The organism is Mameliella sp. LZ-28 (assembly GCF_012274245.1).
GTDB lineage: Bacteria > Pseudomonadota > Alphaproteobacteria > Rhodobacterales > Rhodobacteraceae > Antarctobacter > Antarctobacter albus.
The window spans coordinates 55,639-169,399 of the sequence record NZ_JAANYX010000011.1; the positions used below are offsets into that span (position 1 = coordinate 55,639).

Annotated in this window: 101 protein-coding genes, 2 tRNA genes, 2 pseudogenes and 2 riboswitches (2 of these 107 running past the window's edge); of the genes and pseudogenes, 70 read left to right on the forward strand and 35 right to left on the reverse strand. The window is 65.4% G+C overall.

What is annotated here, in order from left to right:
* The 4 genes from lpxD to G9Q80_RS06905 form a co-directional block, all read left to right on the forward strand.
* Positions 1–383, forward strand: the end of a protein-coding gene (gene lpxD, locus G9Q80_RS06890) for a UDP-3-O-(3-hydroxymyristoyl)glucosamine N-acyltransferase (RefSeq protein WP_088713917.1). It extends 709 nt beyond the left edge of the window; only the last 383 of its 1,092 coding nucleotides appear in the window; the start codon falls outside the window, past its left edge; the stop codon is at positions 381–383.
* Positions 384–420: 37 nt separating this feature from the next.
* Positions 421–681 (forward strand): acyl carrier protein, encoded by a 261-nt coding sequence (locus G9Q80_RS06895; RefSeq protein ID WP_043145190.1) that lies wholly within the window; start codon positions 421–423, stop codon positions 679–681.
* The gene (locus tag G9Q80_RS06900) at positions 678–1,886 is read left to right on the forward strand and encodes a beta-ketoacyl-[acyl-carrier-protein] synthase family protein (RefSeq protein WP_043145187.1); all 1,209 of its coding nucleotides are present in this window, start codon (positions 678–680) and stop codon (positions 1,884–1,886) included. The genes G9Q80_RS06895 and G9Q80_RS06900 overlap by 4 nt, the downstream gene beginning before the upstream one ends.
* A gap of 199 nt (positions 1,887–2,085) precedes the next feature.
* Complete coding sequence (locus tag G9Q80_RS06905; protein ID WP_088713916.1) at positions 2,086–3,906, forward strand: ABC-F family ATP-binding cassette domain-containing protein; 1,821 nt, start codon at positions 2,086–2,088, stop codon at positions 3,904–3,906.
* 6 nt (positions 3,907–3,912) lie between these two features.
* On the opposite strand, the gene G9Q80_RS06910 is transcribed toward G9Q80_RS06905, so the two are convergent.
* Positions 3,913–4,986, reverse strand: coding sequence for an AbrB family transcriptional regulator (locus G9Q80_RS06910; protein WP_088714152.1), 1,074 nt, complete (start codon positions 4,984–4,986; stop codon positions 3,913–3,915).
* Positions 4,987–5,069: 83 nt separating this feature from the next.
* Here G9Q80_RS06910 and G9Q80_RS06915 point away from each other — a divergent pair, with 83 nt between their 5' ends.
* Positions 5,070–6,182, forward strand: a complete 1,113-nt coding sequence (locus tag G9Q80_RS06915; RefSeq protein ID WP_088713915.1) for an acetoin utilization protein AcuC — start codon at positions 5,070–5,072, stop codon at positions 6,180–6,182.
* Between the two features lie 21 nt (positions 6,183–6,203).
* On the opposite strand, the gene G9Q80_RS06920 is transcribed toward G9Q80_RS06915, so the two are convergent.
* Positions 6,204–6,277, reverse strand: a tRNA-Gly gene (locus G9Q80_RS06920).
* Positions 6,278–6,407: 130 nt separating this feature from the next.
* Between G9Q80_RS06920 and G9Q80_RS06925 the strand changes: the two genes are divergently transcribed.
* Positions 6,408–7,550 (forward strand): fumarylacetoacetate hydrolase family protein, encoded by a 1,143-nt coding sequence (locus G9Q80_RS06925; protein WP_088713914.1) that lies wholly within the window; start codon positions 6,408–6,410, stop codon positions 7,548–7,550.
* A gap of 159 nt (positions 7,551–7,709) precedes the next feature.
* Here G9Q80_RS06925 and G9Q80_RS06930 read toward each other — a convergent pair whose 3' ends face one another.
* The 3 genes from G9Q80_RS06930 to G9Q80_RS06940 all read right to left on the reverse strand — a co-directional run bounded on the left by G9Q80_RS06930 (position 7,710) and on the right by G9Q80_RS06940 (position 12,117).
* Positions 7,710–9,749 (reverse strand): ASKHA domain-containing protein, encoded by a 2,040-nt coding sequence (locus G9Q80_RS06930; protein ID WP_088713913.1) that lies wholly within the window; start codon positions 9,747–9,749, stop codon positions 7,710–7,712.
* A gap of 135 nt (positions 9,750–9,884) precedes the next feature.
* Positions 9,885–11,033 carry a CaiB/BaiF CoA transferase family protein gene (locus G9Q80_RS06935; RefSeq protein WP_088713912.1) on the reverse strand — a complete coding sequence of 383 codons (1,149 nt, stop codon included), beginning with the start codon at positions 11,031–11,033 and terminating at the stop codon, positions 9,885–9,887.
* 127 nt (positions 11,034–11,160) lie between these two features.
* Entirely contained in the window at positions 11,161–12,117 is a 957-nt protein-coding gene (locus tag G9Q80_RS06940; protein ID WP_088713911.1) for an agmatinase, read from the reverse strand.
* 172 nt (positions 12,118–12,289) lie between these two features.
* On the opposite strand from G9Q80_RS06940, the gene G9Q80_RS06945 reads away from it, so the two are divergent.
* From G9Q80_RS06945 to G9Q80_RS06965, 5 genes are all read left to right on the forward strand, one after another.
* Entirely contained in the window at positions 12,290–13,798 is a 1,509-nt protein-coding gene (locus tag G9Q80_RS06945) for a hypothetical protein (protein ID WP_133066352.1), read from the forward strand.
* Between the two features lie 98 nt (positions 13,799–13,896).
* A riboswitch (cobalamin riboswitch) is annotated at positions 13,897–14,075 on the forward strand.
* Between the two features lie 44 nt (positions 14,076–14,119).
* On the forward strand, positions 14,120–14,815 hold the full coding sequence (gene bluB / locus G9Q80_RS06950; protein WP_088713909.1) for a 5,6-dimethylbenzimidazole synthase: 696 nt from the start codon (positions 14,120–14,122) through the stop codon (positions 14,813–14,815).
* An 83-nt stretch (positions 14,816–14,898) separates the two neighbouring features.
* Complete coding sequence (guaB, locus tag G9Q80_RS06955; protein WP_043145171.1) at positions 14,899–16,347, forward strand: IMP dehydrogenase; 1,449 nt, start codon at positions 14,899–14,901, stop codon at positions 16,345–16,347.
* A gap of 154 nt (positions 16,348–16,501) precedes the next feature.
* A complete protein-coding gene (locus G9Q80_RS06960) occupies positions 16,502–17,662 on the forward strand; it encodes an RsmB/NOP family class I SAM-dependent RNA methyltransferase (protein ID WP_088713908.1) in 1,161 nt (386 codons plus the stop codon).
* Positions 17,663–17,804: 142 nt separating this feature from the next.
* On the forward strand, positions 17,805–20,057 hold the full coding sequence (locus G9Q80_RS06965) for an ATP-binding protein (protein ID WP_082024736.1): 2,253 nt from the start codon (positions 17,805–17,807) through the stop codon (positions 20,055–20,057).
* Between the two features lie 10 nt (positions 20,058–20,067).
* Here G9Q80_RS06965 and G9Q80_RS06970 read toward each other — a convergent pair whose 3' ends face one another.
* The gene (locus G9Q80_RS06970; protein WP_088713907.1) at positions 20,068–20,658 is read right to left on the reverse strand and encodes a gamma-glutamyl kinase; all 591 of its coding nucleotides are present in this window, start codon (positions 20,656–20,658) and stop codon (positions 20,068–20,070) included.
* A 170-nt stretch (positions 20,659–20,828) separates the two neighbouring features.
* On the opposite strand from G9Q80_RS06970, the gene recA reads away from it, so the two are divergent.
* The 5 genes from recA to G9Q80_RS06995 all read left to right on the forward strand — a co-directional run bounded on the left by recA (position 20,829) and on the right by G9Q80_RS06995 (position 26,124).
* Positions 20,829–21,896, forward strand: coding sequence for a recombinase RecA (gene recA / locus G9Q80_RS06975; RefSeq protein WP_043145166.1), 1,068 nt, complete (start codon positions 20,829–20,831; stop codon positions 21,894–21,896).
* A 142-nt stretch (positions 21,897–22,038) separates the two neighbouring features.
* Complete coding sequence (alaS, locus tag G9Q80_RS06980) at positions 22,039–24,729, forward strand: alanine--tRNA ligase (RefSeq protein ID WP_088713906.1); 2,691 nt, start codon at positions 22,039–22,041, stop codon at positions 24,727–24,729.
* A gap of 1 nt (position 24,730) precedes the next feature.
* Positions 24,731–25,018 (forward strand): DUF1330 domain-containing protein, encoded by a 288-nt coding sequence (locus tag G9Q80_RS06985; protein WP_074620940.1) that lies wholly within the window; start codon positions 24,731–24,733, stop codon positions 25,016–25,018.
* Positions 25,015–25,485 carry an MOSC domain-containing protein gene (locus tag G9Q80_RS06990; protein WP_088713905.1) on the forward strand — a complete coding sequence of 157 codons (471 nt, stop codon included), beginning with the start codon at positions 25,015–25,017 and terminating at the stop codon, positions 25,483–25,485. The genes G9Q80_RS06985 and G9Q80_RS06990 overlap by 4 nt, the downstream gene beginning before the upstream one ends.
* 372 nt (positions 25,486–25,857) lie before the next feature.
* Entirely contained in the window at positions 25,858–26,124 is a 267-nt protein-coding gene (locus G9Q80_RS06995) for a hypothetical protein (protein WP_043145159.1), read from the forward strand.
* Between the two features lie 164 nt (positions 26,125–26,288).
* On the opposite strand, the gene typA is transcribed toward G9Q80_RS06995, so the two are convergent.
* The gene (typA, locus tag G9Q80_RS07000; protein ID WP_088668607.1) at positions 26,289–28,106 is read right to left on the reverse strand and encodes a translational GTPase TypA; all 1,818 of its coding nucleotides are present in this window, start codon (positions 28,104–28,106) and stop codon (positions 26,289–26,291) included.
* A gap of 311 nt (positions 28,107–28,417) precedes the next feature.
* Between typA and G9Q80_RS07005 the strand changes: the two genes are divergently transcribed.
* On the forward strand, positions 28,418–29,002 hold the full coding sequence (locus G9Q80_RS07005) for an outer membrane protein (RefSeq protein ID WP_043145151.1): 585 nt from the start codon (positions 28,418–28,420) through the stop codon (positions 29,000–29,002).
* 74 nt (positions 29,003–29,076) lie between these two features.
* Here G9Q80_RS07005 and G9Q80_RS07010 read toward each other — a convergent pair whose 3' ends face one another.
* On the reverse strand, positions 29,077–29,406 hold the full coding sequence (locus G9Q80_RS07010; RefSeq protein ID WP_043145149.1) for an SMR family transporter: 330 nt from the start codon (positions 29,404–29,406) through the stop codon (positions 29,077–29,079).
* Between the two features lie 86 nt (positions 29,407–29,492).
* On the reverse strand, positions 29,493–31,031 hold the full coding sequence (locus G9Q80_RS07015) for a trimethylamine methyltransferase family protein (protein WP_088713904.1): 1,539 nt from the start codon (positions 31,029–31,031) through the stop codon (positions 29,493–29,495).
* Between the two features lie 300 nt (positions 31,032–31,331).
* Here G9Q80_RS07015 and G9Q80_RS07020 point away from each other — a divergent pair, with 300 nt between their 5' ends.
* The 5 genes from G9Q80_RS07020 (at position 31,332) to G9Q80_RS07040 (ending at position 40,652) form a co-directional block, all read left to right on the forward strand.
* Positions 31,332–31,901: a hypothetical protein gene (locus G9Q80_RS07020; RefSeq protein ID WP_088713903.1), complete on the forward strand. Its 570-nt coding sequence runs from the start codon at positions 31,332–31,334 to the stop codon at positions 31,899–31,901.
* Positions 31,902–32,015: 114 nt separating this feature from the next.
* Positions 32,016–33,701, forward strand: coding sequence for a methyl-accepting chemotaxis protein (locus tag G9Q80_RS07025; RefSeq protein ID WP_133066113.1), 1,686 nt, complete (start codon positions 32,016–32,018; stop codon positions 33,699–33,701).
* 227 nt (positions 33,702–33,928) lie between these two features.
* Complete coding sequence (locus G9Q80_RS07030) at positions 33,929–37,330, forward strand: transglutaminase family protein (protein WP_088713902.1); 3,402 nt, start codon at positions 33,929–33,931, stop codon at positions 37,328–37,330.
* A gap of 1 nt (position 37,331) precedes the next feature.
* On the forward strand, positions 37,332–39,731 hold the full coding sequence (locus G9Q80_RS07035; RefSeq protein WP_088713901.1) for a circularly permuted type 2 ATP-grasp protein: 2,400 nt from the start codon (positions 37,332–37,334) through the stop codon (positions 39,729–39,731).
* Positions 39,732–39,746: 15 nt separating this feature from the next.
* A complete protein-coding gene (locus G9Q80_RS07040; RefSeq protein ID WP_349237770.1) occupies positions 39,747–40,652 on the forward strand; it encodes a transglutaminase family protein in 906 nt (301 codons plus the stop codon).
* 18 nt (positions 40,653–40,670) lie between these two features.
* On the opposite strand, the gene G9Q80_RS07045 is transcribed toward G9Q80_RS07040, so the two are convergent.
* A complete protein-coding gene (locus G9Q80_RS07045) occupies positions 40,671–42,839 on the reverse strand; it encodes a M10 family metallopeptidase C-terminal domain-containing protein (protein WP_088713899.1) in 2,169 nt (722 codons plus the stop codon).
* A gap of 17 nt (positions 42,840–42,856) precedes the next feature.
* A complete protein-coding gene (locus G9Q80_RS07050; protein WP_133066351.1) occupies positions 42,857–43,057 on the reverse strand; it encodes a hypothetical protein in 201 nt (66 codons plus the stop codon).
* 457 nt (positions 43,058–43,514) lie between these two features.
* On the opposite strand from G9Q80_RS07050, the gene G9Q80_RS28565 reads away from it, so the two are divergent.
* From G9Q80_RS28565 to G9Q80_RS07080, 7 genes and pseudogenes are all read left to right on the forward strand, one after another.
* On the forward strand, positions 43,515–44,228 hold the full coding sequence (locus tag G9Q80_RS28565) for a LytTR family DNA-binding domain-containing protein (RefSeq protein ID WP_232788127.1): 714 nt from the start codon (positions 43,515–43,517) through the stop codon (positions 44,226–44,228).
* Positions 44,229–44,438: 210 nt separating this feature from the next.
* Positions 44,439–45,264, forward strand: a pseudogene (locus G9Q80_RS07060) (FAD binding domain-containing protein); the annotation flags it as partial.
* 30 nt (positions 45,265–45,294) lie between these two features.
* Complete coding sequence (locus G9Q80_RS07065) at positions 45,295–45,828, forward strand: (2Fe-2S)-binding protein (protein WP_088714151.1); 534 nt, start codon at positions 45,295–45,297, stop codon at positions 45,826–45,828.
* Positions 45,825–48,230, forward strand: a pseudogene (locus G9Q80_RS07070) (aerobic carbon-monoxide dehydrogenase large subunit). The gene G9Q80_RS07065 and the pseudogene G9Q80_RS07070 overlap by 4 nt, the downstream one beginning before the upstream one ends.
* An 18-nt stretch (positions 48,231–48,248) precedes the next feature.
* Entirely contained in the window at positions 48,249–48,767 is a 519-nt protein-coding gene (locus tag G9Q80_RS07075; protein WP_232788126.1) for a VWA domain-containing protein, read from the forward strand.
* An 11-nt stretch (positions 48,768–48,778) separates the two neighbouring features.
* Positions 48,779–49,015 (forward strand): XdhC family protein, encoded by a 237-nt coding sequence (locus G9Q80_RS28125; RefSeq protein WP_232788125.1) that lies wholly within the window; start codon positions 48,779–48,781, stop codon positions 49,013–49,015.
* 15 nt (positions 49,016–49,030) lie between these two features.
* Entirely contained in the window at positions 49,031–49,504 is a 474-nt protein-coding gene (locus G9Q80_RS07080; protein ID WP_232788124.1) for an XdhC family protein, read from the forward strand.
* 2 nt (positions 49,505–49,506) lie between these two features.
* Here the strand turns inward: G9Q80_RS07080 and G9Q80_RS07085 are convergent, their stop codons facing one another.
* The gene (locus G9Q80_RS07085) at positions 49,507–50,313 is read right to left on the reverse strand and encodes a phosphodiesterase (protein ID WP_157903764.1); all 807 of its coding nucleotides are present in this window, start codon (positions 50,311–50,313) and stop codon (positions 49,507–49,509) included.
* Between the two features lie 127 nt (positions 50,314–50,440).
* On the opposite strand from G9Q80_RS07085, the gene G9Q80_RS07090 reads away from it, so the two are divergent.
* The 10 genes from G9Q80_RS07090 to G9Q80_RS07135 all read left to right on the forward strand — a co-directional run bounded on the left by G9Q80_RS07090 (position 50,441) and on the right by G9Q80_RS07135 (position 60,335).
* Positions 50,441–51,361 (forward strand): MFS transporter, encoded by a 921-nt coding sequence (locus G9Q80_RS07090; protein ID WP_088713897.1) that lies wholly within the window; start codon positions 50,441–50,443, stop codon positions 51,359–51,361.
* A 115-nt stretch (positions 51,362–51,476) separates the two neighbouring features.
* Positions 51,477–52,208: a PIG-L deacetylase family protein gene (locus G9Q80_RS07095; protein ID WP_043145135.1), complete on the forward strand. Its 732-nt coding sequence runs from the start codon at positions 51,477–51,479 to the stop codon at positions 52,206–52,208.
* A 7-nt stretch (positions 52,209–52,215) separates the two neighbouring features.
* On the forward strand, positions 52,216–53,181 hold the full coding sequence (locus G9Q80_RS07100; RefSeq protein ID WP_088714148.1) for a VOC family protein: 966 nt from the start codon (positions 52,216–52,218) through the stop codon (positions 53,179–53,181).
* A 59-nt stretch (positions 53,182–53,240) separates the two neighbouring features.
* Positions 53,241–53,912, forward strand: a complete 672-nt coding sequence (locus tag G9Q80_RS07105; RefSeq protein ID WP_184757077.1) for a 4-carboxy-4-hydroxy-2-oxoadipate aldolase/oxaloacetate decarboxylase — start codon at positions 53,241–53,243, stop codon at positions 53,910–53,912.
* Positions 53,905–54,972 (forward strand): 4-oxalomesaconate tautomerase, encoded by a 1,068-nt coding sequence (locus G9Q80_RS07110; RefSeq protein WP_088713895.1) that lies wholly within the window; start codon positions 53,905–53,907, stop codon positions 54,970–54,972. Before G9Q80_RS07105 ends, G9Q80_RS07110 begins: the two co-directional genes overlap by 8 nt.
* Positions 54,969–55,856 (forward strand): amidohydrolase family protein, encoded by an 888-nt coding sequence (locus tag G9Q80_RS07115; RefSeq protein WP_232788123.1) that lies wholly within the window; start codon positions 54,969–54,971, stop codon positions 55,854–55,856. Before G9Q80_RS07110 ends, G9Q80_RS07115 begins: the two co-directional genes overlap by 4 nt.
* Complete coding sequence (locus G9Q80_RS07120) at positions 55,853–57,769, forward strand: TRAP transporter permease (protein WP_088713894.1); 1,917 nt, start codon at positions 55,853–55,855, stop codon at positions 57,767–57,769. Before G9Q80_RS07115 ends, G9Q80_RS07120 begins: the two co-directional genes overlap by 4 nt.
* Positions 57,766–58,740, forward strand: a complete 975-nt coding sequence (locus G9Q80_RS07125) for a TAXI family TRAP transporter solute-binding subunit (RefSeq protein ID WP_088713893.1) — start codon at positions 57,766–57,768, stop codon at positions 58,738–58,740. Before G9Q80_RS07120 ends, G9Q80_RS07125 begins: the two co-directional genes overlap by 4 nt.
* A 55-nt stretch (positions 58,741–58,795) precedes the next feature.
* On the forward strand, positions 58,796–59,455 hold the full coding sequence (locus tag G9Q80_RS07130; protein WP_088713892.1) for a dienelactone hydrolase family protein: 660 nt from the start codon (positions 58,796–58,798) through the stop codon (positions 59,453–59,455).
* The gene (locus G9Q80_RS07135; protein ID WP_168246438.1) at positions 59,448–60,335 is read left to right on the forward strand and encodes an NAD(P)-dependent oxidoreductase; all 888 of its coding nucleotides are present in this window, start codon (positions 59,448–59,450) and stop codon (positions 60,333–60,335) included. Before G9Q80_RS07130 ends, G9Q80_RS07135 begins: the two co-directional genes overlap by 8 nt.
* 33 nt (positions 60,336–60,368) lie before the next feature.
* On the opposite strand, the gene G9Q80_RS07140 is transcribed toward G9Q80_RS07135, so the two are convergent.
* Positions 60,369–61,937 (reverse strand): 4-hydroxyphenylacetate 3-hydroxylase N-terminal domain-containing protein, encoded by a 1,569-nt coding sequence (locus G9Q80_RS07140; protein WP_088668594.1) that lies wholly within the window; start codon positions 61,935–61,937, stop codon positions 60,369–60,371.
* Between the two features lie 218 nt (positions 61,938–62,155).
* Here G9Q80_RS07140 and G9Q80_RS07145 point away from each other — a divergent pair, with 218 nt between their 5' ends.
* Genes G9Q80_RS07145 through G9Q80_RS07165 form a run of 5 tightly spaced genes read left to right on the forward strand, consistent with a single transcriptional unit; the run spans position 62,156 to position 66,349 of the window.
* Complete coding sequence (locus tag G9Q80_RS07145; RefSeq protein ID WP_088713890.1) at positions 62,156–62,725, forward strand: FAD synthetase family protein; 570 nt, start codon at positions 62,156–62,158, stop codon at positions 62,723–62,725.
* Positions 62,722–63,243 carry a flavin reductase family protein gene (locus G9Q80_RS07150; RefSeq protein WP_043145124.1) on the forward strand — a complete coding sequence of 174 codons (522 nt, stop codon included), beginning with the start codon at positions 62,722–62,724 and terminating at the stop codon, positions 63,241–63,243. The genes G9Q80_RS07145 and G9Q80_RS07150 overlap by 4 nt, the downstream gene beginning before the upstream one ends.
* Positions 63,244–63,282: 39 nt before the next feature.
* Positions 63,283–64,152, forward strand: a complete 870-nt coding sequence (locus G9Q80_RS07155; protein WP_088668591.1) for a dioxygenase family protein — start codon at positions 63,283–63,285, stop codon at positions 64,150–64,152.
* Between the two features lie 60 nt (positions 64,153–64,212).
* Positions 64,213–65,391, forward strand: a complete 1,179-nt coding sequence (locus G9Q80_RS07160; RefSeq protein WP_088713889.1) for a muconate/chloromuconate family cycloisomerase — start codon at positions 64,213–64,215, stop codon at positions 65,389–65,391.
* Between the two features lie 55 nt (positions 65,392–65,446).
* Positions 65,447–66,349 (forward strand): LysR family transcriptional regulator, encoded by a 903-nt coding sequence (locus tag G9Q80_RS07165; protein ID WP_069211684.1) that lies wholly within the window; start codon positions 65,447–65,449, stop codon positions 66,347–66,349.
* Here the strand turns inward: G9Q80_RS07165 and G9Q80_RS07170 are convergent, their stop codons facing one another.
* Positions 66,350–67,207, reverse strand: coding sequence for an alpha/beta fold hydrolase (locus tag G9Q80_RS07170; RefSeq protein ID WP_088713888.1), 858 nt, complete (start codon positions 67,205–67,207; stop codon positions 66,350–66,352). It lies immediately after the preceding gene.
* Complete coding sequence (locus tag G9Q80_RS07175) at positions 67,204–67,578, reverse strand: hypothetical protein (protein ID WP_088713887.1); 375 nt, start codon at positions 67,576–67,578, stop codon at positions 67,204–67,206. The genes G9Q80_RS07170 and G9Q80_RS07175 overlap by 4 nt, the downstream gene beginning before the upstream one ends.
* Positions 67,579–67,820: 242 nt before the next feature.
* Here G9Q80_RS07175 and G9Q80_RS07180 point away from each other — a divergent pair, with 242 nt between their 5' ends.
* A complete protein-coding gene (locus G9Q80_RS07180; RefSeq protein ID WP_088713886.1) occupies positions 67,821–69,842 on the forward strand; it encodes a beta strand repeat-containing protein in 2,022 nt (673 codons plus the stop codon).
* Positions 69,773–70,531: a calcium-binding protein gene (locus tag G9Q80_RS07185; protein ID WP_088713885.1), complete on the forward strand. Its 759-nt coding sequence runs from the start codon at positions 69,773–69,775 to the stop codon at positions 70,529–70,531. Before G9Q80_RS07180 ends, G9Q80_RS07185 begins: the two co-directional genes overlap by 70 nt.
* Before the next feature lie 26 nt (positions 70,532–70,557).
* Here G9Q80_RS07185 and G9Q80_RS07190 read toward each other — a convergent pair whose 3' ends face one another.
* The 9 genes from G9Q80_RS07190 to G9Q80_RS07225 all read right to left on the reverse strand — a co-directional run bounded on the left by G9Q80_RS07190 (position 70,558) and on the right by G9Q80_RS07225 (position 80,759).
* Positions 70,558–70,953, reverse strand: coding sequence for a hypothetical protein (locus G9Q80_RS07190; protein ID WP_069211688.1), 396 nt, complete (start codon positions 70,951–70,953; stop codon positions 70,558–70,560).
* Between the two features lie 172 nt (positions 70,954–71,125).
* On the reverse strand, positions 71,126–72,004 hold the full coding sequence (locus G9Q80_RS07195; RefSeq protein ID WP_088713884.1) for a 2-oxo acid dehydrogenase subunit E2: 879 nt from the start codon (positions 72,002–72,004) through the stop codon (positions 71,126–71,128).
* A gap of 10 nt (positions 72,005–72,014) precedes the next feature.
* Entirely contained in the window at positions 72,015–73,445 is a 1,431-nt protein-coding gene (locus G9Q80_RS07200; RefSeq protein ID WP_088714146.1) for an NAD-dependent succinate-semialdehyde dehydrogenase, read from the reverse strand.
* Positions 73,446–73,460: 15 nt separating this feature from the next.
* A complete protein-coding gene (locus G9Q80_RS07205; protein WP_088713883.1) occupies positions 73,461–74,750 on the reverse strand; it encodes a biotin/lipoyl-containing protein in 1,290 nt (429 codons plus the stop codon).
* Positions 74,740–75,735 (reverse strand): alpha-ketoacid dehydrogenase subunit beta, encoded by a 996-nt coding sequence (locus G9Q80_RS27850; protein WP_088713882.1) that lies wholly within the window; start codon positions 75,733–75,735, stop codon positions 74,740–74,742. Before G9Q80_RS27850 ends, G9Q80_RS07205 begins: the two co-directional genes overlap by 11 nt.
* Before the next feature lie 12 nt (positions 75,736–75,747).
* On the reverse strand, positions 75,748–76,743 hold the full coding sequence (locus tag G9Q80_RS27855) for a thiamine pyrophosphate-dependent dehydrogenase E1 component subunit alpha (protein ID WP_069210681.1): 996 nt from the start codon (positions 76,741–76,743) through the stop codon (positions 75,748–75,750).
* Positions 76,744–76,816: 73 nt separating this feature from the next.
* A complete protein-coding gene (locus tag G9Q80_RS07215; protein WP_088713881.1) occupies positions 76,817–78,115 on the reverse strand; it encodes a M24 family metallopeptidase in 1,299 nt (432 codons plus the stop codon).
* Between the two features lie 67 nt (positions 78,116–78,182).
* Complete coding sequence (locus tag G9Q80_RS07220) at positions 78,183–78,992, reverse strand: SDR family NAD(P)-dependent oxidoreductase (RefSeq protein WP_069210680.1); 810 nt, start codon at positions 78,990–78,992, stop codon at positions 78,183–78,185.
* 33 nt (positions 78,993–79,025) lie between these two features.
* The gene (locus tag G9Q80_RS07225) at positions 79,026–80,759 is read right to left on the reverse strand and encodes an ABC transporter substrate-binding protein (RefSeq protein ID WP_083242417.1); all 1,734 of its coding nucleotides are present in this window, start codon (positions 80,757–80,759) and stop codon (positions 79,026–79,028) included.
* A gap of 294 nt (positions 80,760–81,053) precedes the next feature.
* Between G9Q80_RS07225 and G9Q80_RS07230 the strand changes: the two genes are divergently transcribed.
* The 5 genes from G9Q80_RS07230 (at position 81,054) to G9Q80_RS07250 (ending at position 86,461) form a co-directional block, all read left to right on the forward strand.
* Complete coding sequence (locus G9Q80_RS07230) at positions 81,054–82,004, forward strand: sugar ABC transporter substrate-binding protein (RefSeq protein ID WP_043145336.1); 951 nt, start codon at positions 81,054–81,056, stop codon at positions 82,002–82,004.
* Positions 82,005–82,081: 77 nt separating this feature from the next.
* The gene (locus G9Q80_RS07235) at positions 82,082–82,879 is read left to right on the forward strand and encodes an SDR family NAD(P)-dependent oxidoreductase (RefSeq protein WP_088713880.1); all 798 of its coding nucleotides are present in this window, start codon (positions 82,082–82,084) and stop codon (positions 82,877–82,879) included.
* An 82-nt stretch (positions 82,880–82,961) separates the two neighbouring features.
* On the forward strand, positions 82,962–83,936 hold the full coding sequence (locus tag G9Q80_RS07240) for an ABC transporter permease (RefSeq protein ID WP_043145107.1): 975 nt from the start codon (positions 82,962–82,964) through the stop codon (positions 83,934–83,936).
* Positions 83,937–83,948: 12 nt separating this feature from the next.
* Complete coding sequence (locus tag G9Q80_RS07245) at positions 83,949–84,950, forward strand: ABC transporter permease (protein ID WP_074620968.1); 1,002 nt, start codon at positions 83,949–83,951, stop codon at positions 84,948–84,950.
* Positions 84,947–86,461 (forward strand): sugar ABC transporter ATP-binding protein, encoded by a 1,515-nt coding sequence (locus G9Q80_RS07250; RefSeq protein WP_043145104.1) that lies wholly within the window; start codon positions 84,947–84,949, stop codon positions 86,459–86,461. The genes G9Q80_RS07245 and G9Q80_RS07250 overlap by 4 nt, the downstream gene beginning before the upstream one ends.
* 11 nt (positions 86,462–86,472) lie before the next feature.
* Here G9Q80_RS07250 and G9Q80_RS07255 read toward each other — a convergent pair whose 3' ends face one another.
* Positions 86,473–88,305: a tetratricopeptide repeat-containing sulfotransferase family protein gene (locus G9Q80_RS07255; RefSeq protein WP_088713879.1), complete on the reverse strand. Its 1,833-nt coding sequence runs from the start codon at positions 88,303–88,305 to the stop codon at positions 86,473–86,475.
* Between the two features lie 107 nt (positions 88,306–88,412).
* Entirely contained in the window at positions 88,413–89,474 is a 1,062-nt protein-coding gene (locus tag G9Q80_RS07260; RefSeq protein WP_069210675.1) for a Hint domain-containing protein, read from the reverse strand.
* 151 nt (positions 89,475–89,625) lie between these two features.
* Between G9Q80_RS07260 and G9Q80_RS07265 the strand changes: the two genes are divergently transcribed.
* Complete coding sequence (locus G9Q80_RS07265) at positions 89,626–89,922, forward strand: DUF6916 family protein (protein WP_074620971.1); 297 nt, start codon at positions 89,626–89,628, stop codon at positions 89,920–89,922.
* Here G9Q80_RS07265 and G9Q80_RS07270 read toward each other — a convergent pair.
* From G9Q80_RS07270 to G9Q80_RS07285, 4 genes are all read right to left on the reverse strand, one after another.
* Positions 89,919–90,404 (reverse strand): GNAT family N-acetyltransferase, encoded by a 486-nt coding sequence (locus tag G9Q80_RS07270; protein WP_088713878.1) that lies wholly within the window; start codon positions 90,402–90,404, stop codon positions 89,919–89,921. The genes G9Q80_RS07265 and G9Q80_RS07270 overlap by 4 nt on opposite strands.
* Before the next feature lie 2 nt (positions 90,405–90,406).
* Positions 90,407–90,892, reverse strand: coding sequence for a DUF6916 family protein (locus G9Q80_RS07275; protein WP_069210672.1), 486 nt, complete (start codon positions 90,890–90,892; stop codon positions 90,407–90,409).
* A 27-nt stretch (positions 90,893–90,919) separates the two neighbouring features.
* The gene (locus tag G9Q80_RS07280; RefSeq protein WP_088713877.1) at positions 90,920–91,462 is read right to left on the reverse strand and encodes a phage tail protein; all 543 of its coding nucleotides are present in this window, start codon (positions 91,460–91,462) and stop codon (positions 90,920–90,922) included.
* 362 nt (positions 91,463–91,824) lie between these two features.
* Entirely contained in the window at positions 91,825–93,015 is a 1,191-nt protein-coding gene (locus tag G9Q80_RS07285) for a benzoate/H(+) symporter BenE family transporter (RefSeq protein ID WP_088713876.1), read from the reverse strand.
* 208 nt (positions 93,016–93,223) lie between these two features.
* Positions 93,224–93,435: riboswitch (cobalamin riboswitch) on the forward strand.
* Between the two features lie 91 nt (positions 93,436–93,526).
* On the opposite strand from G9Q80_RS07285, the gene G9Q80_RS07290 reads away from it, so the two are divergent.
* The 4 genes from G9Q80_RS07290 to G9Q80_RS07305 are packed head-to-tail and all read left to right on the forward strand — an operon-like array spanning position 93,527 to position 96,927.
* Positions 93,527–94,246 carry a (2Fe-2S) ferredoxin domain-containing protein gene (locus G9Q80_RS07290; RefSeq protein WP_088713875.1) on the forward strand — a complete coding sequence of 240 codons (720 nt, stop codon included), beginning with the start codon at positions 93,527–93,529 and terminating at the stop codon, positions 94,244–94,246.
* Positions 94,233–95,165: an ABC transporter substrate-binding protein gene (locus tag G9Q80_RS07295; RefSeq protein WP_088713874.1), complete on the forward strand. Its 933-nt coding sequence runs from the start codon at positions 94,233–94,235 to the stop codon at positions 95,163–95,165. Before G9Q80_RS07290 ends, G9Q80_RS07295 begins: the two co-directional genes overlap by 14 nt.
* The gene (locus G9Q80_RS07300) at positions 95,166–96,173 is read left to right on the forward strand and encodes a FecCD family ABC transporter permease (protein ID WP_232788122.1); all 1,008 of its coding nucleotides are present in this window, start codon (positions 95,166–95,168) and stop codon (positions 96,171–96,173) included.
* Positions 96,163–96,927, forward strand: a complete 765-nt coding sequence (locus tag G9Q80_RS07305) for an ABC transporter ATP-binding protein (RefSeq protein WP_088713873.1) — start codon at positions 96,163–96,165, stop codon at positions 96,925–96,927. Before G9Q80_RS07300 ends, G9Q80_RS07305 begins: the two co-directional genes overlap by 11 nt.
* Positions 96,928–96,997: 70 nt before the next feature.
* Here G9Q80_RS07305 and G9Q80_RS07310 read toward each other — a convergent pair whose 3' ends face one another.
* Together G9Q80_RS07310 and G9Q80_RS07315 are read right to left on the reverse strand one after the other, a co-directional pair.
* Entirely contained in the window at positions 96,998–99,247 is a 2,250-nt protein-coding gene (locus G9Q80_RS07310; RefSeq protein WP_088713872.1) for a molybdopterin-dependent oxidoreductase, read from the reverse strand.
* A gap of 147 nt (positions 99,248–99,394) precedes the next feature.
* Entirely contained in the window at positions 99,395–100,303 is a 909-nt protein-coding gene (locus G9Q80_RS07315; protein WP_088713871.1) for a LysR substrate-binding domain-containing protein, read from the reverse strand.
* Positions 100,304–100,417: 114 nt separating this feature from the next.
* Between G9Q80_RS07315 and G9Q80_RS07320 the strand changes: the two genes are divergently transcribed.
* The 4 genes from G9Q80_RS07320 (at position 100,418) to G9Q80_RS07335 (ending at position 102,898) form a co-directional block, all read left to right on the forward strand.
* Positions 100,418–101,284 (forward strand): pirin family protein, encoded by an 867-nt coding sequence (locus tag G9Q80_RS07320; protein WP_198549946.1) that lies wholly within the window; start codon positions 100,418–100,420, stop codon positions 101,282–101,284.
* A 61-nt stretch (positions 101,285–101,345) separates the two neighbouring features.
* On the forward strand, positions 101,346–101,978 hold the full coding sequence (locus tag G9Q80_RS07325; RefSeq protein ID WP_088713870.1) for an isochorismatase family protein: 633 nt from the start codon (positions 101,346–101,348) through the stop codon (positions 101,976–101,978).
* 133 nt (positions 101,979–102,111) lie between these two features.
* Positions 102,112–102,651, forward strand: coding sequence for an NADPH-dependent FMN reductase (locus G9Q80_RS07330; protein ID WP_088713869.1), 540 nt, complete (start codon positions 102,112–102,114; stop codon positions 102,649–102,651).
* 1 nt (position 102,652) lies between these two features.
* On the forward strand, positions 102,653–102,898 hold the full coding sequence (locus G9Q80_RS07335; RefSeq protein ID WP_074620981.1) for a DUF2798 domain-containing protein: 246 nt from the start codon (positions 102,653–102,655) through the stop codon (positions 102,896–102,898).
* A gap of 92 nt (positions 102,899–102,990) precedes the next feature.
* Here the strand turns inward: G9Q80_RS07335 and G9Q80_RS07340 are convergent, their stop codons facing one another.
* Positions 102,991–103,506 carry a HutD/Ves family protein gene (locus G9Q80_RS07340; RefSeq protein ID WP_157903763.1) on the reverse strand — a complete coding sequence of 172 codons (516 nt, stop codon included), beginning with the start codon at positions 103,504–103,506 and terminating at the stop codon, positions 102,991–102,993.
* Between the two features lie 41 nt (positions 103,507–103,547).
* Positions 103,548–104,534, reverse strand: coding sequence for a membrane dipeptidase (locus tag G9Q80_RS07345; protein ID WP_088713867.1), 987 nt, complete (start codon positions 104,532–104,534; stop codon positions 103,548–103,550).
* A gap of 100 nt (positions 104,535–104,634) precedes the next feature.
* On the opposite strand from G9Q80_RS07345, the gene G9Q80_RS07350 reads away from it, so the two are divergent.
* The 4 genes from G9Q80_RS07350 to G9Q80_RS07365 all read left to right on the forward strand — a co-directional run bounded on the left by G9Q80_RS07350 (position 104,635) and on the right by G9Q80_RS07365 (position 109,055).
* A complete protein-coding gene (locus G9Q80_RS07350) occupies positions 104,635–105,537 on the forward strand; it encodes a LysR family transcriptional regulator (protein WP_088668565.1) in 903 nt (300 codons plus the stop codon).
* Between the two features lie 123 nt (positions 105,538–105,660).
* On the forward strand, positions 105,661–106,674 hold the full coding sequence (locus G9Q80_RS07355) for a TAXI family TRAP transporter solute-binding subunit (RefSeq protein WP_157903762.1): 1,014 nt from the start codon (positions 105,661–105,663) through the stop codon (positions 106,672–106,674).
* Positions 106,675–106,677: 3 nt separating this feature from the next.
* Complete coding sequence (locus tag G9Q80_RS07360) at positions 106,678–108,585, forward strand: TRAP transporter permease (RefSeq protein WP_088713866.1); 1,908 nt, start codon at positions 106,678–106,680, stop codon at positions 108,583–108,585.
* Positions 108,582–109,055, forward strand: coding sequence for a RidA family protein (locus tag G9Q80_RS07365; protein ID WP_157903761.1), 474 nt, complete (start codon positions 108,582–108,584; stop codon positions 109,053–109,055). Before G9Q80_RS07360 ends, G9Q80_RS07365 begins: the two co-directional genes overlap by 4 nt.
* 510 nt (positions 109,056–109,565) lie before the next feature.
* Here the strand turns inward: G9Q80_RS07365 and G9Q80_RS07370 are convergent.
* Positions 109,566–109,655: transfer RNA gene (locus G9Q80_RS07370), tRNA-Ser, on the reverse strand.
* Between the two features lie 201 nt (positions 109,656–109,856).
* Here G9Q80_RS07370 and G9Q80_RS07375 point away from each other — a divergent pair.
* The 6 genes from G9Q80_RS07375 to proB form a co-directional block, all read left to right on the forward strand.
* Positions 109,857–110,711 (forward strand): DUF2059 domain-containing protein, encoded by an 855-nt coding sequence (locus G9Q80_RS07375; protein WP_088713864.1) that lies wholly within the window; start codon positions 109,857–109,859, stop codon positions 110,709–110,711.
* Positions 110,712–110,910: 199 nt separating this feature from the next.
* Positions 110,911–111,498: a 50S ribosomal protein L21 gene (locus G9Q80_RS07380; protein WP_088713863.1), complete on the forward strand. Its 588-nt coding sequence runs from the start codon at positions 110,911–110,913 to the stop codon at positions 111,496–111,498.
* A gap of 21 nt (positions 111,499–111,519) precedes the next feature.
* On the forward strand, positions 111,520–111,789 hold the full coding sequence (gene rpmA, locus G9Q80_RS07385; protein ID WP_043138588.1) for a 50S ribosomal protein L27: 270 nt from the start codon (positions 111,520–111,522) through the stop codon (positions 111,787–111,789).
* A 184-nt stretch (positions 111,790–111,973) separates the two neighbouring features.
* Positions 111,974–112,513: a GNAT family N-acetyltransferase gene (locus G9Q80_RS07390; RefSeq protein ID WP_069208919.1), complete on the forward strand. Its 540-nt coding sequence runs from the start codon at positions 111,974–111,976 to the stop codon at positions 112,511–112,513.
* A 78-nt stretch (positions 112,514–112,591) separates the two neighbouring features.
* Complete coding sequence (gene obgE / locus G9Q80_RS07395; RefSeq protein WP_043138594.1) at positions 112,592–113,632, forward strand: GTPase ObgE; 1,041 nt, start codon at positions 112,592–112,594, stop codon at positions 113,630–113,632.
* Positions 113,620–113,761 carry the start of a glutamate 5-kinase gene (proB, locus tag G9Q80_RS07400; protein ID WP_088713862.1) on the forward strand. It continues 965 nt past the right edge of the window, so only the first 142 of its 1,107 coding nucleotides appear in the window; its start codon is at positions 113,620–113,622; the stop codon falls past the right edge of the window. Before obgE ends, proB begins: the two co-directional genes overlap by 13 nt.

A 113,761-nucleotide genomic window follows, 5' to 3' on the forward strand; every position in this document is an offset into this window, starting at 1 on the left:
AGGGCACGATCCGCGACACCCGCGTCGGCAACGGCACGAAGATCGACAACCTCGTGCAGATTGGCCACAACGTCGTGATCGGACGCGACTGCCTGCTTTGCGCGAATGTCGGCATCGCCGGGTCGACCGTGGTGGGAGACAACGTGGTGCTGGGCGGCAAGGTCGGGGTCTCGGACAACCTGCGCATCGGGGATCGCGCGATCCTGGGGGGCGCCACGGTGGTCCTGTCGAATGTACCGGCCGGGCGCGTCATGTTGGGCTATCCGGCGATGAAAATGGACACCCATGTCGAGGCCTACAAGGGCCTGCGCCGCCTGCCGCGTCTGTTCCGAGACGTCGCAGAGCTCAAGAAAGCAGTTTCAAAGCTGATGGGAAATGACTAAGTGTCCGGCAATTCTGGACAAGCGCGGGGCTGAGGTCATGGACGTCAAGGAACAGGTCATTCAGATCATCGCGGAGCAGGCGATGCTCGATGTCTCGGACGTTGCGATGGAAAGCACGCCCGAAGAACTGGGGATCGACTCTCTCGGGCTGGTGGAATCGATCTTCGCGATCGAGGAGCAGTTCGACATTTCGGTACCCTTCAATGCCAACGACCCTTCGGAATCGGATTTCGACATCTCCTCGGTGGCGAAGATCGTCGAGGGGATCGAGAAACTGATCGCCGAGCAGAAGTCGTGAAGCGTGTCGTCATAACCGGGGCGGGAACGATCAACGCCCTGGGCCAGGATGTCCCCGCGACTCTGGAGGCGATGCGCGAGGGGCGCTGTGGCATCGGCGAGCTGGAGTTCCGCGACGTGGAGCGCCTGGCCATCCGCATTGGCGGACAGGTCAAGGGGTTCGAGCCCGAGACCGTGTTCAACCGCCAGCAGCTTGCGCTTTATGACCGTTTCACCCAGTTCACGCTTTTGGCCGCCCGCCAGGCGGTGGCGCAGGCAGGGCTGGAATTCGTGGGCGACCTGGCCAACACCTCCGGCGTGGTGCTGGGCACCTCCGGCGGCGGGCTGAGCACGCAGGATGACAATTACCGCGCGGTTTACGAAGAGGGCAAGAACCGGGTTCACCCCTTCGTCGTGCCCAAGCTGATGAACAACGCGGCCACCAGCCACGTCAGCATGGAGTTCAACGTCAAGGGCCCGAGTTTCACCGTCGCCACCGCCTGCGCCAGTTCCAACCACGCGATGGGGCAGGCGTTCCAGATGATCCGCACGGGCATGTGCACGGCGATGATCACCGGCGGGTCCGAGTCGATGTTGTGTTTCGGCGGGGTGAAGGCCTGGGAAGGTCTGCGCGTCATGTCCAAGGACGCCTGCCGCCCCTTCAGCGCCACCCGTAACGGGATGGTGCAGGGCGAGGGCGCCGGCGTGTTCGTCTTCGAGGAATACGAACACGCGAAGGCCCGCGGCGCCGAGATCCTGGGCGAGGTGCTGGGCTTTGCCATGACCTCGGATGCGGCGGATATCGTCATGCCATCGAAGCATGGCGCGGCGCGGGCGATTTCAGGCGCGCTGCGCGATGCGCGGGTCAGCAGGGAACGGGTCAGCTACATCAACGCGCATGGCACCGGGACAGCGGCCAACGACAAGACTGAATGCGCCGCAGTGGCCGATGTCTTTGGCACCCATGCGGACAACCTCATGATCTCTTCCACCAAGTCGATGCACGGCCACCTGATCGGCGGCACCGGGGCGGTCGAATTGCTGGCCTGTCTCATGGCACTGAAGGACGGGGTCATCGCGCCGACCATCGGCTACGAGGAGGCTGACCCGGAATGCGCGCTGGACGTGGTGCCGAACGTGGCGCGCGAGGCCGAGGTGGACGTGGTGCTGTCGAATGCCTTTGCCTTTGGCGGGCTGAACGCGGTGCTGGTGCTGGGGCGCGCCTGACAGGGGCGTGAACCAAAGGTGCGCCTTGCGGCGCGCAGGATGTCTCGGCGCCGGCCTTCGGCCGGACACCTCGGGCCGGGGGCGCTGCCCCCGCACCCCCGGGAGTATTTCTGCCAAGAAGAAGCCCTGAGCGGGGGAAAGGCGGTCGCGGGGCCGGAGCCCATTGACGAATGGCGTGGGCGGGATTAGCGCTGCGCGCATGGCTCCTCCTCCCTTGCTTCAGCTCACCTCTGTCTCTCTCACCTTTGGCGGCGATCCCGTCTTTTACGACCTGTCGCTGACCGTCCACCAGGGCGATCGCGTGGCGCTTGTCGGGCGCAACGGCTCTGGCAAGTCGACGCTGATGAAGGTCATGGCCGGGCTTGTGGAACCGGATCGGGGGGACCGCGTGGTGCCGGCAGGGATTTCCGTGGGCTACATGGAGCAGGACCCGGACTTGTCGGGCTATGCCACGCTGGGCGAGTTCGCTGCCTCGCAACTGGCGGCTTCCGAGATGTACCGGGTTGAACGCGCGTCCGAGGGCCTGAAATTCGATCCCGACCGTCCGGTCGAGACGGCCTCTGGCGGTGAGCGGCGCCGCGCCGCGCTGGCCAAGCTGATGGCCGAGGCGCCGGACCTGATGCTCTTGGACGAGCCGACCAACCACCTGGACATCGAGGCGATTTCCTGGCTCGAGGACGAGTTGAAGACGACGCGCAAGGGTTTTGTCCTGATCTCGCACGACCGTCGGTTCCTGAGCGAATTGACCCGCGCGACGCTTTGGATCGACCGGGGGCAGGTGGCGCGGCAGGAACGCGGTTTCGAGGCCTTCGAGGCCTGGCGCGACAAGGCCTGGGAAGAAGAGGACCAGCAGCGCCACAAGCTGGACCGCAAGATCAAGGCCGAGGCCCGCTGGGCCGTCGAGGGCATCAGTGCCCGCCGCAAGCGCAACCAGGGCCGGTTGCGGGCGCTGCAGGACATGCGCAAGGAACGCGCTTCGCAGATCCGCCGGCAGGGCGCGGCGGCGATGGAGATGGCCTCTGGTCCGAAATCCGGCAAGAAGGTCATCGAGGCGCAGGGGATCACCCATGCTTTCGACGACAAGCAGATCGTGCGCAATTTCGACCTGACGGTGCAGCGCGGCGACCGGGTCGCCTTTGTCGGACCGAACGGCGTGGGCAAGACGACGCTGATCAAGATCCTGACCGGTGAGATCCCCCCCGACGCGGGCAGCGTGAAGCTGGGCACCAACCTTGTCCCGGCGATCTTTGACCAGAGCCGGGCGCAGCTGGACCCCGAGGCCTCGCTCTGGGACAGCCTGACCAATGACCGCGACATGCGGGTGTCGGGGCAGTCCGACCAGGTCATGGTGCGGGGACAGCCGAAACACGTCGTCGGCTATCTCAAGGAATTTCTCTTTGACGAACGGCAGGTGCGGGCGCCGGTGCGGTCGCTTTCCGGGGGCGAGAAGGCGCGGCTCTTGCTGGCGAAACTGCTGGCGCGGGAATCGAACCTGCTGGTGCTGGACGAGCCGACCAACGACCTGGATGTCGAGACGCTGGACCTGTTGCAGGAACTGCTGGACGATTACGACGGCACCGTGATGCTGATCAGTCACGACCGGGATTTCCTGGACCGGGTCGCCACCACGACCGTCGCGATGGAAGGGGGCGGGCGCGCCACCGTCTATGCCGGGGGGTGGTCGGATTACCAGTCCCAGAAGCGCGAGCAGGCCGGGCCTGCGAAAAAGGCAAAGCCTGCGGCCAAGGCCGGGACTGCGCCGAAGCCTGCTGCGGCAACGCCGGCAAAGCCGGTGCTCAGCTTTACCGAGAAGCACCGGCTGGAAGCCCTGCCGGGGGAGATCGACCGTCTGGGCGCAGAGATCGCCAAGCTGGAGGAATTCCTGGCCCAGCCCGATCTGTTCACCAAGGAACCTCTCAAGTTCCAGAAGGCCACCGATGCGCTGGTGGAGCGTCAGGAGGCGCTGAGCGCGGCCGAGGAGGAATGGCTTGACCTGATGGAAAAGGCCGAGGAGGCCTGACGGCGCTCAGCGCATACCGAGCAGGCGGGCGGCCACGCTCAGTTCCACCACGGTCATCAGGATGCGGGCGACGTGATGCAGGCTGACCAGCGCCGGGTTGGCGGCAAGGCTGAGCGCGACGATGGACATTTCCGCCACGCCGCCGGGGGAGAAACTGATCAAGAGGTGCAGCCATTCGATGCCGGTGATCTGCCAGAGCAAGGCGGACAGGACTCCCCCCAGCACCAGCATGTAGGCCACCGAGACCAGTGCCAGCCAGGCGCAGCGACGCAGGAGCGCCATGTTCACGCCCTTGAACCGCATTCCCAAGCTGACGCCGATCACCAGTTGCGCACTGGCGATCAGCCAGATCGGCAGGTGCAGGTCCAGCACCCCGGTCACCGTGGCCAGGGCCGCGAGGATCATCGGACCGCTCAACTGGGCGGCGGGCAGGCGGATGAGGCGGGCAAGGTACAACCCCAGCCCCGCCGCCAGCGCGATCGTCACCAGTGCCAGCGGCGTCACCCGGGATTGCCCCATCGCGGATTGCAGCCCCGCCGCGCTGCCCACCGGCGCCCCCATCCAGAGCGAGAGCCCCAACGGCAGGAGCGTGATCACCACGATGATGCGCAGGAATTGCTGGGCGGTCAGGATGCGGATGTCCGCGCCCGCGCCTTCACCCATGACGATGCTTTCCATCAACCCGCCCGGCGTGCCCGAGTAGAAGGCCGTGGCGCGGTCATATCCGCCAAGGTAGCGAAAGATCGCCATGTTTCCGAAATGGGCCAGCACCACGAAAACGACCAGCCCGGCCATCGTCCAGGGCAGTTTGCCCGCCAGGGCCACCAGTTCCGCCGTGACCTGGGTGCCGATCATCACCCCGATCAGGGCAACGAACCCGGTCCGGAAGGGCATCGGGAAACTGTAGTCTGCGAGGATGGGCGGCGCCCAGATCAGGATGACCAGGGCCGAGGCAAACAGCCCGCCCAGCATCCAGGGCATGGGAAGGTGCACCAGGCTGGCAAGGCCCCCGCCAAGCGCGCCGAAACACAACATGAGGGCTGTCTGCCAGACCAGGCGGAAAGAAGGCACTTGTGACATGTCGGTTTGAATAGGCTGGTCCCGGGAAAGGTTCAATGCGGGCCGGATTTCCTTTGGCGACAGAAGGCTCTAACTCTGCCCACATGTCCAGCCCCGTCTTCATAGGCTCGCGCATCTACCGCGGCTCGGTCTATGGCCCACGTCATCCGCTGTCGATCCAGCGGGTGCCGGCAGTGACCGATCTGGCGCGGGCGCTTGGCTGGGTGCCGGACAATCGTTATCGCCCCTCGCCCCGCGCCAAGCCGGTGGCGCTGACAGGGTTTCACACCCCCGCCTATATCAATGCGTTGCAGGCCGCCGAGGCCGCGCAGCAGGTCAGTGACGAGGTGCGGGCACGTCACGGGCTGGGCACCCTGTCGAACCCGGTGTTCCCCGAGATGTACCGCAGGCCCGCGACGGCGGTGGGTGGCGGGCTGCTGGCGGCGGAACTGGTCCGTGATGGCGGGATCGTGCACAACCCCGGCGGGGGACAGCATCACGGGTTGCCCGATGCCGCGGCGGGTTTCTGTTTCCTGAACGAGCCGGTGCTGACCATCCGCCGCCTTCTGGACATGGGTCTGCAGCGGGTGGCCTATGTCGACATCGACGCGCATCATTGCGATGGGGTCGAACTGGCCTTTGAGGGCAGCGAGCGGGTGCGCATGATCTCGATCCACGAGGCGCGGCGCTGGCCCTTTACCGGCGCGCTGGAGGACAGGGCCGGCGGTTCTGCCTTCAACCTGCCGGTGGCGCGCGGGTTCAACGACACGGAATTCAAGTTGGTGCTGGAGGAGATGATCCTGCCGGCGGTCGAGGCATTCCGGCCCGAGGCGATCTTTCTGCAATGCGGGGCGGATGCTCTGGCCGAGGACCCATTGGCCCGGCTGAGCCTGTCCAATCGCAGTCATGTTACGACGGTCCGGGCGCTGCGCCCGCTGGCGCCGCGGATGATCGTCTCGGGCGGGGGCGGCTACAATCCCTGGACGGTGGCGCGTTGCTGGACGGCGGTCTGGGGCGAGATTGCCGGAAAGCAGGTCCCGGAGCGCCTGCCGCAAGAGGCCGAGGCCGTGCTGCGGGCGCTTGTCTGGCACCGCAAGGGGCAGCCGGAGGAGGCGCTGTTCACGACGCTTTTGGACAGCCCGCGCGAGGGCCCGATCTCTGGCGACCTCAGGGCTGACGTGGCCCGATTGCAGGCGCGGCTGGCGCCGGCCCTGTGACAGGTGCACGATGAGGAGGATTGGAGCGGGTGAAGGGAATCGAACCCTCGTATGCAGCTTGGGAAGCTGCCGTTCTACCATTGAACTACACCCGCAGCGACGGATTGGATACCGCAGGACCCGAGGCGGTTCAAGATCAAACCGATCACACTCGGGATGGTTCCGTGCGGGCGGCATTTCCTCTAGACCCTTCGGCAAGAACAAAGATCCCGGGAGGACCGAACCATGACACTTGCATTGCCCCAGACAGGCACCTTTGTCGGCCGCGCCTGGCGGCCGGATCGCAACGGCCCCGCGCTGATCGCGCGGCGCGGCGCCGAGGCGTTGGACATCACCTGCCGCGAGGTGCCCACGATGCAGGCGCTGCTGGACCTGGACGACCCGGTGAGCTTTGCGCAGAACGCGCCCGGCGACAGCCTTGGCACACTCGAGGCGCTGGCGGAGGCATCCACCGAAGATCCGCAGGGGCCATACTTGCAGGCGCCCTGTGATCTGCAACCGGTCAAGGCCTGCGGCGTCACCTTTGTCTCGTCGATGCTGGAACGGGTGATCGAGGAACAGGCCAAGGGCGATCCGGCCCGGGCGCTGGCGATCCGCGAACGCTGTACCGCCATCCTCGGCGAAAGCCTGCGCGCGGTGGAACCCGGATCGGACAAGGCCGGGCAGCTCAAGGAGGTGCTGATCGCCGATGGCGTCTGGTCGCAATACCTGGAGGTGGGGATCGGCCCCTATGCCGAGGTCTTTTCCAAGGCCCAGCCCATGTCCGCCGTGGGCTTTGGCGCCAGCGTCGGGCTGCATCCCGTATCGACCTGGAACAACCCCGAACCCGAGATCGTGCTGGCCTGCGACGGGAAGGGCCGTATCCGGGGCGCGACCCTTGGCAATGACGTCAACCTGCGGGACGTCGAGGGGCGGTCCGCGCTGCTGTTGGGCAAGGCCAAGGACAACAACGCCTCCTGCGCCGTGGGGCCGATGCTGCGGCTGTTTGATGACAGCTATGGGCTGGACGACGTGCGCCGGGCGGAACTGACGCTGACCGTGACCGGCACTGACGGGTTTGTCCTGAACGGACGCAGCAGCATGTCCGAGATCAGCCGCGATCCCGAGGACCTGGTGGCGCAGACCTGCGGCGCGCATCACCAGTATCCGGACGGGTTTTTCCTGATGCTGGGCACGCTCTTTGCCCCGACCGAGGATCGCGACATTCCCGGCGAAGGGTTTACGCACAAGCTGGGCGACGTGGTCGAGATTTCCGAGCCGCAGCTGGGCAGCCTGCAGAACACCGTGCGGCTCTCCACCGAATGCGCTCCCTGGACCTTTGGCACCTCGGCTCTGATGCGAAACCTCGCGGGGCGCGGCCTGTTGTAAGGGGGCTTTGCCCCCTCTGCGCCAAGGCGCATTCACCCCCAGGGTATTTGGACCAAGAAGAAGCACGAAGCGTGGCGTTCCCTGTTTCCCTGGCCCAAGAATGCCCATAGGGGGGAGCCGCGCGCGGTGTGGGCCAGGGCAGGCTCCGCTCCGTCGTGCCTATCCGCGCCGCCGCCTGCGGCGTCCGCCGCCGTCCTCGCCGCCGGTGTTGAAGCTGACCTGCGGCAGGGTGACGATCTTGTGCAGTTCCGGAAAGGCGTCGGTGGCGTGCGGGATCGCGTTGGCGTTGACGAAATGCTCCTGGAACTTGGGCTCGATCGCGGTTTCCACCTTGGTGATCTCGCGCACCACGCGCTCGATCTCGCGCCGGGCGGCAAGGTTGCACAGCGCGATGCGCGCGCCGGTCCCGGCGGCATTGCCCGCGCTGGTCACCTTGTCCAGCGGCACATCCGGGATCATGCCCAGCACCATCGCGTGCTGGGGCGAGATATGCGCGCCGAAGGCCCCCGCCAGCACCACGCGGTCCACCTTGTCGACGCCGCGCGTGTCCATCAACAGGCGCGCGCCGGCATAAAGCGCGGATTTGGCCAGCTGGATGGCGCGAATGTCGCCCTGGGTGACGGTGATGCGCGGCCCGCCCTCGGCGGTGGCGTCATGGATCAGGTAGCTGTGGGTTCGGCCCTCGGGGAAACAGCGATCCGTACCGGTCTGGGCTGGCCCGCCGATCAGGCCCGAGGGGTCCAGCAGGCCGGCGGTGCGCAGTTCCGCCACCGCCTCGATGATGCCCGAGCCGCAGATGCCGGTGATACCGGTGGCCGCCGCTTCCTCCCAGAAGCCCTCTTCGTTCGACCACTTGTCACAGCCGATGACACGGAAACGGGGCTCCTTGGTTTCGGGGTCGATGCGGATGGCCTCGATGGCACCGGGGGCTGCACGCTGCCCGGAACTGATCTGCGCGCCCTCGAAGGCGGGGCCGGTGGGCGAGGAACAGGCCAGCACGCGGGTCTTGTCGCCAAGCAGGATCTCGGCGTTGGTGCCGACGTCCACGACCAGGACCAGGTCCTCGGACTTGCCCGGTTCCTCTGACAGGGCGACGGCGGCGGCATCGGCGCCGACATGGCCCGCGATGCAGGGCAGGACGTAGACCTGCGCCGAGGCGGGCAGGGAGGCCAGGTCGAGGTCGCGCGCCGTCAGGGTCAGGGAATTGGATGTGGCGAGCGCAAAGGGCGCCTGTCCCAGTTCGACAGGGTCGATCCCCAGCAGCAGGTGATGCATCACCGGGTTGCAGACGAACACGGTCTCCAGGATCAGCGAGGGCGCAATCCCGGCCTCCTTGGCGATCTCCACCGCCAGCGTGTCGATGGCCTCGCGCACGGCGCGGGTCATCTCGGCATCGCCGCCGGGGTTCATCATCGCGTAGGACACCCGGCTCATCAGGTCTTCGCCAAAGCGGATCTGCGGGTTCATGATGCCGGAGGAGGCGACGACCTCGCCGGTGTCGAGGTTGGTCAGATGCGCCGCGATGGTGGTGGAGCCGAGGTCGATGGCCAGGCCGTAGATGCCGGCCTCGTGCAGGCCGGGCCAGGCGGCGATCAGGCGCGGCGTGGCCTCGACCGAGGACTTGTGCAGGGCCACGGTGATCTTCCAGTCGCCCTTGCGCAGGATCGGCTGCAACTGGCCCAGAAGAGAGAATTCCGCCGTGATCTCGGGGATGTCCCATTGCGCCCTGAGCGCACGGGCAAGGCGTTCCAGGTCGCCCGTGGGTTCGTGCATGTCGGGTTCTTCGACCTCGACGTAGAAGATCCGCGTGGCCGGGTCCATCTCGATCACGCGGGCGGTGGCGGCCTTGCGCACCACCTGGCGGTGCACCTGGCTTTCTGCGGGCACGTCGATCACCACGTCGCGCTGTACCGTGGCCTGACAACCAAGACGGCGCCCGGGTTTCAGCCCGCGTTTCTGGTCATAGCGTTCCTCGACCTTGTTCCACTCGGACAGGGCATCCTGGGCGACATGTACGCCGTGTTTCGGGAAATCGCCGTAGGACGGCGTGATCTGGCATTTCGAACAGATGCCGCGCCCGCCGCAGACGGAATCGAGATCGACGCCCAGCTGGCGGGCGGCGGTCAGGACAGGGGTGCCGACGGGAAAGCGGCCGCGCTTTCCGGACGGGGTGAAGACGACAAGCGGATCTTTGGTCATGAAGCGAACCTCCGGGTTGGGCGGACCATAGCGGCTGCACCGGCGAGGGAAAGACGCAAGGCGTCAGGATCAGGGCGGAAAACGGCACGGCGCGCCGGGCAGCGGCCCGGTGCGGCACATGTCTGCGGGTCGGGGTCAGCCCTGTTCGAGCCAGCGCAGGATTTCGCCCCGGTTGCCGTCGAGATCGGGCGCGGGGGGGCGCGACTTGGGGTCCGGCGCGTCGGTCATCTTGATCGGGTTTCCGGCGGCCTTGTAGGCCTGACGCCCATTCTTGTCGAGCACGTCCACCACCATGTTCCGGGCCAGGATCTGCGGGTCCTTCAACACCTGTCCGACGTCCTGGATCGGCCCCGTGGGGATGCCAGCCGCGGTCAGCCGAGAGATCCAGTAGGCGCGGGTGTTCTCCAGCGTCACCGCCTCGATCAGGCGCTTCAGCAGGCGGGCGTTGTCACAGCGCGCCGGGTTGGTGGCAAAGCGCGGATCGTCCGAGATCGGCAGATCCAGCGCGATACAGAGCTTCTCGAACAGTCGGTCATTGCCGGCGGCGATCACGAACAGCCCGTCGGAGGCATGGAAGGTCTCGAAGGGCGTGATCGAGGGATGCCGCGCGCCGGAGGGTCCCGGCGCCTTGCCGGTCACCGTGGTCAGCGCCACCGCGTGTTCCAGGATGGCCAGCTGGCTGTCCAGCATGGCCACGTCGATCTTGCGCCCCAGGCCGGACCGGTCACGGTCCAGCAGCGCGGCAAGGATGCCCTGTGACAGGAACATGCCCGCCACGATGTCCCCGATCGAGGCGCCCACGCGCACCGGGTCGCGGTCCTTTTCGCCGGTGATCGACATCACGCCGCCGCGCGCCTGCACCACCATGTCATAGGCCGGGCGCCGTGCGTCCGGGCCGGTATGCCCGAAACCCGAGACAGCGCCATAGACCAGCCGGGGAAAGGCGGCGTGCAGGTCTTCCCAACCATAGCCCAGACGTTCCATAACCCCGGGGCGGAAATTCTCGACGATGACGTCGGCCCGGGCCAGCAGGCGTTCGAAGATCAGCCTGTCCTCGTCGGCCTTGAGGTTCAGCGCGATGCTTTTCTTGCCGTGGTTGATGGCGGCGAAATAGGCGGATTTCCCATCCTTGAACGGTGGAAAGGCACGGGTGTCGTCACCGCCTTTCGGGGTTTCGACCTTGATCACCTGTGCCCCCATGTCCGCCAGGGTCATCGTGCAGAAAGGGCCGGCAAGGACATGTGTCAGGTCAAGAATGACGTATCCGGCAAGAGGGGCGGTCATGGGCGGGTCCTGTTCTGGGTCGGGTGCTCTGCACCACACAAGCGCGACAAGGCGTTGACGGCAAGGCCTGTGATCGGGGCTGCGCGATCCTTTGCGGGGGCGCGGCGGATTTGATGCGGATTTCAGCCTAGGGTCGTGGCAGCCCGGCGTGAAAGACGAAGCCCAGCAGGTTCATCAGCAACTGCGCGGCCAGGATCGAGGTGCTGCCGGTCGGATCGTAGTCCGGGGCGACCTCGACAAGGTCGATGCCGACGACCGGGTGAGACTTCGCTGCGTTTTGCAGGATCTCCAGCACCTCATAGTAGAGAAAGCCGCCGTGGCTGGGCGTGCCGGTCCCCGGAGCGATCGAGGGGCAGAAGGCGTCGATGTCGATGGTGATGTAGATCGGCACACCTTCGGGCAGGCGGGCGGCAGTGGCTTCGGGACCCAGCTTGCGCGCTTGCCGGACCGACAGGATGTCGGAGCCCCGGGCGCGGGCGTCCTCGTAGCCCTCGCGCGCAGTGGACGAGACGTTGCGGATACCCAGCTGGGTCAGCCCGGTGACCCAGGATTTTTCCGCCGCGCGCCGCATCGGATTGCCGTGCCCCCGCGTGACGCCATGCCGTTCGTCGACGAAATCCAGGTGCGCGTCGATCTGCAGGACATGGAAGGGCGCGCGTCCCTCGTAGGCCTCGATGCAGGGGATATTGATCGAATGGTCGCCGCCGATGGTGACGGGCAGGGCGCCCGCCGCCAGGGCGGCCTCGACGCCGCGGCGGATATTGGCGTGGCTGGTTACGGTGTCGGTGTGGACGATGTCGGCATCGCCCATGTCGACCAGCCGCACACCGTCCAGATAGGTCACGTCTTCCTCGTGGTCATAGGCGCCCGCGTGGCCGAAGCTGAACAGGGTCGAGGCCTCTCGCACGCCGCGCGGGCCGAACCGTGCCCCGGCGCGCCATTGCGTGCCCGCGTCGAAAGGGGCGCCAAGGATTGCCGCATCGGCCTGCAGGCTGGACCAGTCGGGCTGGTAGGGGGCCCTGGCAAAGGTGCAGATGCCGGTGAACGGAAGGTTCAGCCGACCGGATTCGTAACCGTGACTCATGAGGCTCTCCTTGATTGGCGCCAGCCTAGTCGGAGGGGCGCGCGCAACAAGGGGCATTGCGCGTCGAGGGTCGAATAATCGCTAAGGTTGATAAGTTCCTCTTGAGTACACGTTGCAATGCCTTACCCTGCGTAATGTGGATACAATCTTTGATTGCACTGGAGGGACTGAAATGAACTCGTTTAACAAGAGTCGGCCGTTGTTGGCCTTGGCGCTGGCAGGGCTGCCGCTGACGGCCCTGGCGCAGGACTATGGCGTCGACATGCCTGCGGAACCCGCGCCGGGTGTCCGCTTCCCGACGCCCGAGGCCGAGATCGACGCCTGGATCCGGGCGGAGCCGCAAAACAGTGACGCGATCCATGCCCACGCCTGGGGGATCTGGGCCGGACTGACGAAACCTGTCGAGGGGGAGGGCGCCTATGCCCGGCTGACCTATCAGACCTGGCTGACCAAGGCGGATGTGATCGACGTCTTCACCGGCGAGTCACCCGTAGATCAGTTCCGGCTGGGCGAATCGAACCAGATGTTCAAGCACGGGCTGGTGGACGGTTTCCTGGCCAACGCCGCGCAGGAAAAGAAGGACGGGACCGAGCCGGTTAAAAATGCCGCGGGGATCATCGTCAATACAGATGTGTTGGAAAACGTGGCCTACAGCCCGCCCTCGGCGCAATACCTGCTGGACACCGGCACAGGTAAACCGGAGGTGCTGGACCGGCTGCTAGAACAGGGCGACAAGGTGCGCTTTCCCGATGCGGCGGTGAACGTCAAGCCGGTCTACAAGCTGATCACCGATGATCGCATCACCGAGTGGACCGGCGCGGATGGCCAGACCCGCAGGCTGTACGCCTTCACCGCCTGGCCCGGAGAGCCGGACCTGGCCAACTGGACCCCGGATATGAAACAGGGCGGCTATCCAGAGACGCTCTGGCAGCAATGCGTCTATGTCGATCTCGACCTCGAGGGGCCGACAACCTCGACCGGGGTCGACGTGAACTGCAAGAGCCCGTCCGAGGGGAACATCTATTCCGTCGATGATTTTATCGCCGTGGACCTGAAAAAAGAGGATGCCGCTTTCGTCAACAAGTCGACGGGGGACAGCCGCGACCTGACCGACGGAGAGACCTCTATCGCTCTGCTGGTGGCCATGCATGTCACCTCTCGCGAGACGACGCAGTGGACCTGGCAGACCTTCTGGTGGGAGGCGGACGCCGCCCGGCCCAACACGCCCTCAAGTGCAGCGGTGGCATCGGCCCGGCCCGATACGTTGACCACACAGGCGGCGCATTACGCGATGGCGCCGGCCTATTCGATGCTGGTGCCGGCCCAGCCGCTAGTCGGCGGCAAGAACGTGGGCGCGCTGGTGACGGCCTTCAATCCATACCTGGAGGCCGGTTTCGGCACGCCGGTCATCGGGATCACCGAGACGGTGCAGATCCCGGACGGCGCGGGTGGCTGGACCACGACGACGACCGACATGGGCATCCAGACCAACTGCATGACCTGCCACGGCCTTGCGGCCTGGGGCGGACGTGGCACGGGCTATGCCGCGAATTTCTACGTTCCGCGCGATTACTGGGTGTTCGACACGGCGCTGGACGTGGATTTCGCCTGGTCGGTGCAGGCCATCGGCGAGGCTGTCGAGAAGGCGGAAAAGAAAAAGGCCGACGCGGCGTCAGAGTGACCGGGTCTTGACCGTCATGGATCGTTGCAGGCGCCCCTTTGGGCGCCTGTTTCGCGTTCCGGGGACAGAATCAGCGATTGCCCCGTCGGCCCGCCTGTCGCATTCTGCGTCCGTCAGGTGCCTCGCGAGGGGAGAATCGGGAAGCCGGTGCAAGACCGGCGCGGGCCCGCCGCTGTAAGGGGGATGGAGCGGACAGATGCCACTGGGGGCAGCCCCGGGAAGGCGTCCGCCCCGGCAGACCCCAAGCCAGAAGACCGGCCTGACGGCATCGACCGGCGCCTTGGACAGCGTCCGGTCATTGTCATTTTGCGGAGCCGAAGAATGCCCGATTCCCCAGTTGCGCCCGAAAAAGCGCGCAAGTTTGCCGCCTGCGAGCGCCAGGCGCTTTATGACGTCATCAATGCGCGCCGGGATGTGCGCAACGAATTCCTGCCCGATCCGATCTGCCCTGCGATGCTGCGCCGCGTGCTGGAGGCCGCCCACGCGGCACCTTCGGTTGGCTTCATGCAGCCCTGGAACTTTCTCCTGATCCGCGATCCGGCCCGTCGGTGCGCGGTTCACGCCGCCTTTGAACAGGCCAATGCCGAGGCCGAGGCCATGTTCGATAGCGAGAAGCGAAGCCAATACGCCGCGCTGAAGCTCGAAGGCATCCTGAAGGCGCCGCTGAACATCGCCGTGACCTGTGACCGGACACGCGGGGGCAAGGTGGTGCTGGGGCGCACGCACAACCGCGACATGGACCTGTATTCCACGGTTTGCGCGGTGCAGAACCTCTGGCTGGCGGCGCGGGCCGAGGGGCTGGGCGTCGGCTGGGTCAGCATCTTTCGACAAGAGGACCTGCGGGCGTTGTTGAACTTGCCCGACCATGTCGAGGTTGTCGCCTATCTTTGCGTCGGTCATATCGAAGAATCCTTTGCCCAGCCGGAACTGCAGGCGCGGGGCTGGCGCCGTCGTCTGGATCTGGATGACTTGATCATGGAAGACCGATGGCCGGGCACGCATGGGGCAGGGGGGTGAGACGCGGTGCCGCGCGCTCTTTCCTTTCCCCGCTGCCCGTGCGATAGGGACGCGCCAACCGATCCCTCCCAAGGAGTGCCCCAATGGAGATTCGCGAGGCCCTGACCTTCGATGACGTCCTGCTTGTTCCCGCGGCCTCGAGCGTGTTGCCGTCGACGGCAGACACACGGACGCAAGTGACCAAGTCGATTGCGTTGAACATCCCCCTTCTGAGTTCCGCGATGGACACCGTCACCGAAAGCCGGATGGCGATCACGATGGCGCAGGCCGGCGGCATCGGGGTGATCCACAAGAACCTCGGGATCGAGGAGCAGGCGCGCGAAGTGCGGCGGGTCAAGCGGTTCGAGAGCGGCATCGTCTACAACCCCGTCACCCTGCGCCCGGACCAGACCCTGGGCGACGCGCGGATGCTGACCGAACGCTACGGCTTCACCGGGTTCCCGGTGATCGACGAGGCGCATCGCGTCGTCGGCATCGTCACCAACCGCGACATGCGCTTTGCCGAGAATGACGGCACGCCGGTCCACGCGATGATGACCCGTGACAACCTGGCGATCCTGACCGAACCGGCGGACCGCGAGGAAGCCATCAACCTGATGAAGGCGCGGCGGATCGAAAAGCTGCTGGTGACCGACAAGGACGGCAAGCTGACCGGGCTTCTGACCCTGAAGGACACGGAAAAGGCGGTGTTGAACCCCACCGCCTGCAAGGACGGCCTTGGCCGCCTGCGGGTGGCGGCGGCGACGGGTGTGGGCGATTCTGGCTATGAACGCTCGCAGGCGCTGGTGGATGCGCAGGTCGACATCATCGTGGTCGACACGGCGCATGGCCATTCCGCCGGAGTGCTGGAGGCGGTCGAGCGTGCCAAGCTGCTGTCGAACGAGGTGCAGGTGATCGCGGGCAACGTCGCGACGGCGGATGCCGCGCGCGCCCTGATCGACGCGGGCGCGGATGCGGTCAAGGTGGGGATCGGGCCGGGGTCGATCTGCACGACGCGGATGGTGGCCGGTGTCGGCGTGCCGCAGCTGACCGCGATCATGGAATGCGCGGCGGCGGCCGGCGATGTGCCGGTGATCGCCGATGGCGGCATCAAGTTCTCGGGCGATTTCGCCAAGGCAATCGCGGCGGGCGCCTCCTGCGCGATGGTCGGCTCCATGATCGCCGGAACGGATGAAAGCCCGGGCGAGGTGATCCTCTACCAGGGCCGGTCGTTCAAGGCTTATCGCGGCATGGGCAGCCTGGGCGCGATGGCGCGCGGCTCTGCCGACCGCTATTTCCAAAAGGACGCCGCCAGCGACAAGCTGGTCCCCGAGGGGATCGAGGGGCAGGTGCCCTACAAGGGCCCGGCGGGCGTGGTGCTGCACCAGCTGGTCGGCGGGTTGCGCGCGGCGATGGGTTATACCGGCTGTGCCACGGTCGAAGAGATGCGCCGCAATTGCACCTTCGTGAAAATCACCGGGGCAGGGCTGAAGGAAAGCCACGTGCACGACGTGCAGATCACCCGCGAAAGCCCGAACTACCGGATCGGGTGAGCGCCGCTCCGGGCTTTGCCCGGCAAACTCTCCAATGGAGAGTTCGAGGCGCGAATGGCTGAGTCCCGGCGCGGAAGGCGCGCCGGGAACGGGTCTCGTCAAACCCGTGTCGCTGGGCTAGGCAGGGTCGATTGTCCCCGTTGGAGAACAGCCCATGACCCCCGCCGCCCGAGTTCAGGCCGCTATAGAATTGCTGGACCGGATCGCCGCCGGGCAAGCGGCGGAACAGGCCCTGACCAGCTGGGGACGTGCCGCGCGCTATGCCGGGTCAAAGGACCGGGCGGCGGTACGTGACCTTGTCTTCGACGCGCTGCGCTGCTGGCGGTCGACCGCGGCCTTGGGCGGCGGCGAAACCGGGCGGGCGCGCTTGTTGGGGCTGCTCCGTCTCAGGGAAGAAGATCCCGACACCATCTTTACGGGGCTGGGCCATGCACCGGCCCCGCTTGGTGCAGACGAACAGGCCGCCGGTCAGGCGCCGGAGGGGGCGGCGGCGCTGGATTTGCCGGACTGGCTGGCCGCCCGCTTCCGGGACAGTCTCGGGTCCGCGGCCGAGGCGACGGCGCTGGCCCTCCGCTCCCGGGCCGAAGTTTTTCTCCGTGTCAATCTGTTACGGGCGACGCCTGACACGGCACTGGCGCGTCTGGCGGAGGACGGGATCCTGGCGGAACCGCATGACCTCTCGGCCACCGCCTTGCGGGTGACGGGGGGCGCCCGCGGGATCATGCGCAGCAGCACCTATCTCGATGGCCTTGTCGAACTGCAGGATGCCGCCAGCCAGGCGGTGGTCGATCTGCTGCCGCTGAAACCCGGCATGCGGGTGCTGGATTATTGTGCCGGGGGCGGCGGCAAGGCGCTGGCGATGGCGGCGCCGATGCGGGGCGGGCCGGTCGTGGCCCACGATGCTGCGCCGAAACGCATGGTCGATCTGCCGGCGCGGGCGGCCCGGGCCGGCGCGGATGTTCGCATCACCGCCACGCCGGAGGGGGATTTCGACCTTGTCCTTTGTGACGTGCCCTGTTCGGGCAGCGGGGCCTGGCGGCGGGCGCCCGAGGGCAAGTGGCGCCTGACGGAGGCGCGGCTTGCGGACCTCTGCACGATCCAGTCCGAAATCCTTGATCAAGCGGCCGGTTTCGTCGTCGAAGGTGGTGTGCTGGCCTATGCGACCTGTTCGGTGCTGGCCGAGGAAAACGCCGCGCAAGTCAGCGCCTTCCTGGACCGCAGACCTGGCTGGGCGGTCGAGGTGCAGCGGCAATTCCTTCCTGAATCGGGTGGAGACGGGTTCTTTGCCGCGGTTCTTCGGCGGACCGATACCTGAAAGACACAACTTTGACGCGAGCCTGGGCGACAGTTAACGTCCCCTTAACGGTCTAGGCTGGCATTATGACAGGAAGCGAATCGTGATCCCGGGGGGCAAGGTGGAAGCTGCGATCGACATCGCGCAGAAACGACAGAACGGCATGACGCCCATCATCGGTGCAGCTGCACTGGTTGTATTGGCGACGCTTTCGCTGTTGATTTCCCAGGTGGCCACGGTGCGTTCGGTCCAGGTTGTGGCGTTGGCCGCCACGGGGGCGTTCGGGTGTCTCGCGGTGGTCTGGCTGCTGGTCGACCGGGTTTCCGGCGGGCGGCGAAAACGGCGGCTGGCCCTGCTTGCGGATTTCATCGAGACCGAACCGGCCTTCTGTTTCCTCACCGATGCCGAAGGCGCGGTGCTGACAAGCAACCGCACCGCGCGCGAACGCTTTGCCAGCGACGGGATCATCCAGCTGTCCACCATGCTGCGCGACGTCTTTGCCAGTTCCGAAGGGATCATCTACCGGTTGCAGCAAAAGGCGCTGACCGAGGGCGCGGCGGTCGAGGATGTCACCAGCCATTCCGAAGGGTACAGGATCTACGTCCGCGCCTTCCGGCCCGACATGATGTTGTGGCGGCTGGAGAACGAATCGCAACGTGCGGGCGGGCGGACGCGGGCCGACCTGGCGGTGATCTCGCTGGGGCGCAACGGGGCGGTGCTCTACATGAACCCGGTTGCGCGTGACCTAGTCGGCCAGCGGGTCAAGCGCCTGGATGACATCTTTGCAGACCTGCCATTGCGCCCCGACGGGGTACATTGTCTCAAGGGTGCCCATGCCGGGCAAAGCGTGCTGGTCCATAGTGCCGATATCGGCGGCGGGCGGCAGGAACTGGTGCTGTCCCCCATTGCCGAGGATTCGGGGCGCCAGGACCTGATGGGCAGTTTCGATGGCCTGCCGGTGCCGCTGCTCAAGGTCGCGCCGGACGGGCGTGTCCTGCGGGCCAACCCCGAGGCCCGTCGCTTGCTGAACCTCGGCCAGGGCGATCCCGGTCACCTCGCCGAGCACATGGAGGGGTTGGGCCGCGCGATCAAGGACTGGCTGCAGGAGGCTGCCGATGGCCGTGGCCTGCACCGGTCCGAGTTCCTGCGCCTGACGCGCGCCGACCGCGAGGTCTTTGTCCAGGTCACGCTGAACCGCGTGATCGAGGATGGCGAGACGGCGCTGATCGCCGTTCTCAACGACGCGACCGAGCTCAAGACGCTCGAGGCGCAATTCGTTCAGAGCCAGAAGATGCAGGCCATCGGCCAGCTTGCGGGCGGTGTCGCGCATGACTTCAACAACCTTCTGACGGCGATCTCGGGGCATTGCGACCTGTTGTTGCTGCGCCATGACCAGGGGGATCCGGATTACGGCGACCTGGTCCAGATCAACCAGAACGCCAACCGGGCGGCGGCGCTTGTCGGGCAGCTTCTGGCCTTTTCGCGCAAGCAGACCATGCAGCCCGAGGTCATGGACCTGCGCGACACGCTCTCCGATCTTGCGCATCTGCTGAACCGGCTGGTGGGCGAAAAGGTGCGGCTGACGCTGAAACACGATCCCGTCCTGCCGACGGTGCGCGGCGACCGCCGACAGCTGGAACAGGTGATGATGAACCTGGTGGTCAACGCCCGCGACGCCATGCCCGAGGGGGGCGAGATCGTGGTCGAGACGGAGCGCCGCGAACTGACGGAATCGATGACCCGCGACCGCGCGGTGGTGGCGCCCGGACTCTACGTTTCCGTCCGGGTGACGGATGAGGGCATGGGCATCCCGCAGGACAAGTTGCAGAAGGTCTTTGAGCCCTTCTTCACCACCAAGCGCACGGGCGAGGGGACGGGGCTTGGTCTGTCCACCGTCTATGGCATCGTCAAGCAGACCGGCGGTTTCATCTTTGTCGACAGCGTGGTCGGGCAGGGCACCTGTTTCACTCTGCTGTTCCCGGCCTTCGAGGCGCCCCGCCAAGAGGCCGTGGCCATCGAGCAGAAGACCGAGCGGAAGCTGCCCGAGCAAGGGTCCGGCGTGGTTCTTCTGGTCGAGGACGAGGCCCCGGTCCGGGCTTTCGCGGCCCGCGCGCTGCGCCTGCGCGGCTACACGGTGATCGAGGCGGAAACCGCCGAGGATGCGCTCAAGACGCTGGATGACGACGAACTGGCGGTGGACATCTTTGTCACCGACGTCGTGATGCCGGGAATGGACGGTCCGACCTGGGTGCGCAAGGCGCGGGAACGGCGTCCGGATACGCGGGTGGTCTTTGTTTCGGGCTACGCCGAGGACGCCTTTGGCGAAGGCAGCGAAGAGATCCCCAACTCCGTCTTCCTGCCCAAGCCCTTCTCGCTGTCGGACCTGACCGAGACGGTGCACCAGCAGCTCAACTGACGACGCGGACCTAGGTCGCGCTTTCCCAGGTCTCGAAATCCGCGGCACACTTGCGCCGCAACTTGGCGTCGATCTCCGGAGACAGAGACAGGTCGCGCCGGGGCGAGACGTTTTCGCGCGGAAGGTCGATATTCGTCCCCAGCCGGTCTTCGAGGAAGCCAAGCAACCCGGCCTGGTTCTCGTAGCGGAAGAGGTGGTTGACCGAGACACCGTTGGGCCGCGGCTCGACGAACTTGGCCTGGCTGCCGACATTGGCGAAAGGGGGGCGATCACCCCGCGCATAGGCATCGCAGAACTGGTCAAAGCTGAGCCCCCGCGTCGAGGTCGGCTTGCCGTTCAGGAAATCACGCTGCCGGTACCTGTACCAGGATCCCAGCCAGTCCACCGGTTCACGGATCACCGCCAGAAGCTCCATCTCGCCACCGATCTTCTCGAACATCGGGCGGAAGAAACGGTTGTATCGATAGACCGGCGCATGTTTCAACTCGGGCGGGTCCGAGACCGCCATCGACGCCAGGGGCGCCAGCGCCCGCGCATAGGCAGAAGTGCCGGTCTTTGGGACCGCCAGCATGACAAGGCGCGCTTTCCAGAACACGAGCATTCAATTTGTTCCCGTTTCGGTAACCTTGCCTTAACCCTCACGCGCCAAGCTGGAAAGAGAAAGAATTCACTTGAATTGTTCACGGTTTGATCCCATAGATTTGGGAACAAGAGGTGAACGAAAGCAGCGATTGCCGCGCTCGCCGGCATATGGAATAAGGATCGAAACGCATGGCAACGGCAGATCTTCTGAGCATGGACAACAAGCGTAAGGCCGAGAAACAGAAGGCCCTGGACAGCGCACTCGCCCAGATCGAACGACAGTTCGGCAAGGGCTCGATCATGAAACTGGGTGGCGACAATCCGATCAAGGATATCGAGGCCACCTCGACCGGCTCGCTGGGGCTGGATATCGCCTTGGGAATCGGCGGGCTGCCCAAGGGCCGGATCATCGAGATCTACGGTCCCGAAAGTTCGGGCAAGACGACGCTGACGCTGCACTGCGTGGCCGAGGAGCAGAAAAAAGGCGGCGTCTGCGCCTTTGTCGACGCCGAACACGCTCTGGACCCGCAATATGCCAAGAAGCTGGGCGTCGACCTGGACGAGCTGCTGATCTCGCAGCCCGACACCGGCGAACAGGCGCTGGAAATCACCGATACGCTGGTGCGCTCGGGCGCGGTCAGCATGGTGGTGGTCGACTCGGTCGCCGCCCTGACCCCGAAATCGGAACTTGAAGGCGACATGGGCGACTCGAATGTCGGCGTGCAGGCCCGCCTGATGAGCCAGGCGATGCGCAAGCTGACCGGCTCGATCAGCCGGTCCAACTGCATGGTGATCTTCATCAACCAGATCCGGATGAAGATCGGCGTCATGTTCGGGTCGCCCGAAACGACCACGGGCGGCAACGCGCTGAAATTCTACTCGTCCGTGCGGCTCGACATCCGCCGTATCGGCTCGATTAAGGATCGTGACGAGGTCGTGGGCAACCAGACCCGCGTCAAAGTGGTCAAGAACAAGGTCGCACCGCCGTTCAAGCAGGTCGAATTCGACATCATGTATGGCGAAGGCATCTCGAAGATGGGCGAACTGCTGGATCTTGGCGTCAAGGCCGGCGTTGTCGACAAGTCGGGGTCGTGGTTCAGCTACGGCGACGAAAGGATCGGGCAGGGGCGCGAGAACGCCAAGACCTACCTGCGGGAAAACCCGCGCGTCGCGCTGGAGATCGAGGACAAGATCCGCGCCGCGCATGGTCTGGATTTCGACATGCCCGAGAGCGATCCGGAACTGACCGAGGACTGATCCGGCGACAGGACGGATAGGCCAGGGGCGCTCTTCGGGGCGCCCCTTTGGGTGTCGGGTGCAACGGCGACAGGCGACTGTGGACACTTGCGGATGGCGCCGCTACATCTGCGCCGATCACTCGCCCGCAAAGAGGCCCGCAATGGCAAGCCTGAACGACATCCGCTCGACCTTTCTGAATTATTTCGAAAAGCAGGGACATGAGGTTGTGGCCTCCAGCCCGCTGGTGCCGCGCAACGACCCGACGCTGATGTTCGTCAACTCGGGCATGGTGCAGTTCAAGAACCTCTTCACCGGGGTGGAAAAGCGCGACTACAACCGCGCCACCACCTCGCAGAAATGCGTGCGGGCGGGCGGTAAGCACAATGACCTCGACAACGTCGGGTATACCGCGCGTCACCATACCTTTTTCGAGATGCTGGGAAATTTCTCCTTCGGCGACTATTTCAAGCCCGAGGCCATCCCCTTTGCCTGGGAACTGGTGACCAAGGAATTCGGCATCGATCCCAAGCGACTGCTGACCACGGTCTATCATACCGATGACGAGGCCTTCGAGATCTGGAAGAAGGTCGGCGTTCCCGAGGACCGGATCATCCGCATCGATACCTCGGACAACTTCTGGCAGATGGGACCGACCGGCCCTTGCGGCCCCTGCACAGAGATCTTCTACGACCACGGCGACCACATCTGGGGCGGCCCTCCGGGATCGCCCGAGGAAGACGGGGACCGTTTCATCGAGATCTGGAACGTCGTCTTCATGCAGAACGAGCAGTTCGAGGACGGCTCGATGAAGGCGCTCGACATGCAGTCGATCGACACCGGCATGGGGCTGGAACGGATCGGTGCGCTGTTGCAGGGCAAGCACGACAACTATGACACCGACCTGATGCGCAGCCTGATCGAGGCCAGCGCCGATGCGACCAGCGCCGACCCGGACGGGCCGGGCAAGATGCATCACCGGGTGATCGCCGACCACCTGCGCTCGACCTCTTTCCTGATCGCGGATGGCGTGATGCCTTCGAACGACGGGCGCGGCTATGTCCTGCGCCGGATCATGCGCCGCGCCATGCGCCACGCGCACCTCCTGGGTGCGCAGGATCCGCTGATGTACCGGCTGGTACCGGCCTTGGTGCGCCAGATGGGACAGGCCTATCCGGAACTGACCCGCGCGCAGGCCCTGATCGAGGAAACGCTGAAAAGCGAGGAAACGCGCTTCAAGGCGACGCTGGATCGCGGGCTGAAACTGCTCGACGATGAGCTTGCCGGGCTGGACGGCGACGCGCCGCTGCCCGGGGCCGCGGCCTTCAAGCTCTATGACACCTACGGTTTTCCGCTGGACCTGACGCAGGACGCGCTGCGTGAGAAGAACCGCGAAGTGGACGTCGAAGGCTTTGACGCCGCGATGGCCGAACAGAAGGCGCGCGCCCGCGCGGCCTGGAGCGGGTCGGGCGAAGCGGCGGATGCGACCGTCTGGTTCGACATCGCCGACACGCATGGCGCCACTGATTTCCTGGGTTACGACACCGAAACCGCCGAGGGCCAGGTGCTGGCACTGGTGGTGGACGGCAAGGCGGTTGACAGCCTGACCGAGGGTCAAAGCGGGTGGATCGTCCTGAACCAGACACCTTTCTACGGTGAAGCGGGCGGCCAGGTCGGCGATACCGGCTGGCTGCGCCGGCTTGAGAACGAGGATGACTGCGCCACTGTCAGCGACACGCAGAAGATGGCGGGCGGCAAGGTCTATGCCCATCACGTCACCGTGGATCGCGGGACTTTTGCCAAGGGCGACGCACTGCAGCTCGAGGTGGATCACGGGCGCCGCTCGGCGATCCGGGCCAACCATTCGGCCACGCACCTGCTGCACGAGGCGCTGCGCGAACGGTTGGGCGATCATGTCGCGCAACGCGGCTCGCTGAACGCGCCGGAGCGTCTGCGGTTTGACTTCAGCCACGGACAGGCGTTGAGCCTGGAGGACCTGCAAAAGGTCGAACGCGACGTGAACGCCTTTATCCGGCAGAACGCGCCGGTGAGCACCCGCATCATGACCCCGGATGACGCGCGTGAAATCGGCGCGCAGGCACTGTTCGGCGAGAAATACGGCGAGGAAGTGCGCGTCGTCTCGATGGGCACGCAGGCGGGTTCTGGCAAGGGCGCCGATGGGCAGACCTATTCCATCGAGCTTTGCGGCGGCACCCATGTGCGCCAGACCGGTGACATCGGCCTTTTCGTGACCCTGGGTGACAGCGCGTCCAGCGCGGGTGTGCGGCGGATCGAGGCGCTGACCGGTGCCGCTGCCTTTGACTACCTCACGCAGCAGGATCACCGCCTGGCCGAGGTCGCGGGCGTTCTGAAGGCCAGCGCCGTTGATGTGCCGGGCCGCGTCAAGGCCCTTCTGGAAGATCGCAAGAAGCTGGAGTCCGAGGTGGCGCAGCTGCGCCGCGAGCTGGCGATGGCCGGTGGTGCGGGTCAGGGCGCGGGCTCGGAAGAAACCAATGTGAGCGGGATTGGATTCTCCGCAAGCGTTATGGCTGGCGTTTCTGGGAAGGACCTCCCGCCAATGATTGATGACTTGAAGGCTCAAGGCAACGCAGGCGTTACAGTATTGGCGACGGAAAACGGTGGCAAGGTGGCGGTTGCAGTAGGCGTTGGGGATGAAATTTCCAAAGTCGTTTCCGCCGTTGATATTCTTCGGGCTGTAGTTGGGGCGCTGGGAGGCAAGGGCGGTGGTGGACGTGCTACGTTGGCTCAAGGCGGTGCGCCTTCGCTTGAGAACTGGAATGGCGCAATGGAAGCGGCGCAATCTGTAATTCAAACCGCTGTAGGGAGAGCTTGAGATGCCCGCACTCTGGATTGCCCATGTCACCGTGAGTGACGCCGAGGCCTATGGGAAATACGCCGAACTGGCCGGACCGGCCATAGCCGCGCATGGTGGAACCTTCATCGCCCGGGGCGGTCGTTTCGTGCAGCTGGAAGGCAAGGAACGCCCGCGCAACGTGGTGGCCAGGTTCCCCTCGGTCGAGGCTGCGGTGGATTGCTACCACTCCGACGCCTACCAGGAGGCCCTGAACCACGCGCGCGGTGCCTCCGAGCGCGAGTTGCTGGTGGTCGAGACCAGCGAGTGACACCGCTTGCAGAGCTGCGCCGGTCCTTCGCGGGGCCGGGGCGGCTCGACTGGATTGGGCTGCGGCCCGCGCGCAAAGCGGTTTTGGTTCCGGTGGAACGGGCCCGGATTACAACCGACGGGCTGGACGGGGATCATGGCCGGCCCGGCAAGCGGGCCGTGACCTTGCTGCAGGCGGAACATCTGCCGGTCATAGCTGCCCTGGTGGGGCGGAAGGACCTGCCGCCCGATCTGCTGCGGCGCAACCTTGTCATTTCCGGTATCAACCTGAGCGCGCTGAGGGAATTCGGATTGCGGATCGGCACGGTCCGACTGGCGGTCGAGGTGCCATGTGCGCCGTGTTCCCGGATGGAGCAGGTTCTTGGTCCCGGGGGCTATTCGGCCCTGCGCGGGCATGGTGGCTGGTGTTGTTCGGTTCTGGAACCCGGAGAGATCAGCCTGGGCGACCCGGTCAGCCCTGATTTCTGACGCATATTCCCGATCTCTTCCGTATATAGGCGCCTTTTCGCCCGCGGTTCGGGCGGCTTGAGCGGCCTCCTGCCGTAGTCCAGCACCCGCCATTGGGAAGATGAGTGATTCGTGCGACATTCCGTCCAACCCCTTGTCGGAGGGGCAAAAAATTTCGATTCCGGTAATTGTTCCCGTATTGGAAAAATATGAACCCGGTCCTGCAGGCTGGACCGTTGCAAAACTATGGCACCCCAACCACAGAATCTCTGAATTGGGCAGAAAATTGTGGTGTTTGCCCTTTTTTGCCACGCCAAGTCAGGAATTCCTGTCGCGCGGGCGCGATTTTCTTGGCTAGAGTTTGGATACCTTCAATTTCTTGGGAGAAAGTTCATGAAAAAAGTTCTTGCTGGCGCACTTCTCGCAGCCGCTTTCGCAGCCCCTGCGATGGCTTGGGAAGGCAAGGTCGTGGCCTGCTACGACAAGGTCTGGGTTCCGGCCAAATATGGCTACAAGCAGCATCTGATCATGGCCGCCCACACCGAGTGGGAATACAAGAACGGCCAGATGGTCAAGGTTCACTACCCGGCCGTCTACAAGGAGTCCAAGCACCTGGTGAAGGCGGGCTACTACGTGGCGAAGAAGGCTTCCTGCAAGTAATTAGCTGCAGGCAAATGTTACGGAAAGGCGCGGGGACTGCCACCCCGCGCCTTTTTCGATTTTACAGGGGCCGATATTCCCCTGTTTTTCAGCCTGTTGTCCGACGCTCTTGATGCGGAATCCGAGGTGGCCCCACCGCCAAGGGCGGCGGGGCCAAGGCAGGTTCAGGCGCCTCGCGCGGCGCGCTTGCGTTCGTGCGGGTCCAGATGGCGCTTGCGCAGCCGGATCGCGTTGGGCGTGACCTCGACCAACTCGTCGTCGTTGATGTAGGCAATCGCCTCTTCCAGGCTCAGCGTGATCGGAGTGGTCAGGCGCACGGCCTCGTCGGTGCCGGAGGCCCGCACGTTGGTCAGCTTCTTGCCCTTGAGCGGGTTCACTTCGAGGTCGTTTTCACGGGAATGCTCGCCGATGATCATGCCGGTGTAGACCGGGGCCTGGGCGCCGATCATCATCTTGCCGCGCTCTTCGAGGTTCCACAGCGCGTAGGCCACCGCTTCGCCGTTTTCCATCGAGATCAGAACACCCGCGCGGCGGCCCGGGATCGGTCCCTTATGCGGGGCCCAGCCATGGAAGACGCGGTTCAGGACGCCCGTGCCGCGCGTGTCGGTCAGGAATTCGCCGTGATAGCCGATCAGCCCGCGCGAGGGGACATGCGCGATGATCCGGGTCTTTCCGGCGCCGGCGGGCTTCATCTCGACCAGTTCACCCTTGCGGGTGCCGGTCAGTTTCTCGATCACCGCGCCGGTGTATTCGTCGTCGACGTCGATGGTGGCCTCTTCGACCGGTTCCATCGTCACGCCGTCTTCTTCGCGCATGATGACCTGCGGGCGCGAGATCGACAGTTCAAAGCCTTCGCGGCGCATGTTCTCGATCAGGACGCCCATCTGCAGTTCGCCGCGGCCGGAGACCTCGAAGGCTTCGCCGCCGGGCGTGTCCTTGATGCGGATCGCGACGTTGGTTTCCGCTTCCTTGTGCAGGCGCTCGCGGATCACGCGGGACTGCACCTTCTTGCCGTCACGGCCAGCCAGCGGGCTGTCGTTGATGCCGAAGGTCACGGTGATGGTCGGCGGGTCGATCGGCTGCGCCTCGAGCGGTTCGTCCACGGCCAGGGCACAGATCGTATCGGCCACGGTGGTCTTGGTCATGCCCGCGATCGAGACGATGTCGCCGGCCTCGGCCTCTTCGATGTCCTGCTGTTGCAGACCACGGAAGGCCTGGATCTTGGTGACCCGGAACTGTTCGATCTTCTGACCGATGCGGCTGATCGACTGGACCGTCTGGCCGACCTTCAGCTTGCCGGATTCGACGCGGCCCGTCAGCATCCGGCCCACGAAGGGGTCGGAGCCCAGCGTCACGGCCAGCATGGTGAAGTCGTCGTCGCGCTTCTTGATCTGCTTGGGTTCCGGAACGTGGTTCACGATCAGGTTGAACAGCGCGTCCAGATTCTTGCGCGGGCCATCAAGCTCGGCGTCGCACCAGCCCGACCGGCCAGAGGCGTAGAGATGCGGAAAGTCCAGCTGGTCCTCATCGGCATCGAGGGCAGAGAAGAGGTCAAAGACTTCGTCCAGGGCACGGTCCGGTTCCGCGTCCGGCTTGTCGACCTTGTTCAGCACCACGATGGGCCGCAGGCCCAGGGCCAGCGCCTTGGAGGTCACGAACTTGGTTTGCGGCATCGGGCCTTCGGCGGCATCGACCAAGAGCACCACGCCATCGACCATCGACAGGATGCGCTCCACCTCGGCGCCGAAATCGGCGTGGCCGGGGGTGTCGACGATGTTGATCCGCGTGCCTTTCCACTCGACGCTGGTGGCCTTGGCAAGGATGGTGATTCCGCGTTCGCGTTCCAGGTCGTTCGAATCCATCGCCCGTTCGGCGACGGCCTGGTTGGCGCGGAAGGCGCCGGATTGTTTCAGCAGTTCGTCCACCAGCGTCGTCTTGCCGTGGTCAACGTGAGCAATGATCGCGACGTTGCGCAAATCCATGAGACGGTTCCTTTGTCCGGAGTTGGCGCGGGACTAGCCGGGTAGGGACAAAAAGACCAGTGCCGATTTGCCGCAAGCCCATTGCAAGGGTGTCACGGATCACACCTGCGAGACTGCCGCAGGGAACCGGCGGAGGTTTGCCGGGCTGCTGGTGAAACTCAGCGGGCTTTGGCCGGTGACGCGGGGGAGGGCGCGCAACAGGGAACAACCGGGCCTCCGACCCGTTGAATGTACATCACGGGCCGTTACTTGCGGCTCAGCATGACGCGCTGTGCACTCGCAGCGTCAGGGAACCAGAAAAGGAGACAGTCATGAAATCGAGCATCTTTGCAGTGATCGCAGCGACCGCATCGCTTGGCGCCGCGCCCGTGCTGGCCGGCAGCATCGACCGCACCCCGGTCGAGGTCGAACCGGCGGCGCCCGTCGTGCCCGCAGCTCCCGTCGGCGTGGACTGGACCGGTCCCTACGTGGGCTTCAGTTTTGGCAACATGAATGCCCAGGGCGGCGGCACATCCGACAACGGTGGCGTCTACGGCGTCTATGGCGGTTACGATTATGACTTCGGCGATTATGTCGTCGGTGGTGAATTCGAATACCAGGATGGCAACGGTTTCAGCCTCGGCGGCGTCGACGTGGACAACGTGATGCGGCTCAAGGGCCGGGTCGGTGCCGACTTCGGTCGGACGCTGGTCTACGGGACCGCAGGCGTGGCGCGCATCGACAGCTCGCTGGGTGATGCGACCGGGCCGGTCGGCGGTGTCGGCCTCGACTACAAAGTGACCGACCGTTTCTCGATCGGTGGCGAGGCGCTGGCGCATAGCTTTGACGACGTCGGCGGTTCCGGCGCGGACGTGGACGCGCAGACCTACTCGCTGCGGGCAACCTTCCGCTTCTGATCGTCCCCCTCATGTGAGCGGAAGGCGCGGGCCCCCCGGAGTGATCTCCGGGGGGCTTTTTCGTTCAGCCGTGCCTAGTGAGGCGAGGTATTGGAGAAGAGGTGGATGACGAGGATACCCGCCAGGATCATGCCCATTCCGAGGATCGCGGGCAGGTCCAGTTTCTGGCCAAAGACGGCAAGGCCGATCACGGCGATGAACACGATGCCCAGCCCCGACCAGATCGCATAGGCGATGCCCACGGGAAAATACTTCAGCGCAATTCCAAGGAGGTAGAAGGCCGCGGCATAAGCCACAATGGTGATGGCTGTCGGCACCACGCGCGTGAACTGCTGGCTGGCCTGCAGGGCCGTGGTTCCGATGGTTTCGGCCAGCACGGCGAAGGCAAGAAAGACATAGGGCATGGCGGTCTCCGGAAATGCGCAGGCAAAGGGCTAGCGCGGGCGCGCCGCGGGCACAAGCCGCGGCGGGCCCCGGTCTTGCGTCCCGTTCAGGCGGGCAGGTGGATCGGGAACCGCGCGCGGATCGCCTTGTCCGTGGCGGGATCGAAACGGGCCGGGCTGCGCGTGGCCAGGATCTCCTGCTTGCGCGCCGTGGCCTTGGCCACCAGGTCCGGTTTGTCCATCTCTTCCCATTGGCGGGGCGAGGTGCGGTCGCCCAAGCGGGGATAAAGATGGTCGCGATGCATCCTGTCCAGGGTTTCCGGCGTGCCCAGGTAGTGGCCCGGCCCCCCCATGCAGACGGCGCGCATCTGGTCCAGGGCCAGGGTCATGTCGTCGACCTCGATTCCGCGCACGCAGCGTAGCGCCTGGCCGATCAGGTCATCGCCGAGGATCAGGCTCTCATGGCAGAACCCCAGCAGCGAGGCATGCATCCCCGCCGCCTCGTAGACCATGTTCGCACCGGCAACCCCGGCCAGCACGTTGGAGCACATCTGTTCCCAGCCCGCCTGCATGTCCGGCAGTTTGGAATCCGCCGCCCCGCCCGCAGTGCCGCCGGGCAGCCCGTAATGTGCATGCATCTGGGCACAACCCGCGCTGAGCAGCGCCTGTTCGCCCGATCCCAGGCACATGGCCCCGGTCCGCAGGTCCAGACCGAAGGGCCAGGTGCCGAAGATCGCCGGGTGGCCCGGTGCGATGGCGTTGACGTAGACAAGCCCGGCCAGGCATTCCGCCACCGATTGCACGATGGCCCCCGCGATGGTCGAAGGGGCGGTGGCCCCGGACATGCCGGCCGACAGCAGCAGAACCGGCATGCCGCCCCGGATGCAGGCCTCCATCGTCTCGCAGCTTTCCGAGGCGAATTTCATCGGCGGCACGACAAAACAGTTCGAATTCGACACGAAAGGTCGGGCGCGCCAGGCGGCTTCGCCCCCGGCGATCATGTGCAGCAGCTCCAGCGAGTCCGGCACGTTGGCGGGGTCCGAGAACGAGGTGCCCACCTGCTTGGTCGTCCCGGCGCAGCAGGCGTAGAGCGTGTTCAGATCCAGTTCCAGGTTGTCCGTGAGGTCACGGGCGACCATCGGGCGCTGGAGAAAGTGGATATTGTCCAGCTGGTGCGCTATCCGCGCCGCGTCGTGCAGATCCTGCAGGGTGCTTTCGCGGTAGGTTTGGCCGTCGATCTCGACCAGGTGCACCGCCGCCCCGGCGGTGCCGTAGTGGACACGCTGGCCCGAAAGGTCGAGGTCGAACCGGGGGTCGCGGGCGGGCAATGTGATGTCGCGCGCGGCCTTGGCCAGCATGTCCTCGACCAGCGCGGGCGGAAAGCGCAGGCGCCCGTCCTCGCCCAGCCGCGCGCCTGCGCCGGTCAGGATCTCGACCCCGGAGGCAGGCGCCCCGGACAGGCCGATCTCGTCCAGGGCAACCAGCGCGCTGGCATGGATGCGCGCCACCTCGATCTCTGTCAGCGGGCGGTAGCGCCCGCCGATGAGACCGGGGCGGACCGGGCGCTGGTCTTCGGAAAGGGCGGTGGCGCGGGCGGCGACTCGGGCGGCTCGGCCGCCACCACGGCGGGAAAGAGGGGCTGTCATCTGTGGTGTCTCCGAAGGAAAGGGGCAGGGATCAGGGGGCCGATTGCCAGCCCGGACGTCCCCGTGCCGCGCGCCCGCGGCGCGCCCCGATCTGGCGCAGGATCAAAGAGATAGCCGCATCATGCATCTTCATGCAAAGCAGCCTGTCTTTGCGGTGCGGTCCTGTCTGCGCGGAAAGCGACGCCATGTCGCTTTTGACATGACAACCAAAATAGTTTCAATTTTACAGTCGGTTAAGTGCCCGTAAACCGGGGACTGCATAGTGTGCCGTCATCCTGAACTTACACCGGAGACTCATGGATGAAACGTGCACTGCTACTGTCCGCCGCGCTGTTCGCGGCGGCGCCTGCCGCCTTTGCGGCCGAACCTCAAGAGGCCATGCAGGCCTATGTCGACAGTGAAATCATGGCCTGGGCCCATGACACCGCGATCGTCGAGGCGATCGAGGCCCAGAATGCCCTGACCGGCGGCTATGACGCGACGCGGATCACCCAGTTGGACGCAACCTGGCGGGCTGAGGTGGGGACAGGGTCCGACCTGGTCGATGGTGTCCTGATGAACGCGGCCGCGGATTTCCTCCGCGCGCGGATCGAGGCCAGCGGCGGGATGATCACCGAGGTGATCGTGATGGACGCAAAGGGGCTGAACGTGGCCGCCTCGGGCGCGACCTCGGACTATTGGCAGGGGGATGAGGCCAAGTACCAGGAAACTTATCCCAAGGGGGCGGGCGCCGTGCATTTCGGCGAGGTCGAATTCGACGAATCCAGCCAAAGCTACCAGGCACAGATCTCGATCACGATCACGGACCCCGACACGGGCAGGCCGATCGGCGCCATGACCGTCGGGGTCGATGCCGAAGTGCTGCTGTAAGGCCACGGCGCAAAACCCCAACTTCAGGCAAGGGACAAGAACATGACACAGGACGGCGGCAAGACGAGGTCAGGGGCGGGCCTGCACTCGGTATTCATCAGGTGCGCGGGCATCATGGCTGTGACCACGATCGTGGTGGCGGGCGTGCTGTCGGTACAATCCCTGCGGCTGGTCGACGACCTCGCCGTCAAGGGCGTGGTCGACCAGGCCGCGCGGACGGTCGAACTCAGCGCAAGCGCGCTGAGCAAGCCGATCCGGTTCAAGGCCTTGCCGAAGGTGGAAGAAGAAGTCTCGGCCGCGATGACCGCGGCCGGGGCCAACGGGCGCGCGACGCTGGTGTTGGACGCCGAGGGCGAGCGCCTGGCCGTCGCCGGCGAGGACGCGGCGCTGCTGGACAGTGTCGCAGGCCTGGCGGCCAAGGCGCTGGCCGAGGGTACGCGGATCAGCACCGACGGGGGGCTCTTGGTGGCGGAACCCGTCCTGGCCGGGCCCGAAGGACCGGTGATCGGCGTTCTTGCGATGGCCTGGAACGCCGATTCGGCCCATGCCGCCGTGCGCTCCGAGAAGATGGGCATCCTGCTGACGGCTGCGGCGGTCTTCATCGTGCTGCTGGGGGCGACGCTGCTTTTGCTGCAGCGCAGCCTTGGACGTCCGCTGCGTGAGGTAACAGAGGCGGTAAAACGGATTTCCGACGGGGATTATGACACCGAGATCGGGATGAGCGGCCGTCGCGATGAATTCGGCAGCATCGCCGCCCATATGCAGGACATGACACAGGCCCTCAGCACCGCGCGCGACGCCGAGGAAGAGCGTGCCCGCGACATGGAGCGCCAGGTCGAGATGGTGACCCATCTGGGCAAGGCTCTGGACGTTCTGGCGGACGGCGTGCTCAACCGTGAGATCGTGGCCGAGTTCCCCGAGGAATATGCCGCGCTCCGGACCAACTACAACCGCGCCATCGCCAGCCTGCGCCGCGTGGTCGACGAGGTTTCGGCCAGCGCCGGCAGCCTGCTGGACAATGCCAACCAGATCGCCTCTGCCTCGGACGATCTGTCCCGACGGACAGAGACACAGGCTGCCACGCTGGAGGAATCGGCGGCGGCCTTGGAGGAACTTCTGAGCAGCGTCAGTGCCGCAGCGGAAAACGCCCGAAGCGCCGACGACCAGGTGCGTCAGACCCGTGAGATCGCGGAACGCAACGGCGAGGTTATGCGCTCTGCCATCGAGGCGATGAGCGTGATCGAGAAGTCCTCGGAGCAGATCGGGGAAATCACCAGCGTCATCGACGACATCGCCTTCCAGACCAACCTTCTGGCCCTGAACGCCGGGGTCGAGGCGGCGCGCGCGGGCGAAAGCGGCAAGGGCTTTGCCGTGGTGGCGACAGAGGTGCGCGGCCTGGCCCAGCGCAGCGCGGCGGCGGCCCAGCAGATCAAGGAACTGATCACCGGTGCCGGCGAACAGGTGGCCAGCGGCGTCAGGCTGGTCGAAGAGGCGGGCGGCGCGCTGGACGACGTACTGACCCGCGTGGCCGAGGTGTCAGACATGATGACCGGCATCGCCAGCAGCGCCGGGGAACAGGCCCAGGGCCTGCAGGAGATCAATGTCGGGATCTCCAACCTCGACCGGGTCACCCAGCAGAACGCGGCGATGGTGGAGGAATCCACTGCCTCGGCGCACATGATGCGCACCGATGCCGGCGCGCTCAGCGAAACCGTCGGCCGTTTCGTCACCGGCTCCGATACCCGGTCACCGGGCGCCACACGGCCGGAGGCCGCAGGCGGGCGAACACGGGCCGCCTGACACGTCGAACATCGCGGGGCGGGCTGTCATGTCACGACGCCAAATGCGGCAAACGCCGTCCGCCTCGCTGCAAACGGCCCAAGAAATGTGCAAATGCCGCACTCTGTCACCTGCTTGCGGCAAAGATCGGCGGATTGCGCCCTGTCGGCATCTGCGGGTTTACATCGTCTCCTTGGACGGCTTCTCTGGCTTGAGGACAATCAGACCTTGGGACAGACGGAAACATCATGGCGATCACCGCGAGCATCCGGCATCTTACGCACTACAAGTACGACCGCCCGGTGAACTTGTCACCGCAGATCATCCGGCTTCGACCTGCACCGCACAGCCGGACCCGGGTGATCAGCCATTCGCTGAAGGTCTCTCCCGAGGGGCACTTCGTGAACCACCAGCAAGACATCTATGGCAACTGGCTGGCCCGGTTCGTCTTTCCGGAGCCGGTGACGGAATTCCGGATCGAGGTCGACCTTGTGGCCGACATGACGGTCTACAACCCCTTCGATTTCTTCGTCGACGATGTCGCCCGCGAATGGCCCTTCGAGTACCCCGAGGAAATAGCCCCCGACCTGGCAGTCTATCGCAAGACCGAACCTCTGACGCCCTTGCTGAAGAAATGGGTCGAAAGCGTCCCACGCGAGAAACAGGTCACCATCGACATGCTGGTGGAATTGAACCGCCAGCTGGAACAGGAGACGGAGTACCTGATCCGGATGGAACCCGGTGTGCAGACGCCCGAGGAAACGCTGGAAAAGAAATCCGGCTCCTGCCGCGATACCAGTTGGCTGCTCATCAATATCCTGCGCCACCTGGGCTTTGCCACGCGGTTCGTCTCTGGTTACCTGATCCAGCTGAAACCGGACCTCGAGGCATTGGACGGGCCGTCGGGCACGGATCACGATTTTACCGACCTTCACGCCTGGTGCGAGGTATACCTGCCCGGTGCGGGCTGGGTGGGGCTGGACCCGACAAGTGGATTGCTGACTGGGGAAAGCCATATCCCGCTGGCGGCCACGCCGCATTACAGCAACGCCGCGCCCATCGTGGGCGGCTTCAGCGGCCATAAGGACACCAAGACCGATTTCGACTTCGAGATGGAGGTGCACCGCGTCGCCGAACATCCGCGTATCACCAAGCCTTTCTCGGAAGAAAGCTGGGAGGCGCTGGATGCGCTTGGGCAAAAGTTGGATGCCGAGATCGAAGCGCAGGACATGCGCCTGACGATGGGCGGTGAGCCGACCTTTGTCTCGATCGACGATTTCGAAAGCGCGGAGTGGAACACCGCCGCCGTCGGCCCGCAGAAACGCGCCTTGGCCGACGACCTGATCCGGCGTCTGCGTGATCGGTTCGCCCCCGGTGGTTTCCTGCATTTCGGGCAGGGCAAATGGTATCCGGGCGAAACCCTGCCGCGCTGGACCTTCTCTTTGTATTGGCGGCAGGACGGCAAGCCGGTCTGGAAGAACCTCGACCTGGTGGCCAAGGAAACCGCGAGGGGCGCGACCGCCGCAGATGCCGAGGCCTTCATGACCGGTTTCGCCAAGGCGCTGGAGATCGGCACGGAATATGTCCAGCCGGCGTTCGAGGACCCGGCGGTCTGGATCCTGAAAGAGGCGGAACTGCCGGAAAACGTCACGCCCGAGGATTCGCGGCTCAAGGACCCCGAGGCACGCGCTCGCATCGCCCGTGTCTTTGAGCGTGGGCTGGACAAGCCGGCCGGTTTCATCCTGCCGATCCAGCGCTGGCAGTCGCGCGCCTTTGGCCGGGGCTGGCGGTCGGAACGCTGGCGGACGCGCCGCGGCCACCTGTTCCTGATCCCGGGCGACAGCCCCGTGGGGTTCCGCCTGCCTCTGGGCACGCTGCCCTTTGTCGGCCCGTCGGCCTATCCCTATGTCTATCCGGCGGACCCGACTGTCCCGGTCGAGGACCTGCCCGATTTCCACGAGATGGACGACAAGCGCCAGGCGCTGTTCGAGGAACTGCGCAAGATCGCACAGGAAGAGCGGGACACGCTGCCACGGACGACACCGGGCCGCGAACAGCCTGTGTCGCGCCTGCGGGCCGGCGAGCCAGCCGAGGTGCAGCGCGAACAGGCGGTCACGCCCGAGGGCGGTGTTGTCCGGACCGCCATCGCGGTCGAGCCGCGCGACGGCAAGCTGTGCATCTTCATGCCGCCGGTCGAGATGCTGGAGGACTACCTCGAACTGATCTCGACCGCCGAGCAGACCGCCGAGGCCCTTGGCCTGCCGCTGCATATCGAGGGGTATACGCCGCCGCATGACTCGCGTCTGAACGTCATCAAGGTGGCACCGGACCCGGGCGTGATCGAGGTCAACGTGCACCCCGCCTCCAGCTGGAAGGACTGCGTCGACATCACCAGCGCCGTCTACGAGGAGGCGCGCAACAGCCGCCTGGGCGCTGACAAGTTCATGATCGACGGCAAGCACACGGGCACGGGCGGCGGCAACCACGTCGTCGTCGGCGGCGCCACCACGATGGATTCGCCGTTCCTGCGGCGGCCTGACCTGTTGCGCTCGCTGATCCTCTACATGCAGCGGCACCCCTCGCTCAGCTACCTGTTCTCGGGCACCTTCATCGGCCCGACCAGCCAGGCGCCCCGTATCGATGAGGCGCGGCATGATACGCTCTATGAGCTGGAAATCGCGCTGAGCCAGATCCCCGATCCCTCGGAAGGGGAGCCACCCCAGCCCTGGCTGGTGGACCGGCTGTTGCGCAATATCCTGATCGACGTGACCGGGAACACCCACCGGGCCGAGATCTGCATCGACAAGCTCTATTCCCCGGACGGGCCGACCGGGCGGCTGGGTCTGGTGGAGTTCCGCGGCTTCGAGATGCCGCCGGATGCCCGGATGAGCCTGGCGCAACAGGTGCTCTTGCGCGCGCTTCTGGTGCGGCTGTGGAAATCGCCGGTCAAGGGCAAGCCGGTGCGCTGGGGCACCACGCTGCATGATCGCTTCATGCTGCCGGAATTCGTCTGGCAGGATTTCCTGGACGTGCTGCGCGACCTCAAGGAACACGGCTTTGACCTGCGCCCCGAATGGTACGAGGCGCAGCGGGAGTTCCGCTTTCCCTTTGCCGGGGAAATCGAGGTCGAGGATGTCCACCTGGAGGTGCGGCAGGCGCTGGAGCCCTGGCACGTCCTGGGTGAGCGCGGCGCGATTGGCGGCACCGTACGCTACACCGACAGTTCGGTGGAGCGGATGCAGGTGCAACTGACCGCGCTGGACCCCAGCCGCTATGTCGTCTGCTGCAACCAGCGGCAGGTTCCGATGCACGGGACCGGCACCAGCGGGCGCAAGGTGGGCGGCGTGCGGTTCAAGGCCTGGCAACCGGCCGAGGCGCTGCACCCGGTCCTGCCGGTCAATGCGCCGCTGGTCTTCGATATCTTCGACACCTGGTCGGGCCGGGCGATCGGCGGCTGCACCTATCATGTGGCGCATCCCGGCGGGCGCAGCTATGATACCTTCCCGGTCAACACGAACGAGGCCGATGCCCGCCGCCTGGCCCGTTTCCAGAAATGGGGGCATACGCCCGGAACCTATTGGCCGGCGACTGAAAACCCGCACCCGGAGTTCCCGATGACCCTGGACCTGCGGCGCGCGCCCTGGATCTGACATGGGCGAAACCGGCGCCGTTACGCCGGCGCGCAAGGCGCCACTGGACAATTATCTGCCACCCAAGGGGGTGGCAGATGAGCTTTTGCGCCCTGATGGAACGCTGCGCCCGGTCTGGAAGCCGATGATCGACCACCTGGCCGGGCGCAATCCGGACCAGGTGAACCAGGACTTTGCCCGCGGCGATCTCTATCTGCAGGATGCGGGCGTCTACTATCGCCAGTACACGGGCGACGAATCCGCCCTCCGGGACTGGCCGCTGAGCCATATCCCCGTCATCATCGGCGAGACCGAGTGGAGCAAGCTGGCCGAAGGCATCGCCCAGCGGGCGGAACTTCTGGAACGCACGATGGCCGATCTCTATGGCCCGGCGACGCTGGTCAAGCGGGGCATCCTGCCGCCCCAGCTGGTCGCGCGCAACCCGGAATGGTTGCGCCCTATGGTGGGGATCAAGCCGCGCTCTGACCACTACCTGCATTTCCTGGCCTTCGAGATCGGACGCTCTCCGGATGGCAGCTGGCTGGTGCTGGGGGACCGCACGCAGGCGCCCTCGGGGGCGGGGTTCGCGCTGGAAAACCGGATGGCGACGCTGCGGGTTTTCAACGATCTCTACCAGGAGACGAATGTTCACCGGCTGGCGGCCTTCTTTCGCACCTTCCGCGACAGGCTGACCCAGCTGCGCGGCCCCGAGCAGGGGCAGGTGGCGATCCTGACGCCGGGGCAGAACACCGACACCTATTTCGAACACGCCTATATCGCGCGCTACCTGGGCTTTCTATTGCTGGAGTCCGAGGACCTGGTCAGCGTCGACGGCAAGCTGATGGTGCGCACGATCAGCGGGCTGGAACCTGTCAGTGTGCTCTGGCGGCGGCTGGACTCGCGTTTTGCCGATCCGTTGGAGCTGGACGAAAGCTCTGCCCTGGGCACGCCGGGCATGGTGGGCACGCTGCGGTCTGGCGCGGTGACGATGCTCAATTGCCTGGGCTCGGGCGTGCTGGAGGCGCGGGCGCTGATGGCCTTCATGCCGCGCATCTCCGAGGCGCTGATGGGCGAGCGTTTGAAACTGCCCAACATCGCCACCTGGTGGTGCGGACAGGCCAGCGAGCGTGCCTATGTGGGCGAAAACCTGGAACGCATGATGATCGGCCCGGCGCTCTCGACCCAGTTGCCGTTCGAGATCGACAGTTCCACCGCGCTTGGCGGGCGGTTCCGTGACAATGCGCGTGGCCCGGTGCGCGACTGGCTGGACAAGAATGGCGGCGCGCTGGTGGGGCAACAGGCCGTGACGCTGTCGACCACCCCTGCGATGATCGACGGCAAGCTGATGCCACGGCCGATGGTGGTGCGCGTCTTTGCCGCCCGCACAAAGGACGGCTGGACGGTGATGCCCGGCGGCTATGCCCGCATCGGCCGGACAGAAGACCCAACGGCGCTGGCGATGCAAAGCGGCGGTTCGGTGGCGGATGTCTGGGTGGTCAGCGACGCGCCCGTGTCCACCGAGACGCTGTCGGGTCAGCAGCCGGGGCCGTTCATCCGGCGGATGCCCGGGCGGTTGCCCGCGCGCGCGGCGGACAACCTGTTCTGGCTGGGCCGCTACGTCGAACGGGCCGATTTCACCGCGCGGACCCTGCGCGCCTATCACCTGCGGCTCGAGGACAACGGCGGCACGCCGATGCCCGTCTTCGACCAGCTTGGTCGCTATCTAGAGGGGCGTGGGCTGTACCTGGCGGAACCCTTGCCGGATCTCTTTCTGAACCTGTTGGAACGGGCGCGCGGCTGTGCCAGCAAAGTGCGCGACCGGTTCTCTGATGACGGCTGGTACGCGCTGGACGAGCTGGAAGGGGCGGCGCGTGACCTCGCGGGGGCAGTCGACCACGGCGATGCGACGGGCCGCGCCCTGAGCCAGCTCCTTCGCAAGCTGGCCGGTTTCGCGGGCCTCGTGAACGACAACATGTTCCGCTTTTCCGGCTGGCGCTTCATGTCGATGGGGCGGGCGCTGGAACGCGGTGTCCAGATCTCGGACCTGCTGGCGGTCTTTTCCGCCAGCGGTGCGGCGCAGGGCAGCCTGGATGCGGCGCTGGAAATCGGTGACAGCGTCATGACCCACCGCCGCCGCTACTCGGTCGAGACGAACCGGAACACGGTGGTTGACCTGCTGGCGCTGGACCCGGAAAACCCGCGCTCGGTGATCTACCAGGCCGGGGTCTTGCTGGATCAACAGGCGAAACTGCCCCGGCCAGGCAAGTCCAGCCAGCTGACAGAGGTCGGGCGCCGCATCCTGCGGGTGCACACCGATCTGTCCGTCGCCACACCCGAGGTGCTGGACAGCGCCGCGCTGGCGAAACTGGCCGATGATCTGCAGGCGGTGTCGGATGCGATCCACACCCAGTACATGGGGTAGGGGATGCTTTACGACGTGACGCTTTCGGTTCGCTACGCCTATGCACTCTCCGCAGCGGCGGCACGGATGCACCTGCGGATGATGCCCGGCAACGGGCCGGCGCAGCGCCTGGTGTCGGGGCTGTTGCAGGCCGATCCGGCGCCGGCCTTTCGCCGTGACCGGGTGGATTTCTTTGGCAACGCGCTGACCGAGATGGCCTATGACGCGCCGCTGGACACGGTCGATTTCCGGTTCACCGGCCGCATCCGGCGGGACGACCTGCCCAAGGAACTGGACCTGTCCTGTGCCCTGGCGGACATGCGGCGCGAACTGGCCGAGGTGCCCTCGCTGGCGCCTGACGCACCGCATCATTTCCTGGGCGCCTCGGACCGGGTGGAGCCGGTGCCCTCTATCACCGCGTTTTCGCGCGGCATCACGCGGCTGGACCAGCCGGTGCTGACCGTGGTGGAGGCGATTTCGCGGGCCCTGCACGAAGAGATCACCTTTGACCCCACGGCAACCGATGTGACCACCGACCCGGCCACGGCCTTTGCCAACCGGCGCGGTGTCTGCCAGGACATCAGTCACATCATGATCGCCGCGCTGCGCGGGATCGGCATTCCGGCGGGCTATGTCTCGGGCTTCCTGCGGACCGAACCGCCCGAAGGCCAGCCCCGCCTGGCGGGGGCGGATGCGATGCACGCCTGGGTCCGGGCCTGGTGCGGCAACGAGGTCGGCTGGATCGAGATCGACCCGACCAACGACATGCGCGTCGGCGCCGACCATATCAGCGTGGCCATCGGGCGGGATTATGCGGATGTGGCGCCGGTCAAGGGATCGTTGCGCAGCTCGGGGTTTCACAGCACCCGCCACAGTGTCGACGTGATCCCGGTTGAGGAGCGGACCCCGGTCGAGGCGGTCGGGCGCAGCAGTACCGACTAGGCCGCGCCCGGAGGCGGTTCAGACCACGGGGCTGTCTCCGTAGGTGACGACATCCTGGCTGCCGTCGTCCCAGATCGTCACCCGCTCGATCAGCGCGCCGCTGGCGTCGTAGGTCTCTGTCGCGCTGGTCCAGGCATAGGCATCCTGCGTATCGGTCAGGACCGAGCTGCTGCGGACACCGTCGGCATAGTCGATCTCGTGCACGCGGCCGTCGTCGTAGGTGTTCGTCTGGCTGTCGAGCTGGCCTTCGGCATCCCAGGTGCGCGCGATCGAGGACCAGACGAAGTCATCCGCGCCATCGGTCAGGAGGTGCGAGACCATGCGCCCGCCGTCAAAGCTGATCTCGACCTGGCGCCCGTCGTCGTATGTCATCTGCCGCGCGGTACGGGCGCCCGTGGCGGTGTCGTAGAAATCGCTGTAGCTGGCCCAGCTTGCGACGTCGCCGGCATCCGTCATGTGGATCGCCGAGCGCGCGCCCTCGGTGTAGACGATCTGCTGGACGCGACCATCGTCATAGGTGTTGGTCTGGTCGGTCAGTACGCCGGCGCCGTCGTAGACCCGTTCGATGGTGTGCCAGCCATAGACGTCGCCGCCATCCGTCACCAGGGAACTGGTGCGCGCGCCGTCCGCGTCGAAATGGGTCTCGACCAGCTTGCCGCCGTCCCAGGTGATGCCATTGTAGATCCGTGCCCCGCTGGCGTCGTAGCCATCGGTGTAGCTGTCCCAGGCATAGACGTCGGCGCTGTCGGTCATGGTCGAGGAGGTGCGCAGCCCATCCGAGTAGAAGATCTCCAGCACCCGGCCGTTGTCATAGGTGTTGGTCTGTTTCGCCCATTGGCCGGTCGCCGTGAAATCGCGGGCGATCGATTCCCATTCGTGGGTGTCGTCGACGTCGATCTCCAGCGTCGCGGCGGTCAGGTTGCTGCCGGTCTGGTATAGCCGGACAAGGGTTGTCGTGCCGTTGTCCTGCACGGTCCCGAAGGCGCCGTCGGTAAAGCTGAGGGTCTCGACCCCCAAAAGCGTGTCCGTGCCATCGTCGCCGCCATCGGTCAGGTCGATGTCGGTCACGGTCAGCGCGCCGTTCCAGGCCAGGGCAAAGCCCTCGGAGGCGCCTTCAAAGACCACCACGTCCTCGCCCGCGCCGCCGTCGATGGTGTCGTCGCCTTCGCCGCCCTTGATGGTATCCGCGCCGGCGCCGCTCTGGATGTCGTTCGAGGCGGCGTTGCCGGTGATATGGTCGTCGCCGCTGCCGGTGATGGCGTTCTCGATCACCGCGCCTCGGGCGATGGCAAAGTTGCCCGCGTAGCCGTCGATGTCCGACCAGCTTTCGGGCTCCAGACTGAGGCGCTGGTCATGCCCGCGCGAGCCGAGGTCGATCACGTCGATGCCGGAACTGTCGAAGATCGCCACCGCCCGGCCCGGCGCCAGGTCCATCCCGGTTGCGGTCAGGTTGGTGTTGTCCCCGTAGACCGTGTTGCCCGTGTGGACGTTGTCAGGGGTGCCGTAAAGGTTCTGGATCGCGAGGATGTCGGCCATCTGCGGCGTCGCCAGGTACATGCCCGACGCGTCGACGTTCGGGTTTTCCCACTGGGCAAAGTAGGACATGATCGACATCTGCCAGCTGTCGTTGGCGTAATGCGCGTCGGTCCCGAAGTCTGCGGCGCCGTTGTAGTTGCCGCCGTGACCCAGCCCAAGCGCGTGGCCGATCTCGTGGATGTAGGTCTGGTAATAGTAGTCGCCGTAGCCTTGCCAACTGGGGTGCACATTGACGAAAGACTGGTCGATCTCGTTCCAGGACGTGTAGACGTAGGAATAGGCGTAGGCGCCGCTTTCGGTGTCGTCGAAGGTGATGTCGGCGGTCCCAGAGGTCAGGGTGAACTGAATCCCCGAAACCGCGGTCCATGCCTCCAGCGCGGCAAGGGCTGCGGTCTGACCGGCAGGGTCCAGCGCGTCGATGTTGACGGTGATCTCTCCGCCGGCCTGCACGTCGAAGGCCCGCCAGTCACCACCGCCGTTCTGCCAGTAGCCATGCGTCAGTTGATAGGCCACCTGGTCCAGGGTGAAAACCGGCAGGGCGGCCTCCGTTGTCCCGCCGCCGCCGCCGGAAGGCGCCGCCGTCGGCCCGGTCAGGCCGTGACCGTCGTAGATTTCGATGGAAGGGTCGAGGCTTTGGCAGAGAAAGCACATGGGTCAGGTCCTGTCTGTCAGGTGCTGTGGGGCAAGGGGCAGCGGTCGAGAAGGGCTTGGGCAAAGACGTCCAGCAGGGCGCCGGTGATGGCGGCATCGCTGACCGAGAATTCCAGCCTGGGACCGGCACGAAAGGTCCCGTCGACGCTCTCGAACAACAGCTGTGCCCGAAGAACCGATCGGCCATGCACGGTGATCCGTGCCCGGGGACAGGGCACGCCCCGTTCCGCCGCGTGGTGCCGCAACCGTTCACGCAGAAGGCCGGCGAGCTGCGTTTCGCCGGAAGACGTGATGGGACGGGAAGACGATGATTGACGCGCTCCGGCGGGGGCCGGGGGCAGGGCATGGAGGTGCCTTGGGCGGGCGTTCATTGCGGTCTTCCTGTGGCGGTCTAAGGGGCAGCGGACCAGGAGCAGATCGGTCACGGATCGACTTTGGACCGGGGAATTTGAGGTCCGAAGGGCCGGAAAATGTTAATATCGCGTCATTGGTGCGCGTTAAGAAACCGTAAACATTTGCGGCGCGCACTGTTTCCCGAAGCGGCGCTACAGGTCGTCACGCCTTTTCGAAAACTCTTCTTAAAATTGTATCATGAAGCGTCCGTCGATGTCATCCGCCTGCTTGCAGGAACGGGGGCCATGTGCCCCAATCCCGCCCATCGGAAGGAGCGGTGGCGTGCTTGAATTCTCGCATCAGCCGGCCCTTGTGGCCGCCTCGCTGGCGGTGGCGCTGATGGCCGGGTTCAGCGGGCTTTCCCTGACGCGGGGGCCTCGGCCTTGCCGCTGGCCCGGCGCAAGCTCGTGGTGGCAATCGCTGCGGTGGCGCTGGGGGGCCCTCGACGTGCAGGCCGGCGGAGAGATCATCGTCAACATCGACGCGCTGGACGGGGGCGACACCGCCGGGCCTGCCTTGTCGGACGAGACCCTGGCGATGGGCGTAGCGATCAGCTCCTTCGTGATTTGTGGCGCATTCCTGCTGAGCAGCGTGACCTTCTTTGCCGTGCGGGCGGAACAGGCCGCCGAGACCGAAGAGCCGGTGACGGGCACGGCGCCGGGACGCGTGCCTGTTCCCTATGAGAAAGAGGGGCGCACTGAGTTCGTCGACGCCGGCACCATCGCGGCGGTGCGGGCCGAGGGACATTGCACGGTGCTCTACTCCGGCGCGGAGCGGCTGTTCTGCCCCCGGTCGATTTCCGAGGCGGCCAAGCGGCTGGCACCGGCGGGGCTGATCCGGGCGCATCGCAGCTACCTGGTCAATCCCGCGCTGGTGACGGAGTTCCGCCGCACCAAGGATACCGGCGTCTGTCATTTCGACGGGGTCGAGGCCCTGGGCAAGGTGCCGGTCAGCCGGTCGCGCCTGGCCGAGGTCCGCCGCGTGCTGGGCGTCTGAGGCGCGGACGCCGGGACGGCGCTGGTGCCGACCTTTCGGTCGTCACCTCGCCCCGCCCACCGTCCCCGGCCGCAAGCATTGTTCTATTCGTGCAGCCATGTCGCATTTCGTGCGCGAATGCCTGTCTTTTATGGCTCTGCCGTTGGTTCCGGCGTGGTCAGGGGGAACCGTCCCAGCAGCGGCACAAGATCGCGGGGAGGGCGTTCACAGATGATACCGGCGGGATTCGACTATTACTGGCCAAGTGACCTGGGCACAGCCATAGGGCTGTTGCAGGGGCTTGGCGACGAGGCGCGGGTTATCGCGGGCAGCCACAGCCTTGTGCCGATGATGAAGCTGCGCATGGCGGTGCTGTCGCACCTGGTGGACCTGCGCGACATCCCGGATCTGCAGGGAATCGAGATCGGCGCCGACAGCGCGTCGCTGGGGGCGATGGTCACCCAGGACGAACTGATCGCGCATGCGGGTCTGGGGCAAGCCGTCCCCCTGCGGCGCGAGGCGGCGTTGCAGATCGCCGACTCGCAGGTGCGCTACCCGGGAACACTGGGGGGCAATGTCGCCAACGGCGATCCGGACAACGACATGCCGGGGCTGATGCAATGCCTTGACGCGACCTACCAGGTGACTGGGCCGGACGACCTACGCCAGATCCAAGCGCGGGATTTCTACGAGAGCGCCTATTTCACCGCCCGGGCGGATGACGAGATCCTGACCCGTCTCATGGTCCCGATCCCTGCGGCGGGCACGGATTATGCCTATGAAAAGCAGAAAACGCAAGATCGGCGATTATGCCACCGCGGCGGCGGCGGTGCTGGTCGGCGAGGGTTTTGCCTCGATTGCCATGACCAACCTGGCCGATGTGCCGGTGTGGTCGGCAGAGGCGGGCGTGGCGCCGGCGGCCGGAGACAGGGAGGGGGCCGTCAGCGCCGCGCTCGCAGCCATTGACCCGCAGGAGGACATGCGCGGTCCCGTGGAGTTCAAGAGACATGTGGTGGGCGTCGTGCCGCGCCGGGCCATCGACCGCGTTCTGTCGCGGGTTGTGGGTTGCGGGCTGAGAGGGAGACTGATGAGCAAGATGCACGTCAAGCTGACGGTGAACGGCGCGGCGGTAGAGGGTTTGGCCGAACCGCGCACGCTGTTGATCCACTTCCTGCGCGAGAACCACGGCGTGACCGGCCCGCACGTGGGCTGCGAGACCTCGCATTGCGGGGCCTGCACGGTCGACATGGACGGGCGGTCGGTGAAATCCTGCACGGTCTTCGTGGCACAGGCGCAGGGCGCGGATGTGACCACGGTCGAGGGGCTGGTGAACGCCGACGGGTCCCTGTCCGTCCTGCAAGAGATGTTTCGCAAACATCACGGGCTGCAATGCGGGTTCTGCACGCCGGGGATGATCACCCGTGCGCACCGCTTCCTGCAGGAGAACCCGACACCCACCGAGGAAGAGGTGCGGTTCGGCATGGCCGGGAACCTCTGCCGCTGCACCGGTTACCAGAACATCGTCAAGGCGATCCTCGCGGCCGCCGAGATGATGAATGCTCAGGACACGCCCTTAAGTACCGAAGGGGTAGAGCGACAAAAGGTGGAGGCCGCGGAATGAAGGACGACGTGCAAAGCCCCGAGGAACGCTCGGCCGGCCTCAAGGGCATGGGTTGCTCGCGCAAGCGGGTGGAGGATGTTCGGTTCACGCAAGGAAAAGGGAATTGCGTCGACGACATCAAGTTGGATGGGATGCTGTTCGGAGGTTTCGTCCGTTCGCCCTATGCGCACGCGAAGGTGGTCTCGATCAACACCGAAGAGGCGCTGAAGGTGCCCGGGGTACTGGCAGTCCTGACTGCCAAGGACCTGGAGCCTCTGGGCCTGCACTGGATGCCTACGCTGGCGGGTGACAAGCAGATGGTCCTGGCGGACGGCAAGGTGCTGTTCCATGGGCAGGAAGTGGCCTATGTCGTCGCGACCGACCGCTACGCCGCCGCCGACGGCGTCGAGGCGGTCGAGGTCGAGTACGAGGAACTGCCCGTTGTCACCGATCCCTTCGAGGCGCTGAAATCGGACGTGGTCCTGCGAGAGGACCTCGCGGGCCAGACCGAGGGGGCGCATGGGCCCTCGGAAACACCATAACCACATCTTCACCTGGGAGCAGGGGGACAAGGACGCGACCGAACAGGTGCTGGCGGCGGCCGACGTGGTGGCCGAGGAGATGGTCTATTACCACCGCACCCATCCCTGTCCGTTGGAGACATGCGGCTGCGTGGCCTCGATGGACAAGGTGACCGGCAAGCTGACGCTTTACGGCACGTTTCAGGCGCCGCACGCGATCCGCACCGTCGTCTCGCTGATCTCGGGCATCGCCGAACACAATATCCGGGTGACCTCTCCGGACATCGGCGGGGGCTTCGGCAACAAGGTGGGGGCCTATTCGGGCTACGTCTGCTCTGTCGTGGCCTCGATTGTGACCGGTAAGCCGGTGAAATGGGTCGAGGGCCGGATGGACAATCCCATGTCCACCGCCTTTGCCTGGGACTACTGGATGCAGGGCAAGATCGCCGCCACGAAGGGTGGCCAGATCACCGGGCTCTGGTGCCACACCACGGCGGATCACGGCGGCTTTGACGCCTGCGCCGATCCGACGAAATTCCCGGCCGGGTTCATGAACATCTGCACCGGGTCCCATGATATTCCCACCGCCCACCTGTCGGTCGACGGTGTCTATACCAACAAGGCCCCGGGCGGCGTGGCCTATCGCTGTTCCTTCCGCGTGACGGAAGCCGCCTATTTCATCGAGTGCATGATCGAGGTGTTGGCGATCAAGCTGAACATGGACGCGGCCGAGTTGCGCCGGATCAACTTCATCCGCAAGGACCAGTTCCCCTACCAGAGCGCGCTTGGCTGGGAATACGACAGCGGTGACTATCACACCGCCTGGGACAAGGCGCTGGCGGCTGTGGGGTATGACGATCTGCGCAAGGAACAGGCGCAAAGGCTGGAGGATTTCAGGGCTGGCAAGACGCGCAAGCTGATGGGCATTGGCCTGACCCATTTCACCGAGATCGTCGGTGCCGGGCCGGTCGAGAACTGCGATATCCTTGGCTTCGGCATGTTCGACTCCTGCGAGATCCGCATCCACCCGAAAGGCACCGCCATTGCCTGGCTGGGCACCATCAGCCAGGGGCAGGGGCACGCGACGACCTTTGCCCAGATCATCGCCTCCGAGATCGGCCTGCCGGCGGATGACATCACGCTGGAAGAGGGGGACAAGGATACCGCGCCTTACGGGCTTGGCACCCATGGCTCGCGCTCGACACCGGTGGCCGGGGCTGCAACGGCGATGGCCGCGCGCAAGATCCGCGCAAAGGCCCAGTTGATCGCCGCCTACCTGCTGAAGGTGCATGACGGCGACGTTGAATGGGACGTGGATCGTTTCGTGGTCAAGGGCGACGAGAGTCGCTTCAAGACAATTAAGGAGATCGCCTTCGCCAGCTACAACAAGGCGATTCCGGGGCTGGAGGCGGTCAGCTACTACGATCCGCCCAACATGACCTATCCCTTCGGCGCCTATATCTGCGTGATGGAGATCGACGTGGAACCGGAGAACACGAGGTGCGCCAGTTCTACGCGCTGGACGACTGCGGCACGCGCATCAACCCGATGATCATCGAGGGGCAGGTGCATGGCGGCGCGACCGAGGGTTATGCCATCGCGATGGGGCAGGAGATCGCCTACGACGACATGGGCAACCACAAGACCGCGACCTTGATGGATTTCTTCTTGCCGACGTCGCGGGAGACCCCGACCTACCAGACCGATCACACGGTCACGCCCTCGCCGCATCATCCGATCGGGGACAAGGGCGTCGGCGAAAGCCCCAACGTGGGGTCTGTGCCCTGTTTTTCGAATGCCGTTCACGATGCCTTTCGGCCCTTTGGCCTGACGCAAAGCCACATGCCGCACGATCACTGGCGGGTGTGGCAGATCGCGCGGAACCTTGGGCTGCACCGGTGAGCGAGGGGGCGATACGGGATGACACCTGAAGACAGGCTTGCAGACCTGGGGTTGACGCTGCCCGCGCCGGTCAAGCTGCCGAAAGGGCTGCACTTGCCGTTCTCTCTTATCACGGTGCGCGGCGACAGGGTGCTGATGTCGGGACATCCGGCGCAGGACAGGACGGGTCGGCTGATCGGCGCCGACCTGCATGGGGACGCCTACCTGTTTCACCCCCGACTGATGCGGATCACCGATGCGCTGCGCGACCGGGACATGCTGCGCGCGGCCGGGCGGCTCAGCCTCATGGTCGAGGGCTTTGGCGGCGGCACCGTCATCGGCGGGGCGCTGCGCACCTTCAATCGGGGCTATGCTGCGCGGGCGCTGAATGGCCGGACAGCCGTGCTGATCCTCAGCGACCGTTATTGCACCGGCCCGCCAGAGGCGGTGGCCGAGGAGCTGGCGCGGTTGCGGCGGCGGACGCGGCGGATCGTCTGGCTGACGCCGCTGCCCGCCAATACCATCGCGGCGCTGGAACAGGAGCTGGGAAGGCTTTGAGGGAGCAGGAGATGGACGGTTTCGACAGGATCGCGGACCTGCGGGCAAGGGGCCGCCCATTCTGCGCGGCGGCCGTCGTACGCACCGCAGAGGTCACTTCGGCCCGGCCTGCCGCTACGGCGGCAGTGACCGAGACAGTTGAGCTGATCGGCCACCTGGGCGGCGCCTGCGTGACGTGGGCGGTGCAAAAGGCCGCGGTTGAGGCGCTGGCCCAGAGCAGCCTCCGGTTGATCCGGGTCAAGCCGTAGGACAAGGTCGTCGCCTTGCGCGACGCGGATGGCACGCGGGTCTACAAATGCGCGTGCCCCTCGGGCGGGACCGTCGAACTGCTGATCGAATCCTATGCGCATGCACCGATGCTCTGCATCCTTGGCGACACGCCCATCGCGCGGTCCGTCGCGGCGCATGGGGCGCTGGCCGGTTACCGGATCGCCCTGCGGGAGGAGGTGCCGTTCGACAGCACCTGCCTGCGCTTCGAGGGGGCCGACCTGGAGGCCCTGGAGAGCGCGACGGGCAACGTGACGATGGTGGCTTCGCGCCGAAAGGCGGCCGTGCTGCGCAAACGCCTGCTGGAAGAGGGGATGTGCGGCGAACGGGCCGGCCGGCTCAAGGCCCCCGCCGGGCTGGACATCGGCGCGGTTGAACCCGGTGAGATCGCGCTGTCGATCCTGGCCGAGGTTGTCATGTGGCGACACCGTCACCGTCTGGCAGGGGCCGCCCGCACTGGTCTCAGCTGACCTCAGCCAGCAAAGGGATGCGGGCCGGACCAGTCGCCCAGCGGCAAGAGATGACTGCGGATGCCCTCGGGTCCGGCGTCGTGGATCAGCACGCCGCCGGGTTCCATGTCGAAGGTCGCCGACCGCGCAGGGCGCAGGTCCAGCGTGACGGCGTGCGAGGTGCCCGGGCCGGTGATGACGGGCACCGTACCCAGGCTCCCCATGACCAGCCGATGCACATGACCCGCGATGATGCGAACGGGGCCGGGGTGCCGTTCCAGGATGGCCTGCAAGGCCTCGGGCGCTTGCAGCCCCTGGCGATCCATCTGCACGATGCCGGTGGGGATCGGCGGGTGGTGCATGGCGACAATCAGCGGCACATGGCCCGCTTGCGCCAGTTCATTGGCCAGCCAATCCAGCGTCTCGGGCCCCAGTGCACCATGCGGTGCGCCCGGCACCAGCGTGTCCAGCCCGATCACGCAAGCGCCGCCAAGGTCATACCGCCAGCGGATCGCGCCGGTCCGCGGCATCCAGTCGGTGCTGGCGAAGGCATTGCGCATCAGGTCCCGCGCGTCGTGATTGCCGGGCACCGCACGTAGCGGCAGGCCCAGTGGGGCCATGATCTCGATGAACCGCGCGTATTGCGCTGCCGTGCCGTTGTCCACCACGTCCCCGGTGACGACGACCAGGTCGATGGGGCCGATGCGAGGCAGGGCGGTGCGGATGCCCGCAACCGTACGTTCCAGCGCCGCGCCGGTGTCGACAACACCATAGGCCAGTGAGCCGGCGGTCAGGACATGGGGATCGGTGATCTGAAGGATGCGAGGCATGTCCCTCTCTCGTTGCTCCGGCCAGTCTTTTTGACGGGCGGGATCGCCGCAAGGGGCAGCGGCCCTCTCTTGCATGGGCGCAGTGTGACGTGCTGGCCATTTGGGCAGAAGCGCGGAGCGAGACCCCATGCTGGACATCCTGACAGACCGAACCTACCGGCATCTCTTCGTGGCGCAAGTCGTCGCCCTATTGGGGACGGGGCTGGCAACCGTGGCGCTGGGGCTGTTGGCCTTTGACCTGGCGGGCGCCAGCGCGGGCATGGTGCTGGGCACGATCTTTACCATCAAGATGGTGGCCTATGTCGGGATCGCGCCGGTGGCAGGGGCCTTTGCCGACCGGGTGAACCGGCGGGCGCTGCTGGTTGGCCTGGACACGCTGCGCGCGGCGGTGGCGCTGTGCCTGCCCTTCGTGACCGAGACTTGGCAGATCTACGCGCTGGTTTTTGTCCTGCAATCGGCCTCGACCGCCTTTACCCCGACCTTCCAGGCCACGATCCCGGACGTGCTGCCCGAAGAGGCGCGCTATACCCGTGCCTTGTCCCTGTCGCGGCTGGCCTACGACCAGGAAAACATCGTCTCGCCCACGCTGGCCGCGCTGCTGCGGGCGGTGATGAGCTACAACATGCTGTTCCTTGGCACGGTCGCAGGCTTTGCCGCCTCGGCGCTGCTGGCGGCGGTCTGGCTGGGCTACTCGGCGGTGCTGACGCCCTCGGGGCGGCTGTTGAAACGGTCCGCCCATCCCGAGGACCGTCCGGCGGTCTTTGCCGCGTTATTCCCGCTCAGCCATGCCTGCTGGCTGCTGACCTATCCCTTGTCGGGGTGGCTGATGACCGCCCTTGGCACGGTGCCGGCGCTCATCGGGCTGGCGGTTCTGGGGGCGGTCGGGCTGGTCGCGTCGCTGCGGCTCTGGCCCGGGGGCGATCCGGTGGAGGTGCCGCACCGGCATGACAACCTGCCGCTGGATCACCCCCACCTGCAGGGCCGCCGGGAACATTCCCACGCGCTGGTGATCGACGATCAGCACCCGCGCTGGGGCGCCAAGTTCTGACCTTTCCACGCTAAATCGCTATAGCAAGAATTCATGCCCTCCGCGCCTTTCGAATTGGCCGTTTGCCGTCAAAGAGAGCAGACTGTGCGCCACAAGCGGAGGAGGAACAGACGGCATGAGCGGGAACAAGACGGCGCTGGTGATTTCGGCCCATGCGGCGGATTTCGTCTGGCGGTGTGGTGGCGCGATCGCCCTGCATGCAGAGATGGGATACGAGGTGACTGTGGCCTGCCTGTCCTTCGGGGAAAGGGGTGAAAGTGCGCGGCTCTGGAAAGAAGGGAAGAGCCTGCAGGAGGTCAAGGACATCCGCCGGGGCGAGGCCGAGGCGGCGGCCGAAGCGCTGGGGGCGCATGACCTGGTCTGCTACGATCTTGGCGATTATCCCTTGCACCTCGAGCGTGAGGACAAGTTCGCGCTGGTGGACCTGATCCGCAAGGTTCAGCCGAACTTCATGATGAGCCATTCGCAATACGATCCCTACAACACCGACCACATGTACATGACCCAGATCGCGCTGGAAGCGCGCATGGTGGCGCAGGCATGGGGGCACAATCCGGGCGAAAAGGTGCTGGGCGCGCCGCAGCTATACCTCTTCGAACCGCACCAGACAGAGCAGATGGGATGGAAGCCGGATGTCTTCCTCGACATCACGCCGGTCTGGGAGAAGAAGCGCGCGGCTATGGAAGCCATGCAGGGCCAGGTCCACCTCTGGGACTATTACACCCGCGTCGCACAGCAACGTGCCAACCATTTCAAGCGCAACTCGGGCGGCCAGTCCGGCGGGCGCGACTGCCAGTATGCGGAAGGTTTCCAGTCGATCTTTCCCCGCACCGTGGATGAGCTGTGAGGCGGTCATGATAGGTCCAACCAATCCCAACTTCGACATCGCGCACCTTGGCCATGTCGAGATCTACACCGACAGGTTCGACGAGAGCCTGGATTTCTTCACGCGGGTCTTCGGGTTGAAGCTTTCGGGGCGCGAGGGGAACAGTGCCTACCTGCGCGCCTGGGACGATTACGAGTTCCACTCGATGAAACTCACCGCGCATGAGACGACCGGCGTGGGCCACGTGGCCTATCGCTGTTCCTCGCCCGAGGCGCTGGCGCGCCGGGTCGCGGCCGTCGAGGCCTCTGACTACAAGGAGCTGGGCTGGACAGAGGGCGACATGGGCCACGGGCCGTCTTTCCGTTTCGAGGACCCCTTCGGCCATGTCTTCGAGCTCTACTGGGAGACGGTGAAATATCGGGCCCCGCCCGAGGATGCCTCGGCGCTCAAGAACCTCTCCAGCCGGTTTCACGCGCAGGGGATCTCGCCCCGGCGGATCGACCATGTGAACCTTCTGGGTGAGGACGTGTCCGAGTTCCGCCGCTTTGTCGGAACCTGCCTCGGCCACCGGGTGACGGAACTGATCCAGCTGGACAACGGGCGGATGGGCGGTTGCTGGTTCACCTGCAACAACAAGACCTACGATCTTGTCTGTTCCGAGGAACGGGGCGGCGGGCAGAAGCGTCTGCATCATGTGACTTACGCCACCGACCAGCGTGAGGACATCTTGCGCGCCGCCGACATCTACCTGGAAAATGGCGTCCACATCGAGACCGGCCCCCACAAACACGCGATCCAGGGGTCCTTCTTCCTTTATGCCTGGGAACCGGCGGGCAACCGGATCGAACTGGCCAATGCCGGCGCGCGGCTGATGCTGGCCCCCGACTGGGAGCCGGTGGTCTGGACCGAGGCGGACCGCAAGAAGGGCCAGGCCTGGGGGCTGAAGACCATCGAGAGCTTCCACACGCATGGCACGCCGCCTGTCGAACGGTAGGTCGGGGCTGCGCCCCGTTTGGGGTATTTTGACCAAGAAGAAACAGGGAGGCGCGCATCATGGGTGTCGTTGTGCAGAATGTCGAGCGGTGTGAGCCGGAGCTGATCGCGCGGTTGGGGGCGGCGGGGGTCGCCACGGTACACGAGGCGATGGGGCGGCGCGGACTGATGTCATCTGCCATGCGGCCCATTCAGCAGGACATGGGGCTCGCCGGGTCGGCGGTGACGATCAGCGCGCCGCCGGGCGACAACTGGATGGTGCATGTGGCGATCGAGCAGTTGCGGGACGGCGATATTCTGGTGCTGGCCCCGACCGCGCCCTGCGACATGGGGTATTTCGGTGACCTCCTGGCGACAAGCGCGATGTCACGGGGGTGCCGGGCGCTGGTGATCGACGCGGGCGTGCGGGACACGCGCGACCTGCGGCAGATGGGCTTTCACGTCTGGTCCACGGCGGTTTCGGCCCAGGGCACGGTCAAGGAGACTCTGGGCAGCGTGAACGTGCCGGTGGTTTGCGCGGGCGCGCTGGTGAACCCCGGCGACGTGGTGGTGGCCGACGATGACGGCGTCTGCGTCGTGCCGCGCGCCGAGGCGGCGGCGGTCATGGAAAAGGCGCAGGCGCGGCTGGACGCGGAAGAGGCCAAGCGGCAGCGGTTGGCCGCGGGTGAGTTGGGGCTGGACATCTACGACATGCGCGGGCGGCTGGCCGACAAGGGGCTGAAATATGTCTGAGGGCCTGCCGGTCATGTGGATGCGCGGCGGCACGTCGAAGGGCGGGTACTTCCTGGCCTCGGACCTGCCCCGGGCCGAAGCGGCGCGGGACGCGGTTTTGCTGGGGGTCATGGGCTCTCCGGATCCGCGCCAGATCGACGGCATGGGCGGGAGCGATCCGCTGACCTCGAAGGTGGCCGTGGTTCGGCCCTCGGAACGCGAGGGGGTCGACGTGGATTACCTGTTCCTGCAGGTCTTCGTGGATCGGGCGCTGGTCACGGATGCGCAGAACTGCGGCAATATCCTGGCCGGTGTCGGGCCTTTCGCCATCGAGCGCGGGCTGGTGCCGGTGCGGGGCGCGGAAACACCGGTGACGATCTGGATGGAGAACACCGGCCAGGTGGCGGTGGCGCGGGTGGCGACGCCGGGCGGACGTGTCGCCTATGCGGGGGATGCTCGCATCGACGGGGTTCCGGGGCGGGCGGCGCCGGTGCCGATCGCCTTTCGCGATACCGCCGGGTCCAGTTGCGGGGCGCTCTTTCCCAGCGGACGGGTGGTGGATGTCATCGACGGTGTCGAGGTGACATTGATCGACAACGGCATGCCCTGTGTCATGCTGCGGGCCTCGGACCTTGGGATCGCGGGTGACGAGGCGCCGGAGGCGCTGGAGGCGGACGAGGCCCTGCGCGCACGGCTGGAGGCGATCCGCCTGGCGGCGGGACCGATCATGAACCTCGGCGACGTGGCGGAGAAATCCGTGCCCAAGATGACGCTGGTCAGCGCGCCGCGCGCGGGCGGTGCGGTCGCGACGCGGACTTTCATCCCGCATCGCTGTCACAAGGCGATCGGGGTGCTGGGGGCTGTCAGCGTGGCCACTGCCTGCCTGACCGAGGGTGCCGTGGGCCATGACCTTGCCGTCTTGCCCGAGGGTCATCCCAAGGCGCTGTCGGTAGAGCATCCGACCGGCGAGATGACGGTGGTCGGGCATCTGGAAAACGGCGAGGTGACGCGCGCCGAGGTGCTGCGCACCGCGCGCAAGCTGATGGATGGCATTGTCTTTCCCAAGGAGGTCGAGGCATGAGCGAGATGACACCGGGTTACCTGCCGTTTCACCCGTCGCCGAGACAGCCGGAGTATCACCCGCCCGAGGGGGCCGTGGACGCGCATTGTCATGTCTTTGGCCCCGGCGCGGTGTTTCCCTACGGGCCAGAGCGGAAATACACGCCCTGCGATGCGCCCAAGGAAAAGCTGTTCGAGCTGCGCGATTTCCTGGGGTTCGCGCGCAACGTGATCGTGCAGGCCAGCTGTCATGGCAAGGACAACGCGGCGCTTGTCGACGCGCTGGAGGCATCGGACGGTCTGGCGCGGGGTATCGCCATCGTGGGCGCCGACGTCGATGACGCGGAATTGCAGGCGCTGCACGCGGCCGGTGTGCGCGGCGTGCGGTTCAACTTCGTCAAGCGGCTGGTCGACACGACACCACACGAGGTCTTTGAACGGATCGCCGCCAAGGTCGCGCGGCTGGGCTGGCATATCGTCGTCTATTTCGAGGGGCAGGACCTGGCAGAGGTGGCGCCGCTGGTGCGGCGCCTGCCGGGGATCGTCGTTGTCGATCACATGGGGCGGCCCGATGTCACCGAGGGCGTCGAAGGCGTGGGTTTTCGCGCCTTCATGGAGTTCCTCGCCGAGGATACGCGGTACTGGGTCAAGGTCTCTTGTCCCGAACGGCTGACCGTTGCGGGGCCTCCCTATGACGATGTGGTGCCCTTTGCCCGGGCGCTGGTCGAGAGGTTCCCGGACCGGGTGCTCTGGGGCACCGACTGGCCGCATCCCAACATGAAAAGCCATGTGCCCGACGACGGGGCGCTGGTCGACGTGATCCCGCGGATCGCGGTCACGGCAGACGTGCGGCAGCGCTTGCTGGTGGACAACCCGATGCGGCTTTACTGGCCGGAAGAGGCATGATGCCTGCAACGGACATCCGTGCGCCCCTGGTGGCGGTGCTGTCGACGACGATGGTCGTGGCCTGCATCCTGTGGAATATCGAGGCGCCCACACGGCTGGGCGTCGCGATTCTGACGCAACAGTACATGGCGCTGCAACTGGGGCTGGCGCTGACCATCGCCTACCTGAATTTCGACTTTCGCGGACAGGAAAAGGATCGCACGGGCTGGATCGACGGCGGGATCGCCCTGATTGCCTTTGGCGTGCTGATGTACGCCGCCTGGGATTTCGTCTGGCTGCTGCGGGAACAGCCCTACCGGCCCTGGCAAATCACGCTGGTCGGAACCGTCGTCGTGATCGCGGTGATGGAAGGCGTGCGGCGCCGCGCGGGCTGGATGCTGTTCGGGATCGTGGGCGTTTTCCTGGTCTACGCCCTGTTCGCGGACAAGGTGCCCGGGCGGCTCATCGGCAAGGAGCTTTCGCCGGTGCGGCTGGTGCAATACGTGGGTTTCGATCCGAACGCTGTGTTTTCCACGCCGCTTGCGGTGGGGACGATCATCGTGCTGCTGTTTGTCTTTTTCGGCAAGCTGCTGTTCGCCGCCGGGGGCGGGGCCTTTTTCACCGATCTCGCCATGGCGGCCACGGGGCGGTCGCGCGGGGGCAGTGCCAAGATCTCGGTCGTGGGCTCGGCGCTCTTCGGCTCGATCTCCGGGTCTGCGGTGTCCAACGTCGTCACGACCGGCGTCGTGACCATCCCGTTGATGCAGCGCGGCGGCTATACCAAGCGCGACGCCGGCGCGATCGAGGCAGTGGCCTCGACCGGGGGACAGCTGACGCCGCCGATCATGGGCGCGGCGGCCTTCCTGATGGCCGAGTTCCTGGACATTTCCTATTTCACCGTGGCCGGCGCCGCCCTGTTGCCCGCGGCTCTGTATTACTTCAGCGTCTTCCTGCAGGTGGACCTGATTGCCGGACGGGATCGGATCGCGCCCTCGGACGTGGACGGGCTGACCGTGCGGCAGGTCCTGCGCGAGGGCTGGCATTTCGTCATTCCCTTTGGTGTGCTGCTTGGTGCCCTGTTCTGGTTGCGGATGGACCCGGCGGATTCCGCGCTGCTTTCGGCACTGGCCATTATTGGCGTCAGTTTCCTGCGCAGCTATCGCGGCCAGCGTCTGACGCTGAAGACGCTTGGGAAGACATTCGTCGAGACCGGAACCGGCATGGTGGACCTGATCCTGGTCGTGGCGGCGGCGGGGTTTGTCATCGGCATCCTGAACATCACTGGTCTTGGCTTTGCGTTGACCCTGGTGCTGGTGGATGCGGTGGGGGCGAATATCGTGCTGTTGCTGGGCATCTCGGCGGTGATCTGCATCGTGCTGGGCATGGGGATGCCGACCTCCGGTGTCTATGTTCTGCTGGCGGCGCTGGTGGCGCCCTCGCTGGTGGAGGCGGGGATCGACCAGATCGCGGCGCATCTGTTCATTCTCTACTTCGGCATGATGTCGATGATCACGCCGCCCGTGGCATTGGCGGCCTTTGCCGCCGCGACGATCACCAGGGACGATCCGCTTGGCACCGGGCTGGCGGCGATGCGGGTGGGCTGGGCGGCCTTCATCCTGCCCTTTGTCTTTGTCGCCACGCCCGAGATCCTGATGCAGGGCGGCTGGGCCGGGATCGCGCTGAACCTGGGGCTTGCGCTGGTCGGGGTCGGCGCGGTGACGGCCGGAATCGTTGGGTTCTGGGGCAATCGCCTGTCGATGGTCCTGCGGCTGGGACTGGTGGCGCTGGGGATCGTGACCCTGCCGCTGGGGTTCCTGCCCGGGGCGGCGGCCTGGCACATTCCGGCGGCATTGGCGGTGGTCGTGCTGGCCGTGGTTCTGAGACTGCGCGCCCGCGCAGGTGAAAAAACAAATCAAGGGAGGAGAACGACATGACATGTCTCAAGGGAACGATCCTGGGCGGCGCGCTTGCGCTGACGCTTGGCGTCGGGGCGGCGACGGCACAGGTGGTGACGGTGGCCAGCGGTGCACAGGGATCGCTGGCCTACAACACCGGGCAGGCGGTGGCCAAGGTGGCGAACGAGGCGGGGATCATCGCCCGGACCCAGCCGCTGGTGGGCTACCTGCCACTGATCAACTCGGGCGAGGTGGACTTCGGGTTCTCGAACGGGGTCGAGGCGGAATATGCCTATACCGGCACCGGCAACTATGACCGCGCCCATCCCAACATGCGGCTGGTGGGCACGATGTTCCCGCTGACCACCTCGATCATGGCGCCCTGCGACCTGGGCCTGACCTCTGTCGCGGACCTCAAGGAACAGGCCGGGGACCTGCGCATCGCGTCGGAATATACCTCGTCCACCATCATCCCCTTCTACATCGCCGGTGGCCTTGCCAATGCGGGCCTCGGCTATGACGATTTCCAGCAGGTGCCGGTGGCCAGTTTCGTGGCCGGCATCAACGCGCTGGGGGATGAGCTGGTCGACGTGGCGCTGGTCAGCCTGAATTCCGGTGCCGGTCAACAGGCGGCGGTCAAGCTGCAGGATCGCGGCGGGCTCTGCTACATCTCGCTGGACAACTCCGAGGCGGGGCAGGCGGCCTTCAAGGAATTCCTGCCGGCGGGCAACATCGTGACCCTGCCGCAGAACGACAAGATCAACGGGCTGCAGGACTACGGCGCCAACCTGATGGCGATCCCGTGGGTGCTGTTGACCAACGGCGACGTGGACGATGACCTTGTCTACGAGATGACCAAGGCCGTGGTTGAGGGCAAGGAGGCGCTCAAGGCCAGCTTTGGCGCCTTTGCCCGCGCGAATGCCGCGACGATGGCCCCGGCCTCGGAGGTGCCCTACCACCCCGGCGCACTGAAATATTTCGAAGAAGCCGGGATCGCGGTCGGTCAATGACAGGGACGGCGCGCGGGCAGGCTCCGCGCGCCGATCATACAGGAAAGGGACGGGCATGATGACCCAGGTGACGGCCGGGGACGGCCATGTGCTGGACTGCTGGCTGGCAGAGGCCGAGGGCCAAAGAAAGGGCGGGATCGTGGTCCTGCAAGAGATCTTTGGCGTGACCGACCAGCTGAAGGCGGTTGCGGCGCGCTACGCGGCGCAGGGCTATGACGTGGCGGTGCCCGCGCTCTTCGACCGCCAGGCAAAGGGCATGGTGATCCCCTTTTCCGAGGCGCCCCGGGGGCGGGACCTGATGCTGGCCTCGGACCCGGAGCAGGTGATGATGGACGTCGAGGCGAGCATTGCGATGCTGGCAGCGCGCGGTGGCAAGGTGGCGGTGATCGGCTTTTGCTGGGGCGGCGGGCTGGCATTGCGCGCGGCGCAGGTCTTGCCCGTGGCCTGTGCGGTGTCCTTTTACGGAACACGGCTGGATGCCTACCAGACCGCCCCGCTGGTGGCGCCGGTGCAGGGGCACTGGGGAACCGAGGACAGCCATGTTCCGCCCGAGATGCTGGAGGCGGCACGGGCCTACTGGCCGGGGATGGAGGTCTTTACCTACGAGCACGCCGGCCATGCCTTTGCCAACGAGGCGCGGCCTGCCGATCATGTCCCCGAGGCCGCCGAGCTGGCCCATGACAGAACAGCGGAGTTCATTGCGCGCCATGTCTGACCGTATCGCTTTCATCGGGCTTGGAGAGGCGGCCACGGCCTTTGTCGAAGGCTGGGGCGCCGGGCGGGCGGCGTCGGTCCGGGCCTATGACATCAAGTCGGCCTCCGCCGACACCGCGTCGGAGATCGCCGACCGGGCCGCACGATTGGGCGTGATCGCCTGCGCCAGCGCCGCCGAGGCGCTGGACGGGGCGGACCTGGTCTTTTGCACCGTGACCGCCGACCAGGCAGTTGCGGCGGCAGAATCCTATGCGCCTGACCTGCCGAATGGTGCGCTCTGGTGCGACCTGAATAGCTGTGCGCCGGCCTCCAAGGCGCGCGCCGCCAGGGCCGTGATCGCGGCGGGCGGGCGATATCTGGACGTGGCGGTCATGGCGCCGGTCTATCCCAAACGCAACATGGTGCCCTGCCTGCTGGCCGGGCCGGAAGCACAGGAGGTCGCACCGCTGTTGCAGGCCTTGCCGATGAACGTGAAGGTCGCGGGGGACACGGTCGGCCGGGCCTCGTCGATCAAGCTGGTGCGTTCGATCATGGTCAAGGGGATGGAGGCGCTGACGGCGGAATGCGTGCTGGCGGCTGTGGCCGCAGGGGTCGAGGACGAGGTCTTTCCGTCGTTGAAGGAGGGCCATCCCAAGATCGACGTGCCCAGCCGTGCCGCCTACAACTTTGAACGCAGCCTTGTGCATGGCGTGCGGCGCGGGGCGGAAATGGACGAGGCGGCACGCATGTTGTCGGACATGGGCCTGGACGGGGGCATGTCCGCCGCTGCGGCGAACTGGCAGCGTGCGCTGGCCACCACCGGGCTGGAACTGCCCGAGGGCGACGTGCCGGATCACCTGTGGTTCGCGCAGGAATACCTGAAACGCTTGCAAAAGGGGTAGGCGCGGGCCGCGGCGGCCCGCACCCCGTATGTGTCAGCCGAAGCTCTGCGTCATACCGCGCCCGACAAGGTTGATGTCATCGGGATTGATGAGATCGTTGCCCGTCCAGCCGGAGAGGTCGTATTCTCCCATGCACTGCGCGACAAAGCCTTGCAGGTTGGCCAGGTCGCCCGTGGCAGTGGCGGTCAGCAGGGTTTCGATGCGGATGTTCTCGTAGTTGCCGGCATAGTTGCGCTCGTAGAGTTCGTGACGTCCGCCGAATTCCGTCCCGATCGCGTCCCAGAGCAGTTTCAGCAGCTTGACCCGGTCGATGGCGGCATAGCCGTTCGACCCGCGCACGAAACGGTCCAGATAGGGGCGGATCGCGTCGCTTTCGAAATCGGCCGCCGAGGAGGGCAGGTAGATTAGGCCGGAGGCCACATGCCGTTCGATCAGCTCCTTGATGCGGCCATAGGCCATCGGCGCAAAGACCCGGTAGGCGAGGCCCACGTTGGTGTTGGGCAGGTTGAACCCGTCCGTGCCCTCCCAGGGGATCGGCGATTTCACCATCGCGTCGCTGAGGCCGTGGAACAGGTTGCGCCAGGCCAGGACCTCGCCCACCGCCGTCTGCACGCCGCGGAAATCCTTGGAACCCGTCGCCTCGACCGCCATCGAGAACAGCCCGGCGATGAAGTCCAGCTTGACCGACAGCCGGGTCAGACCGTGCAGCGTAAAGCGCGGGACAAAGCCCGAGGCCGGGAAGAAGCTGTTGATCTTGTCCGTGTCGCCGTAGACGAAGACGTTCTCCCAGGGCACCAGCACCTTGTCGAAGACGAGGATCGAGTCGTTCTCGTCCATCCGCGAGGACAGCGGGTAGTCGAAGGGCGAGCCGGTGGCGGCGGCGTTGAACTCGTAGGACGACCGGGCGATCAGCTTGACGCCTTCGGCATCCATCGGCGCGGTGAAGATCAGGGCGAATTCCTTGTCCTTCACCGGGATGCCGTAATGCGCGATGAAGTTGTAATGCGTCAGCGCCGAACCTGTGGCCACCACCTTGGCGCCCGAGACCACCAGGCCCGCGTCGGTTTCCTTTTCGACATGCATGAAGACGTCGCGCACCTCTTCGATGGCGCGGTCACGGTCGATGGGCGGGTTGACGATGGCGTGGTTCCAGTAGTCCAGGCGGTTCTGCGTCTTGTGATACCAGTTCAGCGCGTTCTGGGCGTATTCTCCGTAAAAACCGGAATTCGCCCCCAGAGTCCCCAGGAAGGCGGCCTTGTAGTCCGGCGACCGGCCCATCCAGCCGTATGAGACCTTCTGCAACTCGGCGATGGCGTCGCGGCTCTTGATCAGGTCGCCACTGGTCTTGGACCCCAGAAAGAAGGGGTGCGTGACGTTTTCGGTGCCGTTGTCGGCCTGGACGCCGATCATGTCCCGCTTGGCATGGAACGTGTCGTACCAGCGCGCAACCATCCGCGCCGAATTGCGGAAGGCCGGGTGTTCGGTGACGTTCCTGACCCGCTCTCCGTAGATGTAGATTTCGCGGCTGTCCTGGATGCTTTCCAGGAATTCCTGTCCGGTAAAGACCTCTGTTGCGCCTCCGGCGATCGCATCTCTTGGCATGGCGTTTCCTCCTCCAAATGCACCTGATGTGTTCTGTGCAGGGTCGCGCGTCGATCGTGCCCTGCCGCACAGACAGCCTGCGCATCGCGGGGCCGACCGGCTAGGTATCACCGGATACCGGGCCGGGTATCGCCTGACCGGTGCTGGCGCGGCTAGGGTGGGATCAACGCGAAAAAGGTGCGTGCCGGGGGAGGGACGCACAGGAGGAGGAAACCAGGATGTTCGATCTGAACCCGACCACCCGGTGTCACGCCGCGATGCCGCGCCTCGGGGCCAGCGTGGTCACCATCGGGGCCTTCGACGGGGTGCACGCGGGCCATCAACAGTTGATCGCAGGCACGGTGCGGCGGGCGCAGGAGCTGGGGGTTGCCTCTGTCGTCTGCACCTTCGATCCGCCGCCCAAGGTGTTTTTCGGACGCGCCGCCCAGCTTTGCCCGCTGGACGAGAAACTGGCGCGATTGACAGCGCTGGGGCCGGATCACCTTGTCGTTCTGCCCTTTGACGAGGCGCTGCGGGAACTGTCCCCTGCGGCGTTCATGGATCGGCTGGCATTGCTCCGCCCGCTGGAGATCCGCGTCGGCGGCGACTTTCGCTTTGGTCGCAAACAGGCCGGGGATGTGACCCTGCTGGCGCAGCGGTTCGACGTAGACCTGCAATCCCCTGTGCGTTGCGCCGCGGGCGAGGTGGTCTCCAGCACCCGCATCCGCGGCCTGCGCGCCGCCGGGGACCTGGCCGCCGCCGAGACGCTGTTGTGCCCCATGTCGGCGCCGCGGGAGGTGCGGGTATGAGCACGCTTGACCCCCGCCAGTTGCGCGACGCCTGCGGCCTGTTCGGCACCGGCGTCAACGTCATCGCCACGCGGCACGCCGACGGCGACCACGGCATGACGGCCAATGCCTTCATGTCGATCTCGCTGGACCCGCCACTGATCGCCATATCCATCGGAGAGCGCGCCAGGATCCTGCCGCTGTTGCAAGAGGCCGGGCAGTTCAGCGTCAGCACCCTGGCCGAGGGGCAGGAAGGGTTGGCCTGGCATTTCGCGGGGCGTCCCGCCGAGGAACTGGCCAATCCCTTCGAAACCCTGGGTGGCTTGCCGGTGATCCGGGGCGCGCTGGCCCATTACGCCTGTGACATCGCGAACGAGATCCGGGCCGGCGACCACACGATTTTCCTGGGCCATGTCCGGAACATCGCCACCGATCCGGGCGCCCGCCCGCTGATTTTTTACAAGGGGCGTTTCGGCGCCGTCGCCGGGCAGGCCCCGGCGCCAGAGCTCTGCGATCCCCTGGCCGAGGCGATCTGGTGAGCAGGGCAAAGAACATCATCACGCAATGGGAGGACCGACATGCGTAACATCACACTCGACAACATCACCGAAGCCGTCACCGGGGCGATGAAGCCCGACATCCCCGACCGCAACCGCGAGATCATGACCGCCGCGATCAAGCATTTCCACGCCTTCGCCAAGGAAGTGAACCTGACGCACGGCGAATGGCTGGAAGGCTGCGAATGGATGCGCCGCGCGGGCGAAATTTCCAGCGAGGCCCGCAACGAGTTCATCCTGATCTGCGACATCCTGGGTGTCGAGGTGCTGGTCGACATGCTGGACAACGCGGTGACCGATGGCGAAAGCGAATCCACCGTCTTGGGACCGTTCTACCGTGAGAACCCGCCGGTGCTGCCCAAGGGCGCCAGCATCGTCCAGAAGGATTTCGACAACCAGAAGACGGTGCGCGTCTCCGGCCGGATCGTCGACGTGGCCGGCAACCCGATCGAGGGCGTGCGGATCGACGTCTGGGAGGACGCGCCGAACGGGCTTTATGAACAGCAGGACCCGGATCAGCCGGATTACAATCTGCGCGGGCGTTTCCTGACCGAGGCCGACGGCAGCTATGAATTCGTGGGCCTGCGTCCCGAACCCTATCCGATCCCCTATGATGGCGCGGCGGGTGAACTGCTGAACTTCATGGGTCACCACCCGATGCGGCCCGGGCACATCCACTTCATGATCTCGAAAGAGGGCTACAAGCCGCTCATCAGCCAGATCTACGACAGCCAGACCGAATACCTGGACAACGATGCGGTATTCGCGGTCAAGGAAAGCCTGATCGGCGACATGACCCCGGCGCCCGAAGGCGCGGATACCGACCTGGTCATGCAGTTCGATTTCCGCCTGAAACCGGCAGCCGCGGCAGAGGCGGTTGCCGCCGAATGATCCTCCCCACCTCGGGCGCTCTGCGGAGCGCCCGTTTCTTGCCAGTAGAAGGAACCTGACATGGCGCACACCGCTGCCCAGATCGTCGAGACTCTTGCCGCCGGACGTGACCTGGTCCGCGAGACGGCGATCCGCGAGATCCGGGCCGACATCCTTGCCCTGCCCAGCATTCGCAAGCACCGTCTGTCCAACACCGAGTTCTCGACCCGGGAATTCGTGCTGGTCCGGGTGCGGCTGGAAAACGGCATCGAGGGCATCGGTGAGGCGGCGGTTCTGGGCGGGCCTCGCTGGGCAGAGGAGTCGGTGGAATCCATCCAGTCGGTGATCCTGCGCTATCTTGCCCCGGCGCTGGAGGGGTGTTCCGCCTCGAACCCCGCCGAGGCGGCGGTCCGCATGGGGCGGGCGGCCTTTCGCAACAATTCCGCCAAGGGGGCGGTGGAAACCGCGATCTTCGACGCGCTCGCCCGCACGCTGGACGTGCCGTTGGCGACGCTCTTTGGCGGTGCTCTGCGGTCGCGCGTGCCGGTGCTCTGGGCGCTGGCTTCGGGCGATGCGGACCAGGAGGTGGCCGAGGCGCAGGACAAGCTGGACCGCCGCGAACACCGGGACTTCAAGATCAAGCTTGGATTTGCCAGCCCCGAAGAGGACATGCGCCGCCTGACCCGCCTGCGTGAGGGCGTGCCGGGGATGCGGCGGCTGGTCGTCGACGTGAACCAGGGCTGGACCGAGGCCTCCTGCCGCCGCTACCTGCCGCACCTGCAGGAACTGGGCGTCGACCTGATCGAACAGCCGCTGCCCGGCGATGACTTCGAGGGCATGGCCCGGGTCGCCGCGCACAGCCCGATCCCGCTGATGGTGGACGAGGCCGCCTTTACCCACCGCGAGATTGCCCGCGCAGGCAACATGGGCTGCGGCAGTGTCTATTCGCTGAAACTGGTCAAGAGCGGCGGGTTGTTGGCGCTGGGGCAAGCCGCGCACGTGGCCGAGGCCGCGGGGATGGAACTCTATGGCGGGTGCCTGCTGGAAGGATCCATCGGGGCGGCGGCACACCTGGCGGTCTTTGCCAGCCTGCCGCGCCTGCACTGGGGCTGCGAACATTTCGGCCCGCGCCTGCATGTGTCGGAGATCGTGCGCGACCCGTTGAAATTCGAGAACTTTGAACTGTGCCTCCCCGAGGGGCCGGGCCTGGGCGTGCATCTGGACGAGGACCGCCTGCGCGAGGCGGTGCGCGCCGCATGATCCCTTGTCGGCACGCCCCGCCGGGCCGATGATGTTGGTCCAAGGGGGGAGTGCCGTGGACTTCAAGCGATTGACCTATTTCGTGGCCGTGGCCGAGGAACTGCATTTCGGCCGCGCCGCCACGCGTCTGGGCATCGCCCAGCCGCCGCTCAGTCGCCAGATTGCCCAACTGGAGGCGGAACTGGGCGTGACGCTGTTCGACCGCTCGCGCAGCGCGATCCGGCGCACCCAGGCGGGCGACGCCCTGCTGACCCGCGCGCGCGACATCCTCGACCGGATGGAACAGGCCGAACGCGAGGTGCGCCGGATCGGCGAGGGCGCGGCAGGACGCTTGCGCATCGCCTTCATCGGCTCGGCCAGTCACGGCGTGCTGCCAGAGCTGATCCGCGAGTTTCGCAACCTCTATCCGGACATCGAACTGGCCCTGTCGGCAATGAACAACGCCGAGCTGAAGACGGCCCTGATCGAACGCCAGATCGACGTGGCCTTTGCGCGCCCGGCACTGGAAGACGACGAGATCCGCTGTTTCCCGATCCACGAGGAACCGCTGATCCTGGCGGTTCCCGAGGAATCTGACCTGGCCCGGCAGGACCGCATTGCGCTGGCGGATCTCAAGCGCGAGACATTCGTGCTGTACCCGCGCCGCCCGCGGCCCAGTTTTGCCGACCACATCATCGAGATCTGCAAGAAGGAAGGGTTCATTCCCGCCTCCGAAGTGTTGGCGCAGGACTACCAGACGGCGGTGTCGCTGGTCTCGGTGGGGGTTGGCATCTCGGTCGTGCCGCGTTCGGTCTCGCAATCGGACCGGCATGGCGTCGTGTTCCGGGTTTACGAGGGGTTCAACCCGGGGACGGCGATTTCCTTTGCCGTGCGCGGCGACAACCAGGGGGTCCATACCCGCAACTTCCAGACCCTGGCGCAGAAATTCGCGCGCAGGGTCCGGAAGGATATGGGTTGATCAGGCGGCGTCGGTCTGCCGGGTCTTCATGCGGGCCAGCGCATCCAGGAAGAACGGGCGAAAACCCTCGGGATGCTCGCTCATCGGGAAATGGCCCAGCTCTTCCATGACCTCGATCGTGGCGCCGGGGATGGCCTTGGCCGTGCGGCGCGCGTCCTCGGGGGTGCAGGTCAGGTCATAGGCACCGACCAGCAGGTGCACCGGAGTTTGCGGGGTGTCGATCCGGTCGAGACGGTCAATCAGGCTGTCGTCGCGGGTGTAGAAACTCAGGTCGCCGCGAAAGACACCGGGGCCGCTCATCATGAACATCCACAGCGTGTTCCAGCGTTCCGTACTGGGGGCATGGGGCGAGATATTCGCCGAGACAAGAGCCGCGCCCATCTGCCCGCCGTGGGCATCGGGCCGGTCGAACCAGTCGATGTCATACCAGGCCGGTTGAAAGTCCGACGCCTCGATGGCGATGAAGCCGCCGAACCGGTCGCCGTGCAATGCCGCCAGTTGCAGCGCGATGCGTCCGCCCATCGAACAGCCGGCAAGGATCGGCCTGTCCAGCTCCAGCGCGTCCATGAGGGTCAGCACCGTGTCTATGTAGGTCTCGGTCGTCAGCAGGTATTCCTCGCGCTCGAACCCCGCGGGCGGCAGGGACTTGCCGTGCCAGGGCATGTCGAAGGCGATCAGGCGGTGAGTCTCGGTCACGGCGTCGTCGTTCATCAGGTGGCGCCATTGCCGCGTGTCGGCGCCTGCAGTGTGCAGGCACAGGACGGGAGTGCCGCTGCCGGCCTCTTCGAAATAGATGCGCTGCGGGCGTCCCGCGACGGTCACGGTGACATAGCGCCCGGTGATGGCCTCGATGCTCATGCTGCCACCTCCGCGCGTCCCAGGGCCAGGAATTCCTTGAAGAAACGGAGGTTCTTGACCAGCATCAGGATGTCTCCGTCGATCCGCGCGCGGCCGATCTTGACCAGGCCAAAGATGTCGTGAAAGCCCGCGCGGGGCAGCGGTTCCCAGAAAGCGGCCAATGCCTCTGCGTCGGTGCGCAGGGCAAAACGCCAGGGGGTCTTGCGGCTGGGTCCGGGAGTGACCGCCGTCAGCTGGCCCTTGTCGAAGGTCAGGTAGTATTCCGCCGCGTCCACCTCCAGCAGGACGGTTTCCGAGAAGAGCGCGCCCAGACGCAAGAGGTCTGGCCGCCCGGCCAGCGCCTGTCTCATGTGTTCCAGTTTGTCCTGCATGGTGACCCTCCTCTGGCGTTTGCGACTATGTCGGACCTTGGCGCCAGCAAGGCAATGCTGGCCGCGGTATGGCGCGATACCAAAGGTCACCCATAGCGCTTTGCCCCGCGTCTTAAACCGCGTTAACCTTTGCCATGCGCGCCGGGTGGATGGATCATCCGCACATTATTTCCGACCGAAGCATTTTCGTTTCCGGTGGCCGCCGGGCGCCCTGATTTAAGAGTTGAAAGGGAATTGAGATCATGGCCATCATCCTGCCGAGCAGCGTGAATTCCACAACCGATGACGCATTGGACGTTGTCACCAGCGCCAACACCATCCTCGTTCGTGATGGCGTCTACCTGGCGGCTTCGGGCACGGGGTATGACGGGATCGACGTGGCCAGCTCGGCCAACGCGCAGACCATCCTGATCGACGGTTACCTGGCGTCGGACAACGCGCAGGGACTGAACCTGAACGGGTCGTCGAACCACGAGATCGGTATTGGCCTCAACGGCCAGATCGTGGGGTTCAACGGCATCTTCGGCACTGGCTCCAGTATCATGATCACCAACGACGGCAGTATCGTCGCTGCCAGTACGGCGGTGGTCCTTTCAGGCGGATCGCAATCGACCGAGCCGGTCATCGTCAACAACGGGTCGATAACCGCCGGTCTGATCGGGATCAACCTGGCCAATGGCGGCCGGGTGACGAACGCCGGCTCCATCGCGGCGCATTCGGACGGGGTTGTCGTGGCGAACTACGACGGGACCAATGGCAATTCGGTCCTCATCAACTCGGGCACGATCAATGCCGACGACGACGGCGTGCAGATCTCGGGCGCCAATTTCACCGGCTCGAACACCGGGTCGATCATCGGCCAGAGCCGCGGGATGGAGTTCAATTCCCTGGCCGACAACTCGACCTTCACCAACAACGGCATCGTCGCCGGGGCGCTGGACGGGATCTATGTCCAGAGCGATTGGACCTCGATTTCCAACGGCGTCAACGGTTCTATCGCCGGGGGCAACGGGCTCGAGTTCGCTGTCAACAGTGGCCATGTCGTCAACCGGGGCCTCATCACCGGCGAAGCGGACAGCGGTATCCAGGCTGGCAGTGCATTGGCAATTGCCAACACCGGGTCCATCCTTGGCGAAAGTTATGGCATCTACGCGACCTCGGACAACGGGCTCAGCACCGGCCTGGGGCTGCAGCGGGTCGTCAACAGCGGCACCATCACCGGGCGTCTCTACGATGCGGTCTACCTGCGGGGGACGGATGCCAGCCTGGACAATTCCGGGGACATCACGGGCGGCGCGAACGGTGTCCGGATCGAAGGTGCTGATGGCATTGTCGCCAATTCGGGTGACATCCTGGCCCGGGACACGGGTATCCTGCTGGACGGGACCGGGGGCAACGTCACCAATGCGGGCACGGTCACGACCGAAGGCCAGGGCATCTACCTGGACGGCGGCGGGACGGTCAACAACACCGGCGCGGTCACCGCGTTCTCTTTTGGCGTCTACGTCAGTGGGAGCATCGTCAACGGCCGCATCGACAATTCGGGATCGGTCGTGTCCCGCGCGGCCTCGGGCCTGCTGACCACCTCGAACGAGGGGCTTATCACCAACAGCGGCTCCGTGACGGCCAGCGTCTATGGCATCTATTCCTCGTCCGAGTTTGGCAGCATCCTGAACACGGGCAGCATCACCGGCGATACCATCGGGATTTACCACAACGCCAGTTCGGGCGAATTCCGCATCCAGAACACGGGCGATGTGATCTCGAACGGGTCGGCGGTCCGGGGATCGACCGGGGACGAGTTCGTCAACTCGGGCCTGTTGCAGGGAGAGGTGGGCATAATGGTCCTCTCCAGTTCCAGCACGGCCGGCACCCGAATCCACAACAGCGCCACGGGCGTGATCGACGGCGAGGTCTTTGGCATCATCATTGACGACGGGACAGAGAGTGCGGTGGTGGTCAACCACGGCGCAATCTCGGGGGTGACCGGCGCCGTTCGTTTCGCGACCGGGGTTGCCTACGAGTCCCTGCTGGTCAACTCGGGGTCGATCGTGGGCGATGTCGTGGGCAACCTTGGCGTCGACCGCATTCACAATTCCGGCCTGATCGACGGCGCTCTTGGACTGAATGCGGGGGCGGACCTGGTGGTGAACGGGGCATCATCACGGAGGTGGACCTTGGCGATGACGCTGACATGCTGCGCAACCTTGGATCAGGCGTGGTCAGCGGGACGGTCGATGCCGGGGCCGGGAATGACACGTTGATCGGGGGCACCGGAAACGACAGTTTCATCGGGGGCACCGGGAACGACCTGCTGGTAGGGCACGGCGGTGACGACACGCTGGACGGCGGCAGTGATGCGGACACGCTGATGGGCGGCGCCGGTGACGACTCTCTGCTCGGCGGATCAGAGGCGGATGTGGTCAATGGCGGCTCGGGCGATGACACGCTGCTGGGTGGCCAGGGGGCTGATGCGCTGGTTGGCCAGGATGGGGCCGACGATCTTGATGGCGGAGAGGGTGCGGATACGCTGGACGGTGGATCGGGCAATGACATCCTCGAAGGCGGGGATGGCAACGACATCCTGCGCGGGCGTGCCGGAGAGGATGAGCTGGCCGGCGGTGCGGGCCGCGATTTCCTGACCGGTGGCGAAGGCGCGGACCAGTTCGTCTTCCGGGCGGCGGTCAATACCGCGCCGGGTGCGACCCGGGATCAGATCCTGGACTTTGAACAGGGTGTCGATCTGATCGTGGTCGCCGGGCTTGCGCCCGGTGTCATCGAGTTCCGAGGAACCGCCGGTTTCGCCCCCTCAGGGAACCCCGAATTGCGCCTGGTCGAGACGCCCACCGGCTCGACCATCGTGCAGTTCGACATCGACGGCAACGGATCGGTGGATGCCGAGATCCGCGTGGCGAATGTCATCGGTCTCACGGCGGATGACTTCACGCTCTGACCAATCCTGTCCACAGGGCGCTGGGATCAGGCGGCGGCGCGCAAGGACGCCGCCGCCCGGGGTCTGGTCGTCATGGCCGCGCGGCGTGCCCGGGCCTGCAGGCGCTCGATCTCGGCGTCCGCGTCCCAGAGGTCGATGGCCCAGACGTGTCGGATCTCGTCCTCGGTTGGCTTGTGCCAGGGCAGGCAGGCGCGCAGCGAGGCAACGGGCAGCAGGGCGATCAGGATGGACATGCTGGCCAGGGTGGCTGCCGCTCCGGCGGCGGCGCCCACGGCCAGGGACCAGCCCCAGCTCATACCCGCCGCGTTCGCACCCAGCGTGATCCCGGCAACGCCGACGACATCCAGCAGAATGACAAAGAGAGCATTCTTCAGCCGCGACTCTTCTTGAAGGATTGGGTCGGTATCCAGAACAACGGTCATCTCTCACCTCATGGTCTTGGGAAAACCGGCATTTTGCCGTGTGAGCGTTCCGCTCGCGCGTGCCGTTCTGGCCACGGACCTGATGTAGCACGCCGCTGTGTCCTGGGGCATCCAGACATCCGGACGGTCGACGGCCGTGAAGGGAGAGGGACCCTATCCGTTCGGATGGGGTTTAGATCAACATGCGCCGGGGATCGGACAGGAGGCGCACCAGGCAGACCATGAACCGCGCCGCATCGGCGCCGTTGATGACGCGGTGGTCATAACTGAGATCCAGCGGCAGCATCTGCACCGGGCGCGGGCTGTCGCCGTCCCAGGCGGTGGCGGTTTCGATCCGGGTGATCCCCAGGATGGCCAGTTCCGGCGGGTTGACGATGGGGGTGAACCCGATGCCGCCAATGCCGCCGAGCGAGGATATCGTCATCGAGGCGCCCCCCATGTCGCCCGGTCCCAGCTTGCGGTCCTGCGCCCGCGCGGCAAGATCCGTGATTTCCGCAGCGATCTGCCACAGGCCCTTGCGATCCGCGTCGCGGATCACCGGCACCATCAACCCCTGCGCCGTGTCCACGGCGATGCCGACATGGACATAATGCTTGAGGATCAGCGTTTTGCCGTCCGGGCTGAGCGAGGCGTTGAAGCGGGGAAACTCCCGCAGGGCGCGGGCCAGCGCCTTGACGTGAAAGGCCAGCGAGGTCAGCTTGACGCCCCGCGACTGCGACTCTGCCCGCAGGGATTTGCGGATGGCCTCCAGCGCGCCGATTTCGGCCCGGTCGTGATGCGTGACCTGCGGGATCAGGCTGTTGGCCGCGGCAAGGTTCGATGCCGCAACCTGGCCCATCCGGCTCATCGGTTCTTCCGCGACGGGGCCGTAGGCGGCGTGATCCACCTCCCAGTAGGCCCTGTCCCCGGCGGGCGCGGGCGAGGGGCTGTCGCGGTCCAAGTCCTCGCGGGCGATGGTGGTCCGGCCCAGGTCGCGGGCCAGCTTTTCCAGGTCGATCCCCTTTTTCGCGGCAAGTGTCCGCACCGAGGGGGCTGCAATCACGTCGGTCATTCCTGTCCCCTTACCAGCTTGCGGAAATGTACTGGGTTTCCATGAATTCCAGCATGCCCTCGTGCCCGCCTTCGCGGCCGAGTCCCGATTGCTTGGTCCCGCCAAAGGGCGCGGCGGGGTCGCTGACCAACCCCCGGTTCAGGCCCACCATCCCGTAGTCCAGCCGTTCGCAGACCTGCAGGGCGCGCTTGAAATCCTCGGAAAAGACATAGGCGACGAGGCCGTATTCGGTGTCGTTCGCGCGGCGGATCACCTCGTCCTGATCGGTAAAGGTCTGGATCGCGGCGACGGGGCCGAAGATCTCGTCATGGACGCATTCGGCGGTCTCCGGCACGTTCGACAGGACCGTGGGCGGATAGTAATAGCCGGGGCCGTCGGGCACCGTCCCGCCGCATTCGATCCGCGCGCCCTTGGCGACCGCATCGGCCACGAAGTCGGCCACCTTGTCACGGGTTTCGGCATTGACCAGCGGACCGACATCGACCGAAGGATCGGTGCCGTCGCCCAGTTTCAGCGCGCTCATGGCGGCGGACAGGCGGCGGGTGAACTCCGCCGCGACGGTTTCGTGTACATAGATGCGGTTGGCGGCGGTGCAGGCCTCGCCCAGGTTGCGCATCTTGGCCAGCATCGTGCCTTCGACCGCGACATCCAGGTCCGCGTCGTCGAAGACGATCAGCGGGGCATTGCCGCCCAGTTCCATCGCCGGTTTCAGCACCTGGTCGGCGGCGGAGTGCAAGAGCTTGCGCCCGACTCCTGTGGAGCCGGTAAAGCTGACCACCCGCACGCGCGGATCGTGCAGCATGTGATCGACCAGCGCGCCGGTGCGTTTCGAGGGCAGGACGTTGACCAGCCCGGGCGGCACGCCGGCCTCTTCCAGCAGCGGCATCAGCGCCAGCATGGTCAGGGGCGTTTCCGAGGCGGGCTTGATGATGACGGCGCAACCGGCGGCCAATGCCGGGGCGATCTTGCGCGTGCCCATCGCCGCCGGATAGTTCCAGGGCGTGACCAGCACCGCCAGCCCGGCCGGCTTGTGCTGGACCATGATCCGCGCGCCGCTGGCGGGCGCATGGGTGATCATCCCGTCGGCGCGCACCGCCTCTTCGGCGAACCAGCGAAAGAACTCGGCGGCATAGGTCGCCTCTCCGATCGCGTCGGTGCGCGCCTTGCCGTTTTCCAGCGTGATCAGCCGGGCGAAATGCTCCAGCCGGCCGGTCATCAGCTCCCAGGCCTTGCGCAGAACCTCGGAGCGCTGGCGAGGTGTGCGCGTGGCCCAGTCCTTCATGGCGGCCTCAGCGGCATCCAGCGCGGCATCCGCATCGGCGATTCCGGCAGAGGCGACCGTGGCCAGCGGTTCCTCGGTTGCGGGGTTGAGCACCTCGAACCGCTCCTGCTCCGCGCCCTCGCGCCATGTGCCGTTGATGTAGAGATTGGTGGATTCCATGAGGGTCTCCATGCGTCAGAGCAGGTGGCGGAGCGGCTGCTCCATCCGGCCCGCGAAACCGGAGAGCAGCGCAATCGCCTGCGGGGCGCTCAGGGCGTCTCCGGTGCATTCCAGTGTGAGGGTGAGACCGCCTGCCTTGGCGGTCAGGGTGAGGACCGGGTGGTTTTCGGCTCCAAGGGCGAGCGTGCTGATCCGGCTCTGGCGCAGGTCGCGCAGGGTGAGGTCGGCGGGCGTGTCGGGTTCAACCCTCGTGATCCCGCCCAGGGGACCCGCGGGGACATGGTAGGAACGCGCCCTGGCCTCGGTTTCGACGCGGATGGTGGCGCTGTCCCGGTCAAGACTGGCCGCCACGAGACCTGCCAGCAGGGCCTGGGCGTCGGTCAGGTCAGCCTCTCCGGCGGCCCATTCGGCAAATTCCGTGAACCCCTCATGCGGCAGGTCTGCGGTCAGGTGCCGCGTGGCCTGCGCCGGGGCGGCCGCCGTTTCATCGGGCAGGGCGCGCAGCACTTCGATGTCGGCGGCGTGGTAGGGCTGTGGATGGCCCGCTTCAACGAGGCGGTTCAGGTCCAGACCCTGTTCCAGTGCAAGCCGCCGCGCCTTGGGCGAGGCGAGGATGCGCCCGCCGGTTGGCACGGCAGGCGGTCGGGGCGCGGGTCGTTCGGACACGGGGGCAGGGGGGCGGGGTTCGCCAGAAGGCGCTTTGCCCGCCGCCTCGGCCCGGCCGATCCGGACCGGGGCGGCGGGTTTCCCGGCAGAGATCACGGCGATGGTTTCGCCCACCGGCGCCTCTTCGCCCGCCTCGGCCAGGATGGCGGCGAGATAGCCATCATGCCCGGCTTCGACCTCGACTGTCGCCTTGTCGGTTTCGACCTCGAAGAGGATGTCCGTTGCCGCGACGGCCGCTCCCGGTTCCTTGTGCCAGGCGACGATCAAGCCGCTGTCCTGAGCCATGCCCAGCGCGGGCATGATCACGCTGGTGCCGTCCGGGATCGCCGCGGTGGCCGACGTGTCCTCGGACGTATCCTCCGGCGCGGCCTCATCAGGGGTGGTGTCGGTCACCTCCTCGGCGCTGTCGCCGATCACGGCGATCACCTTGCCCACCGGGACCTCTTCGCCCGCCTGTGCGCGGACGCGATTCAGAAAGCCGTCGGCCTGCGCTTCGACCTCCATCGTCGCCTTGTCGGTTTCGACCTCGAAAAGGACATCTCCGGTTGCGACGGCTTCGCCCGGTTCCTTGTGCCAGGCGACAATCAGCCCACTGTCCTGCGCCATGCCCAGCGCGGGCATGATGACGTCATGCGGCATGGATCATCTCCCCCGACATCAGCCGGCGCGCGTTCTCTGCCACGCTCTCGGGCGTAGGTACGGTGATGTCCTCGAGCACCGGCGAAAAAGGCACGGGCACGTCCATCGCACCCATGCGCAGCGCCGGCGCGTCGAGATGGTAAAAGGCCTTTTCGTTGATCCGGCTGGCGATTTCCCCGGTAATGCCAAAACTCTGGTGGCCTTCGTCCACCACGATCACGCGGCTGGTCTTTTTCGCGGAGGCCAGCAAGGTCGCCTCGTCGAGCGGCACGATGGTGCGCGGGTCGATGACTTCGGCATCAATGCCTTCGCCGGCCAGGATCTCTGCGGCCTTCTGGCAGACCTGCACCATCGAGGATGTACCGATCAGGGTGATGTCGCGCCCCTCACGCAGGACATTTGCCTGGCCCAGCGGGATCAGGAACTCCTCTTCGGGGACAGGCGCCTTGTCGTTGTACATCAGCTTGTCTTCGAAGATCACCACCGGGTTGTCGTCGCGGATGGCGCTTTTCATCAGCCCCTTGGCCTCGTAGGCCGAGGACGGCAGCGCCACTTTCAGCCCCGGGATATGCGCCACCAATGCGTGCAGGGACTGCGAGTGCTGGGCGGCGGAACGCCGCGTGGCGCCCAGGTTGGTGCGCAGGACCAGGGGCACCTTCAGTTTGCCGCCCGACATGTAATGCGCCTTGGCCGCCTGGTTGCAGAGCTGGTCCATGATCAGGAAGATGAAATCGCCGAACATGAGGTCGACGACAGGCCGCGCACCGGTCAGGGCCGCGCCGACGGCCAGCCCCATGAATCCCGGTTCCGCGATGGGCGTGTCGATCACCCGTTCGGTGCCGAATTCCTCGACCAGACCGCTCAGCACCTTGAAGGGCGTGCCGGCCTCCGCCACGTCCTCGCCGATGATGAAGACGGTCTCGTCGCGGCGCATTTCCTCGGCCAGGGCCTCGTTGACGGCCTGCGACAATGTGATGTTTCGCATCTCTCTTCTCCCTCAGGCGCAGGCGTGTTCGATGTCGGTGAAAACGTGCATGTCCACTTCGGACACATCGGGGTACTTCGCCGCCAAGGCGTATTCGACGGCGGCAGAGGCATCCTCGGCGATCTCGGCGTTCATCGCCTCTATCTCGTCCTCACTCGCGATGCCCTCGCTCACCAGCCAGGCCCGGAACCGGGTGATCGGGTCGCGGTTCTCGCGCCAGTCCTTTTCCTCGTCCTTGGAGCGATAGTATTCGCGGTTGATGTCGCCGACATGGTGGCCGTGATAGCGATAGGTCATCAGTTCGACGAAGAAGGGGCCTTCGCCCTTGCGGGCCCGTGCGACCAGTTTCTGCGTCAGGTCGTTGACGGCCAGAACGTCCTGACCGTCGACCTGGTGCGCCTCGATGCCAAAGGCCTCGGCCCGGGCGGTGATCGACCCGGCGGCGATCTCGTCGGTGCGGGTGTATTCGGAATAACCGTTGTTCTCGCAGGCGTAGATCACAGGCAGCTTCCACAGTGCGGCCATGTTCATGACCTCGTAAAGCAGGCCCTGCGCCGTGGCCCCGTCGCCAAAAAAGCAGACGGTCACGTCATCGGACCCCTGGAGTTTCGCGCGCAGGGCCGATCCGGTGGCGATGCCCATCGAGCCGCCAACGATGGCATTGGCGCCCAGGTTGCCGTGGCCCTGGTCCGCGATATGCATCGAGCCACCCTTGCCCCGGCAATAGCCTTCCTCCTTGCCCAGGAGTTCGCAGAACATCTCCTTGAAATTCGCGCCCTTGGCGACGCAATGGCCGTGACCGCGATGGGTGGAGGTGATGCGGTCGTCATCGGTCAGCGCCTCGCAGATGCCCACGGCGACTGCCTCTTCGCCGGAATACATATGCGTCAGCCCCGGCATCTTGGCGGAAAGGTAAAGCTGGTTTGCGTTGTCCTCGAAGGTGCGGATGCGCACCATCTGGCGGTACATGCGCAGGTAGTCTTCGGTGTTTGTCTTGGTGTCGGCCATGATGTCCTCCGGGGACGGCGGGGTGGCCCCCGCCCTACGCGAACCGGTAGGGCGGGGCGTATTCCGCCGCGCCTCAATAACGGTTGGCGATGGGCAGGTCTTCGGCGGGGAAGAGGCTGATCACCTCGCAGCCGGTCTCGGTCACCACCACTTCCTCCTCGATGCGCGCGGCCGAGTAGCCGTCCTCCGCCGGGCAGTAGGTTTCCAGCGCAAAGACCATGCCGGTCTGGATTTCCATCGGGTGATCCAGGCTGACCGCGCGGCTGATGATGGGGCGTTCGTGCAGGGCAAGGCCCAGCCCATGCCCGAACTGCAGGCCAAAGGCCGCGTCCTCGTTCGGAAAGCCGAATTCCTCCGCCTTGGGCCAGACTTCGGCCACCTTGTCGGTGCTCACGCCGGGCTTGATCATGGCGATCGAGGCATCGATCCATTCGCGCGCCTTCACGTAGGCGTCGTTCTGTGCGGGCGTGGCGCGGCCGATGTTGAAGGTCCGGTAATAGCAGGTCCGATAACCCTGGTAGCTTTGCAGGATGTCGAAGAAGGCCTGGTCGCCGGGGCGGAAATAGCGATCCGTAAAGTTGTGCGGATGCGGGTTGCAACGCTCGCCCGAGATCGCGTTGATCGCCTCGACGTCGTCGCTGCCCATCTCGTAGAGCATCTTGTTCGACAGGGCGACGATGTCGTTCTCGCGCACGCCGGGTTTCAGCTCTTCGTAGATCATGTGATAGACGCCATCCACCATACTGGCCGCCTGGGTCAGCAGCTGGATCTCGTCCCAGTTCTTGATCTCGCGCGCCGCCAGCATGATCTGCTGACCGTCGACCACGTGCAGGCCCTCTTCTTGCAGGGCGTGGAACATGGCGGTTTCGGCATAATCGACCCCCACCGGCATGTCGGCCATGCCCGCGTCGCGGATCAGCCCCGCGATCTGTTTGGCGTATTTCCGCATCAGGCCGAATTCCGGCGGGATCGTCCCGCGCATCCCGACGACACCGGCCAGGCAATGATCCGGTTCCAGCCAGTCGGAAAATTTCTTGTGGTGCATCGCGGCAGAGCCGAAGTCCCAGACATAGGGGCTGTCGTCGCCGGTCAGCAGGCAGAAGCGGCACATCTTGTCCCGCTCCCACTCGCCGATCTTGGTGGCGCTGACATAGCGGATGTTGTTCACGTCAAACAGCAGCAGCGTCCCCGCGGGCGAGTTCTGGAGCGCCTGCCGCGTGCGGGCCAGCCGGTAGCGGCGCAGGCGGTCGTGATCGATCCGGCGTTCGAAATCGACCGAGGTGTGGCCCCAGGCGGGCAGACGGCCCTCCCATTTCCAGTTCGGTTCAAGATCCTGCGGGGTCAGCAGGTTCGGCATCAGGGCGCGCGACATGAGGCTCTCCTTCCGGGGGCCGTGGCCGTCCCGGTCATATGATTGAAAATTTCAGGAAATCAGTTGGTTACTGGATGCACCAGCCGCCATCGATATGGATCATCTGGCCGGTCATGTAGTCGCTGTCATCGCTGACCAGGAAAGACGCGGTGCCGGTGATGTCGTCGGGATAGGAGACGCGCTTGATCTGCAGCGCGTCGCGGGCGATGTCCTCGTAGGCCTGGCCGGCCTTCTGCTTGAACCCGATGTCGACCAGGTCCTTGTCCAGCTGTTCCCACAGCGGCGTGACCACGACACCGGGCGCATAGCCGTTCACGGTGATGTTGTGCTCGGACAGGGCCAGCGCCCCGCAATGGGTCAGCGCAAGACAGCCGTATTTCGAGGTGCAATAGACGGTCACGTCCACCAACGGCTTGCGCGATGCGATACTGCCCACGTTGATCAGCTTGTAGGGGTGATCCTCCATCGGTCCCTGGGCGATCATCTGGCGGGCGGTTTCCTGCATGCCCAGCCACATCGCCTTGGTGTTGACGTTCATGATCATGTCCCAGTTGTCTTCGTCGATATCCATGAAGAACCGGGGCTTGTTGAGGCCGGCATTGAACAGCCCGACGTTGATCGAGCCAAAGGCCTCGACCGTGGCGGCTACTGCGGCGGCGTTGTCCTCGCGCTTGGTCACGTCCATCCTGACGCCGATGGCCTTGCCGTTCCCGGCCGCGTTGATCTTGGCGGCCATGTCCTGCGCGGCGTCGCCGTCAAGGTCGCCCAGGCAGACGTTGCCGCCCTGGGCGGCAAAGGCCTCGGCATTGGCGGCACCCATGCCGCGGGCGGCGCCGGTGATCAGGATGTTCTTGCCTTGCAGGCGGTTGGGGTCCATGAGTCTCTCCTCCTCGGATCATGATGTCCCGTGTCATGCGAACAGCGCTTCGGCCCTCTGCTGGGCCCGTTGCAACGCCTCGCGCGGGGGGATCAGCCCGCGCAGCATGTCGTGGAATTCCTCGCCGCAGACCTGGATGATTCCGGTGATCTGGGGCACCGGCGGTCGCGGCCAGAACTGCAGCTCGTCGCGCCAGGACATGGCATCCACCGCCTCGAAGAGGGGCGAGGCGCGGCGCACCTCAGCATCGGCGGCGACGGAATAACGCGGGTTGGTGCGACTGCCGTTCTGAACGTAAAGCTTCTGCGCCTCGGCGCTGGTGAAGACGCGCAGCGCCTCGGCGGCGGCGGGCAGGCGGTCAGGCGCGATGTTGGCGGGAATGCCCATGACATAGCCACCGACGGGCGCCACGTTGGCCGCGCCCGGCCCGTGGGGATGCGGCAGATAGCCGGTCTGGCCAAAGGCGGGCGAGGACGGGTCCAGCTCGAAGTAGGGGGCCAGCAAGGTATAGCCATAGGCCATCGCGATCTTGCCCGCCGCAAAAGGACGGACGCGTTCGTACCAGGACATGGACAGGATGTCGGGCGGGGAATAGCGCAGGAGCTCCAGCAGGTATTCCGCCGCCATCAGCCCCTTGTCTGTGTCGATGGTGATCCGGTGCCGGCGCGTGGCCAGGTCTTCGGTGGCGAACCCGCCCGCAACCTCGGGCAGGTCCAGGACCGGCTGGCCGAAATCGGCCAGCGTCATCAGAAAGGTATGCCCCAGCGCCGTGCCGCGCGCCGCGTTCCAGGCGATGCCATAGCGGCCCTTTTTCGGGTCGTGCATGTGGCGGGCGGCCTCCAGCAGTTGGTCGGTGCTGGCGGGCGGTTCCAGTCCCGCCTTGGCAAAGAGATCGCGGCGGTAGAACAGCAATTCGGGCGTCGTCTGCGCCGGGACGCCGTAGGGGCGTCCGCCCCAGTGGGTCGCCTTCCATCCGGCAGTGTGGAAATCCGCGGGATCAAGACGCTCGACATCCATTGCATCATCGAGCGGCATCAACACCCCCTTGGAGGCGAATTCACCAACCCAGGGCAGATCCAGCGCGATGATGTCGTAGCGGCTGGTCTTGCGGTCGGCGTTGCGCAGGGCCTCTTCGCGCAGCCGGTCGATGGAAAAGGCGCGCTGGTGAATGTCGCTGCCGATCACCTGTTCGAACTGGCGCTTGAGGTTTTCCATGACCATGAAGGTCGGGTCGCCATGCACCAGCACGCGGATGCCGCCCGCCACTTTCAGCGGCTCGGGCAGGACCTGGATCGGCGGGATCGAGCGGGTCGTCATGTAGGAGCCGCCGAAGTAATAATCGCGGTCCTCCGCCGCGCTCGTGTCGGAGCCGAAATAGGTTTCGGTCAGGCGTCGCACCCGACCCGACAGCCGCGCCCACTGGTCCAGCAGCTTTTCGCTGGGATGCATGGAAAAGCTCTTGCCGGTCTTGGTGCGCGGGCGTTGGTCGATCATCCCGGCGTCGATCATGTCCCTCAGCCGCCGGTTTGCGGTGGCATAGGGCACGTTCGCGGCGGCGATGAGCGAGGTCGGCGTGGTGATCCGTGCCTCGAGGTGGCCCTTGATCAGATGCATCGCCATGCGAAACACCGGGTTGGGCGCGCTGAGCTCGATGGTATCCTCGCGCTCGTTCTCGCATTCCTCGAGATAGGCGAGGACATGCAGCATGTCGCCCGTAGCCAGCTGGGACTGCATCCGGTCTTCGGTATGTCCGTCCATCGCGTTCATCGGTCGCTTCGGGGCCTCTCGTGGATTGCTGCCTGCGCCGGGCGCAGAATTGTTCAAATCGGATGACCTTGACCGGCCCATCTCGACACCTCCGCAAGATGTTCAAATTGCGGGGATCAGCGTACAGCCATTTTGTCCAATCTGGACTTCACAATGTTCAAACTGGATATTTTTGCCGGGGTCCGGAACGGGCAAAAGCCCCACATTCACCTCAGTTGCCCGGCGCGCCGGGTGACGATTCCCCCTGGGAGGTGGGGAATTGGACAAGAAATGACAATCCGGGAGGAGACCCAGATGAAACTTCGTACCGTTCTCGCCGCGACTGCAGCCACGGTTGCAATTTCCGGGGCCGTGCAGGCCGAGAGCTACAGGATCGGCATCACCCAGAACAACGTCGGTGTGGACAGCTACCAGACCACCTATGAAAAGGCCTTCATCGCCGCGGCCGAGGCCAATCCCAACGTCGAGGTGGTCGTGCTGGACGGGGGCGGCGACGTTGCCCGCCAGATCGCCCAGATGGAAGACCTTATCCAGCAGGCGGTCGATGCGATCATCATCTGGCCGACCAACGGCGAGGCCGTGATCCCCGCGGTGCGCAAGGCGCACAAGGCTGGTATCCCGGTGGTGGTGACCAATTCGAACATCGCGGATGCGGGGTTCGATTTCGTGGCCTCCTTCTCGGGTCCGGACAACATCACCCAGGGCGCGCGCTCGGCCGAGATCATGTGCGACAAGTTCAAGGAAATGGGCATCGAGGACGAGGCCCAGATCGTGCACATCACCGGCCAGCCGGGTTACACCACCGCCATCGAACGGGCCAAGGGTTTTGACGATCGCCTGCCCGAGGTCTGCCCGAACGTGACGGTCCTTGAGACGCAGCCCGGCGACTGGAACCGCGAAAAGTCGCAGAAGGTCATGGAGGCCTTCCTGGTCAAGTACGACGACATCGACGGGGTCTATGCCGGGGATGACAACATGGGCGTGGGCGCGCTGAACGCCGCCAAGGCCGCGGGCCGCGACGGCATCATCTTTGTCGGCGCCACCAATTTTGCGGTGGGGTACGAGGCGATGGAACGCGGCGAATACTGGGGCTCGATCTACCAGTCGCCGGTGGATGACGCAGAGGCCGCGCTCAAGACCGCGCTGGACGTGCTGAACGGTGAGGACGTGCCTTTCCTCAACTATTTCGACACGCCCAAGATCACCCAGGACAACATGGGCGATTTCACCAAGCCGGTCTTCTGAGACCGACCCGGTCCCGGGCGCGCGAGCGGCGCGCCCGGGCCTGACAGTTGCCTACAGGAATTGGTTGGGAGGTCGACATGGGCCGCGTGTCCGGACGATCCTGCATTGTCACCGGTGCCGCCCAGGGGATTGGCCGCGCCATCGGCGAGGCGCTCCTGGATGAGGGTGCCGACGTCTGTTTCGCCGATATCAACGAAAGCAAGGTGGCCGCCGTGGCCGAGGCCAGCCAGGACAGGGCCGCCGCCGGTGGGGGACGCGTGACCCATGCGCCGGTCGACGTGACCGACCGCGCCACCGTTCAGGCCATGATCGCCCATACGGTCGATGCCTTCGGCAAGCTGGACGTCAAGTTCAACAATGCCGGCGTCAACAAGCCGATGAATTTCCTCGACGTGACCGAGGAGAACTGGAACTTCATCATGGGGGTGAACGGGTTGGGCTGCCTGATCGGCATGCAGGAGGCGGCCAGGCAGTTCATCCGGCAGGGCACTTTCGGCAAGATCGTGAACACCGCCTCTGTCGCCAGCCGCCAGGGGTATGACAACGTCGCGCCCTACTGCGCGTCGAAATGGGGCGTGGTCGCACTGACGCAATCCGCCGCCCGCGACCTGGCCAAGCACGACATCACCGTCACCGGCTTTGCGCCCGGCGTTGTCGCCACCGAGATGTGGGAACAGGTCGACCGTGACCTGATGGACATCGGCGCGGCCCAGCATCCGGGCCAGGCGATGGAGGAGTTTTCCTCGGTGATCCTGAAAGGCCGCGTCGCCACGCCGGCGGACGTGACCGGAACGACGACGTTCCTCGCCTCGCAGGAGAGCGATTACATGACCGGTCAGATCGTGATGATCGACGGCGGCATGACACTGGTTTGAAGGACGCCCCGGAGGGAGGCGGAACCGTCGCGGGGCGCTAGGTCTCCCTGATGGTCCCGCATTGGGGCAAGAGGGGGGAGCAATGGCTCACATCACCAAGAGAGATCTCGGAGGGCAGATTGCCCGGCAGGGCATTCTCATCGCGTTCGTTCTGTTCATGGTCGGCTTTTCGCTTGCCAATGCGCGCTTTCTCGACCCCGACAACATCATGGGTGTCGTGCGGTCCTCGGCCATCCTGGGCGTCATGGCGCTGGGGGTGACCTTCGTGGTCATCAGCGGCAACCTCGACCTTTCTGTTGGGTCGATGATGTCCTTTTCGACCATCGTGGTGCTGGACCTGCACGACAAGATCGGCCCGACGCTGGCAATCCCGGCTATGTTCGCCATGACACTGTGCCTGGGAGCCTTCATCGGGTTTCTCGTGGGCTACCTGAAACTGAATTCCCTGATCGTCACGCTGGGGATGCTCTCGGCCATCCACGGGCTGACGCTGACCTATTCCGGCGGGCAGAACATGGACATCGCCGACAAGGAAGGCACCTGGTTCAGTGTCTTCGGCCAGGGAGAGATCATCGGCATCCCGGTGCCGATCCTCCTCTTTGCTCTGCTGGCCGCGGTGCTGGGAATCGGGCTGGCCAAGACCCCCTTCGGCCGCAAGGTCTATGCCGTGGGGGGCAACGGAACCGCGGCCACCTTCTCAGGCATTCCCCGTGCCCGGGTCGTCTTTACCTGCTACCTTGTCTCGGCCTTCTGCGTGGCCACTGCCGGGTTGATCCAGGCCAGCCGCTCGCTGGGGTCGCAGAACACCGTGGGGCAGGGGCTGGAGCTGGAGGTGCTGGCGGCGGTCATCCTTGGCGGGGCCTCGTTGATGGGCGGGTCAGGGACGATCTTCAAGACGGTGATCGGCGTGCTGATCCTGGGGTTCATCCAGAACGGCCTGCTGCTGGTCGGGTTGCAGTTCTACGTCCAGTACGTCGTGACCTGGGTCATCATCATCCTGGCCGTCTGGCTGGACATCGCGGCCAAGCGCGGCCGCCTCTGGTCACCCATCGCCTGAGGAGGAAAGATCATGCAAGCAGGGACACTCAGCACCTTTCTGAAGCGTGGCGCCATCTGGGGCTTCATCCTTCTGGAACTGGTCTTTTTCACCGTGGCGGGCGAATTCCTGTCACTCAGCGAAAAAGCCTTCATGGATCTCGACAACATGCTGCTGCTGTTCAAGCAGTCGGCGCCGATCGGGATCATCGCGATGGGCATGACGATCATCATGGTCAACGGCAACATCGACCTGTCGGTGGGCGCCACCTACGCGCTCAGCGCCATTGTCCTGCTGGACAGCATGACATGGCCGATCTTCGGCGGCATGGGGGACTGGGCGATCCCGATGGCCTGGCTGGCGGCGCTGGCCACCGGCACGCTGCTGGGTGCGCTGAACGGGCTGATCGTCTGGAAGACCGGGGTCGATGCCTTCATCGTCACCCTGGGCTCGATGCTGGGCTATCGCGGGCTGGTCTTCATGTACAACGGCGAGCAGCCCACCAGCCACCTGAACTGGACCCTGGTCGATTTCGCCGAGGCGCAGTTCCTGGGCATCCACACGGCCACCTGGTTCCTTCTGGCGGTGACGGCGGCGATCTGGTTCCTGATGAACCGCACGGTGCATGGGCGCAACGCCTATGCCATCGGCGACAACCGAGAGGCGGCGGTCAATGCCGGGATCAAGGTGGGGCCGCACATGATGATCAACTTCATGATCATCGGATTCCTGGCGGCGCTGTCGGCGGTCGTGTTCTATTCCGAAAGCGGTTCGGTCAATCCCAACGACGGTGAGCTCTACGAGCTCTGGGTCATCACGGCCGTGGTCCTTGGCGGCACCAAGCTGACAGGCGGGGCAGGGTCGATCGTGTCCACCTTTGGCGGGGTGCTGGCGATCCAGCTCTTGCGCAAGGGGCTGTCCCATATCGGCGCGGATACCGAGACCGTGAACCTCGTGATCGGCCTGATCCTGATCGCGGTCCTCTTCCTGGACCGGCAGCTGAACCTCAAGGGCAAAGAGGAGTTGAAGACATGAGCGTTGAAACCCCGGCCCTCCGCCTCGAGGGCATCGTCAAGACCTTCCCGGGCGTGCGGGCGCTGGACGGCGTGTCGTTCAGCGTGATGCCCGGCGAGGTACATGCCCTGATGGGCGAGAACGGCGCCGGCAAATCGACCCTCATGAAGGTGCTTGGCGGCATCCTTCAGCCCAACGAGGGGCGCATCTACATCGGTGAGGAACCCGCCGTGATGCGGACGCCGCTGGAGGCCAAGGCCAAGGGCATCGTCTTTATCCACCAGGAACTGAGCCTGGCCGAGGAACTGACCGTGGCCGAGAACATCTACCTGGGGGAACTGCCACGCAAGCGTTTCGGCCTGGTGGATTGGGCCACGCTGGAGCGTCGGACCAACGACATCCTGTCCAAGCTGAAGGTCACCTTCGACGCGCGGACCCGCGTCGGCGACCTGTCCATCGCCAACCAGCAGATGGTCGAGATCGCCCGCGCCCTGACGGTCGAGGCCAAGGCGGTGATCTTCGACGAACCGACCGCCTCGCTGACCGATGCGGAAAAGGTGGTGCTGTTCGACGTGATCGCCGACCTGCAGTCGCAGGGCGTGGGGATCATCTACATCTCGCACCGCATGGAAGAGATCTTCAAGATCACCGACCGGATCAGCGTTCTGCGCGACGGGCAGTATCGCGGCACGCTGGAAACGGCGCAGACCGACGAGGAAGAGGTCACGCAATTGATGATCGGGCGCACGCTGGATCTCAGCCGCAACGTCAGCCATCACGCGCTTGGTGACGTCGCGCTGGAGGTGCGTGGCCTGACCTGCGGCGACCTTTATGCGGACGTGAGTTTCGAGGTCCGCCGGGGCGAAGTCCTTGGGTTCTACGGGCTGGTCGGCGCGGGCCGAACCGAAATCGCCGAGACCCTGTTCGGGCTGCGCGATCCCAGTGCCGGGACAATCCTGCTGGACGGTGAGGAAACCGTGATCCGTTCCCCGGTCGATGCCATCGCCAAGGGGATTTCACTGGTGCCCGAGGACCGCAAGGGACAGGGGCTGGTGCTGGGCATGAATTGCCGGGACAACATGACATTGCCGCAGGTCGACGATCTCAAGGCCGGGCCCTTTGTCGCCGAAGGGTCGGAAATCGCGATCTTCGATCAGTACCGGGACAAGCTGGACATCCGGACGCCGGGCTGGAAGCAGACCGTGGGCAACCTGTCCGGAGGCAACCAGCAGAAGATCGTGATCGGCAAATGGCTGTCGATGCATCCAAACGTGCTGATCGTGGATGAACCGACACGGGGGATCGACGTGGGTAGCAAGTCCGAGATCCACAACCTGATCCGCGAACTGGCGGCGCAGGGGTATGCGGTGATCGTCATATCTTCGGAAATGCCAGAGGTGCTGCATGTCAGTGACCGGATTGTCGCCATGTACTCGGGCCGGATCATGCGGACCTTCACCTCGGACGAGGTGACCGAAGACAACCTGATCCAGGCGATTTCCGGCATCGGGTCCGAAGGGCAGGTGGCCTGAGGGCCACCCGCTCACAGCCCGCAGGCGGCGCGCTCGTCCTCCGAAAGGAGATCGCCAAGGGCCTCTGCCAGCGGGCGCAGATGCGCCCCATAGCGACGCCAGCGGGCAACCGACGTGCCATAGACCGGTTCGCGGACCTGCGCCACGGAGGCGGTGTTGACCTGCCGCGACGAGGTGGTGTGATCCAGCACATCTGGCGACCAGTCCAGTCCGAGGAAGTTCAGCACCTCCCGCGCCATGCCTTCGGGATCGGCCACCAGCGCCTCGTAGGACACTTCGCGGACGCGATCGGGCAACACGGCGGCCCAGTGCTTGGCGTTCAGGTCGAATTGACGGTAGGCCTCTGCCAGGTCCGCGAGGTCGGTCGAGACCGGCTGGTTGGTACCGAAGTTCTGGACCCAGTTCGACAGCAGGCAATCCAGCGGGTGCCGCCGCATCAGCAGGAATCTTGCCTCGGGCAGCGCCAGTGCCAACAGGCCGACATAGAGCTGATTTCCCGGCAACTTGTCCGTCACGCGGGAGCGGCGCAGGCCCTCGCGGTGCAGGAAGGCCTGGTATTCCTCACCCAGGCTGGTGAAATCGTCATCCTGCAGGCTGGCGTCCGGTTCGCGTTCCTCCAGCACGGCGCGCAGGCGCGGACTGGACTGGAAAGACCGTTGCGCGGCCAGCATCTCTCCTCCGGCTTGCACCTCCGGGTGGCGGGACAGCATCTGTTCCATCAGCGTCGTGCCGGAGCGGGGCATCCCGCAGACAAAGATCGGGGCGACACTGCGCAGCCCGGCGTCCTTGTGGCGGTCCAGCAGAGCGGGGGTCACAAGGGCGCGCATCCGCACCGCACGTTCGGTATGGGGGCGGCTGTCATAGGGGTGGCCCTTGCGGGTCAGGCGGTTGCCCTCGGCGTAATGCGCAAAGGCGGTGCCATGTTCTCCAAGGTCGTCAAATCCCTTGCCCAGGGCGAATTCCAGCGTGGCCCGTGCCTCGTCGGCCAGGCTGTCGGCCTGTTCGGCGAGTTTCAGCAGGTTCGTCCATTCGGGGCTGTCCGCGCGGGTCTTGCGCAGGTGCACCAGCCGCGCCAGGGCGGACAGCGCCATGCCCGGCAGAGCGGCGGCAGTCATCAGCGCATCGGCGGCCTTGTCCATGCGGCCCGAGGCAGCGAGGATATTGCCAAGGTGCAGCCAGGCCTCTCCGGTGCGCGGCCCCAGTTCGATGGCGCGTCTTGCATGGTGCTCGGCGGTTTCGTGGCGCTCACGACGATAGAGCGCCGCCGCGAGGTTCACATGCACCGCGATGGCGTTGGGATCGACGGCAAGCGCCCGGAACAGCGCATCCACCGAATGCTGGATGTTGCCGGTGCGCAGGTAGGCCTGCGCAAGGTTCAGATGCAGGTCCAGCACCGAGCCGTCCAGCGCGATGGCGCGTTCCAGGCGGGGGATCGCGCGGGCATAGTCCTTGGCCAGAACAAGCGCCGCACCAAGATTTGCCTGGGCAAGGGCATAGTTCGGCGCCGCTTCGACGGCGGCCTCGAACTGTTCGCGGGCCTCTTCCATGCGGCCTGCCTGGGCCAGTAAGGTCCCCAGGTCGACCAGGGCCACCGCGTCGTCAGGTTGATGTGCAACCACGTCCTGCAACAGTGCCATCCCCGCTTCGGGGTCTCCGGATTGCGCGAGGTTCAGGGCCTTGAGATGGATCAGCCGGGGATGGCCCGGGTATTGCTCCAGCAGCGCGTCCAGTGCCGTGCCGGCCTCGGCAAAGCGCCCGGCGTTCTGGTGTCGGGTGATGCGGGCCAGTTCGGCGTTGACGGCCTCCAGGGCGGCGGCATCGGTGGGCGCTGCGGTCCGGGTCATGGGGCGGTTGGGCTTTCTGTCAGGGGCGGGGCAAGGAAAACGGCCCGGGGAGATCACTCCGCGGGCCGTCGGTCACGTCGTCGCAAGCCGGGCTTGTCCCGGTCGGCTCAGGCAGCGCGGGAGGCCAGGCCAAGTGCCTCGGCGCGCCGGGCCAGGGCATCGCGGATCGCCGGCGGCAAGTGGCGCGCGGCCGAAATGCGCGGCGCGGCCATTTCCGGGATCGCCGGCGCCTCGGCCCGCTCGGTGCCGTTGACAAAGCCTTCGCGGCCGATGAAGTCGACATAGCTTTCCGCCGCACAGCCCTCTGCCAGCAGCAGTTCATGCGTACCGGTTTCGACGTGGAAATAGGTGAAGCCGCCGGAAGGCATCTGAGCTTCGCGCGTGATGCTGCTGCCGTTGATGAGCGCCGAAGCATTCACCAGGTACCCGTCGATGCCGATGGCGTGATCGGGCGACACCAGCAGGTCGCGGGCCGGCACGTTTTCGGCCAGGGCACCGGCGCGGATGCGGATCGGGTTGACCTTGGACGGGTTGGACAGCGTGGTCTCGACCGGCTGTTCGCCCAGCCATTGCACGGTGCTGATCCCGCCCCCGGCGGTCAGCACGCGGTCACCCGCACGCAGATCCTGAACCGCTTTTTCGCCCTCGGGGGTCGCGATCCGCGTGCCTTCGAGGAAACAAAGCAGGTTGGCGGTCAGGTTGTCGATGGTGATCGTGTTGGTGCCGGGGTTGCTGGCGGTGAAGCGGATTTGGGAATAGACCGCCCCGCTGTCCGGAACGGTGATGACCTGACCAGAGGTCGTCGCGTTGGTGACGACATAGTTGCTGCCGGGCAGGAGCGCGTTGCCATTGTTCGGATCGACCGCGACGAAGGTGATGTTCCAGGTCCCGGACAGGTAGGTGCCGATGGTGAACTGCAGCCCGTTGCCCGAGAAATACTGGTTCGGCTCCGTCCCCGCGATGTTCAGCGTAAAGGCACCGCCCGTGGTGAAATCGGAGATGCTCAGCTGCTCGATCGTGTCGGGAGAGTAGGCCACGGTTTCCGTGCCCGGGTTCCCAGCCGCCGAACTGAGGACAAAGGTGATCCCCTCCTCGTCGAAGGTGATGCTGGGGGTTGCCCCGTTCGAGTTGACTAACGCGCCGCCGTCATTGAAATCGAATACCGCCATCAGATCCACCTTCTGTTTCGAGCAACAATCTAAAAGAGATTATATGGTCTTCCGCTCGCGTATTCTTATGCGGTTCGGGGGCGCTTGAAAAGCCCCCACAAGGTTGCAAGAACAGGAGAGCATTCGCCTTTGACCCCGGAGCCGCCCCGATATGGACATTGCCACGCTGACGCCTGAGAGTTTCGAGCCGTTGATCGGAGAGCCGGTCACGGTGACAACACCGGAAGGTCCGATGGAACTGCGCATCACGCGGATCGATCCCAAGGGCGATGCCCCCGAGGAGGGGATGCGCGCGCCATTCACGCTGACGCTTGTCGGGCCTGTCACCCCGATCCTGGAACAGGGGGCCTGGCCGATGGCATTGCCCGGTCTCGGAGAGACGGCCCTCTTCCTGTCTCCTTTTGCGCAGGTCGGGGACGAGACCCGCTACGAGATCAACTTCAGCTAGGGTCCGGTCTGCGGGGTCCAGCGCATCTCGAGATGCGCTCCGAGGTCGTCGACGGGAACAAAACCCAACCGGTCATAAAGGACCTGGGCGCGGACATTTCCGTGTTCGACGCTCAGTCTCAGGGGCAGGTCGGCGGTTCGGGCTTCCTGCTGTAGATTGCGCAGGAGGACCCTGCCGATGCCCTGGCCACGGAAGTCGATCAGCAGAGACAGGTCAATGGTGCGGATTCCGTCCGTCCCGCGCAAAACCCGTATCTGCCCGACGGGCCTGTCCTGATGCAGGATGATGTCCCAGTCGTGACCGGGAAAGGCCCGTGCATAGGACTGACCCTGTGCGTCGAACTGCATTTCCAGCATCTGTGTCAGTGCCGCGGGCGGCAAGGGCAGGGCGGCCAGGTCTTCCCTCGTCTCCGCGTAGAGAGCCAGTAGGAACGCCCGGTCCGCGTCGCGGACCGGGCGCAATCGCGGACTTTGCGTGTCCACGTTCAGTTCAGCACAATCTCGATGTCGGCGCCGCCCGAACGGCGCGGCACAGCCGTCATGTAGAGATCGGCGGCGCCCATGCGCGGGTGCCAGACCCGGTGCAGCCCGTCGCCATCGGCCACCAGCGGCGCGCTGTCCGGGCTGTCGAAGACAACCGTCACGCTTTCACGGCGCGGCAGATGTCTAGGGCGGTCCATGCCCGAGCGACCGGCTTCGACGGCCTTGAGCCGCAACACCAGGTTGCCGTGCTGGGGCGTGGAGATCCGGAACCTGTCACCGACCAGCGGCATTAGTTCTTCGGCGGTGGCGTCGTGCCAGCGTGGCGGGCGCAGCGCGCCGGTGGTCGCCGCCGCAGGTGCGCCGTTCAGCGCCTCGGGTCCGGCGGCCTCTCCGCGTGCAAATGCGGCCCCCGGCAGGGCGGCCAGCCCCGCAAGTGCCGCCTTGCCCGCAAGCACGGCCCGGCGCGACACTGTCAACAGAACACTCATGGCGTTCTCCTTTCTGTTCTGGCGGGCTTAGCTGCGCGAGGGGAAGATGCCCACCAGCGCGATGATGTAGTTGATCGCAAGATAGGGGTTCATGATGTTGAACGGTTGTTGGCCACCGTTGTTCTGTACCGTGACGTTCACGGCGGCCGCATCCATGACGACATCTTCGGACGGGGAGTTGGGCCGGAAGATGTTGGTGCCCGCGGCCAGGATGTTGCCCGACGGATCGGGAACCGATCCGTTGCGGCTCTCGGCCCGCATCTGCGCCGTAGCGGCGTGGTTGTGCGACGGCATGTTCGTTATGTTCAGCGTCCGGGTTTCGGCGCCGCCCTTCTGGCCCTCGCGATAGTCGGAAAGCCCGGGGCCGTGACGCGGTCCGATCGGCATCCGGCCGCGGAGGTCGGGCAAGGCGAAGGTCGTGCGGCCATCACCGCCGTAGATCGTGCCCAGGATTGAAAAAAGCGCGCTGTACTGGCTGATGGGCATAAGCTGCCCGTCGCAAAACGCCCAGCCGCGCGGAGCGAAGTTACCCGCGAAAATCGTGACCTGTCCGAGGAATGGGTCTGCCATGAGATATGTCCCTGTTTTTCGATGGTGATTATAATTGGTTGAAACATTAGGGGCTAACGCAACCCTGTGTAAAGCTTTAACACAACTATGCGTTTTGTCACCGGTCCTGGTCACACGTATTGTTTCGCTTGTGGCCCCGATGGTCGCTCGTTCTCGCTTGCGCGATTTGGCAAGTGCAGGCCAGGGCACTGGCGGCCAACCGACGCTCCGCCCCTTGCCCGGGGGCGGGCAAGGGGGAAACGACATGTTCATACGTTCAGGACCTCGGTCGAGCCGACCGTCTGGTTGGTCTCTATGGCAGGTGCGTGTTTCGTGCCGAAACACGGGCCAAGGTCGTCGTCGGGGCGGTTATGCCTTCCCGGTTACTGCTTGACGGCCGGCTCTCGCTGCAAAAACGCCTTCAAACCCCAGATGGCGACGCCTGCAAGGACCCCCCAGAATGCGCCGCTGATCCCCAACATCGACATGCCGCTGCCAGCGATCAGGAAGGTCAGGGCCGGGGCCTCCAGCTGGTCGGCGCGGGAAAACGCGGCGGTTGTCGCGGCAACAAAGGCGGGTATCAGCGCCAGACCGGCAACGGCGGTGATGACCTCTGTCGGCGCAATGCTGGCCATCGCGGTGACACCTGTCGCGGCAAAGGCGAGCGCGACATAGCAGACACCCGAGATAATGGCCGCCCAGTAACGGCCGGACGGGTCGCGCCCGGCGTCCTCTCCGGCCATCATCGAGGCGGTGATCGCCGACATGTTGACCGGGATCGCGCCGAAAGGGGCGATGAGCAGGCTGACGATGCCGGTGCTGCGCAGCAGGAAGGGGCGGTTGACGCCATAGCCGTTCAGCTCGAGCACCGCGAAGCCCGGAATATTCTGCCCCGCCATCGTGATCAGGTAGAGCGGCAAGGCCACAGAGATTGCCGAGAGCGGGGAAAAGCTGGGCGGCACGATATCGAGCACCGGGCCCCAGTTGATCGCAGACGCGTCGGTACGTGCCGACGGGTCGACCCCCAGGAACAGCACCAGGACAAAGGCTGCCACCGCAAGCGGCATCGCGGCCAGGCGATTCCAGGCCAGGCCCACGACCCAGGCCACGACGATGGGCAGGACCAGCAGTGGCAGGTTCCCGAGCGCAAGCGCCGGCGCAAGACAGAGCTTCAGCAGGACCCCGGCCAGCAGCGCGCTTGCAATCGGCTTGGGGATTGCCGCGACGGCGCGCCCCAGGCCGGGGATGACCCCTGTCAGGACGATCAGCAGGGCGCAGATGATCAGGGCACCTACCGCCTCGCCGAACCCTCCGGCCAGCATCGCCGTTGCCGCAAGAAAGGCGGCGCCGGGTGTCGACCAGGCAACCGCGGCGGGGGTGCGCGTGACGATGGGCAGCCAGATACTGCAGATCCCCATGCCGATGGTCGCAAAGAACAGGCCGGTCGCGGCCTGGGTCTCCGAGGCGCCCATTGCCGTCAGCCCGGCCAGAACGATCGCAAAGGAGGCCGCATAGCCGACGAAGGTGGCCAACACCCCCATGTTGAGTGCCGAAAACGAAAAATCCTTGATCATGAAAGGGTCCACTGCTGCCTGACTCGCGCTCCCTACTTGACCGAGGATGGCGCGAACCTCCAGATCAGACATCTTCGGAACGCAGGGCGGTTCACCGCGAAAATCGTCCCCGTGACAGCGACGGCGACCCTGCCGCGCGCAGGGACATGACTGCCGGCCGGTTTCCGCGACGGGGCGGCGAAGGTTCTGGACAGTGATGGTTTTCCATGTCACCAGTTGCGGCGATGGTGCTGCGTTCGGGTCAACCCCGGAGCGGCTGAAAAGGGAACACGGTGCGAGAGACCTCTCTCAATTCCGTGACTGCCCCCGCAACTGTAAGCGGTGAGCAACCCGTCAATCCACTGGATCGACTGCGATCCGGGAAGGGACGGCGCGCTTTGATCCGCGAGTCAGGAGACCTGCCATCAATTGATCGCAACCAATCGGGCGGCGGGCCCGAGGAGGACAAGATGACAGTTCCACAGGGCCCGGTCCCGTGCGCTTGCCTGTTTCCTCTGAACGAGGGCTGGGCATGGACGCATATGTATTCCTGATTTCAGCGAGTTACGTCAGCGCCACCCGGTTCCGCAAGCTGGCCGATGCTCTGGTTCAGGAAGCCCCGTGCCATGCGGTCGCCCTGCGTCTCGAAGGCGAGGGGCAGAACCTCTGGCGGGTGCTGGACGCCCTTGCCGCCGAGGGCGCCAGCCGGATTCAGCTGCGGCCCATCGGCTTGCCGTTTTCACAAAGCCTGGAACGGTGGCTGCCCGGGGCGGCGGCAAGCTGGTTGCACAAGCGCGGCGAAGCGGCGCCCGAGCTGTTTTTTGCGCGCCCGGCAGAGGAAGACGCCGGCTTGGTGCGGAATGCCGCGCGGGCGCGGGTCCCGGCATCGCGCATCGCCCCTTTGCCGGACGGCGAGTTGGGCAAGGGCTGGGATGCGCCGCCGGAGTTTCGCCATCACCTGCTGGTCTGTGCCGGTCCGCGTTGCCACCTCAAGGACGCGCCTCATCTGGCCGATGTTCTCAAGGCCGAACTGCGCCGGGCGGGCGTCAGCGCCGACTGCCTCGTGACGACGACCGGTTGCCTGTTTCCCTGCAACGCCGGCCCGGTGATCGTGCACTACCCCGAAGGCCATTGGTACCGGGTGACCGACGTGGCCGATGTTCGCGCGGTCGTCACCAAGGCGATCGGCGCCGGCGCAATCCCCCGACATCTTTTGATTCACAGGACCGGAGACACCCATGAACCCGTTTAAACTCAGTTTCGTCCTTGCAATGGCCGCCGGAGCGGCTGTAGCGGACCCGGTGACTGTCGAAAGCTGCGGCGCGTCCTTTACCTATGACGCGCCCCCCAGCCGGGCGATCACGCTCAACCAGCAGGCCACCGAGGTCATGCTGGCGCTTGGCCTGCAGGACCGGATGGTCGGAACCGCCTACATGGACGACGCCATCCCCGAGCAATGGGGAGCGGCCTATGACAGCGTGCCCGTGCTGGCAGAGAAATACCCCGCCGCCGAGGTCGTCCTTGCGCAAGAGCCTGACTTCCTGTTCGCGGGATTCGGTTCCGCCTTTTCCGAGGACAACCTGGGTGCCGCGCAAAAGTGGCATGACCTGGGGGTGGGCACCTATCTGGCCGATGCCTCCTGCAAGGCCGCGCATCCGAAGGACGTTCCCCTGACACAGGCCCCGATCCTGCGCGACATCGAGGTGATCGGTGACATCTTTGGCGTGGCGGACCGTGCCGACGCGCTGATCGCCGAAACCCGGGCGCGCATCGACGCGGTTCAGAATGACCCGGCGGGCGGTGGCCGGACCGCGTTCATCTATGACAGCGGGACGGATACGCCCTATTCCATCGGCTGTTGCGGCGGCCCGGCGCTGCTGGCCCGTACTGCCGGCCTGCACAGCATCAGTTCCGAGGTTCATGGCACCTGGATCGACCTTTCGTGGGAACGCGTCGTCGCCGCCGATCCCGAGGTGATCCTGCTGATCGAGGCGGATTGGTCTACTGCTGCGGACAAACGGGCCTACCTGGAAAACGATCCGGTACTGGCAGAGCTGTCGGCGGTCAGGAACGGTCGCTACGTGGTCGTGCCCTTCTCGGAGACCCTGCTTGGCATGCGCTTCGCCGATGGGGTCGAGCGTGTGAATGCGCAGCTCAAGGCATTGGACTAAGTGCCCGCCCGGTTTCCGATCCTGTTGGTCGCGACCCTTGGGGGGCTGCTGTTCGTGGCCCTGGCCGGTGTCCTTTGGGGCACGGCCCAGATCTCCTGGGCCGACCGGTTTGCCATCCTGATGCGGGATGAGACCGCCCCGCGAGGACTGTCCCTGATCGTCTGGCAGTGGCGCATACCGCGCGTCCTGGCGGTGGGGCTGATCGGGGCCGGGCTGGCCCTGGCAGGGGCGCTGATGCAGACGGCCCTGCGCAATCCGATGGCAGACCCCTACCTGATGGGGCTGTCGTCGGGCGCCTCGGCCGCTGCGGTGGCGGCGATCATCTGGCTGCCCACGGGCATGACCGACCGGCTTGGCGTGCCGCTCATCGCCTTTCTCGGGGCGGCGCTGGCCTTTTTCATGACCATTGGCCTGTCGCAGAGACGCGGCAGGATGCCCGACCCTCTGGTGGTGATCCTTGCAGGTGTCGCCGTGTCGCTGATGTTCCAGTCGCTGACGGCCTTTTTCCTCTATGTCGGTGATCCGCACGCCACCCGCAACGCGATGGGCTGGCTGATGGGGACGGCGGCGGGCACGCAATGGCATGAGGTGCCGATGCTGGGCCTGAGTCTTGTCGTGGTTGGGGCGGTCGCCCTGCGCAACGCAAACGCGCTGGACGCGACCCTGCTGGGCGAGGAACGGGCGCAGGCGCTTGGGTTTCGCATCGGCCGCATCCGGCTGTTGATCTTCGTGGCGACGGTGCTCTTGACCGGGCTGGCGGTGTCGGTGGCGGGGATCGTCGGCTTTGTCGGTCTGATCGTGCCGCATATGGCGCGGCTGCTGACCGGTGCCCGGCACCGGGTTCTGCTGCCCCTGACGATGGCCCTTGGCGCGGTGGTCCTGATCGCCGTCGATCTGCTGTGCCGGGTGCTTCTGGCGCCCGAGGAACTGCCGCTTGGGGTGTTGCTGGCGCTGTTCGCGGCGCCGCCCTTCATCCTCATCCTGCGGGGGATCCGTCATGTTGCATGACCCTGTTCGCCGGGATGCCGCCCTTTGCATCCGGAACCTGAGTGTCTTTGTCGAGGGCAGGGGCGTTGTACAGGACGCGTCCCTGTGCGTGCCCAAAGGGGAAATCCATGGCTTGCTGGGACCGAACGGCGCCGGCAAGACAACGCTCTTACGCACGCTCTACCGGGCCACGCGGCCAGCTTCGGGGCGGATTGAGGCCTTTGGCAGGGAGATGGACAGCCATAGCCACGTGGAATGGGCACAGGTGCTGGGCGCCCTTGTGCAAAGCGCGGGGTTGCTGGCGGGATTGACGCCCCGGGACATCGTGGAAATTGGGCTCGAGGCGAAAGGCCTGGGACGGGGCGAAATCCGGAGGCGCCTCGACGAGGCGCTGGGGATTGTCGGCTTGACCGACAAGGCGGATCAATCCGCCGAGCGGCTGTCCGGCGGAGAGCTGCAGCGCTGCTACTTTGCCCAGCTCCTGGCCTGCGATCCGCAGGTCTACGTGCTGGACGAACCGACCAATCACCTGGACCTGCACTATCAGCTGGTGCTGCTGGACGAGGTCCGGCGCCGGGGGCGGACCGTGCTGATGTGCCTGCATGACCTGACCCTTGCGATGCGCTATTGCCACAAGGTCTACCTGATGCAGTCCGGCAGGATCGTGGCCAGCGGAGCGCCTGCGACCCTGTTGAGCCGCGACATGCTCATGACCCACTACAGGGTGGATGCCCAGTTTCGCGGCACGTCGCTGGACGTCACCGGGCCGGTCTGACCTTCCTGCGGGACAAGAGGGCGGGCACGCCCGTCCACGGAATCATGCGTTTACCGGCCCTTGTCCGCGATCACGACAGACGCGCGACCTGCACCAGGGCAGAATGGGCGCTGCAACCCTGTCCAAGGCGGGAGGTCCCCACATCCAGCGTCAAGACGTTGGGGTTTCCGTCAGGGTCGATGTTGCCGCCCGGGTCTCCGAACCATGCCCCTGTCGGCAGGGCAACGACCCCCGGATTGATGTCGCTTGATACAGACGCCCGGGCGCGGCACGCGCCGCGTGCGTTGAAGACCCGCAGCAGATCGCCCGTGGTGATCTCGCGCGGCGCGGCATCGTCCGGATGGATGACCAGTGTTTCGGGGCGGGCACCCTCGACATCGGCAAGCGCGGCTTCAAGCTGGCTGTGAAGCTTGTCCCCCGGTTGGGGCGAAACTAGGTGCAGGGGTGCCGCCGCGCTGGCGGTGCCCAGCCATTCCGTTGGCGGCAGCCAGACCGGGTGACCGGGACAATCGTCGTATATGAAACTGTCGATTGTTGCCGAGAAAATCTCGATCCGGCCAGACGGAGTGCCAAGGCGGAACGCATCGGGATCTTCGCGGAACGGGGCAAAGAACGTGCGGTTAGGGCCCTCGGCCTTGATTGGCAGCTTTATCCAGTTGCGCTCTCGCAGCGCGTCCAGATCGGGCACGTCGATACCAACATCCGCCGCCGCGTCCCGGTACTCGGCATAGAGCTTTGAGATCCAGTCATCGGCGCTGCGGCCTTCGGTGAACTGGTGGCCCACGCCGCAGCGGTCCGCAAGCCCGCTGAATATGTCGTAATCGTCGCGCGCCTGGCCCACGGGCGGGATCAACCGTGGCATGTGGAACAGGTAGTCGTCCATATTGGTGCGGCCGATGTCCTCGCGTTCGTAGGGGGTGGTGGCGGGAAAGACGATGTCGGCGCGTTTGGCGGTCGCTGTCCACCAGGGTTCGTTCACGATGATTGTCTCGGGCCGCTGCCAGGCCTCGTGCAGGGCGTTGAGATCCTGGTGGTGATGGTAGGGATTGCCGCCCGCCCAGTAGACCAGGCGGATGTCGGGATAGGTCTTGCGTTGCCCATTGAAATCATAGGGGCGCCCGGGATTGCGAAGCATGTCGCCGATGCGCGCCACCGGGATTGTGTCCTCGACTGGGTTCGACAGTTGCGGGAAGGTCATGCCGCGCAGCCCAAGGAGCGACTTGCCAACGCCGCCAATCGCCCCGTAGCCATAGCCGACGCCACCGCCCGGCAGGCCGATCTGGCCCAGCATTGCGGCCAGGACAACCGACATCCAGTAGGGCTGTTCGCCATGTTCGGCGCGCTGCAGCGACCATGCCACTGTGATCAGCGTCCGGGTCGAGGCCATGCGCCGCGCGAGCGCGCGGATCGTGTCGGCGCCCACGCCGCACAGGGGCGCCGCCCAGTCCGGGGTCTTGGGCACACCGTCCGTATCGCCCACCAGGTAGGGCCGGAACCGTTCGAAACCGACCGTATGGCTGGCCAGGAAGGCACGATCGACAAGCCCCTCTTCCTCGAGCACATGGGCCAGCGCCAGCATCAGCGCGGTGTCCGATCCGGGCCGGACGGGCAGCCATTCGCAGCCTTCGGGCGCATCGGTGCGTTGCGGTCCTATGTTGATGCAGCGCGTGCCTCTGGTCGCCAACCGATCGAACCAGCCGGCGGTCTCGTGCTCGGTGATGCCGCCCATGCTGACTTGCGAATTCTTCGGGTTGATCCCGCCGAACATCACCAGGGTCTCGGTGTTGTCGTGGATCGTCTGCCATCCGTCCTGATGCTCGTAGAGCAACTGCAGGAAATTCACGCCCAGCACATGCGGCATGATGGATTGCGCACATCCGGTCGAGTAGCTGCCAAAGGAGGCGACATACCCGCCGATGCAATTCAGGAACCTGTGCACCTGGCTTTGGGCGTGGTGAAAGCGTCCGGCCGATCCCCAACCGTAGGAGCCACCGAAAATCGACTCGTTTCCGTGTTGGTGGCGGACGCGGTCGATCTCTGCTGCCGCGATGTCCAGCGCTTCATCCCAGGGGAGTTCGACAAACTCCTGCGCGCCCCGTCCACCGCGTTCCCGCGCCTCCAGCCAGCCACGCCGGATCGAGGGGCGGGCGACGCGGGTCTTGTGATGGACCGCGGCCGGGAGGCTGTCGGGGATCCGCGAGGGATGCGGATCCTGGGAGAACGGCCGGGTCGCAACGATCCGGTCGCCTTCCACGTCGACCTCGAAGGCACCCCAATGGCTGGAGGTTACCTTTGTCGATGGCGCGGTTTTGTCGGCCATTTGCCTTCTCCATATTGGTGCCGGGTCCTCGACCGCCCGGAAAGTACAGACTGATACGGGCGAAGATTCCCGGCATCCTGCCACATTCACGGGGCCGCCTGTACCCGCTCCCGAATGCCTTTGGCGAGACCGGCGGGCGCAAAAGGGTTACCTATCCTCCATGACCGCCGGCAATTCGCGGCGCAGAAAGTCGGCGAGGGCGTCGACCTGAGGCGGGTTGCCCCGGCGTTCGTGCATCAGCAGGCTAATCTCGGGCAGTCCGGCGACCCAGTCCGGCAAGAGACGGCACAACCGACCCGCCGCGACATCCTCGGCGCAGACATAGGCGGGCAGGGCCACCACCCCCAGCCCCGCCGCGGCGGCCTCCTTCAGGCTGACCATGTCATCGCTGCGCATCCGCGCCGCGAAGGGAACAGAGGCACTGCTGCCGCCAGGCCCCTGTAGCGACCAGCTGCTGCCCCCGGGCCGCCAGCCAAGCGCCAGACCGGGCTGGCCTTCGAGGTCCGTCGGCGATGCCCCGTCTCCGATCTGCTGCGCAAGGCCCGGGGAGCCGAACAGGTGCCAGGGGACGTCCGCGATGCGCCGTTGGATCAACCCGGAGTCCGGCAGCAACCTGACATGTCCCCGAATGGCCAGGTCGATGCCATCGCCGATCATGTCCGCAAAGTCGTTCGAGGCCTGTAGCCGCAGGACGACACGCGGGTTCTCGTCAAGGAAACGCGGCAGGATGCGGCTAAGCGCGAATTGCGCGACGCCAACCGAACTGGACAGGGTGACGGTGCCCTCCAACGCATCCTTGTCCTTGCGGACCGCTGCTTCGGCGGCGAGCATGCATTCCAGCGCCATCCTGGCATGACGGTAGTAGGCCTCGCCCGCCTCCGTCAGGGACATCTGCCGCGAGTCCCGGTTCAGAAGCCGTGTGCCCAGCGTTTCTTCGAGGCTTTTGACCTGCCGGCTGATCCGCGACTTGGGAATGCCCAAGGTCCTCGCCGCTGCCGAGAACCCCTGTTTCTCAACGACTTGCACCAGGTAGTAGGCTTGGTTGAGGTCCATCATCCGGCCTTTTCGATCACGGTTCACGTTCCAAATACAGAACGAAGGGTTCCAAGATCAACGGATTTTCGGGCGTTCGTTCCGAAAGTAGGTTCATGTTCAGCAAAGGAGGCGAATATGACCCTGCAACACAGACTTCAATCCCAAGATCCGGGCACCGCAATCATCGCGGTCCAGCACGGGGAGAAGATGACCCGGGGCGAGGGCTTCGAGGCGTTCAGTTTCATCCACCGCCAGCTTGACGGGCTGATGGACCCGCTGATCATGGTCGATCACTTCACCATGACCGCACCGACCTTCGCGCCCCATGCCCATGCCGGGCTTTCGGCGGTCAGCGTGCTCTTCGAGGACAGTACCGGCAGCTTTCGCAACCGGGATTCGCTGGGCAACGACATCGACCTGGCCCCGGGCGATCTCTACTGGCTGAAGGCCGCCCGCGGTGCCGTACACGACGAGGCGCCCACGCCGGGGTCGCGTACTCACGCCCTGCAGATCTTCGTCAACCTGCCGTCGGCGCAGAAGCTGGACGCACCCGATGCGCGCCATGTCGCCGCCACGGAGATGCCGGTGATCGAAGGCCCCGGCCATCGGGTGCGGGTGATGACCGGCCAAAGCAACGGCGTGGTCGGGGCCACCCCGCCCGCCTTGCCCTTCACCATTCTCGATATTTCCTTGCGGGCGGGCGGCAGTTTCACCCACCGCGCCGATCCCGGCGAGGCCGCCTGGCTGCATGTCGTCAATGGCGAGGTCGAGGCGGAGCTTGACGGGGTCCGCCACCGGCTGAGCAGCGACACGGCGCTGGCCATCCACGGCGCCGAGGAGATCCACTTGCTCAGCGGCGAAGGCGGACAGGCCGTGTTGCTTGGCGGAACACCCCTGCGCGAACCCTTCGTGCAAAAAGGTCCGTTCGCGATGCGCGATGCCGACCAGCTGGCACAGGTGATCGCCGCCCATGAGGCCGGTGAACTGGGCTCCATCGACTGAACCGCAGCGGCCTGTGGAATCAAAAACACCACACAACACCCTCAGAGAAAAGGAAAATGTAATGACTTATGCCAACCCCGAACCGATGACACAGGACAACACGGCCCTCGTTCTGGTGGATCACCAGGTCGGCCTGATGACCGGCGTCCGCGACTACTCGGTCGCCGAGCTCAAGCACAACGTCGTCGGGCTGGCCAAGGCTGCCAAGGCCCTGGGCCTGCCGATCGTCACCACCACGACCTCTGCCGAGATGCTTTGGGGCCCAGCCTTCCCCGAGCTGGTCGCCGCGCTGCCGGGCCATGAGTTCATCGACCGCACCTCGGTCGATGCCTGGGATGATCCGCGCGTGGCCGCGGCGATCGAGGCGACCGGGCGGCAGAACCTCATCTTTGCCGGCGTCTCGCTGGAGGTCTGCGCGGCTTTCCCGGCGATGACAGCGCAGCGCAAGGGCTACAATGCCTATGTCGCAATGGATGCCTCGGGGACGTTCAGCCAGACCAAGCGCGAGACCGGGCTGCTGCGCCTGTCGCAGGCCGGTGTGGTTGTCGCCGACGGGGCAAGCCTGATGGTCGAGATCCTCGCCGACAATGCCCGTCCGGTTGCAGCCGAGGTCTACGGCGCGCTCGACATGGACTGGGCTATGCTGGTCGGCCAGGTGCGCAGCAGTGTCGTGTCCGCCGACAAGGCCGCCTGACCCCTGCCAAGGCCGTTGGCCGTTCCCGGCAGGCCGTCCGGGGCGGCACCCTCCCGCGCTGAAAATGCCGGGCGGGCGCCGCTTCGACATGAGGAAATCCACGCAATACTCTGACATAGAAGGAAAACCATCCATGAAAATCATCGCATTTGGTGCCAGCATCAGCAAGAAATCCATCAACAAGGCTCTGGCGCAGTTCACCGCAACACTGGTCCCGGGGGCCGAGATCGAGGTCCTGGACCTGCGGGACTACGATCTGCCGATCTTCAGTACGGATCTCGAGCAGGAAATCGGTCTGCCCCCGGCGGCGCGGGCGTTCTTCGACAAGATCGGGTCCGCCGAGGGGGTCATCGTCTCCTTCGCGGAACACAACGGATCCTATTCCGCCGCCTACAAGAACCTCTTCGACTGGGCGAGCCGCATCGATCAGAAAGTGTACCAGGACAAGCCGGCGGTTTTCCTGTCGACCTCGCCGGGTCCCGGCGGTGCGGGCAGTGTGCTGGCGTCCGCGAAAGGGTCTGCCGGGTTCTTCGGGGCAGACCTGCGCGCAGCCGTTTCCGTGCCCAGTTTTCATGACGTCTTTGATGCCGCGACCGGGCACATCACCGAGAAGGACGCCCTGAAAGACCTGACCGCCGCAGCCGAGGCGCTGGCCCTGCAGGAGGTCGCTTGAAATGATGTATCGTCAGCGCCTTCAACGCCTTTCAGGCTCTCTGGTCATGTCGACCTTCATGTCCGCCGCGCTATCGGGCGTGTTCAGCCTGCTGGAATTCGGACTCTCGATCCAGTGGCTGCAGGTTTGGGGGCAAAGCATCCTGATTGCCTTGCCGATCGCGTTCTCGCTGGACATGGTGTTCGGAGACAAGCTGCGCTTTCTGTCGAGCAAACTGGCGGATAAGGCAGCAAGTGTTTGGCCGTGACGCATGAAGGCCCGAAGGGTCAGGCGCGCCTCCCGGCCTGGCGTTCCTGCGGCCCGCGCGCCTCTCCACTCAATGCCATCGGCCGGAAAAGGTCAGGCGGGCTGCAGGACCACAGATACCAGGGTTGCCTCTCCGGTGAGATGTGTCTCCGCCGGAATGTCCCTCACAAGGGTCTTCGCGCTGATCGAGGTGCTTGGGGACGTGGCAATTGCACAGTCACCGGCTACACAGAATATCGCGCTTGGGGAGTTTCCCGTCCTGGCGCCGCCGTTCAGCCGCATGACCGAGACCTGCGCCGCAAGACGCGCAGGGTCGAAGAACAGGTTCAGATAGCGGACAGGGCCGTTCACCAAACGCCCTTTGATTTGCCGGTCTCCGTCGATGCGGCTCGGGACGAGGGGCGCAATCTCGCGCCAATTGTCCGTGCCAGCTTCCGTGATCCTGGTGCCCTGGCCTTCGATCACGGTGCTGATCCGCACGAGGCCGGGAAAGACCGAATACGGGCCATCGCGTTCGACGATGGCCGTACTCAAACGCCAGAGCAGGCCGCCGTCGCGGGTTTCCGCGCAAATCTCGGAGGTGGTGCCGCCTCCGTTGCGCCATGCCATTTCCGTCCAGTCGTCGGGACCGATGAGCTGTAGAGCCTGGCTCATGTGGCGGGCCCGAAACTCTCGTCGTAGAACCGGAGCCAGTTCCCACCGATGACACCAGAGATGTTCTCGTCCGAAAAACCGACGCGGCGCAGGCCCGTCTCGAGGTTGGCAAAGTCCCGATTGTCCCGGAACCACTCCGGTTGCGGCGGGAAGCCGGCGGCAGAGGCAGATCCTTCGCCATAGTCCATTTCACGGGTCCAGCGGCCCACGCGCATCCATTCCACCACACTGTCCGGTTGATCCTGGCACAGGTCGCTGCCAATCCCGATGTGTTCAGGACCCATGAGGTCCGCGGTGCGCGCCACCATTTCGCAGAAATCGTCGAGCGTGCAGTCGCTGCCACCCTTCAGGTGATGGGGGTAGAGCGAAAAGCCCAGCATGCCGCCACTTTGCGCCAGCGCCCGCAGCACATCGTCGGACTTGTTGCGCTTGGCGGGATGCCATGCCGAGGGGTTGGCATGGGTGATCGCGATGGGGCGGTCCGAAATCTCGATCGCTTCCAGCGTCGAACGGTCGGCGGAATGCGACATGTCCACCACCAGTCCGGTTCGGTTCATTTCCTTGATGACCTGCCGGCCCATCCGGGTGATGCCGGGGTCGTCAGCCTCGTAACAGCCCGTCGCCAGCAGTGATTGGTTGTTGTAGCTGAGCTGCATGAAGCGCACGCCCAGGTCGTGCAGGATCTCGACCAGGCCGATGTCGGCCTCGATGGGGGCAGGGGTCTGAAGGCCAAGGAAAATCGCCGTGCGCTCCGTTTCCCGGGCCCGACGCACGTCATCCCCGGTGCGTCCCTTGAAAATCAGGTCGCTGTGACGCTGAAAGCGCAGGTTCCAGTCCGCGATGTTCGCGGCGGTGGCGCGGAAATCCTCGTGGTAGGCAATGGTGACATGCACTGCGTCCAGGCCGCCTTCGCGCATCTGGTCAAAGATTTTCGGAGACCAATTGGCGTATTGGAGGCAGTCGATCCGGTAAGTCTGGGGCATGGAACTCTCTAGTCTGCAAAGGTCATGCAACTATGGCGCGCCCGAGGGACTTCAGTCACACTCAATTATCTGAACTCAACTTAAGAATCGTTGAAGCTCTATGGCCATCAAGATCGAAATGCTTCGCTGTTTTGTCGCCGTCGCCGAGCATGGCAACCTGAATGATGCCGCGAACCGGTTGGGGCGTACGCCCTCGGCGGTGTCCATGTCGCTCAAGCAACTGACGGACCATCTGGGGGCGCCGCTGTTCGAAAGCGACCGCAAGAACCGTCTTACCACACTGGGGCAACTGGTCCTGACCGAGGCCCGTGCGGGGACGGCGCAATTCGACCGCTGTATCGATTCCATCGTGCAGATGACGCAGGCCCGCAGCGGTATCGTAAGGGTCGGCGCGGTTCCCTCGGTGACGACGGCGATCCTGCCGGACGTGGTGCAAACCTTCGTTCATGACCGCCCGGACGTGGTGATCCAGGTGCGGGACATGGATTCCGGCACGGTCCAGCGCGAGGTCGAGCTGGGGCGCATCGACATTGGCATAGGATCCTGCCGGGGGCCGACAGGTGCGCTGAGGCGGGTCGTCCTGTTCTCGGAACCCTTCGGAGTGATCTGCGCGGTCGATCATCCGCTTGCGGCCGCGACGGCGCCGCTGTCCTGGGAAGAATTGGCCAAGGTGCCTGTCATCTCGAACGCATCCGGCGACGTGATCGAGAACGCGGCCTTCCGGGCCATCGACGAGGCGGCAAACCTGCGCATCCGCAACACGGCCTCCGTTCTGGGCATGGTCAGGGCAGGGGTTGGCGTGACGGTCCTGCCGCGGCTCGCGATCGAGGGGCTGGGGCCGGGACTGGTTTTTGTCGCGCTGGCCGATCCGACAGCCCGCCGCCACGTCGAGATCATGACCCGCGCCCAGTCTGAAATGGTCCCGGTCGCCAGTGCCTTCGAGAAGGCGGTGATCGAGGGGATCGAGCGCGCCAAGCGCGAAGATCGGATCATTCCCAGCTGACTTCAGGAATTCTGAAGTTGAGGACATAAGTTTTTAATTGATTGAAGCGGCGCCTCCGCGTCTCCTGTGTCCAATACCTTCGGCCGCACGGGCGATCCCGTGCTTGTGATGATGGAGACCAAAATGACCGACACACTCACCCGCCGCAGATTGCTTGCCACGGCGGCCGCCGCGCTGCCTCTTGCTGCGATGCCGCGGCTGGCTGCTGCCCAGGCGCCGGATTTCCTGACCATCGGCGGCGGCCCTTCGGGCGGCGTCTTTGGCATCGTCGGAACCGGCGTGGCCGACATCCTGTCCCGGGTCTTTCCCTCGTCGATCATCGATGTCCAGCCCGGCGGCTCCGGCCCGAACCTCCTGCGGGTGCGGGATGGCAAGGCGGATCTTGGCATCACCTCGGCCAACAACGCCCTGGACGCATGGGAAGGTCGCGACCCGGCCACTCCGGACCGTCCGGTGCAGAACGCGCGCGGCCTGATGAACATCATGCAAAGTGCCATCCAGATCTGGGTGGATGCCGACAGCGACATTCGCTCGCTCGACGATCTGCGCGGCAAGCAGGTCAGCGCCGGCCAGCCGGGGCAGACCTCGTGGCTTGCCTTTGAAAACCTGTTGGCCGCAGCCGGCATGACCACCGACGACATCGAGGCTGACGGCGGCAAGCTGCACCCGCTCAGCTGGAGCGAGTCCCACGAGGCGCTGCGCAATGGCCAGCTGGACGCGGTCATGTGGCTGTCGCTCTGGCCGCATCCGACGGTGATGCAGAACGAAACCGTGCGCAAGATGCGGGCGCTGTCCTTCGACTCGGCGGTTCTGGACAAGTTCATGGCAGACAGCGGCGCCGGGTTCGAGCGCGTGACCCTGCCCGCAGGACTGTTCGAAGGGCAGGATGTGCCGGCCGAGACGGTGGGCACCAACACGATCCTTTTCGCCTCGGCGGACATGCCGGACGACACGGCCTATGCCATCGTCAAGCAGCTTTGGGAAAACCTCGATGATTTCAAGGCGGTGCACTCGCTTCTTGGGAATATCTCCAAGGAAACGGTGGGCCGCGGCATGATCATCCCGCTGCATCCCGGCGCCAAGGCCTATTTCGAAGAGATGGGCATCCCTTACTCTGAATCGTCGCTGGGAGCCTGACACATGACGGAGGTCGCGGCAGGTCCGGATCAGGGGAAAGGCTACAGGAACGGTGCGATCACCGTCCTGGCCCTGGTCATGATTGCATTTCACCTTGCCGCGGCCTCGCCGTTCTGGCTGGCGCCGAACCTGGTGTTGCGGGCCGCTCATGCCTTGATGGCGGTCATCGTGATCCTCTTGCTGATGCCCGCCGCCCGACACCGGGCGGGGGTCTTCGTCGATGTGGTTCTGGGGGGCTTGGCGGTGGTCTCGCTGGGCTACGCTGTCCTGTTCGAACCGTCGATCGTGGTCCGACCTCCCTGGACACAGGACGCCACGCCGGTCGAAGTGTTCGTGGCGCTCAGCGCCCTGGTCGTCGTGCTGGAAGCGACGCGGCGCGCGCTTGGCATGGCCATCGTCTGGCTTTGCCTGATCTTCATCGCCTATGCCTTCGTCGGCCCGGACCTGAGGTTCGTGAGCTGGCTGCGTCCGCTGGCGCATGGCGGCGTCGGGTTGAGCGAATTCGTCGACCAGATGTACTTCAGCTTCGAGGGCATCTTCGGCACAGCCCTTGGCGTGTCGGCGGAATATATCTTTCTTTTCGTGATGTTCGGCGCCGTGCTTCAAGTTGCCGGTGGCGGTGATTTCTTCATCACCATCACGCGCGCCATGACCGGGCAGACGCGGGGCGGGCCGGCCAAGATCGCCGTCGTGGCCAGCGGCCTCATGGGCATGATGTCCGGCAGTTCCGTGGCCAACGTGGCCACGACAGGTTCGCTGACCATCCCGATGATGCTCAAGCTGGGCTACCCTCGGCGGTTCGCTGGCGCGGTCGAGGCCATCGCCTCCACCGGGGGCCAGATCACGCCGCCGATCATGGGGGCCGCCGCCTTTCTCATGGCCGCGATCCTGGGCATTCCCTATCTCGAGGTGGTTGCCGCCGCGCTGTTGCCTGCGGTGCTGTTCTACGTTGCCTTGCTGCTGGCCGTGCACCTGGCCTCTCTCAAGCTGGACCTGCAGCCGCTGGCCAAGGCCGAGGCAGGGTCGACCCGCCGCGTGCTGGCCTCCGGCTGGACCTTCCTGATCCCGGTCGTCTTGTTGGTCACCCTGATGTTGCAGGGCTATTCGCCGGGGTACAGCGCCTTTTTCGGGGTCCTGGCGGCGATCGTCGTGCCCTATTTGCGGCCCTCCACCTTTATCGGCTGGCGCCAGTTGGTTGCCGGTGTCCGCCTGGGTGTCGAAGGCGCGGCCGTGGTCGCCGTCGCCTGTGCCTCGGCCGGGATCATCGTCGGGATCGTCCAGATCTCGGGGCTTGGGTTCAAGTTCAGCTCGGTGGTGACAGGGTTTGCCGGCGGGTCTCTGGATGTGGCGCTGGTTCTGGCGATGATCGCGGCCTTCATCTTTGGCATGGGGATGCCGACGACAGCGGCCTATATCGTGCAGGCCACGCTGGTTGCGCCTGCCCTGACGAAACTGGGGGCCGATCCGCTGGCCGCGCATATGTTCGTCTTCTACTACGCCGTGCTTGGCCAGATCACGCCACCGCTGGCCGTGGCCGCCTATGCCGCGGCGCCGATAGCCGGTGAAAAGGCCAGCCGGGTCGGCTGGACCGCCTTCCTGATCGGCCTGCCGATCTACATCGTGCCGTTCATGTTCGTTTCGAACACCGTGCTCCTGACCCCCGAGGGGTCGCTGGACCTGATCTACACTCTGGGCCGCTCTGTCCTGGCGGTCGGCGCCCTCTCGGCGGTCGTGATCGGCTGGCTGTTCGGCGCGCGGCTGTCGATCGTGGCGCGGGCAGGGCTGGTCGGCACGGCAATCCTGATGGTGCACCCGGGCGGATGGACATCACTCACGGGGCTAGTCCTGCTGGCCGGGGTCTATGGCCTCCAGCGTCGCAGCCTGCACATGAAAGAAAGCCTTTCCCAATGAGTCAAAACGTCGTTCTGCCTGACCCCATCGGGACCGAATACCAATACGTCATGGCCGCACGGCACGGTCGTGTCATCCTGCTGGCCAGCCAGATCCCGAAGACCGATCCCAGGACGATCCATGCTTCGGGCCGGTGCGGAGAAGCGGTCGACATGGAGACCGCTTGCGAAAGTGCGCGGCTCGCGGCCGGGCAGGTTCTGGCCTGGCTTGCAAAGGAGCGCCGACCCGACGAGGAGGTCGACCGCGTGTTGCGCTTGCAGGTCTATGTTGCCGTCGGGGATGACGGTTTCGACATCTCCACCGTGGCCGATGCCGCATCCGAGAGGATCATTGCCGCGCTGGGGCAGGCGGGACGGCACCCCAGGACGGTCCTCGGAGTCAGTCGCCTGCCACGAAATGCGCCGGTGATGCTGGAGGCGACGGTTGCCCTGAAAGCTGTCGAGCCGGGGGACAAGGCTCGGGGCCCATAGACACCGATCATGCTTGCCCGCAGGGACTGGCGCGGGAGGTGCCTCTAATTGCCCGCGCCCACCCCTCAAAGCCGTCCGGTTCGGGGTCTAAGATCGTGCGGTATAATCGATAGACGACGTTGGCCAATATCGTGATGTCTGGTGTCTTTCGAAGACCATCAGGGCCCAAGCGGTTTTGGAACGGTCTGCCGGCCCCTCCGAAAAGCAGCAACACTCCTTCGCGGGTCAAATCGGCAGACAGCCGATGGATCCCTGCGGAACCAGCGGTGTGAAAGATCCCGGCTCCGTCGCCAACCGGCAAGTCGAACCCGGCGCGCGCCCCTGTCGGGCAGCGACATCGTCACCAGATGCAAGACTACAGCATCCAGACTTGATCCGCGCGCACATGCCAGCGCGTCGGACGCGGTGCATGTTGCTTCACGCCGTTTTCAAGCGCATATGGGATGACGGGCAGAGTGGCGGCCTTGGCCACGGACTTCCCAAATTTCACATCAATTATTAAATTGTTAGTGGCGGAGAGACAGGGATTCGAACCCTGGGTCCCCGTGAAGGGACAACGGTTTTCGAGACCGCCCCGTTCGACCACTCCGGCACCTCTCCGCGGGGGTCTGGGTAGAGGGGCGTTTAGACAATTCCCCAGCGGGGCGCAACAGCCAAATCACAAGTTTTTCCGATGCCGGTGAAAGAGCACGGGGATGTCGTGATCGTGACGGCGTCAACCCGCCCGCACCGCGCGCAACAGTTGTTGTGGACGCGGCTCTGCTCTACCACTGAAAGGGCTCAGACCCGCGCGAGGACAGAATGACCACAACCGCCCCGATTTCGAATGCCCTGACGGCCCGGCGAACGATCCCGGCGCTGCTGGCGTGGCTCACCTGCCTCTGTCTGGCGTTGCCACTGCGGGCCGAGCCGATCGACGAACTGGCCGAGTCGCTGCAGATCGATGCCATGATCGAGGTCATGCGCGTCGAGGGCATGGCCTATGGTGCGGAGCTGGCCGAAGAGATGATCCCCGGCGGCAGCAATTCTGCCTGGCAGGCGTTGCTGGACCAGATCTATGACGCGGAGAAGATGCGCACGATTGTCCGCCACGGCTTTGCCGAGGTCATCGAGGATAGCGACCCGGCGCCGCTGATCGCTTTCTTCTCGTCCGACCTGGGGCAGAAGATCATTACGCTGGAACTGGAAGCGCGGCGCGCCATGATCGATGATGCGGTCGAAGAGGCCGCGCGCCAGGCCTATCTCGAGGTCAAGGGCAGCGAAGATCCGCGCCTGGACCAGTTGCGCCGTTTCGTCGATGTCAACGACCTGCTTGAAACCAACGTGACCGGCGCGCTGAATGCCTCGTTCCGCTTCTACTCGGGACTGGTCGACGGGGGCGGCCTGCAATTGGCCGAGGGCGATATCCTGGCCGATGTCTGGAGCCAGGAGGAAGAGACCCGCGAGGACACGCGCGAATGGCTGTTCGCCTACCTTCTGCTCGCCTATGAACCGCTGGAGGACGAGGAACTGGAAGCCTACATTGCCCTGTCCGAAACCACGCAGGGGAAGGCGCTGAACCGCGCGCTCTTTGCCGGGTTCAACGCGATGTACGACGAGATTTCCTATGCCCTGGGGCTGGCCGCCTCGCGACAGATGCAGCAGCAGGATCTCTGAGGCCGGCTGACGCAACAATGCCTTGACAACCACGGGCTTTGCGGACCATAAGCCGCGCACGACAGGACGGGGCTTTTGGCCCCGCCTTTTGTTTTTGTTCAACGATCGTCCGCAAGGACGCGCAGTTCGAGGCGGGGCAGGGCCCTGGAAACTCCGGATGACGGGGCCACAGAACGCGGCAGAAAAGGAAAGACGCACCATGTTCGCGGTGATGAAAACCGGCGGCAAACAGTACAAGGTCCAGTCGGGCGATACGCTCCGGGTGGAAAAGCTGGCCGCAGACGCGGGTGAAACCGTGCAGTTCAACGACATCCTGATGCTGGGTGGCGACACCACCGTCGTCGGCGCGCCCTTCGTGGCAGGCGCCGCCGTGCAGGCCGAGGTCATCGACCAGGTCAAGGGTGACAAGCTGATCCACTTCGTCAAGCGCCGCCGCAAGCACAGCTCGCAGCGCACCAAGGGCCACCGCCAGCAGTTGACGCTGGTCCGCGTGACCGAGATCCTCGCCGAAGGCGCGGACGCCACGGGCGTCAAGGCAGCCCTGGGCGCCGGTTCGGCCCCGAAGGCAGCGGCCCCGGCCGTAGCCCCCAAGGCAGCAGCAGCCCCCGCAGCGGTTGAATCCGGCGACGACCTGACCCAGATCACTGGTGTGGGCCCCGCAGTCGCCAAGAAACTGGCCGAGGCCGGTATCACCACTTTCGCCCAGCTGGCGACCGTGGACCCCGAAACCTTCGAGGCCACCAAGGTCAAGCCCGAGTGGGTCGAACAGGCCAAGACCCTGGCCTGAGTCAGTTAAGGAGAGAAACGAATGGCACATAAAAAAGCAGGCGGTTCCTCCCGCAACGGTCGCGACTCTGCCGGACGCCGTCTTGGCGTCAAGCTGTACGGCGGTCAGGCCGCGATCCCGGGCAACATCATCGTGCGTCAGCGCGGCACCAAGTTCTGGCCGGGCGAAGGCGTGGGCATGGGCAAGGATCACACCATCTTTGCAACCGCCGAAGGCGCCGTGACCTTCCGCAAGGGCCTCAAGGGCCGTACCTTCATTTCGGTCCTGCCGGTGGCGGAAGCCGCGGAATAACGCCGAGATCAGTGTCACGGAAACGGACAGGGGATCGGCGGCACCGCCGGTCCCTTTCGCTGTTTTCGGGTGACTGTTCCCCAGGCCCGGCAACGGGTCCCCGGATCGGCCATGCCAATGACAAATTGATCTGCCATCAACCCGGCAGAGCCGATCCCGTCCACTGCACGAGAGGAGAGTGCACATGGGCCTTGATGCAACTCACGACCAGCCCGTCGTAAGGACCGACCGGTTCGATCTGCGCCCCGTGCGCCGATCCGATATCGGGCTGATGGAGCTTTACACCGGCGACGAACGCGTCGCCCGGATGACGACCTCCATCCCGCACCCGTTGCCGCCGGGCGCGGCAGAGGCCTTTGTCACCCGTGTCACCGCGCCCGACCGGCAAGAGGACGTCTGGGCGATGGATGCCACCAAGGTGGGCGGCTCCGAGCTCATGGGCGTGATCGCGCTGGAGCGGATGGATCGCAACCAGTCCGAGGTCGGCTACTGGGTGGCGCCTGCCTTCTGGAACACGGGCCTTGCATCGGAGGCCGTCCGCGCCCTGGTCGAAGCCAACCCGATGGGCAATGCGACGATGTTCGCCAGCGTTTTCCAGGACAATGCCGCTTCGGCACGGGTGCTGGTGAATTGCGGATTCGAATACATCGGCGATGCCGAAGCCTATTCCGTGGCCCGCCAGGCCAAGGTCCCAACCTGGACATATATCTGCAAGCTGGCCTGAGGCATCGAGCAAGGCCTGCTTGAGCGCCGGGGGAAACCCCGGTAAACCGCCGCCTGTCTCACGCCGAAAGCCCCAATCATGAAATTCCTCGATCTCTGCAAGGTCTACATCCGCTCCGGTTCCGGCGGGAACGGCTGTGTCAGTTTCCGCCGCGAAAAATTCATCGAGTACGGCGGGCCGGACGGGGGCGACGGCGGCCGCGGCGGCTCTGTCTGGGCCGAGGCGGTCGACGGGCTGAACACGCTCATCGACTTCCGCTATCAACAGCATTGGTTTGCCCAGAACGGCCAGGCCGGCAAGGGGCAGAACCGTACCGGCGCCGATGGTGACGACATCTTGCTGCGGGTGCCCGTGGGCACCGAGATCCTCGAAGAGGACGAGGAAACCGTGGTGGCCGACCTGACCGAACTGGGTCAGCGGGTGCAACTGGCCAAGGGCGGCAACGGCGGCTGGGGCAACCTGCGTTTCAAGACCGCCACCAACCAGGCACCGCGCAATGCCAACCCGGGCCAGGACGGGGTGGAACGGACCCTCTGGCTGCGGCTGAAACTGATCGCGGACGTGGGTCTGCTGGGCCTGCCCAATGCCGGCAAAAGCACCTTTCTGGCGGCAACATCCAACGCCCGGCCAAAGATCGCGGACTATCCGTTTACCACGCTGCACCCGAACCTCGGCGTCGTCTCTGTCGACAACACGGAATTTGTCGTGGCCGATATTCCCGGCCTGATCGAGGGCGCGCACGAGGGCCGGGGGCTTGGCGACATCTTTCTGGGCCATGTCGAACGTAGCGCGGTTCTGCTGCATCTGGTCGATGGCACATCGGGCAGCCTGATCGAGGATTACCAGACCATCTGCAACGAGCTGGATGCCTATGGCGCTGGCCTGTCCGACAAGCCCCGCGTGACCGTCCTGAACAAGATCGACGCGCTGGATGCCGAGGAACGCGAATTCCTGAAGGAGGAACTCGAGGCGGTGGGGGCCGAAAACGTCATGCTCATGTCCGGGGCCTCTGGCGAGGGCGTGACCGAGGTTCTGCGTGCCCTGCGTCCGCATGTCGAGGCGCGCCGCGCGGCAGATCGGCCCGCGGACCCCGAGGAGGACGGGACATGGCAGCCCTGACCGAGGCGCGCCGGGTTGTCATAAAAATCGGCTCGGCCCTTCTGGTGGATCGCGACACCGGCGACCTGCGCCGCAGCTGGCTGGATGCCATTGCCGAGGATATCGCTGCACTGAAGGCGCGCGATGCCG

Excerpts from the sequence above, each read along its gene's own strand:
- G9Q80_RS06895 (WP_043145190.1), top strand. The coding sequence starts at position 421 with ATGGACGTCAAGGAACAGGTCATTCAGATCATCGCGGAGCAGGCGATG.
- G9Q80_RS06905 (WP_088713916.1), top strand. The coding sequence starts at position 2,086 with ATGGCTCCTCCTCCCTTGCTTCAGCTCACCTCTGTCTCTCTCACCTTT.
- G9Q80_RS06910 (WP_088714152.1), bottom strand. The coding sequence starts at position 4,986 with ATGTCACAAGTGCCTTCTTTCCGCCTGGTCTGGCAGACAGCCCTCATG.
- G9Q80_RS06915 (WP_088713915.1), top strand. The coding sequence starts at position 5,070 with ATGTCCAGCCCCGTCTTCATAGGCTCGCGCATCTACCGCGGCTCGGTC.
- G9Q80_RS06925 (WP_088713914.1), top strand. The coding sequence starts at position 6,408 with ATGACACTTGCATTGCCCCAGACAGGCACCTTTGTCGGCCGCGCCTGG.
- G9Q80_RS06930 (WP_088713913.1), bottom strand. The coding sequence starts at position 9,749 with ATGACCAAAGATCCGCTTGTCGTCTTCACCCCGTCCGGAAAGCGCGGC.
- G9Q80_RS06935 (WP_088713912.1), bottom strand. The coding sequence starts at position 11,033 with ATGACCGCCCCTCTTGCCGGATACGTCATTCTTGACCTGACACATGTC.
- G9Q80_RS06940 (WP_088713911.1), bottom strand. The coding sequence starts at position 12,117 with ATGAGTCACGGTTACGAATCCGGTCGGCTGAACCTTCCGTTCACCGGC.
- G9Q80_RS06945 (WP_133066352.1), top strand. The coding sequence starts at position 12,290 with ATGAACTCGTTTAACAAGAGTCGGCCGTTGTTGGCCTTGGCGCTGGCA.
- bluB (WP_088713909.1), top strand. The coding sequence starts at position 14,120 with ATGCCCGATTCCCCAGTTGCGCCCGAAAAAGCGCGCAAGTTTGCCGCC.
- guaB (WP_043145171.1), top strand. The coding sequence starts at position 14,899 with ATGGAGATTCGCGAGGCCCTGACCTTCGATGACGTCCTGCTTGTTCCC.
- G9Q80_RS06960 (WP_088713908.1), top strand. The coding sequence starts at position 16,502 with ATGACCCCCGCCGCCCGAGTTCAGGCCGCTATAGAATTGCTGGACCGG.
- G9Q80_RS06965 (WP_082024736.1), top strand. The coding sequence starts at position 17,805 with ATGACGCCCATCATCGGTGCAGCTGCACTGGTTGTATTGGCGACGCTT.
- G9Q80_RS06970 (WP_088713907.1), bottom strand. The coding sequence starts at position 20,658 with ATGCTCGTGTTCTGGAAAGCGCGCCTTGTCATGCTGGCGGTCCCAAAG.
- recA (WP_043145166.1), top strand. The coding sequence starts at position 20,829 with ATGGCAACGGCAGATCTTCTGAGCATGGACAACAAGCGTAAGGCCGAG.
- alaS (WP_088713906.1), top strand. The coding sequence starts at position 22,039 with ATGGCAAGCCTGAACGACATCCGCTCGACCTTTCTGAATTATTTCGAA.
- G9Q80_RS06985 (WP_074620940.1), top strand. The coding sequence starts at position 24,731 with ATGCCCGCACTCTGGATTGCCCATGTCACCGTGAGTGACGCCGAGGCC.
- G9Q80_RS06995 (WP_043145159.1), top strand. The coding sequence starts at position 25,858 with ATGAAAAAAGTTCTTGCTGGCGCACTTCTCGCAGCCGCTTTCGCAGCC.
- typA (WP_088668607.1), bottom strand. The coding sequence starts at position 28,106 with ATGGATTTGCGCAACGTCGCGATCATTGCTCACGTTGACCACGGCAAG.
- G9Q80_RS07005 (WP_043145151.1), top strand. The coding sequence starts at position 28,418 with ATGAAATCGAGCATCTTTGCAGTGATCGCAGCGACCGCATCGCTTGGC.
- G9Q80_RS07010 (WP_043145149.1), bottom strand. The coding sequence starts at position 29,406 with ATGCCCTATGTCTTTCTTGCCTTCGCCGTGCTGGCCGAAACCATCGGA.
- G9Q80_RS07015 (WP_088713904.1), bottom strand. The coding sequence starts at position 31,031 with ATGACAGCCCCTCTTTCCCGCCGTGGTGGCGGCCGAGCCGCCCGAGTC.
- G9Q80_RS07020 (WP_088713903.1), top strand. The coding sequence starts at position 31,332 with ATGAAACGTGCACTGCTACTGTCCGCCGCGCTGTTCGCGGCGGCGCCT.
- G9Q80_RS07025 (WP_133066113.1), top strand. The coding sequence starts at position 32,016 with ATGGCTGTGACCACGATCGTGGTGGCGGGCGTGCTGTCGGTACAATCC.
- G9Q80_RS07030 (WP_088713902.1), top strand. The coding sequence starts at position 33,929 with ATGGCGATCACCGCGAGCATCCGGCATCTTACGCACTACAAGTACGAC.
- G9Q80_RS07035 (WP_088713901.1), top strand. The coding sequence starts at position 37,332 with ATGGGCGAAACCGGCGCCGTTACGCCGGCGCGCAAGGCGCCACTGGAC.
- G9Q80_RS07045 (WP_088713899.1), bottom strand. The coding sequence starts at position 42,839 with ATGTGCTTTCTCTGCCAAAGCCTCGACCCTTCCATCGAAATCTACGAC.
- G9Q80_RS07065 (WP_088714151.1), top strand. The coding sequence starts at position 45,295 with ATGAGCAAGATGCACGTCAAGCTGACGGTGAACGGCGCGGCGGTAGAG.
- G9Q80_RS07075 (WP_232788126.1), top strand. The coding sequence starts at position 48,249 with ATGACACCTGAAGACAGGCTTGCAGACCTGGGGTTGACGCTGCCCGCG.
- G9Q80_RS28125 (WP_232788125.1), top strand. The coding sequence starts at position 48,779 with ATGGACGGTTTCGACAGGATCGCGGACCTGCGGGCAAGGGGCCGCCCA.
- G9Q80_RS07085 (WP_157903764.1), bottom strand. The coding sequence starts at position 50,313 with ATGCCTCGCATCCTTCAGATCACCGATCCCCATGTCCTGACCGCCGGC.
- G9Q80_RS07090 (WP_088713897.1), top strand. The coding sequence starts at position 50,441 with ATGCTGGACATCCTGACAGACCGAACCTACCGGCATCTCTTCGTGGCG.
- G9Q80_RS07095 (WP_043145135.1), top strand. The coding sequence starts at position 51,477 with ATGAGCGGGAACAAGACGGCGCTGGTGATTTCGGCCCATGCGGCGGAT.
- G9Q80_RS07100 (WP_088714148.1), top strand. The coding sequence starts at position 52,216 with ATGATAGGTCCAACCAATCCCAACTTCGACATCGCGCACCTTGGCCAT.
- G9Q80_RS07105 (WP_184757077.1), top strand. The coding sequence starts at position 53,241 with ATGGGTGTCGTTGTGCAGAATGTCGAGCGGTGTGAGCCGGAGCTGATC.
- G9Q80_RS07110 (WP_088713895.1), top strand. The coding sequence starts at position 53,905 with ATGTCTGAGGGCCTGCCGGTCATGTGGATGCGCGGCGGCACGTCGAAG.
- G9Q80_RS07115 (WP_232788123.1), top strand. The coding sequence starts at position 54,969 with ATGAGCGAGATGACACCGGGTTACCTGCCGTTTCACCCGTCGCCGAGA.
- G9Q80_RS07120 (WP_088713894.1), top strand. The coding sequence starts at position 55,853 with ATGATGCCTGCAACGGACATCCGTGCGCCCCTGGTGGCGGTGCTGTCG.
- G9Q80_RS07125 (WP_088713893.1), top strand. The coding sequence starts at position 57,766 with ATGACATGTCTCAAGGGAACGATCCTGGGCGGCGCGCTTGCGCTGACG.
- G9Q80_RS07130 (WP_088713892.1), top strand. The coding sequence starts at position 58,796 with ATGATGACCCAGGTGACGGCCGGGGACGGCCATGTGCTGGACTGCTGG.
- G9Q80_RS07135 (WP_168246438.1), top strand. The coding sequence starts at position 59,448 with ATGTCTGACCGTATCGCTTTCATCGGGCTTGGAGAGGCGGCCACGGCC.
- G9Q80_RS07140 (WP_088668594.1), bottom strand. The coding sequence starts at position 61,937 with ATGCCAAGAGATGCGATCGCCGGAGGCGCAACAGAGGTCTTTACCGGA.
- G9Q80_RS07145 (WP_088713890.1), top strand. The coding sequence starts at position 62,156 with ATGTTCGATCTGAACCCGACCACCCGGTGTCACGCCGCGATGCCGCGC.
- G9Q80_RS07150 (WP_043145124.1), top strand. The coding sequence starts at position 62,722 with ATGAGCACGCTTGACCCCCGCCAGTTGCGCGACGCCTGCGGCCTGTTC.
- G9Q80_RS07155 (WP_088668591.1), top strand. The coding sequence starts at position 63,283 with ATGCGTAACATCACACTCGACAACATCACCGAAGCCGTCACCGGGGCG.
- G9Q80_RS07160 (WP_088713889.1), top strand. The coding sequence starts at position 64,213 with ATGGCGCACACCGCTGCCCAGATCGTCGAGACTCTTGCCGCCGGACGT.
- G9Q80_RS07170 (WP_088713888.1), bottom strand. The coding sequence starts at position 67,207 with ATGAGCATCGAGGCCATCACCGGGCGCTATGTCACCGTGACCGTCGCG.
- G9Q80_RS07175 (WP_088713887.1), bottom strand. The coding sequence starts at position 67,578 with ATGCAGGACAAACTGGAACACATGAGACAGGCGCTGGCCGGGCGGCCA.
- G9Q80_RS07180 (WP_088713886.1), top strand. The coding sequence starts at position 67,821 with ATGGCCATCATCCTGCCGAGCAGCGTGAATTCCACAACCGATGACGCA.
- G9Q80_RS07185 (WP_088713885.1), top strand. The coding sequence starts at position 69,773 with ATGCTGCGCAACCTTGGATCAGGCGTGGTCAGCGGGACGGTCGATGCC.
- G9Q80_RS07190 (WP_069211688.1), bottom strand. The coding sequence starts at position 70,953 with ATGACCGTTGTTCTGGATACCGACCCAATCCTTCAAGAAGAGTCGCGG.
- G9Q80_RS07195 (WP_088713884.1), bottom strand. The coding sequence starts at position 72,004 with ATGACCGACGTGATTGCAGCCCCCTCGGTGCGGACACTTGCCGCGAAA.
- G9Q80_RS07200 (WP_088714146.1), bottom strand. The coding sequence starts at position 73,445 with ATGGAATCCACCAATCTCTACATCAACGGCACATGGCGCGAGGGCGCG.
- G9Q80_RS07205 (WP_088713883.1), bottom strand. The coding sequence starts at position 74,750 with ATGCCGCATGACGTCATCATGCCCGCGCTGGGCATGGCGCAGGACAGT.
- G9Q80_RS27850 (WP_088713882.1), bottom strand. The coding sequence starts at position 75,735 with ATGCGAAACATCACATTGTCGCAGGCCGTCAACGAGGCCCTGGCCGAG.
- G9Q80_RS27855 (WP_069210681.1), bottom strand. The coding sequence starts at position 76,743 with ATGGCCGACACCAAGACAAACACCGAAGACTACCTGCGCATGTACCGC.
- G9Q80_RS07215 (WP_088713881.1), bottom strand. The coding sequence starts at position 78,115 with ATGTCGCGCGCCCTGATGCCGAACCTGCTGACCCCGCAGGATCTTGAA.
- G9Q80_RS07220 (WP_069210680.1), bottom strand. The coding sequence starts at position 78,992 with ATGGACCCCAACCGCCTGCAAGGCAAGAACATCCTGATCACCGGCGCC.
- G9Q80_RS07225 (WP_083242417.1), bottom strand. The coding sequence starts at position 80,759 with ATGAACGCGATGGACGGACATACCGAAGACCGGATGCAGTCCCAGCTG.
- G9Q80_RS07230 (WP_043145336.1), top strand. The coding sequence starts at position 81,054 with ATGAAACTTCGTACCGTTCTCGCCGCGACTGCAGCCACGGTTGCAATT.
- G9Q80_RS07235 (WP_088713880.1), top strand. The coding sequence starts at position 82,082 with ATGGGCCGCGTGTCCGGACGATCCTGCATTGTCACCGGTGCCGCCCAG.
- G9Q80_RS07240 (WP_043145107.1), top strand. The coding sequence starts at position 82,962 with ATGGCTCACATCACCAAGAGAGATCTCGGAGGGCAGATTGCCCGGCAG.
- G9Q80_RS07245 (WP_074620968.1), top strand. The coding sequence starts at position 83,949 with ATGCAAGCAGGGACACTCAGCACCTTTCTGAAGCGTGGCGCCATCTGG.
- G9Q80_RS07250 (WP_043145104.1), top strand. The coding sequence starts at position 84,947 with ATGAGCGTTGAAACCCCGGCCCTCCGCCTCGAGGGCATCGTCAAGACC.
- G9Q80_RS07255 (WP_088713879.1), bottom strand. The coding sequence starts at position 88,305 with ATGACCCGGACCGCAGCGCCCACCGATGCCGCCGCCCTGGAGGCCGTC.
- G9Q80_RS07260 (WP_069210675.1), bottom strand. The coding sequence starts at position 89,474 with ATGGCGGTATTCGATTTCAATGACGGCGGCGCGTTAGTCAACTCGAAC.
- G9Q80_RS07265 (WP_074620971.1), top strand. The coding sequence starts at position 89,626 with ATGGACATTGCCACGCTGACGCCTGAGAGTTTCGAGCCGTTGATCGGA.
- G9Q80_RS07275 (WP_069210672.1), bottom strand. The coding sequence starts at position 90,892 with ATGAGTGTTCTGTTGACAGTGTCGCGCCGGGCCGTGCTTGCGGGCAAG.
- G9Q80_RS07280 (WP_088713877.1), bottom strand. The coding sequence starts at position 91,462 with ATGGCAGACCCATTCCTCGGACAGGTCACGATTTTCGCGGGTAACTTC.
- G9Q80_RS07285 (WP_088713876.1), bottom strand. The coding sequence starts at position 93,015 with ATGATCAAGGATTTTTCGTTTTCGGCACTCAACATGGGGGTGTTGGCC.
- G9Q80_RS07290 (WP_088713875.1), top strand. The coding sequence starts at position 93,527 with ATGGACGCATATGTATTCCTGATTTCAGCGAGTTACGTCAGCGCCACC.
- G9Q80_RS07295 (WP_088713874.1), top strand. The coding sequence starts at position 94,233 with ATGAACCCGTTTAAACTCAGTTTCGTCCTTGCAATGGCCGCCGGAGCG.
- G9Q80_RS07305 (WP_088713873.1), top strand. The coding sequence starts at position 96,163 with ATGTTGCATGACCCTGTTCGCCGGGATGCCGCCCTTTGCATCCGGAAC.
- G9Q80_RS07310 (WP_088713872.1), bottom strand. The coding sequence starts at position 99,247 with ATGGCCGACAAAACCGCGCCATCGACAAAGGTAACCTCCAGCCATTGG.
- G9Q80_RS07315 (WP_088713871.1), bottom strand. The coding sequence starts at position 100,303 with ATGATGGACCTCAACCAAGCCTACTACCTGGTGCAAGTCGTTGAGAAA.
- G9Q80_RS07320 (WP_198549946.1), top strand. The coding sequence starts at position 100,418 with ATGACCCTGCAACACAGACTTCAATCCCAAGATCCGGGCACCGCAATC.
- G9Q80_RS07325 (WP_088713870.1), top strand. The coding sequence starts at position 101,346 with ATGACTTATGCCAACCCCGAACCGATGACACAGGACAACACGGCCCTC.
- G9Q80_RS07330 (WP_088713869.1), top strand. The coding sequence starts at position 102,112 with ATGAAAATCATCGCATTTGGTGCCAGCATCAGCAAGAAATCCATCAAC.
- G9Q80_RS07335 (WP_074620981.1), top strand. The coding sequence starts at position 102,653 with ATGATGTATCGTCAGCGCCTTCAACGCCTTTCAGGCTCTCTGGTCATG.
- G9Q80_RS07340 (WP_157903763.1), bottom strand. The coding sequence starts at position 103,506 with ATGGCATGGCGCAACGGAGGCGGCACCACCTCCGAGATTTGCGCGGAA.
- G9Q80_RS07345 (WP_088713867.1), bottom strand. The coding sequence starts at position 104,534 with ATGCCCCAGACTTACCGGATCGACTGCCTCCAATACGCCAATTGGTCT.
- G9Q80_RS07350 (WP_088668565.1), top strand. The coding sequence starts at position 104,635 with ATGGCCATCAAGATCGAAATGCTTCGCTGTTTTGTCGCCGTCGCCGAG.
- G9Q80_RS07355 (WP_157903762.1), top strand. The coding sequence starts at position 105,661 with ATGACCGACACACTCACCCGCCGCAGATTGCTTGCCACGGCGGCCGCC.
- G9Q80_RS07360 (WP_088713866.1), top strand. The coding sequence starts at position 106,678 with ATGACGGAGGTCGCGGCAGGTCCGGATCAGGGGAAAGGCTACAGGAAC.
- G9Q80_RS07365 (WP_157903761.1), top strand. The coding sequence starts at position 108,582 with ATGAGTCAAAACGTCGTTCTGCCTGACCCCATCGGGACCGAATACCAA.
- G9Q80_RS07375 (WP_088713864.1), top strand. The coding sequence starts at position 109,857 with ATGACCACAACCGCCCCGATTTCGAATGCCCTGACGGCCCGGCGAACG.
- G9Q80_RS07380 (WP_088713863.1), top strand. The coding sequence starts at position 110,911 with ATGTTCGCGGTGATGAAAACCGGCGGCAAACAGTACAAGGTCCAGTCG.
- rpmA (WP_043138588.1), top strand. The coding sequence starts at position 111,520 with ATGGCACATAAAAAAGCAGGCGGTTCCTCCCGCAACGGTCGCGACTCT.
- G9Q80_RS07390 (WP_069208919.1), top strand. The coding sequence starts at position 111,974 with ATGGGCCTTGATGCAACTCACGACCAGCCCGTCGTAAGGACCGACCGG.
- obgE (WP_043138594.1), top strand. The coding sequence starts at position 112,592 with ATGAAATTCCTCGATCTCTGCAAGGTCTACATCCGCTCCGGTTCCGGC.